Annotated in this window: 99 protein-coding genes, 1 tRNA gene, 2 pseudogenes, 1 riboswitch and 1 other annotated feature (1 of these 104 running past the window's edge); of the genes and pseudogenes, 57 read left to right on the top strand and 45 right to left on the bottom strand. The window is 39.0% G+C overall.

Annotated features, from left to right (window positions below; genetic code table 11):
* Positions 1–649, top strand: the final stretch of a protein-coding gene (locus PR800_RS05535) for a S9 family peptidase (protein WP_272530363.1). The gene continues 1,484 nt to the left of window position 1, outside the view; the window shows 649 of its 2,133 coding nt (coding positions 1,485–2,133); its start codon lies off the left edge, out of view; its stop codon occupies positions 647–649.
* 140 nt (positions 650–789) lie between these two features.
* Positions 790–3,048 carry a TonB-dependent receptor domain-containing protein gene (locus PR800_RS05530; RefSeq protein WP_239979101.1) on the top strand — a complete coding sequence of 753 codons (2,259 nt, stop codon included), beginning with the start codon at positions 790–792 and terminating at the stop codon, positions 3,046–3,048.
* Positions 3,049–3,110: 62 nt separating this feature from the next.
* Here the strand turns inward: PR800_RS05530 and xseA are convergent, their stop codons facing one another.
* A complete protein-coding gene (xseA, locus tag PR800_RS05525; protein ID WP_272530362.1) occupies positions 3,111–4,478 on the bottom strand; it encodes an exodeoxyribonuclease VII large subunit in 1,368 nt (455 codons plus the stop codon).
* A gap of 171 nt (positions 4,479–4,649) precedes the next feature.
* Between xseA and guaB the strand changes: the two genes are divergently transcribed.
* The 6 genes and pseudogenes from guaB to PR800_RS05495 all read left to right on the top strand — a co-directional run bounded on the left by guaB (position 4,650) and on the right by PR800_RS05495 (position 12,894).
* Complete coding sequence (gene guaB, locus PR800_RS05520; protein WP_102138717.1) at positions 4,650–6,116, top strand: IMP dehydrogenase; 1,467 nt, start codon at positions 4,650–4,652, stop codon at positions 6,114–6,116.
* An 85-nt stretch (positions 6,117–6,201) separates the two neighbouring features.
* The gene (gene guaA / locus PR800_RS05515; RefSeq protein ID WP_166264823.1) at positions 6,202–7,779 is read left to right on the top strand and encodes a glutamine-hydrolyzing GMP synthase; all 1,578 of its coding nucleotides are present in this window, start codon (positions 6,202–6,204) and stop codon (positions 7,777–7,779) included.
* Positions 7,780–8,089: 310 nt separating this feature from the next.
* A pseudogene (locus tag PR800_RS05510) lies at positions 8,090–9,284 on the top strand (tyrosine-type recombinase/integrase).
* Positions 9,285–9,455: 171 nt separating this feature from the next.
* Entirely contained in the window at positions 9,456–10,370 is a 915-nt protein-coding gene (locus tag PR800_RS05505) for a hypothetical protein (RefSeq protein ID WP_210844594.1), read from the top strand.
* Entirely contained in the window at positions 10,367–10,837 is a 471-nt protein-coding gene (locus PR800_RS05500) for a hypothetical protein (RefSeq protein WP_210844595.1), read from the top strand. The genes PR800_RS05505 and PR800_RS05500 overlap by 4 nt, the downstream gene beginning before the upstream one ends.
* Positions 10,837–12,894 carry a hypothetical protein gene (locus PR800_RS05495; protein ID WP_210844596.1) on the top strand — a complete coding sequence of 686 codons (2,058 nt, stop codon included), beginning with the start codon at positions 10,837–10,839 and terminating at the stop codon, positions 12,892–12,894. The genes PR800_RS05500 and PR800_RS05495 overlap by 1 nt, the downstream gene beginning before the upstream one ends.
* A 122-nt stretch (positions 12,895–13,016) precedes the next feature.
* Here the strand turns inward: PR800_RS05495 and PR800_RS05490 are convergent, their stop codons facing one another.
* The 4 genes from PR800_RS05490 to PR800_RS05475 all read right to left on the bottom strand — a co-directional run bounded on the left by PR800_RS05490 (position 13,017) and on the right by PR800_RS05475 (position 18,130).
* Positions 13,017–13,973 carry a hypothetical protein gene (locus tag PR800_RS05490; protein ID WP_210844597.1) on the bottom strand — a complete coding sequence of 319 codons (957 nt, stop codon included), beginning with the start codon at positions 13,971–13,973 and terminating at the stop codon, positions 13,017–13,019.
* A gap of 81 nt (positions 13,974–14,054) precedes the next feature.
* On the bottom strand, positions 14,055–15,302 hold the full coding sequence (locus tag PR800_RS05485) for an HNH endonuclease (RefSeq protein ID WP_210844598.1): 1,248 nt from the start codon (positions 15,300–15,302) through the stop codon (positions 14,055–14,057).
* A gap of 605 nt (positions 15,303–15,907) precedes the next feature.
* The gene (locus PR800_RS05480) at positions 15,908–16,390 is read right to left on the bottom strand and encodes a glutathione peroxidase (RefSeq protein WP_272530360.1); all 483 of its coding nucleotides are present in this window, start codon (positions 16,388–16,390) and stop codon (positions 15,908–15,910) included.
* A 645-nt stretch (positions 16,391–17,035) separates the two neighbouring features.
* Positions 17,036–18,130, bottom strand: coding sequence for a porin (locus tag PR800_RS05475; RefSeq protein WP_272530359.1), 1,095 nt, complete (start codon positions 18,128–18,130; stop codon positions 17,036–17,038).
* A gap of 379 nt (positions 18,131–18,509) precedes the next feature.
* Here PR800_RS05475 and alr (PR800_RS05470) point away from each other — a divergent pair, with 379 nt between their 5' ends.
* Together alr (PR800_RS05470) and PR800_RS05465 are read left to right on the top strand one after the other, a co-directional pair.
* Positions 18,510–19,739 carry an alanine racemase gene (alr, locus tag PR800_RS05470; protein ID WP_195697174.1) on the top strand — a complete coding sequence of 410 codons (1,230 nt, stop codon included), beginning with the start codon at positions 18,510–18,512 and terminating at the stop codon, positions 19,737–19,739.
* Between the two features lie 218 nt (positions 19,740–19,957).
* A complete protein-coding gene (locus tag PR800_RS05465) occupies positions 19,958–20,695 on the top strand; it encodes a phosphatase (protein ID WP_102138695.1) in 738 nt (245 codons plus the stop codon).
* 112 nt (positions 20,696–20,807) lie between these two features.
* Here the strand turns inward: PR800_RS05465 and PR800_RS05460 are convergent, their stop codons facing one another.
* Positions 20,808–21,278 (bottom strand): GNAT family N-acetyltransferase, encoded by a 471-nt coding sequence (locus PR800_RS05460; RefSeq protein WP_181490157.1) that lies wholly within the window; start codon positions 21,276–21,278, stop codon positions 20,808–20,810.
* Positions 21,279–21,413: 135 nt separating this feature from the next.
* Here PR800_RS05460 and rlmA point away from each other — a divergent pair, with 135 nt between their 5' ends.
* Entirely contained in the window at positions 21,414–22,238 is an 825-nt protein-coding gene (gene rlmA / locus PR800_RS05455; protein WP_272530357.1) for a 23S rRNA (guanine(745)-N(1))-methyltransferase, read from the top strand.
* Positions 22,239–22,270: 32 nt separating this feature from the next.
* Here rlmA and mntP read toward each other — a convergent pair whose 3' ends face one another.
* The 8 genes from mntP to pabB all read right to left on the bottom strand — a co-directional run bounded on the left by mntP (position 22,271) and on the right by pabB (position 30,697).
* Positions 22,271–22,852, bottom strand: coding sequence for a manganese efflux pump MntP (gene mntP, locus PR800_RS05450; protein WP_272530356.1), 582 nt, complete (start codon positions 22,850–22,852; stop codon positions 22,271–22,273).
* Between the two features lie 46 nt (positions 22,853–22,898).
* Positions 22,899–23,043, bottom strand: a riboswitch (yybP-ykoY riboswitch).
* A 151-nt stretch (positions 23,044–23,194) separates the two neighbouring features.
* Positions 23,195–23,653 carry a DUF986 family protein gene (locus PR800_RS05445; protein ID WP_004911283.1) on the bottom strand — a complete coding sequence of 153 codons (459 nt, stop codon included), beginning with the start codon at positions 23,651–23,653 and terminating at the stop codon, positions 23,195–23,197.
* An 89-nt stretch (positions 23,654–23,742) separates the two neighbouring features.
* Positions 23,743–24,594, bottom strand: a complete 852-nt coding sequence (locus tag PR800_RS05440) for a PTS mannose transporter subunit IID (RefSeq protein WP_102138691.1) — start codon at positions 24,592–24,594, stop codon at positions 23,743–23,745.
* A gap of 12 nt (positions 24,595–24,606) precedes the next feature.
* A complete protein-coding gene (locus PR800_RS05435; RefSeq protein WP_004253851.1) occupies positions 24,607–25,410 on the bottom strand; it encodes a PTS mannose/fructose/sorbose transporter subunit IIC in 804 nt (267 codons plus the stop codon).
* Positions 25,411–25,478: 68 nt separating this feature from the next.
* Positions 25,479–26,447: a PTS mannose transporter subunit IIAB gene (gene manX, locus PR800_RS05430; RefSeq protein WP_206276852.1), complete on the bottom strand. Its 969-nt coding sequence runs from the start codon at positions 26,445–26,447 to the stop codon at positions 25,479–25,481.
* 681 nt (positions 26,448–27,128) lie between these two features.
* Positions 27,129–28,493, bottom strand: coding sequence for an L-serine ammonia-lyase (locus PR800_RS05425; RefSeq protein ID WP_166264833.1), 1,365 nt, complete (start codon positions 28,491–28,493; stop codon positions 27,129–27,131).
* 280 nt (positions 28,494–28,773) lie between these two features.
* The gene (locus PR800_RS05420) at positions 28,774–29,334 is read right to left on the bottom strand and encodes a CoA pyrophosphatase (RefSeq protein ID WP_102138689.1); all 561 of its coding nucleotides are present in this window, start codon (positions 29,332–29,334) and stop codon (positions 28,774–28,776) included.
* A complete protein-coding gene (pabB, locus tag PR800_RS05415) occupies positions 29,327–30,697 on the bottom strand; it encodes an aminodeoxychorismate synthase component 1 (protein WP_272530354.1) in 1,371 nt (456 codons plus the stop codon). Before pabB ends, PR800_RS05420 begins: the two co-directional genes overlap by 8 nt.
* 124 nt (positions 30,698–30,821) lie before the next feature.
* Here pabB and PR800_RS05410 point away from each other — a divergent pair, with 124 nt between their 5' ends.
* Positions 30,822–31,001, top strand: a complete 180-nt coding sequence (locus PR800_RS05410) for a YoaH family protein (RefSeq protein ID WP_004253877.1) — start codon at positions 30,822–30,824, stop codon at positions 30,999–31,001.
* 180 nt (positions 31,002–31,181) lie between these two features.
* On the top strand, positions 31,182–31,547 hold the full coding sequence (gene yebF, locus PR800_RS05405; protein WP_102138687.1) for a protein YebF: 366 nt from the start codon (positions 31,182–31,184) through the stop codon (positions 31,545–31,547).
* 77 nt (positions 31,548–31,624) lie between these two features.
* Here the strand turns inward: yebF and PR800_RS05400 are convergent, their stop codons facing one another.
* The gene (locus PR800_RS05400; RefSeq protein ID WP_004253885.1) at positions 31,625–31,855 is read right to left on the bottom strand and encodes a DNA polymerase III subunit theta; all 231 of its coding nucleotides are present in this window, start codon (positions 31,853–31,855) and stop codon (positions 31,625–31,627) included.
* 290 nt (positions 31,856–32,145) lie between these two features.
* On the opposite strand from PR800_RS05400, the gene ftnA reads away from it, so the two are divergent.
* The 4 genes from ftnA (at position 32,146) to PR800_RS05380 (ending at position 34,576) form a co-directional block, all read left to right on the top strand.
* Positions 32,146–32,649 (top strand): non-heme ferritin, encoded by a 504-nt coding sequence (ftnA, locus tag PR800_RS05395; protein ID WP_102138686.1) that lies wholly within the window; start codon positions 32,146–32,148, stop codon positions 32,647–32,649.
* 230 nt (positions 32,650–32,879) lie between these two features.
* Positions 32,880–33,266: a copper homeostasis periplasmic binding protein CopC gene (gene copC, locus PR800_RS05390; RefSeq protein WP_102138685.1), complete on the top strand. Its 387-nt coding sequence runs from the start codon at positions 32,880–32,882 to the stop codon at positions 33,264–33,266.
* 1 nt (position 33,267) lies between these two features.
* Positions 33,268–34,164, top strand: a complete 897-nt coding sequence (gene copD / locus PR800_RS05385; RefSeq protein ID WP_166264842.1) for a copper homeostasis membrane protein CopD — start codon at positions 33,268–33,270, stop codon at positions 34,162–34,164.
* Between the two features lie 64 nt (positions 34,165–34,228).
* Positions 34,229–34,576, top strand: a complete 348-nt coding sequence (locus tag PR800_RS05380; RefSeq protein ID WP_102138683.1) for a DUF2511 domain-containing protein — start codon at positions 34,229–34,231, stop codon at positions 34,574–34,576.
* A 440-nt stretch (positions 34,577–35,016) separates the two neighbouring features.
* Here the strand turns inward: PR800_RS05380 and PR800_RS05375 are convergent, their stop codons facing one another.
* From PR800_RS05375 to yebS, 3 genes are all read right to left on the bottom strand, one after another.
* Positions 35,017–35,250 carry a DUF1480 family protein gene (locus PR800_RS05375; RefSeq protein ID WP_102138682.1) on the bottom strand — a complete coding sequence of 78 codons (234 nt, stop codon included), beginning with the start codon at positions 35,248–35,250 and terminating at the stop codon, positions 35,017–35,019.
* A 148-nt stretch (positions 35,251–35,398) separates the two neighbouring features.
* A complete protein-coding gene (locus PR800_RS05370; RefSeq protein ID WP_272530353.1) occupies positions 35,399–37,738 on the bottom strand; it encodes a PqiB family protein in 2,340 nt (779 codons plus the stop codon).
* The gene (gene yebS, locus PR800_RS05365; RefSeq protein ID WP_231068127.1) at positions 37,713–38,939 is read right to left on the bottom strand and encodes a membrane integrity lipid transport subunit YebS; all 1,227 of its coding nucleotides are present in this window, start codon (positions 38,937–38,939) and stop codon (positions 37,713–37,715) included. The genes PR800_RS05370 and yebS overlap by 26 nt, the downstream gene beginning before the upstream one ends.
* Positions 38,940–39,071: 132 nt before the next feature.
* Between yebS and PR800_RS05360 the strand changes: the two genes are divergently transcribed.
* The 7 genes from PR800_RS05360 to PR800_RS05330 all read left to right on the top strand — a co-directional run bounded on the left by PR800_RS05360 (position 39,072) and on the right by PR800_RS05330 (position 46,712).
* Positions 39,072–39,554: a GAF domain-containing protein gene (locus PR800_RS05360; RefSeq protein ID WP_195697169.1), complete on the top strand. Its 483-nt coding sequence runs from the start codon at positions 39,072–39,074 to the stop codon at positions 39,552–39,554.
* 110 nt (positions 39,555–39,664) lie between these two features.
* Entirely contained in the window at positions 39,665–40,354 is a 690-nt protein-coding gene (proQ, locus tag PR800_RS05355) for an RNA chaperone ProQ (RefSeq protein WP_102138678.1), read from the top strand.
* A gap of 19 nt (positions 40,355–40,373) precedes the next feature.
* A complete protein-coding gene (gene prc / locus PR800_RS05350; protein WP_272530351.1) occupies positions 40,374–42,416 on the top strand; it encodes a carboxy terminal-processing peptidase in 2,043 nt (680 codons plus the stop codon).
* 284 nt (positions 42,417–42,700) lie between these two features.
* Positions 42,701–43,204: a cell envelope biogenesis protein TolA gene (locus tag PR800_RS05345; protein ID WP_206276134.1), complete on the top strand. Its 504-nt coding sequence runs from the start codon at positions 42,701–42,703 to the stop codon at positions 43,202–43,204.
* Positions 43,205–43,623: 419 nt separating this feature from the next.
* A complete protein-coding gene (gene htpX / locus PR800_RS05340; protein ID WP_166264854.1) occupies positions 43,624–44,505 on the top strand; it encodes a protease HtpX in 882 nt (293 codons plus the stop codon).
* Positions 44,506–44,851: 346 nt separating this feature from the next.
* On the top strand, positions 44,852–46,234 hold the full coding sequence (locus PR800_RS05335) for an alanine/glycine:cation symporter family protein (RefSeq protein ID WP_102138675.1): 1,383 nt from the start codon (positions 44,852–44,854) through the stop codon (positions 46,232–46,234).
* 199 nt (positions 46,235–46,433) lie between these two features.
* Positions 46,434–46,712, top strand: coding sequence for a hypothetical protein (locus PR800_RS05330; RefSeq protein ID WP_102138674.1), 279 nt, complete (start codon positions 46,434–46,436; stop codon positions 46,710–46,712).
* 176 nt (positions 46,713–46,888) lie between these two features.
* Here PR800_RS05330 and PR800_RS05325 read toward each other — a convergent pair whose 3' ends face one another.
* A complete protein-coding gene (locus PR800_RS05325) occupies positions 46,889–47,110 on the bottom strand; it encodes a DUF2594 family protein (protein WP_102138673.1) in 222 nt (73 codons plus the stop codon).
* A 369-nt stretch (positions 47,111–47,479) separates the two neighbouring features.
* On the opposite strand from PR800_RS05325, the gene PR800_RS05320 reads away from it, so the two are divergent.
* The 4 genes from PR800_RS05320 (at position 47,480) to PR800_RS05305 (ending at position 52,036) form a co-directional block, all read left to right on the top strand.
* A complete protein-coding gene (locus PR800_RS05320) occupies positions 47,480–48,679 on the top strand; it encodes a sugar transporter (protein WP_166264860.1) in 1,200 nt (399 codons plus the stop codon).
* A gap of 107 nt (positions 48,680–48,786) precedes the next feature.
* Positions 48,787–49,119: a DMT family transporter gene (locus PR800_RS05315; RefSeq protein WP_102138671.1), complete on the top strand. Its 333-nt coding sequence runs from the start codon at positions 48,787–48,789 to the stop codon at positions 49,117–49,119.
* A gap of 45 nt (positions 49,120–49,164) precedes the next feature.
* Entirely contained in the window at positions 49,165–49,464 is a 300-nt protein-coding gene (locus PR800_RS05310; RefSeq protein WP_102138733.1) for a DUF333 domain-containing protein, read from the top strand.
* Between the two features lie 289 nt (positions 49,465–49,753).
* Positions 49,754–52,036, top strand: coding sequence for an FdhF/YdeP family oxidoreductase (locus PR800_RS05305; RefSeq protein ID WP_102138670.1), 2,283 nt, complete (start codon positions 49,754–49,756; stop codon positions 52,034–52,036).
* 57 nt (positions 52,037–52,093) lie between these two features.
* Here the strand turns inward: PR800_RS05305 and dsbB are convergent, their stop codons facing one another.
* Together dsbB and nhaB are read right to left on the bottom strand one after the other, a co-directional pair.
* Positions 52,094–52,609, bottom strand: coding sequence for a disulfide bond formation protein DsbB (gene dsbB / locus PR800_RS05300; protein ID WP_102138669.1), 516 nt, complete (start codon positions 52,607–52,609; stop codon positions 52,094–52,096).
* 151 nt (positions 52,610–52,760) lie between these two features.
* Entirely contained in the window at positions 52,761–54,311 is a 1,551-nt protein-coding gene (nhaB, locus tag PR800_RS05295; RefSeq protein WP_166264869.1) for a sodium/proton antiporter NhaB, read from the bottom strand.
* A 221-nt stretch (positions 54,312–54,532) separates the two neighbouring features.
* Between nhaB and fadR the strand changes: the two genes are divergently transcribed.
* The 4 genes from fadR to PR800_RS05275 all read left to right on the top strand — a co-directional run bounded on the left by fadR (position 54,533) and on the right by PR800_RS05275 (position 59,042).
* Positions 54,533–55,249, top strand: coding sequence for a fatty acid metabolism transcriptional regulator FadR (fadR, locus tag PR800_RS05290; RefSeq protein WP_102138732.1), 717 nt, complete (start codon positions 54,533–54,535; stop codon positions 55,247–55,249).
* Between the two features lie 460 nt (positions 55,250–55,709).
* Complete coding sequence (locus PR800_RS05285; RefSeq protein WP_102138667.1) at positions 55,710–57,011, top strand: D-amino acid dehydrogenase; 1,302 nt, start codon at positions 55,710–55,712, stop codon at positions 57,009–57,011.
* A gap of 61 nt (positions 57,012–57,072) precedes the next feature.
* A complete protein-coding gene (gene alr / locus PR800_RS05280; RefSeq protein WP_272530350.1) occupies positions 57,073–58,152 on the top strand; it encodes an alanine racemase in 1,080 nt (359 codons plus the stop codon).
* A 137-nt stretch (positions 58,153–58,289) separates the two neighbouring features.
* Entirely contained in the window at positions 58,290–59,042 is a 753-nt protein-coding gene (locus PR800_RS05275) for a MipA/OmpV family protein (protein ID WP_102138665.1), read from the top strand.
* Between the two features lie 115 nt (positions 59,043–59,157).
* Here the strand turns inward: PR800_RS05275 and PR800_RS05270 are convergent, their stop codons facing one another.
* Together PR800_RS05270 and gapA are read right to left on the bottom strand one after the other, a co-directional pair.
* A complete protein-coding gene (locus tag PR800_RS05270; RefSeq protein ID WP_102138664.1) occupies positions 59,158–60,039 on the bottom strand; it encodes a D-hexose-6-phosphate mutarotase in 882 nt (293 codons plus the stop codon).
* 284 nt (positions 60,040–60,323) lie between these two features.
* A complete protein-coding gene (gene gapA / locus PR800_RS05265) occupies positions 60,324–61,319 on the bottom strand; it encodes a glyceraldehyde-3-phosphate dehydrogenase (protein WP_004911198.1) in 996 nt (331 codons plus the stop codon).
* Between the two features lie 355 nt (positions 61,320–61,674).
* Here gapA and msrB point away from each other — a divergent pair, with 355 nt between their 5' ends.
* Both msrB and PR800_RS05255 read left to right on the top strand, forming a co-directional pair.
* Complete coding sequence (gene msrB, locus PR800_RS05260) at positions 61,675–62,088, top strand: peptide-methionine (R)-S-oxide reductase MsrB (RefSeq protein ID WP_272530349.1); 414 nt, start codon at positions 61,675–61,677, stop codon at positions 62,086–62,088.
* Positions 62,089–62,202: 114 nt separating this feature from the next.
* Positions 62,203–62,508 carry a YeaC family protein gene (locus PR800_RS05255; protein WP_272530348.1) on the top strand — a complete coding sequence of 102 codons (306 nt, stop codon included), beginning with the start codon at positions 62,203–62,205 and terminating at the stop codon, positions 62,506–62,508.
* Between the two features lie 109 nt (positions 62,509–62,617).
* Here PR800_RS05255 and pncA read toward each other — a convergent pair whose 3' ends face one another.
* The 3 genes from pncA to sppA all read right to left on the bottom strand — a co-directional run bounded on the left by pncA (position 62,618) and on the right by sppA (position 66,310).
* Positions 62,618–63,244, bottom strand: coding sequence for a bifunctional nicotinamidase/pyrazinamidase (gene pncA, locus PR800_RS05250; protein WP_102138661.1), 627 nt, complete (start codon positions 63,242–63,244; stop codon positions 62,618–62,620).
* A 22-nt stretch (positions 63,245–63,266) separates the two neighbouring features.
* Positions 63,267–64,286 (bottom strand): asparaginase, encoded by a 1,020-nt coding sequence (ansA, locus tag PR800_RS05245; RefSeq protein WP_102138660.1) that lies wholly within the window; start codon positions 64,284–64,286, stop codon positions 63,267–63,269.
* A gap of 167 nt (positions 64,287–64,453) precedes the next feature.
* Entirely contained in the window at positions 64,454–66,310 is a 1,857-nt protein-coding gene (sppA, locus tag PR800_RS05240; RefSeq protein WP_102138659.1) for a signal peptide peptidase SppA, read from the bottom strand.
* Positions 66,311–66,761: 451 nt separating this feature from the next.
* Here sppA and PR800_RS05235 point away from each other — a divergent pair, with 451 nt between their 5' ends.
* Genes PR800_RS05235 through PR800_RS05225 form a run of 3 tightly spaced genes read left to right on the top strand, consistent with a single transcriptional unit; the run spans position 66,762 to position 70,297 of the window.
* A complete protein-coding gene (locus tag PR800_RS05235) occupies positions 66,762–67,313 on the top strand; it encodes an NAD(P)H nitroreductase (RefSeq protein WP_166264875.1) in 552 nt (183 codons plus the stop codon).
* An 11-nt stretch (positions 67,314–67,324) separates the two neighbouring features.
* The gene (gene selD / locus PR800_RS05230) at positions 67,325–68,368 is read left to right on the top strand and encodes a selenide, water dikinase SelD (protein ID WP_102138657.1); all 1,044 of its coding nucleotides are present in this window, start codon (positions 67,325–67,327) and stop codon (positions 68,366–68,368) included.
* A gap of 3 nt (positions 68,369–68,371) precedes the next feature.
* Entirely contained in the window at positions 68,372–70,297 is a 1,926-nt protein-coding gene (locus tag PR800_RS05225; protein ID WP_239979304.1) for a DNA topoisomerase III, read from the top strand.
* A gap of 65 nt (positions 70,298–70,362) precedes the next feature.
* Here the strand turns inward: PR800_RS05225 and xthA are convergent, their stop codons facing one another.
* Positions 70,363–71,175, bottom strand: a complete 813-nt coding sequence (xthA, locus tag PR800_RS05220) for an exodeoxyribonuclease III (RefSeq protein WP_272530346.1) — start codon at positions 71,173–71,175, stop codon at positions 70,363–70,365.
* 565 nt (positions 71,176–71,740) lie between these two features.
* Here xthA and PR800_RS05215 point away from each other — a divergent pair.
* Positions 71,741–72,616 (top strand): LysR family transcriptional regulator, encoded by an 876-nt coding sequence (locus PR800_RS05215; protein WP_166264881.1) that lies wholly within the window; start codon positions 71,741–71,743, stop codon positions 72,614–72,616.
* Position 72,617: 1 nt separating this feature from the next.
* On the opposite strand, the gene PR800_RS05210 is transcribed toward PR800_RS05215, so the two are convergent.
* From PR800_RS05210 to PR800_RS05200, 3 genes are all read right to left on the bottom strand, one after another.
* Positions 72,618–72,702 (bottom strand) — tRNA-Tyr (locus PR800_RS05210).
* 159 nt (positions 72,703–72,861) lie between these two features.
* Positions 72,862–73,710 carry a formyltetrahydrofolate deformylase gene (gene purU / locus PR800_RS05205; RefSeq protein ID WP_102138653.1) on the bottom strand — a complete coding sequence of 283 codons (849 nt, stop codon included), beginning with the start codon at positions 73,708–73,710 and terminating at the stop codon, positions 72,862–72,864.
* A 99-nt stretch (positions 73,711–73,809) separates the two neighbouring features.
* Positions 73,810–74,289, bottom strand: coding sequence for a YchJ family protein (locus PR800_RS05200; RefSeq protein ID WP_102138652.1), 480 nt, complete (start codon positions 74,287–74,289; stop codon positions 73,810–73,812).
* Between the two features lie 125 nt (positions 74,290–74,414).
* Between PR800_RS05200 and rssB the strand changes: the two genes are divergently transcribed.
* Positions 74,415–75,425 carry a two-component system response regulator RssB gene (gene rssB / locus PR800_RS05195; RefSeq protein ID WP_102138651.1) on the top strand — a complete coding sequence of 337 codons (1,011 nt, stop codon included), beginning with the start codon at positions 74,415–74,417 and terminating at the stop codon, positions 75,423–75,425.
* Between the two features lie 159 nt (positions 75,426–75,584).
* Positions 75,585–76,505, top strand: coding sequence for a UTP--glucose-1-phosphate uridylyltransferase GalU (gene galU, locus PR800_RS05190; protein WP_102138650.1), 921 nt, complete (start codon positions 75,585–75,587; stop codon positions 76,503–76,505).
* 467 nt (positions 76,506–76,972) lie between these two features.
* Here galU and hns read toward each other — a convergent pair whose 3' ends face one another.
* Positions 76,973–77,383, bottom strand: a complete 411-nt coding sequence (hns, locus tag PR800_RS05185) for a histone-like nucleoid-structuring protein H-NS (protein WP_004254106.1) — start codon at positions 77,381–77,383, stop codon at positions 76,973–76,975.
* Between the two features lie 530 nt (positions 77,384–77,913).
* On the opposite strand from hns, the gene PR800_RS05180 reads away from it, so the two are divergent.
* Positions 77,914–78,543 carry a thymidine kinase gene (locus PR800_RS05180; RefSeq protein ID WP_102138649.1) on the top strand — a complete coding sequence of 210 codons (630 nt, stop codon included), beginning with the start codon at positions 77,914–77,916 and terminating at the stop codon, positions 78,541–78,543.
* Positions 78,544–78,741: 198 nt separating this feature from the next.
* Here PR800_RS05180 and adhE read toward each other — a convergent pair whose 3' ends face one another.
* Positions 78,742–81,447: a bifunctional acetaldehyde-CoA/alcohol dehydrogenase gene (adhE, locus tag PR800_RS05175; RefSeq protein WP_102138648.1), complete on the bottom strand. Its 2,706-nt coding sequence runs from the start codon at positions 81,445–81,447 to the stop codon at positions 78,742–78,744.
* Positions 81,448–81,931: 484 nt separating this feature from the next.
* Here adhE and PR800_RS05170 point away from each other — a divergent pair, with 484 nt between their 5' ends.
* The 7 genes from PR800_RS05170 to oppF all read left to right on the top strand — a co-directional run bounded on the left by PR800_RS05170 (position 81,932) and on the right by oppF (position 90,356).
* Complete coding sequence (locus PR800_RS05170) at positions 81,932–82,576, top strand: YchE family NAAT transporter (RefSeq protein WP_004254112.1); 645 nt, start codon at positions 81,932–81,934, stop codon at positions 82,574–82,576.
* Positions 82,577–83,107: 531 nt separating this feature from the next.
* Positions 83,108–84,709: an ABC transporter substrate-binding protein gene (locus PR800_RS05165; RefSeq protein WP_232368170.1), complete on the top strand. Its 1,602-nt coding sequence runs from the start codon at positions 83,108–83,110 to the stop codon at positions 84,707–84,709.
* Positions 84,710–84,802: 93 nt separating this feature from the next.
* Positions 84,803–86,443 (top strand): oligopeptide ABC transporter substrate-binding protein OppA, encoded by a 1,641-nt coding sequence (gene oppA, locus PR800_RS05160; protein ID WP_272530345.1) that lies wholly within the window; start codon positions 84,803–84,805, stop codon positions 86,441–86,443.
* Positions 86,444–86,514: 71 nt separating this feature from the next.
* A complete protein-coding gene (oppB, locus tag PR800_RS05155; RefSeq protein WP_102138645.1) occupies positions 86,515–87,435 on the top strand; it encodes an oligopeptide ABC transporter permease OppB in 921 nt (306 codons plus the stop codon).
* Positions 87,436–87,449: 14 nt separating this feature from the next.
* Positions 87,450–88,358 (top strand): oligopeptide ABC transporter permease OppC, encoded by a 909-nt coding sequence (gene oppC, locus PR800_RS05150; protein WP_004911132.1) that lies wholly within the window; start codon positions 87,450–87,452, stop codon positions 88,356–88,358.
* A 10-nt stretch (positions 88,359–88,368) separates the two neighbouring features.
* Positions 88,369–89,358: an ABC transporter ATP-binding protein gene (locus PR800_RS05145; protein ID WP_166264886.1), complete on the top strand. Its 990-nt coding sequence runs from the start codon at positions 88,369–88,371 to the stop codon at positions 89,356–89,358.
* The gene (oppF, locus tag PR800_RS05140; protein ID WP_102138643.1) at positions 89,355–90,356 is read left to right on the top strand and encodes a murein tripeptide/oligopeptide ABC transporter ATP binding protein OppF; all 1,002 of its coding nucleotides are present in this window, start codon (positions 89,355–89,357) and stop codon (positions 90,354–90,356) included. Before PR800_RS05145 ends, oppF begins: the two co-directional genes overlap by 4 nt.
* Before the next feature lie 76 nt (positions 90,357–90,432).
* On the opposite strand, the gene PR800_RS05135 is transcribed toward oppF, so the two are convergent.
* Complete coding sequence (locus PR800_RS05135; protein WP_166264889.1) at positions 90,433–90,765, bottom strand: HI1450 family dsDNA-mimic protein; 333 nt, start codon at positions 90,763–90,765, stop codon at positions 90,433–90,435.
* A gap of 22 nt (positions 90,766–90,787) precedes the next feature.
* A complete protein-coding gene (cls, locus tag PR800_RS05130; protein ID WP_166264892.1) occupies positions 90,788–92,248 on the bottom strand; it encodes a cardiolipin synthase in 1,461 nt (486 codons plus the stop codon).
* 286 nt (positions 92,249–92,534) lie between these two features.
* Between cls and PR800_RS05125 the strand changes: the two genes are divergently transcribed.
* Both PR800_RS05125 and PR800_RS05120 read left to right on the top strand, forming a co-directional pair.
* Positions 92,535–92,708 carry a YciY family protein gene (locus PR800_RS05125; protein WP_004254127.1) on the top strand — a complete coding sequence of 58 codons (174 nt, stop codon included), beginning with the start codon at positions 92,535–92,537 and terminating at the stop codon, positions 92,706–92,708.
* 126 nt (positions 92,709–92,834) lie between these two features.
* Positions 92,835–93,554 (top strand): TonB family protein, encoded by a 720-nt coding sequence (locus PR800_RS05120; protein WP_166264895.1) that lies wholly within the window; start codon positions 92,835–92,837, stop codon positions 93,552–93,554.
* A gap of 82 nt (positions 93,555–93,636) precedes the next feature.
* On the opposite strand, the gene yciA is transcribed toward PR800_RS05120, so the two are convergent.
* The gene (gene yciA / locus PR800_RS05115) at positions 93,637–94,071 is read right to left on the bottom strand and encodes an acyl-CoA thioester hydrolase YciA (RefSeq protein WP_102138639.1); all 435 of its coding nucleotides are present in this window, start codon (positions 94,069–94,071) and stop codon (positions 93,637–93,639) included.
* A gap of 289 nt (positions 94,072–94,360) precedes the next feature.
* Here yciA and PR800_RS05110 point away from each other — a divergent pair, with 289 nt between their 5' ends.
* Positions 94,361–94,558: a YqaE/Pmp3 family membrane protein gene (locus tag PR800_RS05110; protein WP_004911118.1), complete on the top strand. Its 198-nt coding sequence runs from the start codon at positions 94,361–94,363 to the stop codon at positions 94,556–94,558.
* Between the two features lie 58 nt (positions 94,559–94,616).
* Here the strand turns inward: PR800_RS05110 and PR800_RS05105 are convergent, their stop codons facing one another.
* Positions 94,617–95,174, bottom strand: coding sequence for a septation protein A (locus PR800_RS05105; RefSeq protein WP_166264898.1), 558 nt, complete (start codon positions 95,172–95,174; stop codon positions 94,617–94,619).
* A 225-nt stretch (positions 95,175–95,399) separates the two neighbouring features.
* On the opposite strand from PR800_RS05105, the gene PR800_RS05100 reads away from it, so the two are divergent.
* Positions 95,400–97,202 carry a SulP family inorganic anion transporter gene (locus PR800_RS05100; RefSeq protein WP_195697162.1) on the top strand — a complete coding sequence of 601 codons (1,803 nt, stop codon included), beginning with the start codon at positions 95,400–95,402 and terminating at the stop codon, positions 97,200–97,202.
* A gap of 55 nt (positions 97,203–97,257) precedes the next feature.
* Here the strand turns inward: PR800_RS05100 and PR800_RS05095 are convergent, their stop codons facing one another.
* A complete protein-coding gene (locus PR800_RS05095; RefSeq protein WP_272530343.1) occupies positions 97,258–98,010 on the bottom strand; it encodes a YciC family protein in 753 nt (250 codons plus the stop codon).
* 404 nt (positions 98,011–98,414) lie between these two features.
* On the opposite strand from PR800_RS05095, the gene ompW reads away from it, so the two are divergent.
* On the top strand, positions 98,415–99,050 hold the full coding sequence (gene ompW, locus PR800_RS05090) for an outer membrane protein OmpW (RefSeq protein WP_102138635.1): 636 nt from the start codon (positions 98,415–98,417) through the stop codon (positions 99,048–99,050).
* A 344-nt stretch (positions 99,051–99,394) separates the two neighbouring features.
* Here ompW and PR800_RS05085 read toward each other — a convergent pair whose 3' ends face one another.
* The 7 genes and pseudogenes from PR800_RS05085 to PR800_RS05055 all read right to left on the bottom strand — a co-directional run bounded on the left by PR800_RS05085 (position 99,395) and on the right by PR800_RS05055 (position 110,912).
* Complete coding sequence (locus PR800_RS05085) at positions 99,395–101,077, bottom strand: ShlB/FhaC/HecB family hemolysin secretion/activation protein (protein ID WP_272530341.1); 1,683 nt, start codon at positions 101,075–101,077, stop codon at positions 99,395–99,397.
* A gap of 535 nt (positions 101,078–101,612) precedes the next feature.
* The gene (locus PR800_RS05080) at positions 101,613–103,766 is read right to left on the bottom strand and encodes a two-partner secretion domain-containing protein (RefSeq protein WP_272530340.1); all 2,154 of its coding nucleotides are present in this window, start codon (positions 103,764–103,766) and stop codon (positions 101,613–101,615) included.
* Between the two features lie 500 nt (positions 103,767–104,266).
* Positions 104,267–105,073 carry a tryptophan synthase subunit alpha gene (trpA, locus tag PR800_RS05075; RefSeq protein WP_272530339.1) on the bottom strand — a complete coding sequence of 269 codons (807 nt, stop codon included), beginning with the start codon at positions 105,071–105,073 and terminating at the stop codon, positions 104,267–104,269.
* Complete coding sequence (trpB, locus tag PR800_RS05070) at positions 105,073–106,263, bottom strand: tryptophan synthase subunit beta (RefSeq protein WP_272530337.1); 1,191 nt, start codon at positions 106,261–106,263, stop codon at positions 105,073–105,075. The genes trpA and trpB overlap by 1 nt, the downstream gene beginning before the upstream one ends.
* Before the next feature lie 62 nt (positions 106,264–106,325).
* Complete coding sequence (gene trpCF / locus PR800_RS05065) at positions 106,326–107,702, bottom strand: bifunctional indole-3-glycerol-phosphate synthase TrpC/phosphoribosylanthranilate isomerase TrpF (protein WP_272530336.1); 1,377 nt, start codon at positions 107,700–107,702, stop codon at positions 106,326–106,328.
* Between the two features lies 1 nt (position 107,703).
* Positions 107,704–109,338 (bottom strand): annotated as a pseudogene (gene trpD, locus PR800_RS05060) (bifunctional anthranilate synthase glutamate amidotransferase component TrpG/anthranilate phosphoribosyltransferase TrpD).
* On the bottom strand, positions 109,338–110,912 hold the full coding sequence (locus PR800_RS05055) for an anthranilate synthase component 1 (RefSeq protein ID WP_166264918.1): 1,575 nt from the start codon (positions 110,910–110,912) through the stop codon (positions 109,338–109,340). Before PR800_RS05055 ends, trpD begins: the two are co-directional and overlap by 1 nt.
* 26 nt (positions 110,913–110,938) lie before the next feature.
* Positions 110,939–111,040 (bottom strand) — a sequence feature (Trp leader region).
* Positions 111,041–111,203: 163 nt separating this feature from the next.
* On the opposite strand from PR800_RS05055, the gene rnm reads away from it, so the two are divergent.
* From rnm to aphA, 4 genes are all read left to right on the top strand, one after another.
* Positions 111,204–112,076 (top strand): RNase RNM, encoded by an 873-nt coding sequence (gene rnm / locus PR800_RS05050; protein WP_166265040.1) that lies wholly within the window; start codon positions 111,204–111,206, stop codon positions 112,074–112,076.
* Positions 112,077–112,225: 149 nt separating this feature from the next.
* Positions 112,226–112,846: an L-threonylcarbamoyladenylate synthase gene (locus PR800_RS05045; protein ID WP_036957701.1), complete on the top strand. Its 621-nt coding sequence runs from the start codon at positions 112,226–112,228 to the stop codon at positions 112,844–112,846.
* 200 nt (positions 112,847–113,046) lie between these two features.
* Positions 113,047–113,964 carry a 23S rRNA pseudouridine(2605) synthase RluB gene (rluB, locus tag PR800_RS05040; RefSeq protein WP_168222841.1) on the top strand — a complete coding sequence of 306 codons (918 nt, stop codon included), beginning with the start codon at positions 113,047–113,049 and terminating at the stop codon, positions 113,962–113,964.
* 399 nt (positions 113,965–114,363) lie between these two features.
* A complete protein-coding gene (gene aphA / locus PR800_RS05035) occupies positions 114,364–115,077 on the top strand; it encodes an acid phosphatase AphA (protein ID WP_102138627.1) in 714 nt (237 codons plus the stop codon).
* A gap of 60 nt (positions 115,078–115,137) precedes the next feature.
* Here the strand turns inward: aphA and PR800_RS05030 are convergent.
* The coding region (locus tag PR800_RS05030; RefSeq protein ID WP_272530334.1) for a hypothetical protein at positions 115,138–115,343 on the bottom strand (206 nt) is incomplete at its 5' end.

Raw genomic sequence — 115,343 nt, 5'->3', positions numbered from 1 at the left:
GGATCGTGGCTTTGTTTACGCGATTGCTCATATTCGTGGTGGTGGTGACTTAGGTAAAAATTGGTACATACAAGGCAAAACAATCCACAAGATGAATACTTTTACTGACTTTATTGATGCAACCAAAGGGTTATTATCAGAAGGTTATGGTAAAGCAGGCCATGTGTATGCCATGGGCGGAAGTGCTGGTGGGCTATTAATGGGCGCTGTAGTGAACATGGCACCTGATTTATACGAGGGTGTTGTTTCCGCTGTTCCATTTGTTGATGTGGTGACCACAATGTTAGACCCGTCAATCCCATTGACCACTGGGGAGTATGATGAGTGGGGTAACCCTGAGAATGAAGAGGACTACTGGCGAATTAAAGCGTATAGCCCTTATGACAATATCAAAGCACAGCATTATCCACATATATTAGTGACGACAGGGCTACATGACTCACAAGTTCAATATTGGGAACCTGCAAAATGGGTGGCTAAATTGCGAGATATTAAACAAGGCAATTCATTATTATTATTAGAAACGAATATGAATGCAGGGCATGGTGGTAAATCGGGCCGCTTTAATGCGTTAGATGATATTGCTCAAGAATATAGTTTTATTCTTATGCTTGAAAATAAAGATAAATATTTTCCTTATTTAAAATAATAATTAGCCTATAAAATTGAGGTTATTTCAGGCCAGCAACAATATTAATGACATTGTTGCTGAGCCTTTTCACAGGCTTTATTTACCCTGTGTTAGCAGTGTGAGCGTATGACACACAGTACGTTTACAGGAATGGTTTAATGAATAATAAAACAATAATTATGGTAGCTGGCTTTATTGCCACTGGCTATCAAGGGATTGCTTTGGCTGAAAATACACAGCAGCAAAATAAGCAGAAAGAGGGTGTGGTTAATTTTAGCCAATTAAAAGTTTCAGGTGCACAAAAACAAACACCATTAGTCAAAGCATTGGAAAAACCGGGTGCTTACAGTGCGGTGGGTACAGAAAATAAATTGCAGTCGATGGATAAAATAATCCGCACCATGCCAGGGACTTATACGCAAATGGATGCTAGCCAAGGAACGGTTAACGTGAATATTCGCGGGTTAAGTGGTTTTGGTCGCGTGAATATGATGGTTGATGGTATCACTCAAAGTTATTATGGTAATTCCCCAAGTAAGTACACACACGGGATGCAGCCAAGTAATGATTTTGGCTCATTAATAGATCCTAACTTTATAGTGTCGGTAGAAGTAGAAAAAGGACAGCTAAATGGCAGTAATAGTGTCAACGCCTTAGCGGGGAGTGCAAATTTCCGCACTATCGGTATTGATGATGTCATTTTCAATAACAACTTATATGGCCTACGTAGTAAGGCCAATTGGGGAGATAATGGTCTCGGTTATAATGGCATGGTTGCAGTTGCAGGAAAGACATTATTACAAGATGATGGCTATTTTGGCGGTTTAATTGCGGTTAGCGGCCATAATATTCCTGGTAGTTATAAGAATGGTGATGGGTTTGATAGTGATGAATTTGCCACAGACCCATCATTTAAACAAAAACCACAATCCCAATTAGCCAAACTGAAATATAAACCTAATGACAGTCATGAATTAGAATTTAGTGGCCGTTTCTTACAAAATAAATTAACTAGCAGAAAGATTAATAGTGATGACTATTACCTTAAATATAAATACACCCCATTAAATGAATTAATTGATGTGGAAATATTGGCAAGTCATGGAAATAATCAGCAGAAACTCCAAGGTGATCCCGTTGGTGGTGCGTACAGAGATGCCATATCTAAAAATAAATCAGATAGTATAAATTTATCCAATACTAGCCATTTTTCTTATGGCGACGTGGATTATAAATGGCAAGTTGGTTCGAAATTAATGAAAACCAAGTACAGTAAGGAAGCTCAATCTGTTGAAGACCCAAACACCCAGAAAAATAATCCATTTGCACCAAGCGGAACACAAGATATTGCCAGTGTATATACTCAGTTTGAAGCGAAATACGATATCTACACAGCGATATTTGACCTTAATTACCTCAATTATAGTGTGAAAGGCTATAAACCTGAGTGTGATGCAACAGAGAAATGTTTTCCTCAAGAAGCCAGTAATCTGAATATTAAAGATAGCGGAATTAACCCTGGAATATTATTATCCGCACAACTCATTCCTGAATTCCAACCCTTTGTTAGCTATGCTCATTCAATGCGAGCACCAAATTCACAAGAAGCTTTTTTCTCCTCAAATGGTGGCCAGACTATGAATCCATTTCTTAAGGGGGAAAAATCGAAAACTTGGCAGGTTGGCTTTAATAGCTTAAAACCTGATTTAGTGGTGGAGGGTGACCAATTTAACCTGAAAGCATTGTGGTTTCATACTCAGGTTAAAGACTACATCACGAGTAAAGCTTTCATTCTTTGTCGTTCCAATCCACGGGATGAATTTGATTGGTGTTTAGTCAATGATGATGTATGGGATAAAGAGAATCCACCCATGTCTCAGCGAGCAGAAATGTATGTGAATGACCACCGAGATGTGAATCTACGTGGGTATGAACTGCAAGCCAACTATGATGCAGGTGTATTTTACTCAATGATTTCCTATACCAAAGAGTCAGGGAAACAACCGGTTTCTATTAATAGTACCTCTGCATTTAGTGCTGGGGACTTTACGCAATTACCTGACTATTACCTAACATTAGATTCAGGTGTGCGTTTGCTGGATGAAAAGCTGACACTGGGGTCAACGATAACGTGGACAGGGCCGTCTAAGCGAATTAGCCCAGTTCTTGATGCCGACCAAAATGGTGACGCTATGACGGAAAAATACGAAAAACAGCCAACCATTATTGATGTATATGCAGATTATGAAATTAATAAAAACGTTAAGTTGATGATGACCATTAACAATGTGACAAATAAAAACTATACCGATGCATTAAATCGCGCAAATTCGGGTGCAATTATGGAAGAACGAGGGCGAAATAACGAAACGGGTAGAGGGCGTACCTATATGATAGGTGGGCAGGTGCGTTTCTAATCAACATATAAATTTAACACCACTTATCTCGTTATTTTTATCGAGATAAGTGGATAAAATAATTATTTCGATACTCTTTTGACGTTAACCTTCTCAATGTGGGTGACTTGGCTTTCAACCCAGCCATCATTAAGGCGTGTTTTCAACGGTTGGCCGACTTTCACTTGGCTGGTTTTTTTCAACACAGTGCCTTTAGCGGTTTCACTGATACTAAACCCGCGAGCTAGGGTGGCTAATGGGCTAACCGCTTCCATTTTCGAACAAGCCACTGCGAATCGCTGGCGATAGCTATTGACCAAATGGGTAACCATATTTTGCAAATGATATTGCGTCTGTTGCAGCTGGCGTTGTTGTTTTTGCAGATGTGGGCGCAAATCATTTTGCAGTAAACGACGATTAACTTTCTCGAATTTAGCCGTTGAACTTTGTAGTTGCCGCGTCATCGACTGCGCCAGCTTTTGCTGCAATAAATTGAGCTGGTTATGTTGCCTTGCCAACCGCAATTGCGGGTGCTGCTGCTGTAGGCGGTGATGCAAGCGTGCGAATCTTTGTTGTTGACCTGCCACGTAATAATCCATCGCCATTTCAAGGTGTTGCTGTGCTGATTTTAGCTGGCGGAGCATTTCCAATTGATTACGGCTAACAAGCTCAGCAGCCGCCGATGGGGTTGGTGTTCTTACGTCCGCCACATAGTCGGCAATTGTCACATCGGTTTCATGGCCAACAGCGCTGATTATAGGTAGTTGGCTCGTAAAAATAGCTCTAGCAACGATTTCTTCATTAAATGCCCATAAATCTTCAAGTGAACCGCCTCCGCGACCGACGATCAACACATCGCATTCTTGACGTAAGTTTGCTAGCTCAATCATTCGAGCAATTTGTGCTGGCGCCATCTCACCTTGAACGGCCGTTGGGTAGATGATGATAGGCAGGGAAGGGTCACGACGACGTAAAATATTTAAAATATCATGTAGGGCTGCACCCGTTGCCGAGGTAATGATACCGACAGACTTAGCAGGGCTAGGGAGCGGTTTTTTATGAATAATATCAAATAAGCCTTGTGCGCTTAGCGTTTGCTTTAATAGCTCAAAACGCTGTTGCAGTAACCCTTCACCGGCGGGCTGCATGCTTTCAAGGATTAATTGATAGTCGCCTCGTGGCTCATACAAGGTGACTGTCGCTCTGACTAACACCTGTTGACCATTCTGGGGGCGGAAAGTGACACGCGCATTTTGCCCACGGAACATTGCCGCACGAACCTGAGCCCGATCATCTTTTAAGGTTAGATACCAATGACCGGAGCTGGGCTGCGAAAAATTAGAAATTTCTGCGGTTAACCAAATACGACCCATTTGGTTATCAAGAAGTTCTCGAACCGTCTGGTTAAGCTTGCTAACAGAGTAAATTGCGCTATTTTGTGATGTCGACATGTGAGCCAGATCAAATTTTAAAACAATGACTTAATCGTTAGATACTAACCTAGCCATAAGAGTTATCAAGTTTTTTTTCAAAAAAACGCTGGAAGCAACCGTTTTCGGTGTGTATAATGCCGCGGCAATATTTTATACCTTTCCATAACGCTGCCTGGTGGGATATTGCCTATGTTACGCATTAAAAAAGAAGCACTAACTTTCGACGACGTTTTACTCGTTCCTGCACACTCAACGGTATTACCAAATACTGCAGATTTATCAACTCAACTGACTGCAAACATCCGCCTGAACATTCCTATGCTTTCTGCAGCCATGGATACTGTCACTGAATCTGACCTTGCTATCGCATTAGCACAAGAAGGTGGCATTGGCTTCATCCATAAAAACATGACTATTGAGCGCCAAGCGGAAGAAGTTCGCCGCGTGAAAAAGCATGAAAGTGGTGTGGTTACTGATCCTGTCACCGTAACGCCAGATACGACCATTCGTGAAGTGCAAGAAATGGCTGAGCGTAATGGGTTCGCGGGTTATCCTGTTGTTGCTAAAGACAATTCACTAGTCGGTATCATTACAGGCCGTGACGTCCGTTTCGTGACAGATTTAGACCAACCTGTTACCGCAGTGATGACGCCAAAAGAGCGTTTAGTGACCGTAAAAGAAGGCGAAGCACGCGAAGTCGTTTTGCAAAAAATGCATGAAAAACGTGTAGAAAAAGCCTTAGTGATCGATGATAACTTTCATTTGTTAGGGATGATCACCGTTAAAGATTTCCAAAAAGCAGAACGTAAACCAAACGCGTGTAAAGACGAGCAAGGCCGTTTACGTGTTGGCGCTGCAGTTGGTGCTGGCGCAGGAAATGAAGAGCGTGTTGATGCGCTGGTGGCCGCTGGCGTTGATGTTTTATTAATTGACTCATCACATGGTCATTCCGAAGGTGTACTACAACGTATCCGTGAAACTCGCCAAAAATACCCTGATTTGCAAATTATTGGTGGTAACGTTGCAACAGCTGAAGGGGCTAAAGCCTTAGCAGATGCCGGTGTTAGCGCAGTTAAAGTGGGTATTGGTCCGGGTTCTATTTGTACCACACGTATCGTGACAGGCGTTGGTGTACCACAAATCACAGCGATTGCAGAAGCGGCAGAAGCGCTTGAAGGTACTGGTATTCCTGTTATTGCGGATGGTGGTATTCGTTTCTCAGGCGACATTTCTAAAGCTATCGCGGCAGGCGCAGCCTGTGTGATGGTCGGCTCAATGTTCGCAGGAACTGAAGAGTCTCCGGGAGAAACCATTTTATTCCAAGGCCGTACTTACAAAGCATACCGTGGTATGGGCTCACTTGGTGCGATGTCTAAAGGTTCGTCAGACCGCTACTTCCAATCGGATAATGCAGCAGACAAATTAGTGCCAGAAGGGATTGAAGGCCGTGTCGCGTATAAAGGCCGTTTAAAAGAAATTATTCATCAACAAATGGGTGGTTTACGCTCCTGTATGGGGCTGACCGGCTGTGGTACTATTGATGCATTAAGAACAAAAGCAGAATTTGTTCGCATTAGTGGTGCGGGTATCCAAGAAAGCCACGTCCATGATGTTACTATCACGAAAGAGTCTCCAAACTACCGTTTGGGGCAATAATCGATAAAGTTTCTCAGGGTGGCGCATGCGTTTGTTTGCGTCACCGATTCTTATTTTTGACTTGAATTTTTGGAATTCTCCTCAAATGACAACAAATATCCATAAACATCGCATTCTTATTCTTGATTTCGGCTCGCAATATACACAGCTGATCGCTCGTCGCATCCGTGAAATTGGCGTTTACTGTGAACTCTGGGCGTGGGACGTTACAGAAGAACAAATTCGAGGATTTAATCCAAACGGTATTATTCTTTCTGGTGGACCAGAAAGTACGACTGAATCAGATAGCCCACGTGCCCCTGATTACGTATTTAATGCAGGCGTTCCTGTATTAGGTATTTGTTATGGCATGCAAACCATGTCAATGCAGTTGGGTGGTGCAGTTGAAGTCTCTGGTGAACGTGAATTCGGCTATGCTAATGTTGAAATCACTGAGCAATGTGAATTATTCCGTGATATTCATGACTCTCTGAACGAAGCGGGCAAACCAGTACTTGATGTCTGGATGAGCCATGGTGATAAAGTGACTGCAATTCCAGCAGACTTTAAAACCATTGCCAGCACACCAAGCTGCCCATATGCCATCATGGCAAATGAAGAGAAAAAATTCTACGGTGTTCAATTCCACCCAGAAGTGACTCACACTCACCAAGGCCTAAATATTTTAACGCGTTTTGTGAAAGATATTTGCCAATGTGAAGCCCTGTGGACACCAGCTGCAATTATCGAAGACACAGTAGCGCGTTTAAAAGAGCAAATTGGTGATGACCACGTACTGCTTGCATTATCGGGTGGTGTTGATTCATCGGTTACGGCATTGCTATTAAACCGCGCAATTGGTAAACGTTTAACCTGTGTGTTCGTTGATAACGGTTTATTGCGTTTAAACGAAGCAGACCAAGTAATGGAAATGTTCGCAGGTAAATTTGACCTAAACATCATCCATGCAAAAGCCGAAGATCGCTTCTTAAATGCATTAGCGGGGATCAGCGATCCAGAAGCTAAACGTAAGAAAATTGGCCATGTGTTTATCGAAGTATTTGATGAAGAGTCATCTAAGCTACCTAATATCAAATGGTTGGCTCAAGGGACGATTTACCCAGATGTTATCGAATCAGCAGCATCAGCAACTGGCAAAGCGCACGTTATCAAGTCTCACCATAACGTAGGTGGCCTACCGGATGACATGAAGCTTGGTTTAGTTGAGCCATTAAAAGAGCTGTTTAAAGATGAAGTGCGTAAGATTGGTTTAGAGTTAGGTCTGCCGTACGACATGTTATATCGCCACCCATTCCCAGGCCCAGGCTTAGGGGTTCGCGTGCTAGGTGAAGTGAAGAAAGAGTACTGTGACTTACTACGCCGCGCAGACGCTATCTTTATCGAAGAACTGCACAAAGCGGATTTATATCATAAAGTTAGCCAAGCATTTACTGTATTTTTACCTGTCCGCTCTGTCGGTGTTATGGGTGATGGCCGTAAATACGACTGGGTTGTTTCATTACGTGCAGTTGAAACCATCGACTTTATGACCGCGCATTGGGCACATTTACCTTATGACTTCCTAGGCCGCGTTTCAAACCGCATCATTAATGAGGTCGAAGGCATTTCAAGGGTTGTATATGATATCAGCGGCAAACCGCCTGCGACAATTGAGTGGGAATAATCCCCCAATAAGAACCAGCTGGCACTGACTGGCAAAATAACGACTTAAGCCCATGTAAAATTGGGCTTTTTTGTTTTTATAGTTTGCCGTGTCTGGCACTGATTAGCAGCGTCAAGCACAAGTTGAATGGGGTATTAAAGTTGGTATTATCGCAAGCAGATGCCATGAACACCGACTGATACCATGCGATAGTTTTTGATCTCCTTATGGTATTAAAAACAAGTAATCAACTGTTTTTAAAGGAATTAAATCATAGTTTCCTACGGTTGTTTTTGCATGGTATCAAAACGTTAAAAAAGGATAAAAATGAATGCTGACTGATACCAAACTGAGAAATTTAAAACCGAAAGAAAAGCTCTATAAAGTGAATGACAGAGATGGGCTATATGTCGCTGTAACGACTGCAGGCTCTGTCTCTTTTCGCTATAACTATGCCATTAATGGCAGACAGGAAACGGTGACTTTTGGTCGTTATGGTATTGGCGGGATCACTTTAGCTGAAGCCAGAGAGCGGCTAGGGGAAGCCAAAAGAATGGTGGCAGATGGTAAGTCCCCGGCTAAAGAAAAAGCCAGAGATAAAGCGAGAATTAAAGGTGCTGAAACATTTGGTGCATGGGCTGAAAAGTGGCTTCGTGGCTATCAAATGGCAGATTCTACACGGGATATGCGGCGATCAGTTTATACCAGGGAACTCAAGGACAAATTTGGCAACCAAAAGTTAAATGAAATCACACACGAAGACTTACGGGCGATCACTGACACTATTGTTGAACGTGGTGCACCAGCGACTGCGGTTCATGCACGAGAAATCGTACTTCAGGTTTATCGCTGGGCGATTGAACGGGGCCAGAAGGTAGAAAATCCAGCAGATTTAGTGAGGCCTGCAAGTATTGCTAAATTTGAACCCAGAGATCGCTCGTTAACGCCAGGTGAAATTGGTTTGATGTATCGCTATCTTGAGAAGGTTGGGACAACGCCCTCAATTAGGGTAGCTGTAAAACTGCTATTGTTAACAATGGTACGTAAAAGTGAGTTAACGAATGCCACCTGGAGTGAAATTAATTTCAGTGAAGCAATTTGGACAATCCCAAAAGAGCGAATGAAACGTCGCAATCCGCATTTGGTTTTCTTATCGCGTCAGGTAATGGATATTTTAGTTGCCTTAAAAACCTTTGCAGGCGGTTCTGATTTTATTCTACCATCGCGCTATGATTCAAGATGCACCAATGAGTAGTGCAACAATGAATCGGGTACTGGATCTCACCTATAAAGCAGCACAAAAAGACGGGCACGACCTTGCTAAATTTGGACCTCACGATTTACGCAGAACAGCGAGTACATTATTGCATGAAGCTGGCTATAACACAGATTGGATAGAGAAGTGTCTGGCGCATGAACAGAAAGGGGTTAGGGCAGTGTACAATAAAGCTGAGTACCGCGAGCAGCGCACCGCTATGTTGCAGGATTGGGCTGATATGATAGATGAGTGGATAGTTAGCTTATAAATTATGTTAATTAGTGGTGAAGCCTCAAATTTCATATTTAAATTTTTGTTTTTAAGGTGCTTAGCGATAGAATTATATCCATAAATTAAATTTATAAAAATAGAGCATTTGCTTAGCTTATAACCTTTTTTATCTAATTTAGCCCTTTTTGTATACTAAGAGAGCGGATTCATGAATATAAGCCCTTCAAAAATTTGGACTCCTAAAGAATGGGAATCTTATGCTAATAGTTTGTTACGTATACGATATCGTTCTTCAACAGACGACTATATTCCTATTCCAGACCAAGATAGAGGTGATGGTGGAATAGAAGGTTTTTCACTTGATGGGTATGCTTATCAGATGTACTGTCCCCAAGATGCAACAACCATCTCATCTTTGTATGAAAAACAAAGAACTAAAATGACAGACGATATTAACAAATTTATCTTGAATAAAGGCAAGATGAAAGGTTTTTTTGGTGATTTAAAAATAAAAAGATGGGTATTAGTTGTTCCTGAGCATAAGACAAAGGAGCTAGTTACTCATGCAACAAAGAAAAGCAAAGAAGTAAAAACTGCAAATCTCGATTATGTAGATAGCAGTTCCTTTAGGGTTCTTGTGTGGGATCTGAACGAATTCAAAGCTGAAGAAGCTGAATTGCTTGCAGCTGGAATGGCTGTCCTAAAGTTAGAGCCTATCAGTGTTCAATCAAGTCAGATTGAAGACTATCAATCAAAGGCCCCTGAGTTTTCCAACAATATGACCCGTAAGCTTAATAAATTAAATAATAATATAGAAATTGTTAGAAAAGGTCAGGAAACACTCACAAAGACAGCAATTATTAGTCAAAATATGATGAGTGAGTTAAAGCAAGAATATGGAGAATATTACGAGCAGATCAACAGTGCAGTAGTCAAAAGAGCAGAGCAACTCGATATAGAAGCTCTGGATGGTGAAGCTGAGACTAAAAGTATTAATTATCAAATCGGCACTTTGAAAGAGCAGCTTCAACAACGCTGTAAATTACATACTGACAATTTAGATACCATTTCCAAAGGTACTATTGCTGATTGGTTAATGAATTGTACTTTGGATTTTGAATGATGGATATTTTAGACATAACTCCCCAGAAAGGTATAGCTTTTAATTATCGAGGTGCTCCTCTTGATCCGGAGCTTAGACCTCTTTGGCGAATTTCATTGCTGGTTCTTATAATTATGAAACTCTGTTCTGGTAATAAGGCTAACGTAAAAAAATTGCAAGCTCTGTATTCACTTGTTGCATCCAAAAAAAAGAGAGAGATATTTTTGTCACCTATGGATAACCATTATTTATTAAATATTCGGTTTGACCCAATTGTTGATAGGGCTATTGATATGGGGCTTGGATATTCGTTATTTGAATTGGATGATGCTAAAAGTGTAATATTAAGTGATAAAGGGTTGGCTTTTGGTAAGCGTATTGAAGAAGATAATTGCATATTTATATTAGAAAAAGAATTCATGAACAAATTTAAAAAAAGTTATTTTACTGATAAAAGAATAAATGACTTAATTACAGGAGAAAGATAATGAAAAGGCTTAGGATTGAGCAATTATCAGTAAGAACTAATACTAATGATGGAGTATATGGTGTAGATATTCCTTTTGAAGCAGGATTGAATATCATTCATGCTGAAAATACGCAAGGTAAATCAACATGTATTCAGGCGATAGTTTTTGCACTTGGTCTTGAAGGGACTTTGGGACCATCTAGGAAAGTACCATTAAAAACAGCATTAACAAGCCAACTTAGAAAAGCTGATGGCTCACCAGCGTTGATATTTGAATCTAATATCTACCTCCAGATAAATAATGGTGAAAAAACCATCACAATAAAACGTAGTAGCAACCCGGATAAAAAAGATCTTGTTTCTGTTTATGAGGATATTGTAGCCAATCAAGCTGTAATAGGGAATGTAATATCTCGTGATTATTTTCTTCGATTAGAAGGCTCAGCAACTAGAGAAAGAGGATTTCACGCTTATTTAGCTGACTTTCTAGGACTGCATTTGCCAACAGTATTCAAATATGACGGAAGTGAATGTTTGCTTTATTTGGAAGCAATATTTTCAATGAACTATGTGGAGCAAACTAGAGGTTGGGGAGGTATTCTTAATATTCTTCCTACCTACCTATCAATAAGGGATTTATCAGCAAGGATTGTTGAATACACACTAGATTTAGATGTTCAAAATATTATTAAAAAACGACAAAAATTCAATATGAAGAAAAAGGATGCTGAGATTATTTGGAGTACGGAGGTTGATCATCTGATTTCTGTAGCTAAAAATTCGGCAGGTTATGTTTCGACAGATTTACAGAATAATATCCATAAAGATACTGTTATTTCTGAGCAATCTTATTTATATCAACAAATGTCAGATGAAATAATTTCATACAAAGAGAGAATTGAATTACTATCTTCAGAACTTAGCGCTTTAAAATCTAGAAATTCAAATGAAAATATTGATGAAAATAAAATAATGCGGCTGGAGTTAGAGCTTAAAGAACAATCTCGTGTGCTAAATGAGCAAGAAAATGCAATTTCGTTGTTAATAATGGATATAGATATATCTCAACAATATACTAAATCCATAGAAGTTCGCATACATGATGTGAATGATAGCCTGAGAAAATATAAGGACTTAATTCGACTTGAATCAATAGGCTCAGAAGAAGAATTTAATCTATCCACAACAGAGTGTCCGACTTGTAAAACAGAGATAGAAGATTCACTTCTCCCTAATTTCCAGCATGGCAATATTAAAGTTCTAGGTTTAGATGATAATATAAAGTATCTTGAAAAACAAAAGGATAGTTTTGAGTCCCTGCTGAAATTAGAAAGAAAAAACACCCAAAATAAAGAAATTAATTTAGGGCAGGCAAATCATCAAATAACTCAGTCGAGAGCTATTATTAGAGAAATTAAATCTAGTCTTATTGATGAAAAGTCACTTCCTTCTAGAAGTGATATAAAAAAAGAACTTATTATAGAGAATGAAATTGAGCTATTAGATGGTGCTTTAAGAAATGAATTAGATATAAAAGGTAGGCTGCAAAGCGCATTGAATGATTGGAAACTGGCAGAATCTACATTACAAGCTTTGCCAAAAACGGGTTTTAGCCAAAAAGACAGGCGTAAGCTTCAAGCATTGAGGAATAGCTTTATTAAGTATTTAGGTGATTTTGGATATAGTAGTAACGAACTAGAAGACTTTAAGATTTCAGAACAAAGTTATAAGCCAACTCTAAATGATATTGATATAAATTCTGAAGCTTCAGCTAGTGATAACATTAGAGTTATTTGGTCATATTTGTATTCTATGTTGACTTTGGATGAAATACCAAGCGTTGAAAGTACAAATCATTTGGGCTTATTAATTCTTGATGAACCTAGACAACAAGAAGCAAAGAACGAAAGTTTTAAAGAATTTATAAATAAGGTCGCTGAAATAAAAAAATCAGGTAAGCAAGTGATTATTGGGACAAGTGAAGAATACAGTGATTTACAGATGACGATAAAAAATCTTGAAGTAAACCTATGTCATTTTGATTCAGATATTATTAAAAAACTTGATGTTAAATAATATGGTCAGGGCTGAATTTTAATTTATTAGCTGTTAACCTAAATATTAAGTGTTGGTGCGAATTAATAAGAGTGAGCACCAACACATAAATATAGTGAAATTTTTTAAAGTAAGCCTTAAAATTAATCTCTGATATCATAAAGTAAAAACTCTTCACGTACAGACAGTATTGCTTTAGAAACAGCTTGGTGTGATAATTTTTTACCAGTCAGGGAGCTGATTATTTCTGCTATCTCTCGTTGATTAAAACCTTTCTTGCGTAAAACTAACATGCGCTTTTTATTATCTGATAAACGTGAATTGACCATTTCCCTGGCAATATTGCGTATCTTATCTATGTCATCAGGCCCTAAAGTTAGTAAAAAAATAAATAATTTATGTGGTGCTGCATGCTGCATAGCTGCTAACATAATAGCAATTAAATTCTCATTAGTACATTTGCTAAATAAATGGTCTCTTATGTAAAAAATTATTTTATAAGGTATCAAGTCTGCATTATATTTATCAGCTTCCAGCTGTGTTTTTTCACATAATACTTTCTCCATTAGATGAGCACATCCCTCTTGAAATTCATATATGCCAAATTTTACTATAATTTTATTTTCACCTTGCATACACGTGATGCTGGCTGGCTGTAAAATATTTTCTGGCGGAGGGGCGCTATTTAAAAAAAATCCGAATGTCGCAGAGAGGTCATTAAATAAATGAATGAAAAATTCTTTTTTTCTATTGAGAATTGATTTATTATTATCATTATATTCAAATGATTTTATAAATGCGGATTTACTACGTTCATAACTTCCAATGTCATTTTCTTTATCAATATAATTTCTAGTGTTTTGCCACATCGAAACCAATAAATCTAGATGCTGGATACCAGTAATAGTTGATGTATTTTGCAAATGATGTATGTATTCATGGAATAATGTTGTACAATCAAAATTACTGAGCAAGCTAAATTTTTGATGGTTAATAGGTTTGCTATCTGCTGTTTTTGTTATTTTTATACGCATTGCAGCAGCATTATATGTACCAAAACTGTCACTAAGCATCTCATCACTAAAGAAATAATTATCCATTGTATGTTACCTTCACAGTATATCTAATTGGTTATTTAGAGTAATGTAAATAATAAATAAACTCGGTTAAGTTATGTGATTTTACAATTTACATATTTTTCTTCTCTCTTCTTGAATGGAAACAATGCGCAAAAGTTTGTGAGATGGAGTGATTTTAATGTAAAGCTCCTCGTCAATTTCAACATTTGTATACATGCCTCCACACTTTAATATTCCTGAGGTTGAAGTTTCAACTAATTCAGCAATTTTTTTGTGCACAGTTTTACCTGAATGTAATCCATCTTTATTAAATAAAGGTATTTCATCAATTTCCATGTAAAATCCAAAATCCAGATCATTTTCTAGGTCATGAAATTTATTTATTGATTCTTGGTCTTTAAATAGATATTGAAACCTCATTTCAGGTTTACTATGAGTTTTTTCTATTACTTCCAATGCATTTAATTTAACGAATGATTTCCCTATAATATCATTAATACCAACTATGAAATTTTCGCCAAGATAGCTTTTTTCTGAAAGAGTAACTCCAACAGTAAATAAATTATACAATTTTATAAAGCATAACAGTTTATTATTGGATTCAATGAGGATTAAATAATGTTTTTCACTATCAAAATCCAGAAGGTCTTTAAATGGCTGCATTATTAAATGTTGAAATCCATTTCCAATGTTTACAAAGTCAGTTGACCTTTCATTATTTGCACTATGTAATACATTAGAAATATCTATTGCCATTGGGTCATTATAATATTCAGGGATTGAATCTACAGCAAATTCATATGCTATCTTAAGTAATCCAATTTTGAAGTCATGGAGATCTATTGAAAGCTGTATGTGTACCTCTGGGCAAGGAGCTGATTGAAATGATTTTTCTTTAATAGAAATTCGCTCATGAGGCATACCAATTCTTTTTGCTGTTTTCTTTATGATTTCATCAAGTTTATTTTCGTCAATAGCATCTACAACAACATTTACATATTCGACTAATTCGTCATCTTTACTATGATTTATACTAGGAATAATGTATGGAGTTATTTTTCTAGCATCATCTACTCGTATTTGGACCTTTTTATTGGGTTCATTAGTAAATGTATGAGTTCCTGAGAATGGGTTTGGTATCTTCCCTGATTTACCCTTTATGCCTAGTAAATAACGCTGGAAGTCAGAAAATTTATGATTTACTAAGTTGCTATCTACTTTTAAACCTAAGTTAGAGTTGCAATTCTTACATACACAATATATATGATAGTAGCCACCTAATGAATCTGGAATAACATGCTCATCCGAAAAATCATTAGTTTTTTTTCTACAAATAATGCAATGTTCCACATTAACTCCCATATTCAATGATCATAGTCATATGTAAATAATACTTATCGAAAAATGTTCATCTAAAATACCTAGCTCAAAGCTTCTTCAAGCCCCCTTAACAAACCTAAAGTTTGCATTATTAACCTAACACATCACAGTTAACAGTACATACTCAGCTATTAGTCATAATAGGTTTTCAGTGAAAAAGGTAGCATGTGTCATACTGTTCCCTAATATTGATTGTTCAGCAAGAGTGACAACTATGCTGACCCTGAGAAAGGGATATATCTAGCTATACATATTTTTGAGGGAAACAAGAGCTTCATTGTTATGTGGTTTAATCTTTCATTTAGGCTAAAGTTGAACTAAAACGTCGACAAGTAGCAAAAAATCAAAAAATTCTGTATATGGTATAAATGATGGTATCGATAACGACTACCATTCTAACTAGCTGTTATATAAATTTATTTTCTTATCATTGATATTAGAGTGGGAATAATCCCCCAATAAGAACCAGCTGGCACTGACTGGCAAAATAACGACTTAAGCCCATGTAAAATTGGGCTTTTTTGTTTTTTTAGTCTTTAATAGCATTCGATTTAATTAAGCAAATTAGTGAACACTTAAATTTGAAGTGCCGAAAGGATTATTGCTTCCATTTTTTCAGGGGTAGTGAATGGTGCGAAGCGTTTGAGCGGTTTACCATCACGCCCGATCAAGAATTTAGTAAAGTTCCACTTGATTCGCTCACCCATTAGACCTGGTAGCTCGTTTTTCAGGTAACGGAATATTGGGTGAGCTGAGCTTCCATTAACGTCGACTTTTTCGAACATTGGAAAGCTCACTTCGTAGTTAATAAAGCAGGTCTGCGCGATTTCCTCAGCCCCACCGGGTTCTTGTTTGCCAAACTGATTACAGGGGAAACCCAGCACCACAAAGCCCTGAGGAGCATATTTCTTGTAGAGTGATTCTAAGCCGTTGTATTGTGGTGTAAAACCACAATGACTGGCGGTATTAACGACGAGAACAACCTTACCAGCGTAGTCTTTCATAGAGATAAGTTGCCCGCCGAGACTCGTCGCTGCTAATTGATGAAAGGGGGCCATAGTAGGATCCTTAGAGTAGAGCCAATCGACATAAGCCAATATAGCCGCTGATTGTGTGGTAGGCCTGAAATCTTGAGCTGGTTATATTGGCAAATTCTAAAGGTAAAAACAACATACTGGCTGTCCTCCCATTGATTGAAATATTAGCTCTTTATTTTAATCCCGCTATAAACATTCGCTGGCTAAATAATGATATCAGCCCGTGTCAAAGTGGAGGGAGCTTATGGCATCAACAGCCTCTCATGTTCCTTTGCAACCAACTCAGTCCCATCTTTTGGGCAGTGAAATGCGGCAAAATAGCCATGCCAATACCCGCTTGGACTGCGCTAAATTGTGCTGACATCGTACTATTAGTGAGCCGGCAAGCCCTTCAGTTTCTTACTGGTGCCTTTTTTATTAGTACCAAAGACGTTAGAAAAAATAGGTATACCATTATAGGAATTTATTTAGGAAAAGGGGGCCTCTATGTATGGGATTAGATACTTTTGTATCTTGCAACTGTTTTATCGAGGGTAAAGCAACAAAACTTCCCGTTCTGAGGGAATAAGCCATGAAGATGATGAGAGATATTTTTATTGTCAAAGCTCACCCGTAAAAAAGCGCCTGTAATTTACAGACGCTTTTGCTTTTCACTCAATTCTAAAATTAGAACTGATACACTAACCCTAAGCCAAGGACATTATCGGTATTGACTTTGTAATGGTCGGTAAAATCATTATCATTTAATAAATTGATTTTATAGTCGATGACAGCACTTAGATTTTTATTGAAATCATATGCAGATCCGACAGCGATATAATTTACTAGTTCTTTATCACCAAAGCTGCCCAAGTTTTTACCTTTGGAATAGTTATAGCCAATTGATGGGGTTAAACCGAAGTCAAAAGAATACAAAGCAACCACTTCAAGGTTCTGAGTTTTATTTGCTACTGACTCCATATTATCATTACCAAAACGGCTCATATTAAGCGTTTGGCCATACATGACTGCGAGATACAGGTCTTCGTATTCAAATTTTCCCCCGACGTTCCAAGCTTCAGCGCGTTTACCAGTCGCACTGCTAGTTGTAGTATCTTTTTGTTTTGGTGTACGGGATGATGAGGAATAACCACCGCCAAGGGAAATACCATAACCTAATTCATAAGCTGTAGATAAACCAAAACCATCTCCGTTATCGGTTAATTCATCGCCGGATGATAGGTTTTGTTCGCCATTTTTACCCTGATATTGTAGTGCAAAGCTTAAACCATCAATGTAACCAAAGGCATTATTATTGCGATAAGTGAGTAAATTGCGGTTACGGCTTAGCATGTAGTTATCTTCTTGATCCATCGTATCCGCTCCCCAGAGAGGTAATACGTCTGTCCAAGCATTGGTATCATAGATAACTCCATAATTGCGGCCATAATCAAGGGAGCCGTAATCTGCAAATTTTAAGCCTGCATAAGCTAAACGATTGCTATTTTCTTCAGTTGATTCTGATTTGTTAGTTTTAGTTTCCCATTCAAAACGCCCAAAGCCAATGAGTTGGTCGGTGATTTGTGTGTCACCTTTTAACCCCAATCTGACACGTGAGTCATCACCATCTTCGCCACTACGGCTTTTAGCAATATGATGGCGAACATCGATTTGCCCATACACATCAAGCTTATTACCATCTTTATTGTACATTTCAGCGGAGTTAGCAACATTAGTAGTAAGTAGTGTTGGAATAATGAGTGCGAGTAATTTGTACTTCATAATATAGCCTTATGGATTGAGTGATATTTAGCAACCGGTCCTAATTGATAGTTATTATCATTTAAGCATTTTAATTCGCCAAATAAAAAATGTAACAAAATTAAATATTAGTGAAATATTATGGCTAACTTATTAAATAATAAAAATAATTTAATTTATGGTGATTTCAACCAAATGTTTTATTTTTAGAAAATTAAAATCAATATGATGTAAGAGCTATGTTTATACTTAAGTGGTTTTTTATGCATAAAATATGAATTATTACTTGTTTGAAGTGCTAAGGTTGGTATTATTTGAATACCGATATATATTTTTTTTTATATAACTCAGAAACATCAAAATGATTTTGGTAAAAATCATTAGAAATAAGGAATGACACGTGGCTTTTCGTTTGAAGTATCTGGCATTACTCCCTTTATTCGTTGCTGCGACAGCTTGCCAGCAACCAAATAATATAAAAACACCAGTAGAAACCTATGCATCACAAAGCCAACCTGCGGTGGTTAATAACGCATGGATTGAAATATCTCGCGGTGCATTGGATTTTAATATCAAAAAAGTACAAAACCTATTAGGGGATAACTCTTCTCTGTGCGCAGTTTTGAAAGGGGATGCATATGGGCATGACCTTTCTTTAGTTACACCAATAATGATTGAAAATAACGTGCAATGTATTGGGGTAACAAATAATCAAGAGCTTAAAACTGTGAGAGACTTAGGCTTTAAAGGTCGCTTAATGCGAGTGAGAAGTGCGACAGAGCAAGAAATGGCTCAAGCAACACAATATGAGACGGAAGAGTTAATCGGTAATTTAGAAATGGCGCAGCGCTTGAATGCGATTGCGAAAAAGCAAAATAAAGTGATCCCTATCCATCTAGCACTGAACTCGGCAGGTATGTCCCGTAATGGGCTAGACGTCAGTAATGTCTCTGGCTTAGATGAAGCAAAACAGATTGCGGCGTTATCACAATTAAAAATTGTGGGCATTATGTCTCATTATCCAGAAGAGGATGAAGCTCAGATCCGTAAAGACCTTGCGAAATTCAAAAAAGAGTCTCAACAAGTATTGGATGTTACAGGGTTAAAACGTGAAGACATTACATTACATGTGGCGAATACTTATGCAACCATTACTGTACCAGAATCATGGTTGGATATGGTACGTGTAGGCGGCATTTTCTATGGTGATACCGTTGCGACTAATGATTATAAACGTGTAATGACGCTGAAATCGAGTATTGCTTCTGTCAATCATTACCCGAAAGGTAATACGGTAGGTTATGACAGAACCTATACCTTAAAGCGTGACTCAGTATTGGCAAATATTCCTGTCGGTTATGCAGATGGCTACCGCCGTGTATTTAGCAATGCAGGACATGCATTGATTAATGGTCAGACAGTTCCTGTTCTAGGAAAAACATCAATGAATACGGTTATGGTTGACGTTACTGATTTAAAAAACGTTAGCCCAGGAGATGAGGTTGTATTTTTTGGTAAACAAGGCAATGCTGAAATTACTGCCGAAGAGGTTGAAGATATCAGTGGTGCATTATTTACTGAAATGTCGATCTTATGGGGAGCGACCAATAAACGTATCTTAGTTGACTAAACTGATTTTTAACTCAGTATGTTTTAACCCGCAATGAACGCGGGTTTTTTTATCCTAAAAGCCTCTTCGGATTTTATCCAATATATCGCAATATGTTGATAAAATGCTGTTTAGCTCAATGACTATCGAAACTTTTAGGCTGATATGTTAGGTTGATAGAGTCTTTTTTGAGCGGATTGACTCAGAAGGGAAATAAAAGAATTAGAAGGATATCATTTATGTATCAAGTTGATTTACATGCTCATACCATTGCCAGCACCCATGCATATAGCACTGTTAATGAATATTTTGCTGAAGCAGCTAGTCGTGGTGTCAAACTCTTTGCAATTACCGATCACGGGCCTGAAATGCAAGATGCTCCACATGAGTGGCATTTTGGTAATATGCCTATCTTACCCAGAATTGTGGATGGTGTCGGTTTATTGTACGGTATTGAGGCGAATATAAAGAACAAGTTGGGTGAGACAGACTGCAATGAAAAGATCTCTCGCCATTTAGATATTATTTTAGCGGGTTTCCATGAACCAGTTCTTGAGCCTCAAAGTTTAGCTGATAATACAGAGGCCATGATTGCCACGATCCGCAGCGGCAAAGTACAAATAATTACTCACCCAGGTAACCCTAAATACCCTATTGATATCAAAGCAGTAGCACAAGCCGCTAAAGAGTGTAATGTTGCTTTGGAAATGAATAATTCCTCATTTTTGCATTCAAGAGCGGGTAGCCAAAAGAATTGCTTAGAAATTGCTAAGGCAGTTAAAGAGACAGGCGGGTGGGTAGCATTAGGTTCAGACTCCCATTTTGCGGGGTATCTCGGCCGTTTTGATCGCGTGGTTGAAATGTTGGAATCAATTGATTTTCCGCAATCGCAAATTTTAAATGTTTCCCCTCGCCGTGTATTGGACTTTTTAGAGTCCCATGGACGTAAGCCTATCCCTGAATTTGCTGATTTTTAACTGTTATATAAAATTGTAATCACAGGTACCGCTGATCACAAATATAGACAGTCTTGAATAGAATAAAGCCACTAAATAGGTTAGTGGCTTTTAACTCGAGCTATATTGAAAGTTATAATTCAATTTCCATTCGAACACAATTTAACTCGGCTTGTGCAAGAGAAGAGTAGTAGCTACCATTTTTAATCGAAATAAATCCATGTTTCTGATAAAAGCGTTCCGCATTCGGTGATGAATCTAATACTAATTTTTTAATGTTTCTCTTTTTGGCTTCAGCTTTAATGGCATCTAATATTAAGCCAGCAGCTCCGCAGCCAGTGTATTGTGGTAGAGTAAATATTGCTTCAACACTGTCAGCCTCTAAATTAAGATAGCCAGTTGCAATGGGGTCATCATTCTTATTTACCGCGACAAAGAATGGGTTATTCTTCACAATACATATATAACTTACTGGCATTTCATCAGGTGTCCAGGCACTGATCGTTTTTGCATCAAAACTCGTTGTGCATCCATGTCGAATGGCTTGGTTACGTATAGACCAAAGATGTTCTGCTTCATCGGCTGTTGCTAACCTAATTTTCATCATGAGACACATCGCTAATGTTTTTTTGATTACTTTTATAGAACAAAAAATACAGTTAAAAAGCAAGATATATAACAGAAAGAAAACTAATTTGAATATGGTATACTCACCCTTATTTTTAAATCAGTGACTTTTATGAATTATCAATGCCCCCTTTGCTTTACACCGCTAAACTTGATGCATAACAGCTATCGCTGCGCAGAAAACCACCAATTCGATTGTGCGAAAGAAGGTTACGTTAATTTGTTGCCGGTGCAACATAAACGATCTAAAGACCCCGGTGATAATGCTGAAATGATGCAAGCGCGTAGGCAATTTCTCGATGCAGGGCATTACCACCCGATGCGTGAAAAGGTGGCAGAAAAAATTATTCAGTTTATTCCATCATCTAATACTAGTTTGTTAGACATAGGGTGTGGGGAAGGGTATTACACAGACTATTTCTCTCGAGAACTAGAAAAATATTTTGAAAAATATACAGTTTTAGGCCTAGATGTTTCGAAAGCAGCGATTCGTTATGCGGCGAAGCGGTATAAATCCGTTCGTTTTTGCGTCGGTACAAGTCATCGCTTGCCATTCTCAAATAACAGCTTAGGTGGAGTTGTCCGAATTTACGCGCCCTGCAAAGCACAAGAATTAAGTCGTGTATTAGTTTCTAAAGGTATGTTAATTACCGTTACGCCTGCGGCAGAGCATCTGCAAGAATTAAAAGCGTTAATTTACGATGAGGTTAAGTTTCATCCAACCAAAGACGAAGATTTACCCAATCTTTCGCTAATAGATAGCTGCCAATTAAATTATAAAATGGCACTGACAGGGCAAGAAGCTTATGAATTATTGATGATGACACCATTTGCTTGGCGTGCATCAGAACAGGTCAAAGAGAATTTGCAACAAGCTGAAGTGAAAGAGTATACGGCTGATTTTTTAATTCGTGTTTATCAATCTGATGCAGAGTAAGGTTATTGCCCCCATATAAGGGGGCACAAAAACTAATGGGCGTACATAAATAACTCAAGATGCTCAAATAAAATATTAAAACCAATACCTATTAGTACCAACCCACCAATAATTTCTGCTTTTTTTCCGAGTAATGGGCCAATATAGCGGCCAATCATCATACCGATAGTTGCCATAATCATCGTCATTAAGCCGATAGTCATTGCAGTATGAACAATGTCCACTTGTAAGAAAGCTAAACCGAGACCAATAGCCATTGCATCAAGGCTGGTGGCTATCGCAGAAAAAATAAGGTTTGTTGAGCTATGACTAGTGGGTTTAGAACAGCATTCTTCATCTTTTGTTTTAATGCTCTGCCAGATCATTCTAGCACCTAAAACAAACAATAAACCAAATGCAATCCAGTGATCCCAGCGGATAACATATTGACTAGCTAAGATCCCGATCCCCCAACCAATAATGGGGGTTATGGCTTCAATAAAACCAAAAATAAAACCGGTACGGAGGATTTCTCTAAAGCGGGGTTTATGAAGTACTGCACCTTTACAAATAGCGACAGCGAAGGCATCCATTGACAGGGCAAGGGCTAAGATAAGGGTAGCATAGAAACTCATAATAGAACCTCGGTTGGGTGATTCCATATACACATAAATTACCCCCAACCAAAAGGCTTATTTATGTGTCTATGGTCTTGCCAACCGAACTTTGGTGTCCGCACCACGCTTGAAACCAAACGAGTATGTTGATACGGACTTTCTGGTATTATATATAAAACCAGAACAGGCTACTCCCCAATGACGTGGAAAGAAAGATACCATATTTTATATTAAAGGCAACACTTAATTAATTGTGGATATTAAATGTTAGTGAGAATTATTATCAACAAGGTTATTGGTAAAAATAGGGTTAATTAAATTGATAATTAACCCTATTTTTAATGCCAATATAAAAAGCGCTTACTTATGATTAATGAGGAATTCATAAATTCGTTGTAAATCATCAAGATGTGATACTTGAATGTTAATTTTCTTTTTTTCCAAACCTATTATTAATACACCGTCTTCGGATAAATTCATTGTTTTTATTCTGTCATACAAAATAAATGCATTAGCAAAATAAAAACCAGTTTGTTTGAAGAATAGCTTAGGTGTTCTTATAAATGCCAAATAGATTGACATAAAAATAGTAATCAATAATAAGTAAGTGGTTAATAAATTACCATGACGTACAATATTTGTATAAATAACGATACAAATTAGAACAATAAAAATAATAGCATCAGCCCGATGTTTTCTTTTTAGATTAATTTTTAATAAGGTTTTACCCTTTAGCAAATGCTGAATGAATTCATCATAAATTGCATAAACAAGCATGATCAAAATGATTATAGCAAGAATGGCATCATTGAAGGTCATTTGTGAGCCCTTGGATAAGTAGACATAATGCAGAGCTTAAAATTAAAAAAGGGAGGCTGCAACCTCCCAATTCAAATAATGATGGAAAATTATGGCGCTAAGAAGTTCAGCCAAGCACCTAGGATACCCAAGCCAAAGAAGCCGATAATAATCCACAACGCGTTAACTTTACGACGTAACAACCACATACAGGCGAAAGTCAGCAATAGAGGCACTAAGCCTGGCATGAGTTGATCAAGGATCATTTGAACGGTGGTAATATCTTCAGTACCCGTTGTAGGGTTTTTGATCCGTGACACTTCAAGTGGAATATTGACATGTGTCCATTTGTTTACCAAAGCCCCCATAACAAATAAACCAAGGATTGATGCTCCTTCGGTTAGTTTTTGTAGGAAACCACCACCAATGTCTTGAACAATATCAATCCCTTTTTTGTAGCCGTATGACACACCATAGTAAAGGGTTAATAAACGTACAAGGTTAAACAAAACAAAGAACAGGAGAGGGCCAAGTAAGCTACCTGTCATTGCGATACCTGCACCGAGAGCCGCAAATACAGGGCGAACAGTTCCCCAGAAAATTGGGTCACCCACACCGGCTAATGGCCCCATTAGACCAACTTTGATACCATTTATTGCACCGTCATCAATGTCAGCACCATTGGCACGCTGCTCTTCCATTGCCATTGTGACACCCAGAACAGGCGCTGCAACATACGGGTGAGTATTGAAGAATTCAAGATGGCGCTTAATGGCTTGTTTTCTATCATCATTATTTTCTGGGTAAAGACGACGAATAACTGGAACCATTGAGTAGCAGAAGCCTAGGGCTTGCATACGTTCAAAGTTCCAAGAACCTTGCAACAGGTTAGACCGTAAGAATACGCCGCGAATATCGCTTTGTGTAAGCTTTTTAGCTGTCGGTTTTGTGATATCTACCATTATACGTTCCTCCTAGTCTAACTCATTATCAAGGTTGTTATTACTACTATTCCCTTGGGTAACAACAGTTTGTGATTTATTGTATTTTGGACTGAGTTGGATATACAAAATAGCCATAACAGTACCGATCACCCCAAGTGCAACTAGGTTGAAGTCAGTAAATGCTGCGGTAACAAAGCCTAAGTAGAAGAATGGCATTAAGTAGCCTGCACGCATCATATTGATGACCATCGCATAACCGACAACGACAATCATACCACCCGCAATATTAAGGCCGTCGGTAACAACTTGTGGGATAGAATCCAACATTTGTTGTACTTCTGATGTACCAACAGAAATGGCGACAATTAACGCAGGTATTGCGATACGCATCGCTTGCAGTAATAAAGCTGAAATATGGATAAAGCCAATAGCAGTTAGATTACCATTGAGGGCGGCTTTATCAGCAGCATGTTGGAATGCAACCGTTACAGTACGAACAATAATGGTTAATACCTGTCCTGCTGCTGCGAGTGGGATGGCGATGGCAATACCTGCACCAATGCTTTGCCCACCAGCAATAACGAGGATCGTTGAAATGATGGATGCTAAAGCGGCATCTGGTGCAACGGCAGCACCGATATTCATCCACCCAAGTGCGATCATTTCTAATGTACCACCGATGATGATACCTGTTTTCATATCTCCCAGAACGATACCTATAAGCGTACAGGCAATGAGAGGACGGTGAAATTGGAATTCATCAAGGATTGATCCCATCCCCGCGATACACGCGACGATGAAGACCATTACTATTTGAACAACGGTAAGTTCCATTGTTTAATCTCCTGTAACCAAAAGTTTTAAAATCTGTTTTGAGTAATGGATTAAAATTAATATAAAAATTATTTTTTGAGCTTATTGATCAAGTCCATCATATAAACTTTGCTATCTGATGAGACTTTCCTAACTTCAAGTTCAATATTTTTGTCGTTCAAATAATTAAATGCATCAATGTCTTCTTGGTTGATAGATACGGCATTTGTGACCATGGTTTTGCCATCATGGTATGCCATACCACCAATATTAACGGACTTAATATCAACACCTTCTTCGACGATACGTTTAACATCAGTTGGATTAGTGAAAAGCAACATAACGCGCTCACCAGCGTATTTCGGGTTATTGTAGACGCGAATACATTTAGCCACATCGACAACATGCGCGGTGACACCGGGTGGTGCGACTTGCTTCAGCAATGTTGAACGAACTTGGTCTTTAGCTACGTCATCACTGACTACGATAATGCGCTTAACTTGGGTTTCTTTCGTCCAGCGTGTTGCGACTTGTCCGTGAATTAAGCGGTCATCAACACGAGCAAGTGCGATCACCATATGTCCACCGGGGCCGGCTTTCACTGGTGCTGGGGCGGGGGTGCTTGATGCGACAGGAGTCGGTTCTACTTCTGTTTCAGCTTCTTTGAATTTAAATGAACGAACACCACCGCGACCCGTTTCGAGTGCAACAGAGATAAGTTCATTCAATGATGGGTCATCATCACGGCACATGAAGGTTTCAACTAACATTGGAACATTCACACCAGTGATAATGTCATAATTATCATGCTCATTAACAATGCGACTAGCCGCGTTAAATGGACTGCCTCCCCATGTATCAACAAGGAATAAGACACCCTTTGATGTATCTAAATCAGTTAGCTTTTGGGTGTACTTATCAAATAGGGTGTCTGCGTTTTCCCCAGGGATAAAGTCAATAAACGACACATTATCTTGTTCGCCTATTAACATTTCGGTTGTTCGAAGAAGCTGCTCTGCAGCGACTCCGTGTGTACCAATCATAATAGCTATACTCACTATTTTTCCCTCATAGATAGATAAAACAAAACATTATCTGTCGATAAAATGGACACTTAAGTTAGGCGCCTTTTTATCAGTTTCCCCTGTATAATAATTTTAGCTGAATAATTACAAACATCTCATAATATTCATTAACTAGCTCATGGTGTTGTTAGTATCAATTACATTATTAGCATATCATCTTGCATTATCCTAAAAACTTGTTTCGCGTCAGAAAAATAAGAATATACCTAAAAATTGATATTGAATTGCATTTTGCTGCTGTTTATTTCAATTCAATGAAATTAATAATCTGAGTATTTTGTTTTTGTTAGTTTCTTGCTGTGTTATCGGTAACAAAAAAAGCAAATAAAATAGTGCGATATTGATTTTTAGAGTAAAAAACAACCAAATTTCAGTGGTGATTAGCTATCTCTTGTTCAGCTCAAAACAATCTTTAGCACAAAATAGTATTAATTTCGTTTTGATGTAACTTGTTGAATATAAGAAAACTGAGTTAATTCAATGGAAAAATTATGGGTAATTGATTAGGTGAATTGGATCATTTAGGAAGATAAAGGTGACTAAAGAATAACAAAAACTTTTTAATGCATATTAAAAAAGCACCCTCAAAATACTGTTTAAAGCGATAACAGAATAGAAAAGGGTGCTTAAGGCTTAAATTAATTGAGAATAAAATTAGTCACATTGTACTTTGATGGCTAACCCGCCTCGGGATGTCTCACGATATTTCGCATTCATGTCTTTCCCTGTTTCGTACATAGTTTCAATGACTTTATCGAGTGAAACCCGCGGCTCACTTGTTCTGCGTAGGGCCATACGTGTGGCATTCACCGCTTTAACGGATGCGATGGCATTACGCTCAATACACGGAACTTGCACTTGGCCTGCGACAGGGTCACAAGTTAAACCTAAATTGTGCTCCATACCGATTTCTGCAGCAATACACACTTGCTCAGGGCTGCCACCAAATAATTCGGCCAGACCAGCTGCGGCCATAGAACATGCCACACCGACTTCACCTTGGCAGCCTACTTCAGCACCTGAAATGGACGCATTCATTTTGTATAAAATACCAATAGCGCCTGAAGCTAAGAAATAGCGCATATATAACTCTGGCGTTACAGGTTCAATGCAATGATTATAATAAGCTAATACCGCTGGTACGATGCCGCAGGCACCGTTAGTTGGGGCAGTTACGACACGGCCGCCAGCTGCATTTTCCTCATTCACGGCTAAGGCATACATATTGATCAGATCAACCACATTCATCGGGTCATTAGATAGCTTACTTGATGAAGTGACCATTCGGTTAAGTGCTGGTGCACGACGGGGCACACGCAAAGGGCCCGGTAAAACACCTTCGGTGTTTAAACCACGCTCAATACAGGCTTGCATCGTCTGCCATACATCAGCGAAATAGGCTTCAATCTCTTCTTTGGTATGAAGGTCTAACTCATTTTTCATCATTAAGCTAGAAATTGAAAGACCTGATTTTTTACAATTTAGTAGCAGCTCTTCCGCAGAGTTAAATGGATAAGAGACTGGTTTACTATCAAGCGCTGACTCGCCAAAATGCTCTGCATCTACAATGAAACCACCACCAATGGAATAATAGGTTTTGGTGTAAATTTCATCATTACCTGCAAAAGCATGGATTGTCATGCCATTTTCATGCAATGGCAGGTTGTCTTGACGAAAATTCATGCCACCTTCATTAGGGAAGTCTACGACCTGAAGACCATTCGCTAATGATAACTTTTCTGTTTCTTCTACATTTTTGATAAAAGTTGGGATGGATTCAATGTCGACAGTGGCAGGTAAATTACCTGCTAGCCCCATAATAATGGCAATATCAGTATGGTGCCCTTTTCCAGTAAGCGATAATGACCCATAAACATCCACTGAAATACGAGTGACATTAGGTAATAGATTTTTGCTTACTAAATCATCGACAAATTCTTTCCCAGCCTTCATTGGACCAACGGTATGAGAGCTTGAAGGGCCTATGCCCACTTTAAACATGTCGAAAACGCTTATCACGCAGGACTCCTTAAAAAAAAGATGAAAATGTAGTGCATTATTTTAAAAGGCGCTACTTTACTGTTATTTAGTAGTGTTAACCAGTAAGTTTAAAGTATTTTTTGAAATAAGGTAGTTGCTGAAGGGTAATTGATTGTAAATAGCACAAAATGTCTGTGATGTGCTCAAAAAAGCAACAGGTGGTAGAGGTATATTTTGTCATATATGACGTCATATCTTGTTATCTTAAATAGATTTTACTGCAATACTGGCATCGTATGGTGAAAAGTTGTGTTAAGCGTTAATCCAATTGCAAAGCAAGTTGGTGAATAATAGAGGCGGTTAGTCCCCACACTAAATGGCCATTATACCAATAAAAAAAGATGCGATTATGTCGCCCTGAACGCTTAATATCGACATACTTATGACGTTGTAATGAAAGCGCATCAAATAAGGGAACTTCAAAGATAGCGGCGACTTCACTCGGGTTGGCTTGGTATTGAATGTTATTTGGCACTAAGCCAACGATTGGCGTGACTTCATAGCCACCGTAACTTTGTAAGGGGCTTAACTGACCCAGTACTGTGACTTTTTCAGGGGGGATGGCCACTTCTTCATAAGCTTCACGCAAGGCGGTATTGACGAGCGTGCCATCTTCTGGGTCACTAGCGCCTCCCGGAAAGGCGACTTGGCCTGCATGGGAGCGTAAAAAAGGAGAGCGTTGCGTGAGAAGTAGCGTCGGATTTGGTTTATTGATAATAGGTAAAAGAACAGCCGCCGATTTACCCGCCTTGCGTTCAGACTGGCGGGTAGCCGGTAAAGTAAACTGAAAACGACTGATAAAGTTATTCAGTTCAGTCATCGGTATTGAGCGCTCCTAATAACGGTAAGATCAGGCTTAATTTATCAAAAGTTTCTTGATACTCTTTGTCTGCTTGGCTATCTGCAACGATACCGCCGCCAGCCCAGCAATAAACCTGCTTTTTATACGTCAGTAAAGTACGGATAGTGATATTGCTATCCATATTACCACTGAAACTAATATAGCCGATTGCGCCACAATAGCCATGTCGACGATGGGGTTCTAACTCTTCGATAATTTCCATTGCGCGCACTTTAGGTGCTCCGGTTATTGAACCGCCAGGAAAGCATGCACGTAACAAATCAGTTGCACGGTATGGGCTCTCGAGTTTTGCCGTGACGGTACTGACTAAGTGATGCACTGCAGGAAAAGCTTCAACAGCGAATAATTCAGGAACACTGACCGTGCCTGGTTTTGCAACGCGGCCAATATCATTACGTAGTAGGTCGACAATCATCAAGTTTTCTGCGCGGTCTTTTACTGAGTTCGCCAGTTTTTCTGCTTGTGCAAGGTCATCTTGTTCATTATCTAGGCGAGGTAGCGTACCTTTTATTGGGCGGGTTTGAATATACCCATCTTGTAAACTGATAAAACGCTCAGGCGAAATACTGATAATTGCATTTTCTGGGAGGCGTATAAATGAAGAAAAAGGAGCTCCATTACGCTCAAGTAGCGCTAAAAATGCATTCCATTCATCGCCCTTATATTTGGCCTTGAATCTTTGCGCTAAGTTGATTTGATAGCAATCACCATTATGTAAATAGTCATGGATACGGGCAATATTATGATGATATGCCTCTTCTGACATATTTGATTGCCATGAGGTCGTTAATTGGAATTTGTTTTTACGGGGCTTCTTTTGGGCTTGTAGCCAAGCAAGCCGAGCTTCAACATCATCATAACTAATGAGTGTGGTGGTTTTATTATGATGGTCAACAATGAGTGCCCACAAGTAGATGCCAACTGCCATATCTGGAAATTGCAATTCTGTTGTTGCAATTTCAGGTAATTTTTCAATGCGTCGACCTAAATCGTAACTCCAAAGACCGAGGGCTCCGCCGTTGAAGGGACATTCAGTCTCTTCCTGATGTTTCGGTTGGTATTTATTAAGCAATCCTTGAAGAAGTTCAAAAGGATCTGATTCAGAAACGATAGGGGGCTGATTTGGCTCTGAGATGGTTGTTTCAAGCCGATAAGTCGTCAGTGTTGTAATGGGGTCAGCAACAATAATGTCATACCGATTATGGGCGTGTTTTGCATTACCTGAATGCAGTAACATCGCCCATGGTTGGTGTGCCAGAGGGGTAAAATAATCAATGGCTGTGTTTGGGCTATAAGGTAATTGGATTTTTTTGATAACCATAATGATGAGTCTAAATTTCCGCAAGTGAATCAATACAGATTAACATATATTCTTATCTTAATAGTCGAAGAGATGTTAAAATCTTAATCATTGATTTTAGTCTTTTATACATGAGGTTTAAACCATGTTTTCTGGTATGCCAGCACTTAATCACCAAGAACAGCAAGAAGCAGTTGAAAAAATTCATCAATTGATGGCGGAAGGGATGAGTAGTGGTGAGGCAATTGCATTAGTCGCTCAAGAAATTAGAGAAAAGCACCAAGGTAAAGAGCAGATCCATGTTCGTTTTGATGATGAAAATTAATAATCCGTAAACATACTATTAACATCCATACATAAACCTGATAGATTAATATTAGTTAAGTCATTCTATTTATCAATGAAGACTAGGTAATAACCAGAAGATAACTGGTATCTAATAGGCTGAAATAAGCCGCTAAACTAATCAAAAGTCTTTACCTATTAATAGGTATCGGAGGATGGTATGGAAGCGAATCAAAAAATTGCTGTAGTTTTAGGTGCTTGTGCGCTGGTTTTTAGCTCTTTTGCGTTAAGCGCAAATAGTGAAGAAGGTAAAGCTGCACCTTTCGTCAGTTGTGGTACGTTAACTGAGCCACAAATTGCAGCACAAGTGAAAAGCGATTTTATGCATAATCGTTTACCTCGCTGGACGGATGAAAAAGCGGCTTTAGGCAAGAAAGCGGTTGCATGGGTCAATGATAGTGAAGTCACTAAAACCGAAACAGGTTACAGGGTACCGCTAGTTGTTCGTGGTGCAAAATCTGACTTACATTATTCAGTTGCGGTAGACTGCCAGAATAACACCGTGACATATAATACGACGAAATAAATTTTTTAATCTTGAGAATCAAGGGGTAACCATTCAGGTTATCCCTTTTTTGCATCATTTTTTGTGTGTTCTTGGGGCTAGCGATTTCGCGGCTCATAAGGCATACGTGCAAAATTCTGTGATAGCTGGCGGTAGTATACTAGTCGCTCCCTGAAGTATTCTCTTAAATGTTCAGGTTGTTCTCGCTCAACAGCTTCAGCGATGATGGCAATATTATAGCGCTCTTTAAATGCAACACCGGAAGCCAAAAGGTCGACATTGACCTTATCCATTTCATCTTTAGGCAATAAAGCAAGATTGTGACTCATATTTGATCTCTACGGTTAAATTTATCCCTTATTATTGTAACTGGATAATGAGAAAAAATCTCAATACATTAATTGGAATAATGAAAAATAAGGGTTAAATTTATCCATTTATATATTTAGTTATTAAGAAAAAACAGGAAAAGATAATGAGATTGATTATTATTGTTTTTAATAAAAGTTATTAATTATCAGTAAATTGGATTTTTTTGTTTTAAGATTGTTTTAGGGTTTTAATTATTGTAATACTGTGCATAATATACTCATCAATGATTAACCGATAAGGCATAAATATGTTAACTACAGATATGGTCAAAAAATTAAACGAGCAATTAAACCTTGAATTTTACTCTGCAAACCTTTATTTGCAAATGAGTGCTTGGTGTAGTGACAAAGGCTATGAAGGCGCTGCTGCGTTCTTAAAAGCACACTCTCAAGAAGAAATGGAACATATGCAGCGTTTATTTGATTATCTTAGTGACACAGGTGCATTGCCACTGTTAGGGCAAATTGCAGCGCCACCAGTTGATTTCAAATCAATTAGCGATGTATTCAACCAAACGTACGAACATGAGCAATTAATCACCCGTGAAATTAATAAATTGGCTCATTTAGCAATGACAACACAAGATTATTCTACATTTAACTTCTTACAATGGTATGTTGCAGAGCAACATGAAGAAGAGAAATTATTTAAATCAGTTCTGGATAAACTGGATATGGTGGGGGAGTCTGGTAAAGCACTCTTCTTGCTAGATAAAGACTTAAAAAACCTGTCAGCAGCAACACATGTTTAATCGAAACACCAGTAAATAGAAACATCGTTTTTATTTCAACTTGATATAAAGCTCCCTAGACTTATGGACATGAATACGGTAATTCAATGTTCATAAGTCTTTTTCTTTTCATTTTGTGTGAAAACTCACAGGATAGGGCGATAAAACCCATTTTTAAGCGGTAAAATGGTTTGTTTTCCGTATAATGATTGGCAATTATTCTAAATTCACCTGCAAATTAAGAGGTTACTATGCCAATTAACCCTATTAAATCTTCATGGCGCAAACTCAGCGCAGTTGCCGTTCTTTTTTTAGGAATGTCTTTCCAGCAAGCATTTGCACATGCGCATTTAAAAGACCAGCTTCCTGCTGAAGGTACAGCAGTAGAACAAGCGCCAGAGTCTATCTCATTAAGCTTTTCTGAAGGTATCGAAGTTAATTTCACTAAAGTCAGTATTATTGGGCCTGAAAATAAAATTGTGAAAACGGGTAAAGCAATATTAGACCCAAGTAACGATACAAAAGTGATCGTTCCTGTTGAAGACAAGCTCATTGCTGGGAAATATGATGTTAATTGGAGCGTTGTTTCTGTCGATGGACACAAAACAAAAGGAACGTATAGCTTTACAGTGAAATAATATGTCACTAGAAGCTTTTTACACACTTATTCGCTTTGTTCATTTTATCGCTGCAATATTGATGTGCGGAATGTCAATATTTGCAGTGGTGCTTAGTCGCGGGTCATTTAATTATTTACTAAGCCGCTATCTGAATAAAGGCATTTTCTTCTGCGCCATCGTTACAGTGTTAACGGCCTTTAGCTGGATGCTTGCGCAAGCAGGTTTGATGGGTGATGGTTGGGAAGATAGTATCGACTGGGAGATATGGCAAGGGGTATTAGGGACGTCATTTGGTCAAATATGGCGTTGGGAACTTTTGTCATCCGTTTCATTACTTTTGGTTTTATTTGTAAAACCTATCAAATTACGATTAAAGTTAATATTGCTCTTTTCGCTAATCCTACTCGGTCTGCATGCTTTTATTGGGCACGCGGCGATGCATGATGGCGCAATCGGAATGCTTCATCGTATTAATCAGTTTGTTCATCTTATTAGTTCTGCCTATTGGTTTGGTGGTTTGTGGCCTTTTTTAATTTGCATTCAATTTTTACGCAATAAAAAAGAGATGGCTGAAGGGATGGATAAACAAATTGTGAATACCATGATGCGTTTTTCGCGTTTTGGCCATATCGCCGTTGCACTGGTTATCATAACGGGGATCATCAGTGCGGTAACTCTCTTGCCAGGTTGGCCATTAAACTACTCTGGGTCAGAATACCAATCACTACTTTGGTTTAAGATCATTTTAGTGGGGGGAATGCTTTTGTTAGCTATTATCAATCGCTACTACATTGTTCCGATCATTAGGCAAAAAGGGCGGGTAAATTACCTAATCATTAACAGTTGGGTTGAGTTACTGTTAGGCACTATGGCGATCCTTTCTGTGGCGATTTTTGCAAGCTACCAACCAATCTAGCTAAACTTTTATATTTAATTGATAATATGCAACGATATCTTCAATGTTTAATAAGGTCACTACCATGAAACTTAAACTCATTATTTGCTCTCTATTATTGGGTGGAACTGTGAGTACAGCTTTTTCTGCACCGTTAACATCCGTGAGTAAAAAACAATTTGGTGCTGATTGGCCATTTACTCGTGAGGAGGTCATGTTAGAGTGCCGCCATAATGGGGCTTTGGTCGTCATTAACCCGGCCACATTAATGCAATATCCACTCAATGAAATAGCGACTGAACTGATGAATAAGAAAGAGATAAAAGCGCAGCCTATTGATGTACTACTTAAGCCTATTGATAGCGCCAAGTCAGTAGAGGAAAGAATCTTGCCTATAAAAGAAGCCGCTGAAAAATTGTGTGTGGTCAATTAAGTGTATTGCCAATTAAAATTATCAGCCTATAGGAAAGTGGGGAATTAGAAAATTATCAATATTATTCAATATGTTGATTGATTGAAAGGTTTGAGTTATTGCATGCATAGGTTCAACCTATTAAACAAATAGTTCAACTTTAGAAAATTAAGAAATAAATTGTGTTAATAATATGTGAAATTATTGATAATAAACATGGTAAGAACGTGCATTGAAAGCTAGTATTAGAGTGTACTTTGTTACGTCTCAATGGCAATTTTAGCGCACGGCTCTGCCAGAGCCATTTCCCAAGGCCCGGTAATCGGAATCTACCAGGCCTCTTTTTTTGCCTATTATTTTGTTCGTTCTCATTTCATATCAGCTTATTAGTTCCTGCTCATTTATATGCTTAGCCACTCGCCTAAGTTTTAGTCACTCACCTAAGCATAGTAACAAAACGATTAAGCCAGTTTCATCACCCAATGATGATTTTCTTTGTCATAGCGATCACGGTAGAGTAAGACTGGTTTCTCATCTAAAGTTGCCGGAATACTTGTATGTTCGTCCCACCCATCAAGTTGCATGCAGAAGTCAGTATCAGAATCACATGGAATACTGACGGTATCGCTTTTGTGGGAAGCCATAATCGCATCATTAATTTCATAGGAAGATATTTTCAATTTCACAATACACATAACTGCACCTCACTTTATCCATTTTAACCATATATAATCAGCCCAACGAAGTTAAGCATAGTATAAATGGAATTAATTTCCAAAATAATTTTTATGGTGTGTGTTAGGAAAGGGTGCAATATGTGGTTAATATGCACCCTAATAGTGGTTATTTTTTAGGGATAGACGTTCCCCACGCCATGTAATCTTTAGGGGGTTCTAATTTTAGGATGAAATGCTGTTCAGGTTTAGCTTGTGGGGCTAAAGGCACTGATGGCGGTGTTGCAAGGGAGATACCACCACGCACAAACTGTTTGAACGTTCCGCTTTTGGCAACGCCACCCGTTAAGCCAAAGGAAAAATTAAAACCGGAGGATTGCCAAAACTCGGTATTGCTGCGAATAAGATATTGGTATTCCTTCCCAATACGTGTTGCAACATATACGCGATCGGAAAGCTCTCCCAAATATAGACCTGTAACGACACCGACTTCTAATCCTCTAAACAAAATAGGCGTGCCAACCTGAATGGCCCCGACATCACTAGCATCAAGGTAAATAGTTAAACCGTCGAGATAGCGCGAGTCTGTAATATTGGCGGTTTGTAATTCAAACTGATAACGGGTTTTATTATTCCGTCCCGGTTCTGCGCTAATATATGGTTGCAATATACTATCTAAATTATTTAAACCAGCGGGAGATAGTTCAGGGGTTACAACAGCGAAGCGACTTCCTAGTTTAGTAAAAGTACTGACATATTCAGGGTATAGGATCGCCTTTGCTTGCACTTCACGTTTATCAGATGACAATTTTAATGATTCAATTTGGCCAATATTTATACCTAAGTAACGGATTGGCATACCTTCGGAGAGTTTTGATGCATCAAATGTTGTCAGAGTAATGATGCTTCCTATTGCTTTCGCAGAGGTCTCATTTGGATAAAGTGTATGCTGTCGAGCAGTATTGGCGACGCTACCATCAAGGTTATCAAAGCTAATTGCACCGCTAATGGCTCGGCTCAGAGGGGCCGCTTGAACGGTTAAACCGTTACTATTAAGTTGAACTTTTGCGCCACCTTCAGCCCAAAACACACTGTTCTCAGTGAGTAAATGAAGATATTCATTTGAGATATTTACATTGATCGCAAACCCGACTTTGGTCGGTTTAATTGCAATGATTTTGCCGACGGCAAATTGGCGATAAAGAACAACAGAGCCAGCTTGAATGTCTGGTAATGTAGTCGTGTTGAGGGTGATAGTGGTGGGAGGTAAAGCCCCTAAAATACCCGCTTTTGCATTATCATCACTACGATATAAAGGAAACGTTTCGGGGAGTTTCTCTTTACTTTGTCCTGCAATTAGATGGATGCCGCCATCTAGCCATTCTTGAGGAGTAGCACCTTGGAATTGCACCCCATTAAGACCTAATTGGATATCCACCCGGCTATTAGCAACAAATTTACTATCTTCACGCACAAGGTGTTTGAACTCATCATATATCAAGATACTAAAATTGACTTTCTCAGTAGCCAAGTGACGCTGTAACACCTCGCCAATTTGAATACCTTTATAAACAATAGGTTGACCTTTATCGACACCGTAAGTGTCATGCGCCCAAAGTGCTACCGTAAGGGGGGATTTACCGTCTTCCTCTTCGGTTTTGATTATCTTTTTGCTACTTTGTAGGACAAATTGTTGTCCTTCTTCTGCTTGTGGGCTGTTTTGCGGTGAGTCAAAGGCAATCGCGCCATTGATAACTGCAGAAAGGCTTTCCATTTTTAGACTGGCACCAGACTTAAGGTCAAAATTGCCTTGAAGCCCTGATACATTCCAAAATTGGCTCTCTTTGCGGACTAAGTTAACATAAGGCTTTTTTACTACCGCAGAAATGGAAACACCCTTGTTATCAGGCAAAATAGTGTAGTCCGAAATATAACCAACAGGCACTTTCCGGTAATAAATAGGGGAGTTTTCATTCAATGAGCCTAGATCTGGAGCTGTAAGGTGAATAAGTAACTCACCTTTATCAATATTGAGTTGTGGGGGCGTATCTTGTGCAACAAAAGAGAACTGCTCTGTTCCTGTGCTGGGTAACATGCCAATGTAATTTCCACCAACCAGAGCATCAAGGCCAGAAACGCCAGCCAATGATGCTTTGGGGGTGACTAACCAAAATTTAGTGCCTGAATTCAAAGCCGGTCGCATGTCTTTATTCACACTAGCGGTCACAATAATGGTTTTCATATTTTTACTGATAGCAACAGATTGCACTAAACCAACTTCAACACCTTGGTATCGGATAGGCGTTCGATTGGCGACAACACCAGGTGCAGATGTAAATTCAATCGTGATATCCGTTCCTCGTTCAACCCAATGCTGAAACAAAAGCCAGCCCGCAATGAAAATAGCGACTAAAGGCAGCAGCCAGAAAGGCGAAATTTGCTTGCGTTTACGTAATATGGCTTCTGATATTTCCTCAGAGGGTTCATTTTGCGGGTTTTGATTTTCCATAAGAATCCCAAATTAAACGGCTATCTAACCACTCAACAGCCAAAATAGTTAAAATAACGGCTGAACCAAAATACAGAGCAGCAGGCCCCATAGTAAAAGACATCAGCTGATCTCGATTAACGAGTGTCATCATTAAAGCAATGACAAATAAATCTAGCATGGACCAACGACCAATCCATGAAACAAACTTAAGTAATTTCATACGTAGAATAGGGTCAGTATTGCTTTTGAAATGGACAGAAAACAGTAGCAATATCATGATAATAATCTTAATAAATGGAACGAGTATACTGGCGATGAATACAATAATTGCGATTGGCCAGTTGCCTGTATCAATTAAAGAAACGACTCCAGAATAAATGGTGTCCTCTAAGCGCTGTCCATTGAGATAAAAAATAGAAATTGGCATTAAATTAGCAGGAAATAATAATACCATGGCTGCAATTAGTGCGGCCCAGGTTTTTTGTAAGCTATGAGGCTCCCGAAAATGTAGAGGACGATGGCATCGTCTGCATTTCCCATTCCAATTCGCAGGCCCAGTGTAATGACAGGCAGTGCAGGCTAGTGTGCTATCTTGCGCTTCTTTATTATTAGTGGGATAAAATTTGTGCCATAACTCATCTAGGTTCATATGGATGAGAATTAATAAGCTGAGAATAGACATGGTAATAAAAGCGACTAAGCCATGGCCAATAAATACACTCGCGTAATCTTGCATTTTAATGGCGGCAATACCCAATGCTATCAGGTAAACATCTAACATAACCCACTCTTTGATATGTCCAAGCACTAAAAGGATCGGCCGGAGATTCAAATTGATGCGCTGACCAATAGGTAACAATAAAATTAAAATTGGTAATAATAAGGGGGCGGCAATAGCACAAAAAGCCACTATACTGGCGGTAAATGGGTCCCCTTGTTGATTAATTAAGCGAATACCTTCAATGACATTTGCGTTGATTTGGCTTCCTAATAAATGAATAGAAATGAGAGGTTGCCAAAATGCAATGGGGGCAAGCATCAATAATGTGATAGCCAGTATTGATAAACGATTAAGTGACCAAGATCGCCCATCATTAAGTTGGCTAAAACAGCGAGGGCAAACAACGACTTGCCGTATGCTGAATTGAGGCGTTAGTAGCTTCTGATTGCAATGATTACAGCGTTGAAAAAGCAAATCAGTGTGATTAATGTGGCTCATATTGACTCATTTTAGGTGGTTACCTAGATGTAATCTAGTGTAAAAGAATTTACCTCAAAGTGACAAATTGGTAATCTTAGGGCTACGCTTACAAATATTTGATTAATTGCTTGATTATTACAAGAAATAATTATGGATAAAAAGAAGTATTATCTTGAACTTTCAGACAATCTCTCTGCTCTACTTGCAGGTGAGTATGATTTAATTGCAACCTTAGCAAATACCAGCGCATTATTATATGAATGTTTAGAAGGTGTTAACTGGGCTGGTTTTTATCTCAGTAATGGGCAAGAATTAGTGTTGGGTCCTTTCCAAGGTAAAGTTGCATGTGTTCGGATCCCTTTTGGTAAAGGCGTTTGTGGAACAGCCTTTACCAATAACCAAGTTCAGCGTATAGAAGATGTACATGCATTCCCAGGTCATATTGCCTGTGATGCAGCAAGTAACGCAGAAATTGTCTTTCCTTTGGTAGTTAATGGGCAAACTATCGGGGTTTTAGATATCGATAGCCCAAATATTAGCCAGTTCGACCAGGAAGACGAAAAAGGGTTACAACACCTTGTAAGTCAGTTGTGTCAACACTTGGCAATGTGTTCTATGCCTAAATATCATTAAATAATGGTCAGTTAAATTAATAGTAACGTGGCAATTGTCAGCAACACGATTATAATGTCGGCTTGTTCATGCCCGTGAGGTTGGCAAAATCGTTGTTATCAGGAAATTTCATGGAAAATCAACCTAAGTTGAATAGTAGTAAAGAAGTTATCGCATTTCTAGCAGAGCGTTTTCCTCGCTGTTTTATCGCTGAAGGCGAAGCACGTCCGTTAAAAGTCGGAATTTTTCAAGACATCGTAGGGTGCTTAAAAGAAGAAGATGGTATTAGCAAAACGCAACTGCGTTCTGCATTACGCATGTATACTTCTAGCTGGCGTTATCTTTACGGTGTTAAAGAGGGCGCTAAACGCGTTGACCTAAACGGTGAAGATTGTGGCGAATTAGACGCAGAACATATTGCTCATGCGCGCCAACAATTATCTGAGGCTAAAGCTCGCGTTCAAGCACAACGTGCTGAACAGAAAGCACAGAAACGCCCAGTTGCACAAAAAACGGGTGAAAAAACACCGCGTACTCAAGATGCAACTAAAGAAAGAGCACCTCGCCGCCGTCCAACAGAGAATAAAGAACGTCCGCAAAATACATCATCTAAGAACTCTCGTCGTAATACACCAGCTCCAGAGCAAAAACTGAAATCAGTGACTGATATCAACGCACTACAGATTGGCCAAACTTTGAAAGTGAAAGTGGGCACTAGTGTGATGGACGCCTCTGTGCTGGAAATTGCAAAAGACGGTGTTAGGGTTCAATTGCCAACAGGGCTGGCAATGATTGTACGCGCGGAACATTTAAAGTTCTGATACGGAGGTCAATCAGGTCATGAACAAACTTCTTAAAATTGCACTGGTGGTTAGTCTAGCGACTTTCGGCAGTGCAGTCGCTAATACTCAAGCAGTGGCTCCGGTCACTGCGGCTCAGTTACCTGTCTTAAAACAGAATGTACAACACGGTACAGTGAGTGAAAGAGTCACATCTCGGTTTACTCGCTCACATTATCGTCAATTTGATTTAGACAATGCGTTTTCTGGGAAGATATTTGACCGTTATCTTAATATGTTAGATTTCGGTCATAATGTTTTACTTCAATCCGATATTGACCAATACGCCAAAGATAAAGGCAAAGTCGGTCAGTGGCTTGAGGATGGCAAATTAGATCCGTTTTATGACCTGTATAACCTGTCTCAGGAAAGACGTTTCGAGCGTTTTAAATATGCACTAGCTCGTTTAGAGCAACCCATCGATTTAAATGCGACTGATTCAATTGAAGTTGACCGCTCTAAATCACCATGGCCCAAAGACAAGCAAGAGCTTGATCATCTTTGGGACCAAAAAGTGCGTTATGACTGGTTGAATTTAAAACTATCAGGGAAAGATGACAAAGAAATCAAAGAGAAACTGACAAAGCGTTATAACTTTGCGTTGAGGCGTTTAACGCAAGCGCAAAGTGAAGATGTGTTTCAATTGATCGTTAACTCTTTCGCTCGTGAAATCGATCCGCACACAAGTTATTTATCGCCTCGTAATACAGAACAATTCAATTCAGAAATGAGTTTATCATTAGAAGGAATTGGTGCGGTATTACAGCAAGATGACGAAAATACAGTTATCAACTCGTTAGTTGCTGGAGGCCCTGCGGCTAAAAGTAAAGAGCTAAAAGTTGGTGATAAAATTATCGGTGTAGGCCAAACGGGTAAACCGATTGTTGATGTGGTTGGCTGGCGTCTTGATGATGTGGTTGCTTTAATCAAAGGCCCGAAAGGAAGCAAAGTTCGGTTAGAAGTCGTTTCTGATACTAAAGGGGCGAAGCCACATATTGTCACCATAGTTCGGGAGCAGATCCGGCTAGAAGACCGAGCAGTCAAGCTGACAATCAAACAGCAAGGTAAAGATAAAGTTGCTGTTTTAGATATTCCTGGTTTTTATGTCGGCTTAACAAATGATGTTAAAACCCAATTACAAAACTTGGCAAAAGATAATGTTTCCGCATTGGTTATCGATTTACGCGGTAATGGTGGTGGCGCATTAACCGAAGCGGTTTCTTTATCTGGCTTGTTCATTCCGAAAGGGCCAATTGTGCAAGTTCGTGATAATAACGGCCAAGTTCGCCAAGATATCGATGATGATGACGTTGTTTACTATAAAGGTCCTCTTGTTGTTTTAGTCGACCGTTTTAGTGCATCCGCATCAGAGATCTTTGCTGCGGCAATGCAAGATTACGGTAGGGCGATGATTGTCGGTGAACCGACTTTTGGTAAGGGAACCGTTCAGCAACACCGTGGTTTAAGTCGTGTTTACGATCAAATGCTAAAACCAGAATGGCCTTCATTAGGTTCCGTTCAGTATACTATTCAGAAATTTTACCGAGTTAATGGTGGAAGTACACAGCGTGAAGGGGTGACTCCTGATGTGGTCATGCCTACAGGCCAGGATCCAGCTGAAACAGGTGAAAGTTTTGAGGACAACGCATTGCCATGGGATAGCATTCCACCGGCAAAATATACGCCTGTTGGTGATGTTTCTTCTGATTTATCGCCAATAAAAACGCAGCATTTGGCGCGTATTAGCAAAGATCCTGAGTTCAACTATATTGATGAAGATATTGCGCGCTATAAAGTTAACAAAGAGAGTAAGAATCGTATTTCACTCAACTATGCTGAGCGACAAAAAGAAGATTCAGAAATTGAAGCGACAAAATTGAAACGTATAAATGAACGTAATACTCGAGAAGGTAAACCATTATTGAAATCAATTGATGATTTACCTAAAGATTACGAAGGGCCAGATCCATACCTCGATGAAACGGTTAAAATGGCGGTCGATTTAGCGAATCAACATACTAAGTTATTATCAAATAATAAATAATTTCCTCTTATTATTTGTCAAATTAAGCCAGCGCCTAAGCTGGCTTAATTTTTTAAGTTTTCCTGTACCATCTTAATAGCTATCGCAAAATATAAGCTAAACATTAATGTATTGTTAATATGATATTTTTAGTAAATAGTCCCCAAATTAATGCAGTTTTATGCTTTGTTTACTTTATTTTTTAAAATGACTAACTGAAATTAATAATTAACTATAGGTTTCTTTACCTTTACTTAATTTATCCTAAACTTTTGGTATAGTTTCCTTATCAATGAGGCATTACCATGCGTAAATTATTTATAGGATTAATGGCTGTTAGTGTGATGATGGTTGCATCTATTAATACAGCGAATGCAAGAAATTACCCTTGTTCTGGAAGTAAAGGAGGAATTGACCGTTGTGACGGGGAGAAGTTTATCTGTAATGACGGGTCAACAAGCCGTTCAGAGCAAGTGTGTACGATAGAATTAAAAAACGATATTAACAGTAAAGCGAAAGCGGCTGGAGCGGTGATTGGCACAGGCGTTGTCAAGCAATCAAGTAAATCATCGGTTTCTGACTCAATAAAAAACAGTAGTGACAAAGCCAGTAAAACCGTTTCTGATAAAGCAGACAAGGCAAGTGATAAAGCATCTGGCACAGCTAAGACAGTAAAAGAGAAGGCCAGCAAAGCTGCGGATAAAGAAGTTAAAGACGTAAAAGATAAAGTTAGTAAAGGGACAGACAAAGAATCGGCAAAAGCCGTAAAAGAGAAAGCAACAAAATCGACTAAAGAGAAAACTAATTAGTTCGAAAATAAAACTGCAAATTACAATAAAACATAATAGTGCCACTTAATGTGGCATTATTTTTTAATAAAATAAAAGTAAAATTGAATATTCATTCATTTGACAAGCAAAGTGGATGATAAGATAGATAAATACACTAAATTGTTTTTGGTGATTGACAAACTAGCTTTATCGTTTCAATGAAAAATAACTTTAAATTTAGATGGTTATAAAATGAACCTAAAAAAACAAATGGTTAAAAATTTCACCATCAAAAGTTATCATTTAATTAGCAGATACCAATGAGTTTTGCATGTAGCTATGTAAAGTTATGTTATTTTTTAGGGTTTTCGCGTTAATGCACTTGAAAAAGTGTGAAAAAACCTTATTTATAAAGTAAATTCTACGTATATTTGTTTTTACCAAGGAATACATAAAAAATGATGAGAATTGCTTTATTCTTACTCACAAACTTAGCAGTTATGTTTGTGTTTGGGATAATCCTAAGTTTAACTGGGATCAGAGGGAGTAGTGTCCAAGGTCTTATGATCATGGCTGGTCTGTTTGGTTTTGGTGGTGCTTTCATATCACTATTAATGTCCAAATGGATGGCTCTGAAATCAGTGGGCGGTGAGGTTATCGAAACGCCACGTAACCAAATGGAACAGTGGTTAGTATCAACCGTTGAGCGCCAAGCACAACAAGTTGGTATTAAGATGCCACAAGTGGCTATTTATCATGCACCAGATATCAATGCGTTTGCTACGGGCGCGCGACGTGATGCTTCGCTTGTCGCGGTGAGTACCGGGTTATTAGAAAATATGAGCCGTGATGAAGCTGAAGCTGTAATTGCTCATGAAATTAGCCATATCGCAAATGGCGACATGGTAACGATGACCTTATTGCAAGGTGTGGTGAACACGTTCGTTATCTTTATTTCACGTATTATTGCACAGGTTGCGGCAGGTTTTATGTCCAACAGTGATAACGAAAGTGAAAGTAGCAATGGTAACCCAATGGTCTATTTTGCGGTTTCCATGGTGCTTGAAATCGTCTTTGGTATTTTGGCGAGCATCATTACTATGTGGTTCTCTCGTTACCGTGAGTTCCACGCGGATGCTGGCTCGGCAAAATTAGTGGGGCGTGAAAAGATGATAGCGGCATTGCAACGGTTAAAAACGAGCTATGAACCACAAGAAGAAGGTCGTTTGATGGCATTTTGTATCAATGGTCGTGGTAAAGCATTCAGTGAATTATTTTTATCGCACCCACCATTAGACAAACGTATCGAAGCATTACGTTCAGGTGAATATTTAAAGTAGCCTAAATAATCGTCTAAAGTTAGCTTTAAGTAGACAATGATTTTAGTATCTGCCCAGTAATTGTTTAATTACTGGGCTTTTTTATTGAAACAGTATGTGACACATATCCCCTCAAAAATATCAACCCATATTCAATTAACTCAATTTTAATGACGACTCGCAATTAATTGTATTTATAACTGCAATTGATAAATCACAAGTGAGCTTACTCACAATCTTTTATTTTAAATGATGAATTTTAGAAATTTTGTTCGCTTTTATTCTACTTTTAATCTTTATTAGATTGATAAGGAAATGTTATGAATTTTATTGATATGTTAATTGATATGAATTAATTGGGGGTAGGATGGATTTGATAACGACGTGGTTAAGTGAACTAAATGGTGTGGTGTGGGGAGTACCAATGCTTGTTGGGATCTTAGGCGTTGGCATTTATATGCAAATTCGGCTTGCATTCCTACCGATAAGAAAAATTGGAACAGGCTTTAAGCTATTGTTTCAAAAGAATGAGTCACGAGGTGAGGGGCAAATATCACCTTTTAACGCATTAATGACAGCGTTATCGGCCACTATTGGCACGGGGAATATAGCTGGGGTCGCAACTGCGGTCGTCATGGGAGGGCCTGGCGCGTTATTTTGGATGTGGATGACGGCTTTGGTCGGAATGGCAACTAAGTACTCCGAAGCCGTGTTAGCAGTTCGTTTTCGTGAAGTGGATAAATATGGCCAGTATATTGGTGGCCCAATGTACTACATTAAAAATGGGTTAGGCCCTAAATGGATTTGGTTAGGAACGCTGTTTGCCTTTTTCGGTGCATGTGCTAGCTTTGGTATCGGAAATACGGTACAAGCTAACTCTGTTGCAGATGTACTAGAAAGTAACTTTGGTGTGCATAAATGGTTGACGGCGGGGGTATTAGTTTTATTAGTCGGTGCGGTATTGATTGGTGGATTACGACGTATCTCTGATGTTGCAGGAAAACTTGTCCCATTTATGACTGTGGCTTATTTTGGCGCAGGTGTCATTGTGCTTGGTATCTATTTTAAGGAGATCCCAGGTGCGCTCTCTTTGGTCGTGACCTCAGCTTTTAACCCTGTCGCTGCTCAAGGTGGGTTTGCAGGTGCGGCGGTATGGGCTGCAATACGTTTTGGGGTTGCACGAGGCGTGTTTTCCAATGAAGCGGGTTTGGGAAGTGCACCTATCGCCCACGCTGCTGCAAAAACACAAAATCCTATTCGCCAAGGGCTTATTGCGATGTTAGGGACATTCATTGACACTATCATTGTGTGTTCTGTTACAGGATTAACCATCATTATTACTGGTGGCTGGCTGACCAGTGAAACCGGAGCGACACTAACCGCATCATCATTCCAAACAGCCATTCCAGGTGGAAATTACATTGTTGCTATTGCATTAGCCATATTTGCATTCACCACCATTTTGGGTTGGAGTTTCTATGGCGAAAAATGTGTGCAATATTTATTCGGGTTGCGAGCAATAAAACCGTACCGAGTTTTATGGTTAATAGCTTTACCAATTGGTGCAACGCAATCACTTGATTTTGTTTGGTTATTAGCGGATACACTAAATGCTATGATGGCGATCCCTAATTTAATTGCTCTGTTACTTTTAAGCCCTGTTGTTTATCGGTTAACACGAGACCATATAAAAGATGTGAACGCAGATAGCATTGATATGGCAAAACAGTTGTACGACAATAAATCATAATCGATTGATAATAAGCTTCATTTTAATGATGAAGCTTATTATTTCTTCAATATCCCCCTCTTATTCATAAAGCTTATCGATGGGTAATATATAAATCATCTATTTTTATCGGTAAAATTACGGAATGGCGTTAAATGCGCTATGCTTAGAAAAGAAGTTGTAAACCATGCGTATTTTATAAATTAAACAAGGGGATAGAATGGATATTCTGGAGAAAACGTTATTGTTTGGTAATGAATTTTTGACAACGACAAACCCCGCTAGGTTAGTTCCATTTAAATTTGAGATCTATCATTCTGAGCAAGGTTTTTACCATCGAGTCTATAAGCAAGTTGGCATGTCAGGGGCTAACTTAGGGCAAACATTTCAAGTGTGGGCTTTTGAAGAGCAGAAAAGCTGGGATAAACAAACCGCTGATACGACAGTTGATGAATATATTCAGCATTGCCAAGATATTTATAAGCGGAATAATGCATAAGTTGTAGAAAAAAAAGCCCCCTTCATAGGGTTCTGAAGGGGGAGCTAAATGAATAAAGAATGGTTTAATTCATGAATAAAGATAGATGATTTTCATGATTAAAACTTAGTTATTTGTGCAGTTTAAACCACTCAATAGTATATATATCCTTAAAATAGCATTTATCGCTAAATAATCTATTGGCGATACCCTGTTTTTATTTGTTCTAACGTGTTTTTATAGGTTTCTGCCTGTTTTTCGTCTTCCATTTGTGCAATTTCACGTTGCATCTTGATTAAAATTTTACCTGCATCAGCTTGGCCGATAGCTTTCAACATATGCGTCAATAAATTTTTTAGACAAGTAACTTCATCCGCTAAAGTATTAACGTTAGGTTCAGTAGGAAAATGGTTTTTCATTAAAAAGGTCCTTTAAGCATAAAAAATAATAGCAAGATTGTAGCATAGAAAGTAATACTATGTGTTTTCAGATAACTGAATGTTATAAATATTCAGATTAATGCGTTAAATTTGAACGAACGATTAAATAGGATGTAGGAGGCGCTAATAATTACTAGGCCCGCGGTTTTTCTTGCCAGTAGGTAGGAAGGAGTCTTTATGAACAATAAAAAATTGTGATACAATTCACAAAAAGAGTTATTGGCAACAGAGGTTGCTCAGTAACGACTCAATCCTGTACTAAATACCAATGTCTTTTTGCAGCAATTTTTACATCCAATTAAGCTGTTGGTATCTGTTATTTGTGGGAAAGTGAAGGCTAAAAGAAATATGACGCAAGTTTCTAGAAAAACAGCTTGGATCCGTGTAATAGCATTAGCGGTTGCTGCATTTGTTTTTAATACAACAGAGTTTGTACCTGTTGCATTACTCAGTGATATTGCAAAAAGCTTTGATATGACGGTCGCACATACTGGTTTGATGATAACAATCTATGCGTGGGTTGTGGCTTTGATGTCGCTACCTTTAATGTTATTAACCAGTAAAATAGAGCGCCGTAAATTATTAGGCTTCTTATTTGTTATCTTTATTCTTAGCCATATTATTTCTGGTTTTGCATGGAGTTTTGATATTTTAATTGCAGGACGTATTGGTGTGGCTTTATCTCATGCTGTATTTTGGTCAATTACGGCATCGTTGGCTATTCGGGTTGCCCCCGCAGGTAAAAAAGCTCAAGCACTTGGATTATTAGCGACGGGGACTGCATTAGCGACAGTATTAGGTCTTCCCCTTGGCAGAGTGGTTGGGCAATTCTTAGGTTGGCGAGCGACATTCTTAGGTATCGGTGTTATTGCATTGTTTACTATGGTTGTCTTGATCCGTTTTTTACCTCGGTTACCAAGTGAACATTCCGGTTCGTTAAAAAGTGTGCCTATGCTATTTCAACGGCCGGCACTCGTTGGAATGTTTGCATTAACGGTGTTAGCAGTAACCGCACATTTTACGGCTTACAGTTATATTGAGCCTTTTGTTCGAGAAGTTGCATTACAAAGCCAAAATTTTGCAACTTTACTCCTGCTGATTTTTGGTGGAGCTGGTATTGTTGGCAGCGTCATATTCAGTCGCTACAGCAGCAAGTTTTCATTATCATTCTTACCCGCAGCAATCGCATTTATGACGATTTGTTTATTATTGCTGATGCCATTAGGCAGAGATGTTTGGTCTTTGGTGATGTTATCGGTGTTCTGGGGAATGGCAATGATGTGCATTGGTTTAGGGATGCAAGTTAAGGTGATTGATTTATCTCCAGATGCCACCGATTTGGCAATGTCAATTTTCTCTGGAATTTTCAACATCGGTATTGGTGCAGGGGCGCTGCTAGGTAATCAAGTTATTGTCCATATGGGGATGACTCAGATTGGTTACATTGGTGGTGTGATTGGTCTTATAGCTTTCGCATTATGTGTCTATTTATTCAGGCGCTATAGTGACACCCTTAGCGATAGAATAGGCGCTGCTGCAAATCACTAACTCGCATTTCATTATGACGTAAAGATGAAAGCTCTGTGTTATTTTAATGATAAACAGAGCTTTTTTGTTGTTACCTGAGTAACTCATTCTAATAATAAGGAAAGACAATGAAGGGTCTAGGTTTTTTATTGATGTCTATTATTGCTGAAGTCATTGCAACGACAACATTAAAAGCATCTGATGGTTTTAGTCGTTTTTGGCCGTCTTTGATTGTTATTATCGGTTATGCAGTCTCTTTTTGGGGGCTTTCACAGGTGGTGAAAACCATGCCATTAGGTATTGCTTATGCAATTTGGTCAGGTTTGGGAATTGTGTTGGTTTCCATCGCTGCAATTTATATTTACAACCAAAAACTCGATTTACCTGCAATTATTGGTATGCTATTAATTATTATTGGTGTCTTAGTCATTAATTTATTTTCAAAAAGTGGTGGGCACTAAACCGTTGGTGCAGGATATTCAGGCAGCATGATTGGGGAAACAAAAATGAGGCATCGGGTTAGTCAATTTTTAAAACCAGTAATAGCAATGTCACTTGCTGGGGTGATATCTGTCATGCTATCTGCGTGTGGTAGCTCAAACGTAGATAAGTCTGTGGAACATTCCGCGAGTCAGTATGCCCAGCAAGTGGTCAATTTAGGGCCTGGTGCGCAAGAAGCTTGTGTGTCAGCGGGGGGCTTACCTGCATTGACATTAGAATTAAATGGTTCACAAACTGCCGTATGTCAATTTGCGAATGGTAAACGTTGTGCTGTTGACATTATACAATCGGGCTCTTGCATATAACTCTTCTTTTTATGAAGTTAATTAACCTCCTATTAATTATTAATAAGAGGTTAATTAACGCTATATTCCCATTCTAATCTATTCTATTTAATATTCCTATATTTCATTTTATTAATTATGTTTTTTATTAATCATATATAGGTCATCTAATTATGAGCATCTATTTAGGTGTTTATTTTAATTATTGATATTTAACGACGAAATTACTAATATTAAATAATAAAGAATATTTTAGATAATTATAAAAGCACATATAAAGACGTTTACATTTATTAAAGAGTAATGCCTAATGAAAAAGAAAATTGAAGAGTATGATGGCCCCGCTGCAGGTTGGGGGGCTGTAAAAGCAGTTGCAGAAGCGCTACGCGGCCAAATGAAAGTCGGGCACGATATCATTGCGATGTTTGAAATGAATAAGGTGGACGGTTTTGACTGCCCTGGCTGCGCGTGGCCTGATCCTGTACACACAGCGTCATTTGATATTTGTGAGAATGGGGCAAAAGCAATTGCTTGGGAAGCGACATCTAAAAAAACAACTCCGGAATTTTTTTCTAAATACACCGTTACAGAATTACTTGAGTGGGATGACTTCCATTTAGAGGATGAAGGTCGTTTAACTCACCCGATGAAATATAATTCACAAACCGATAAATATGAACCTATCGAATGGGAAGAGGCCTTTCAGCAAATAGGTACGCGTTTACAAAGTTATTCAGACCCAAATACTGTTGAATTTTATACCTCCGGTCGGACTTCAAATGAAGCCGCATTCTTATATCAATTGCTGGCTCGTGAATATGGAACAAATAATTTCCCTGATTGTTCAAATATGTGCCATGAGCCAACGAGTGTTGGTCTTGCTGATTCCATTGGTGTCGGTAAAGCGACAGTATTGTTAGACGATTTTGATAAAGCGGACTTAGTTATTTGTATAGGCCATAACCCAGGGACTAACCATCCAAGGATGTTGAGTTCATTGCGCGAAGTTTCTAAACGCGGCGCAAAAATCATTGCAATAAATCCTTTGAGAGAACGCGGTCTTGAGCGTTTTGCCTACCCGCAAGACGTGGTAGAAATGCTAACGCTAGAGTCTACACCTTTAGCAGGGCACTATTATAAGGTTCGTATCGGTGGAGACACAGCTTTACTTAAAGGTGTCATGAAGTTGTTGATTGAAAAGCACCAAGCCGCTGTGGACGCAGGAAAAGAACCTATTCTCGATACTGAGTTCATATCAACTCATACACAGGGTTATGAAGCTTTAAAAAATGACTTAGAGACAACAAGCTGGAAAGATATCTTGAGGGTTTCTGGTTTACCTCGTGAGTCTATTGAAGAGATTGCCGACCTTTATATTGAGGCAAAAAGCACCATTATTTGTTATGGCATGGGGATCACTCAGCACGAACATGGTACGCAAAATGTGCAGCAACTCGTTAATTTACTGCTACTAAAAGGTAATATTGGCCGCGAAGGTGCGGGTATTTGCCCATTGCGCGGCCATTCGAATGTTCAGGGTGACAGAACGGTTGGCATTACAGAGAAACCGTCAAAAAGCTTTTTAGACAAAATTGAACAACGATTTGGTTTTAAACCACCAAGTGAATTTGGCCATGCAGCAGTGGCTAGTATGCAAGCAATTTCTGAAGGAAAAGCCAATGCGTTAATTTGTATGGGTGGAAACTTAGCAGTTGCAATGCCAGATAGAGACGCTTGTTTTTCAGGTATGAAAAAGCTTGATTTAGCCGTCCATACAGCAACGAAACTAAATCGTTCTCATTTATTAACCGCTAAGCAGACATTCATATTACCTGTATTAGGGCGTAGTGAGATAGACAGACAAAGCAGTGGTGTGCAATGCGTTACGGTAGAAGACTCCATGTCGATGGTTCACGCATCAAAAGGTTTACTTAAACCTTGTAGCCCTTATCTTAAATCCGAGTGTGCGATTGTTGCAGGGATAGCGAAAGCGGCAATACCGCAGAGTAAAGTTGAATGGGATGATTTTATCGGTAATTACGACTTGATCCGCGATGCGATGGAAGCGGTACTGCCTGGTTTTGATGATTATAACGCACGTATTAAAATACCTGGAGGGTTCCATCTGACTAACGCTGCTTCTGAGCGTCGTTGGTTAACGCAATCAGGTAAAGCTAACTTTGTACCGACAGAGGGCGTTATTGAAGACCCGAATTCAGCGGTAAATAGCGAATTGATTTTGGCGACATTGCGTAGCCATGATCAGTACAATACAACAATTTATGGGTTAAATGACCGATACCGTGGTGTGTTTGGGCAGCGAGATGTTGTTTTCATCAGTGGTGCAGAAGCCCAAAAACAGAAGTTAGAGGCGGGGGATAAAGTTAATCTCATTGCATTAGATCGTGAGCAGAAACCGACAAAACGCCGTTTAGATAACCTCACTGTCGTGATTTATGATATGGCAGACCGCAGCGTTGCTACTTATTTTCCTGAAGCTAATAATCTAATTTCGTTAGATAATTTCGACCCGCAATGTGGTATTCCTGCGTATAAAAATATTCCCGTGAAATTAGAACGAGTTATTCAATAAACAGATTTAAGTTTTAGAAACCCCAAATGTTGAACGTAACATTTGGGGTCTTAAAGATTATTTTTTGGCTGGGAAGAACTGGCTGATGATAACAATGATGGCAACTAAGAGATAAGCCGCGAAGATGCCAATTAACCATTGTGGCATATCCAGCCCTAAGAATGCCCACTGCCTAACAGCACAGTCACCTGTCGCTTCAAACACTGCAGGTACCCATTCTTGTAATGGTAACCAATCAGGGAAATTAACGAAAAAATCACAAGAGGCAAATGGGGAAGGATAAAGCTGTAGCATGGTATGTTCCCATGCAAGATCTAAACCGCGCCAAGCAGAGTAAACCCAAATAAGCATGGCAACCCAGCGTATCACCATGTTTCGCGGTGCCACTGCGCCAATTATGCCAGCAACCATAATCCCAAGTAATGCAACGCGTTCATAGATACACATAACGCATGGTTGTAGCTTCATAACATGCTGAAAATATAAAGCAGCACACTCAAGTATAAAGGCAATAAAGGCCATAAGTAGCCAAGCGCCTCTTCCTTGTGAGCAGTAGTTAAAAAATCTGAACATACTTAGTATCCTAATTGAGTGATGCGCCCATTTTGCCTCTATCAGACCGATAAAAAAAGTAATTAAAGTGAAATAATGCAATTTTAGATAGGGCTTTACCTAATATTACAATTAGCCGTATTGGTGTACGGCTAATTGTTTTAAAGTATAGTTACTGAGCGAATGTTATCAACCCAATACTTTCCATCCAATGCGTGATTGGTACTAGCCAGAACTCTACCCCTAATAGCCCAACAATTGTCATTACGATGGTATATGGCAGCGCCATCCAAACCATACGGCCATAAGATAAGCGGATCAGCGGTGATAACGCGGATGTTAATAAAAACAAGAAGGCAGCTTGGCCATTAGGTGTTGCAACTGAAGGCAAGTTAGTCCCTGTATTAATTGCCACGGCTAAAAACTGGTATTGTTCCGTTGACACCAAACCGTCATTTGCCGCTTTTAAAGCCTCAGTAATATAAACTGTCCCTACGAAAACGTTATCTGATACAGCAGAAAGCAGGCCATTAAAGAGATAAAATAAGGAGAGTTGCGATGATTCAGAGGATTGCAATACAAACTGAATAAATGGGGTGAATAATTGCTGGTCAATAATAACAGCAACAATACTAAAGAAGACAGTTAATAAAGCGGTAAAAGGTAACGCTTCCTCGAAGGCTTTACCCAATGCATGCTCTTCTGTGATGCCACAAAATGCGGTAGCAAGTACGATAACGGATAGACCAATCAGACCAACTTCAGCTAAATGGAAAGCAAGGGCGACTATCAACCAAATACCAATTAATCCTTGAACAACTAACTGTGCAAGATCTCTTTTGGTACGTTTAGCCGTCTGTTTTTTATCGTGCTCAGTTAAAATTTGGCGTACAGAGTCTGGAAGCTCAGCACCGTAGCCAAATAGTTTAAATTTTTCAACGACAAAACAGACGACTAAGCCACAAACAAAAACGGGTATGGTTACAGGAGCCATACGGATATAGAAGGTAATGAAGTCCCAATTGACATGTTTTGCAATGATAAGGTTCTGTGGTTCACCCACCATGGTCATGACACCACCAAGTGCCGTACCAATACCTGCATGCATCATCAAGCTTCGTAAAAAAGCCCTAAACTGCTCGAGGGTTTGTTTTTGCTCTGCATTGTTAATGAAACCATCGTTTTGTAGGTCAGTGTTGCTGGACTGGTTAGAGGCATACTGGTGATAGATAGAATAAAAACCAATTGAAACGCTAATGACCACAGCAATAACGGTTAATGCATCTAAAAATGCAGATAAAAATGCACTCGCTATACAAAAAGCAAGGGAAAGAATTCGTTTAGAACGCACATTTATCAACAGCTTGGTAAAAACAAACAAAAGCAATTGCTTCATGAAATAGATACCCGCTACCATAAAAATCAGTAACAAGATAACTTCAAGGTTATTGCTAATTTCATGTGAAATTTGAGCCGGGGTCGTCATGCCAATGAGAACGGCCTCTATGGCTAAAAGACCGCCGGGCTGCAATGGGTAACATTTAAGTGCCATTGCTAATGTGAATATAAATTCAGCAACTAATAACCAGCCTGCAACGAAGGGGCTGATAAAGAAAAAGACAATAGGGTTAATTATTAGGAATATAATAATTGCTAATTTGTACCAATCAGGCGAATTTCCCAGAAAATTTTTCAAAAAAGCTGTTTTTAAACTAAAATCCATTATGGTTCGTTATCCTCTTTTATGCGGATGTCGTGTACTGTGTTATACATACTACTCTTATCTCTTACAGATTTTAAGCATATTTGCTAATTGAGAGCGTATGAATTATATGGAAATTATATGATTTGCTTCACCCTTTATTTTTAGTCTAACTATATCAGGTGATGACAATCTGGTATGATTTGCTCAATATCCGTCTAAATGTTTGGAATAATAAAAATATGGTTATTAAAGCTCAAAGTCCGGCCGGTTTCGCGGAAGAGTATATTATTGAGAGCATATGGAACAACCGCTTTCCACCAGGTTCAATTTTACCCGCTGAGCGTGAGCTTTCGGAATTAATTGGTGTGACCAGAACAACCTTACGAGAAGTGTTACAGCGTTTGGCTCGTGACGGTTGGTTAACCATTCAGCATGGTAAACCAACGAAAGTGAATAACTATTGGGAAACGTCAGGTCTAAATATTTTGGAGACACTGGCTAGGCTTGATCACGATAGAGTGCCGCAACTCATTGATAATTTATTGGCAGTACGTACCAATATTGCGGCAATCTTTATTCGCACAGCCTTTCGAAATAACCCAGAGAAATCAATAGAAGTGTTAGCTGGGCGGGAAAAAGTGGAAGATAATTCAGATGCATTCAGTGATTTGGATTATAACATTTTCCGTGGGCTTGCATTTGCATCTGGTAACCCAATTTATGGTCTGATTATTAACGGGTTAAGAGGGCTGTATACCCGTGTTGGCCGCTATTATTTTTCGAACCCTGAAGCGAGGCGCTTAGCGTTGAACTTCTACCAACAATTAAGCCATCTTTGTCGTGAGCAAGCCTATGACCGTATTATGGATTGTGTGCGTACTTATGGAAAAGAAAGCGGAATGATTTGGCATAGTATGCAAAGTAATATGCCTTCAGATTTAGCACAAAGCCGCTAGTTAACTGACATTAATCCCATAAGGCCAGCATGTTGTGTTGTATCAGTATGCTGGTTTTTTTATCATTAATCATTGACAGATTTTAGCCAAATAGCCATTGTTCACTTGAATGAAGTGAAAAACCAATCTTTGTTTGTTTATTGGTATTTAATACCATCAAACGTCCTCTTCTTAGTTTAATAAAATAAATTGATTTTATTGGGCGCCTCACGTGAATCGATAGAAAATTCTAAATTAAAAAATAACTAAGAATTCATTTTTTTTATCCTATTGAATTTAAGTTAATTTATTTTTTGTTTGAATTTTAAGCTGGAATTTAATATCGACATGTAAAGAAAATGTGACCAAATTTAAATTTTTTAACTGTATTGTTAAAAGTGTTAATTCACCACATTGGCAAATATTTCCTAGAATATTATCCTAAAAGAAATGGTGCAGACTTTTATTTTGTGGGGAAGCGATGAAAATTCTAGTGTTAGGCGCAGGCGTTATCGGTGTGACAACCGCGTGGTATTTAGCACAAGAAGGGCACGAAGTGCTGGTGGTGGATAGGCAACATGATGTGGCAGAAGAAACAAGTGCCGCCAATGCAGGGCAAGTATCCCCTGGATATGCGACCCCATGGGGTGCACCTGGGATCCCTCTTAAAGCGGTGAAATGGATGTTTGAAAAACACGCCCCCTTGGCGATACGTCCAGATGGCACGTTATTTCAGCTGCGCTGGATGTGGCAGATGTTAAAGAATTGCGACATTCAACATTATGCAATGAATAAAAGCCGTATGGTGCGCATTGCAGAATACAGCCGTGATTGTATTCGTCAATTAAGAGCGGATACAGGTATTGAATATGAAGCCCGCCAAGGTGGTACTTTACAGATTTTCCGTACTGCTGAGCAGTTTGATAATGCAGCCAATGACATTGCGGTCTTACAGCAAGAAGGTGTTCCATACGAATTACTGACATCAAATGAACTAGTTAAAGCCGAACCTGCGTTAGAATTTGTTAAGCATAAGCTTACCGGCGGGTTGCGGTTACCGAATGATGAAACGGGGGATTGCCAGCAATTTACTAAAAAATTAGCCAAAATGGCACAAAACTCAGGCGTTAAATTCAAATTTGGTGGCCATGTTGAGCAAATCTTAACTGAAGGTAATAAGGTGAGTGGCGTCAAAATTGATGGTGAAATTTTGCAAGCGGACCGCTATGTTGTTGCAATGGGCTCTTACTCTACTTCAATACTACAAAGTTTGGTTCAAATCCCAGTCTATCCACTCAAAGGCTATTCATTAACCATGCCGATTATTGATGAGCAGCGTTCGCCAACCTCCACCATTTTGGATGAGACATACAAAATTGCAGTAACGCGGTTTGATGAGCGTATTCGCGTCGGTGGAATGGCTGAAGTTGTTGGGTTTAATTTGAATATACTGAAAAAACGCTGCGAAACATTGAAAATGGTGGTACAAGATTTGTATCAAGGCGGTGGTGACATCGAACAAGCACAATTTTGGACAGGGTTGCGTCCAATGACACCGGATGGTACTCCGATAGTTGGGCCGACTGCATACAGTAATTTATATTTAAATACAGGGCATGGGACATTGGGTTGGACAATGGCTTGTGGTGCAGGGAAACTACTGGCAGATATAATTTCAGGGAATACACCAGAGATAGCGTCTGATGATTTATCGGTATTTAGATATCTTGATGGTTTTAATACCAAGTTGGTTACGCATGGTGATTTAACGCCGGCACGCTAAGTATTTGATGTTTTGGCATCATTGTAATTTTAGAATTAATTAAATGTATTAAGGAATTTAAATGCCGCGCCCAATAAGTGCTGTTATTCATCTACAAAATTTACAACACAATTTGTCTATCGTACGGCAACATGTTGGAAAATCGAAAATTTGGTCAGTTATGAAAGCAGACGGCTATGGTCACGGTATCAAACAGATTTGGTCAGCGCTGAAAGAAACTGATGGTTTTGGGGTGTTGGATTTTGACGAAGCAATTTTGTTACGAAAAGAAGGGTGGAAGGGGCCAATTCTATTGCTAGAAGGCTTTTTTCAGCCTCAAGACTTGCAATTGATTGATCAATATAATTTAACGACAAGCGTGCATAGTGAGTGGCAATTATTTGCCATTGAGAATGCTCAATTATCATCACCGATTTCAGTCTATATCAAACTAAATAGCGGAATGAATCGCTTAGGTTTTTCACCGAGCGAATACGAAAGTGTAGTACAACGGTTATTTAAAATGCCGAATATACGCCATTTAACGTTAATGAGTCATTTTGCGAATTCAGATACCAAAACAGGTGTTGTAGAACCGTTCCAACAAATTCAACAATTCGAACACTTATCGTTAGAAACCTGTATTGCAAATTCAGGAGCGACATTGTGGCATAAACAAACCCAATATGATTGGGTTCGTACTGGCATTTTGTTGTATGGCGCTTCCCCAAGTGGAAAATCTGCAGATATATTTGGGTTGGGTTTGAAAGCAGCGATGACATTGCAATCAGAAGTGATTGCTATCCATGAAATCCCAGCAGGGCAATCAATTGGTTATGGTAGCCGGTTTACATCAACTAAACCTATGCGTATTGCAACAGTCGCTTGTGGTTATGCAGATGGATACCCTCGGCATGCTGCAAATGGAACGCCGGTATGGTGCAAAGGAAAGCGCTGTGCACTACTGGGGGCTGTTTCGATGGATATGCTGACTATTGATCTTAGTGATTGTGACGATGTTAAACTTGGTGAGCGAGTGGAGTTATGGGGGCAAAATTTACCGGTTGATGAGGTTGCACAAGCAGCGGGGACAATTGGTTATGAGCTACTTTGTGCGCTTGCGAAAAGAGTTCCTATTTCTTATGAAAATAAAGTAGAATAAATATTAACCAATCATACTGAAAATAGTAAAAATTTAGCTTTACGTGTGATTTTGGTTAAGAATGTTTGGATTGCAACTATATTGATATAACATATAGAATGTGATCTATTTCTCATTATTTTTAGGTTAAATATAATATGTCAAAAGCAATTAAATTAACGACACTTGCGATGGCTCTGAGTGTGTTATCTGGGGCCGCATTTGCAGGAACTTGGTCTGTTGGTGGTTCGGTATTAGCGCAGTCAACACCTTATAAAGGAATTAAGAGCCGTGATTATGTCACGCCAGTGCCTATTGTTAATTATGACAGTGAGAATTTCTATTTTCATACATTAGCTGCGGGTTATTATTTATGGAATGATACACAAGACCAGTTATCATTGGATGCTTATTATTACCCACAATTTTTTAAACCTAAAGACAATGATGATAAAGCGATGCGCGAGTTAGACCGCCGCCGTGATACGGTGATGACGGGGCTGACTTATCGTCATAAAGCTGATTGGGGTACACTGAGAACGAATATTTCTGGTGATATTTTAGGTATCAGTAATGGTATTCGTGGTGAGTTTGCCTACCTGTATGGCTTTGAAGGTGACAAATGGTCAATCACTCCAGGTCTGGGTATTAAATGGGATAGTAAGAACCAAAACCGTTATGAATATGGCGTGTCTTCAAAAGAATCACGTAATAGCGGTTTAAAACGCTATAACCCAGGTTCAAGTTGGACACCATACGTTGAGGTGACAGGGAATTACCGCTTTGATGAAAATTGGACGGTATTCGCAATGGGCCGTGTTGACCGCCTGCCAAGTGAAGTGAAAGATAGCCCAATGGTAAATAAAGATGTTTCTGCCATTATGTGGACGGGCGTCACTTACACATTCTAAGTTCGTTATAGAATATTAAATTATTTAGCCCCTGATATCATGATGATTATCAGGGGCTAATTTTATCTATCTAGAAATTTGATGTGCCTAGATCTTATATGCTTAGAATGGATAATTAATCTTGCGGCTTATTATCACGGCTGACCATCACTAATGAAAGGCGAGCAGGGTGCTGCGCATCACTTTTCATTGGGACGTTGATCCTTGCTGTTTCTACACAAACCATCTGTTTGTACCCATTATTTGGCATATCGCCCATACTGCATGATAATTCTGCCCAAGGGTTCCAACAGACAACATCACTATTATGGTAATGGTGAATTTCTATTGTACGAGCCCATCCGTCATCACGTAAGAGGCTGTATTCCTCTGGTTCTGAATAAATACGGTCGGTATGTTTATTAAATTTCAGTGGTTCATTTACATAAGCTTCTTTATCTGCGACTTTATCGAAATAGTGGCCACCTAATCCATAAACAGTGGCTTTTTGAATATCGCTGATATTGAAATAACTGTGTAATGCAGCAGTCGTTTCGAAGTCCCCATAACTTTCTAGTTCAAGCTCACATGTTTCACCTAGTTTCATTCGTAGGATCAGGGTGAACTCATGGGGCCATAATTTACGGGTATATTCTGTATCTGTTAATGTGAAGGTTAAAATAACACCATCTTCATGTTCATTATGTGCAGTGAATTGCCAAGGTAGAATTCGTGCAAAACCATGACTAGGACTAGCTACAGGACCAAACCAAGGCCAACAAATAGGAATACCACCGCGGATAGCAACGCCTTCTTTAAAAGCACTCTCTGAACTTAGCCACAAGCAAGGTTTTTGCCCCGCAGGTTGCCAATCAATAAGTTGGGCGCCTTGTAAACTGACGGCCCCACGCACCTTAGGATGCGAGATAACAATGAGTGGAAGCTCACCAAGTTGGCGTTGAGTGATGTAAGCGGAGACTTGTTTGATGACCGGTAATGCAAAAAGTTTATCGTGCATGGTATTAGGCCTGTGTTAATGAAACAGAGTGAATACTCGTCATACATTAAACTGCAGCATTGTTGACGGTGTTCATTCACTTGAATTATTTAGAGTATCTGTCCGGCATACTTAAAGCCGCAGTGAATAGTATTCATTCTAAAATAAGTTGTGTTTATAGCGTATCCAATGAGAGATCAACCATAAGCGATATAGCAGAAAATATGAAGTGTTAATTTGTTATTGGATACGGTACAAAAGAGCCGCCAATTGGCGGCTCAGTTAGACAGATTACGCGACAGCTCTTATTTAGAGATGTGAGCGATCAGGTCTAATACTTTGTTAGAGTAACCTGTTTCGTTGTCATACCAAGAAACTAATTTAACAAAGTTGTCGTTCAGTGCGATACCTGCTTTAGCATCAAATACTGAAGTCAGTTTTTCACCGTTGAAGTCAGTTGATACAACGTCATCTTCAGTGTAACCCAGAACGCCTTTCAGCTCGCCTGCTGCTGCTTCTTTGATAGCATCACAGATTTGAGTATAAGTTGCTGGTTTTTCTAAACGAACAGTTAAGTCAACAACAGAAACGTTAGGCGTAGGTACACGGAAAGACATACCAGTCAGTTTGCCATTCAGTTCAGGGATAACTTTACCTACAGCTTTAGCAGCACCGGTTGATGAAGGGATGATGTTTTGAGCAGCACCACGACCACCACGCCAGTCTTTATGAGAAGGACCATCAACTGTTTTTTGAGTTGCAGTTGTTGCGTGAACAGTTGTCATTAAGCCTTCAACGATACCGAATTTGTCGTTGATAACTTTAGCCAGTGGAGCTAAGCAGTTAGTTGTACAAGATGCGTTAGAAACGATTTCTTGACCTGCGTAAGCTTTGTGGTTAACGCCCATAACGAACATAGGAGTATCATCTTTAGAAGGGCCAGTTAGAACAACTTTCTTAGCGCCTGCTTGGATGTGTTTACGTGCAGTTTCATCAGTTAAGAAGATACCTGTTGCTTCAGCAACGACGTCAACACCGACTTCGTTCCATTTCAGGTTTGCAGGATCTTTTTCTGCTGTTACACGGATTTTTTTGCCGTTTACAACTAGGTGACCATCTTTAACTTCAACAGTACCGTTGAAACGACCATGAGTTGAGTCGTATTTCAGCATGTACGCCATATATTCTGCATCGAGCAGGTCGTTGATAGCAACGATTTCGATGTCAGAACGCTCTTGTGCAGCACGGAAAACGATACGGCCAATACGACCAAAACCATTAATACCTACTTTGATAGTCATAGTATTTCCACCAGCTATTTATTCGTGAATTAAGTTGTAGTTAAAGTTACCAAAACCTTGCCAGCCGTCAAGCGGAATCGTGTCAATTATTGAAAAAAATCAATTCTGATACCACCAATTGCTTATTTGTCAGCCACTTCAGCGGCAAATACAGCCGCATGTATTATCGGGATTGTACGGCATAATGAAACCATCTATCAGTGATATATGTGATACGGTTCACAAATCAAAACGGAAAGTAAGATGCATCTTAGTTTAGAATAGTTTTACAGAAAATGTTGTTAATTTTTTGTTGATTGAAATTGATGTATGATAACCATTAAACCGTTTAGTCATTTAAATATTTAGGGATGACATGTCAAATAAAGATAACCAACCTATTGATATCTCAAAGTTAAATGAGATGCAGCGTTATGTTACACAACAAGCCGGTACAGAGCCACCCTTTAGTGGTCAATTATTGCATAACCGTAAAGACGGTGTGTACGAATGCTTATGTTGTGGTACACCTTTATTTATGTCTGAGACCAAATTTGATGCAGGTTGTGGTTGGCCAAGCTTTTATCAACCGGTTAATGAAGAGGCCATCAAATACATTGAGGATTTCTCTCATGGAATGCATCGTATTGAGGTTCGTTGTCAACACTGTAATGCGCACTTAGGGCATGTATTTCCAGACGGTCCTCAGCCTTCCGGTCAGCGTTACTGCATTAATTCAGCATCATTAAGCTTTATTGATGATGATAGCGGTGAAAAGACACGTGGATAAAGAGCTGAAGGTTGCTGAAGCTATTCTATGATAATAACAAAAACGATTCAGCTTTTAGCTGAAATCGAGAAAAATAAAATAATGTGCTAATTGTGTATTTGAAGGAGCCTTACCGTGAGCGTTGAAGTTAATCCAGAGCAGCTTGAACAATTGTTGACAGTGATGACCCCCGAAATTTATGAGCGCCTAGTGACAGCAGTTGAGCTCGGTAAATGGCCTGATGGGGTGATGTTAACACCGGAACAGAAAGAACATAGCTTACAAATGGTGCTATTGTGGCAGTCACGGAATAACCATGACCCGGAACATATGACGGTAGGGACTAACGGTGAAATTACGATGAAGAGTAAACAAGAGCTGAAAATGTTGTTTCAAGGTGAAATGTTAGCGACCTTAAAACCACAAAACAATGATGAATAACAGCTGCTTTACAAAAAGTTTGGTTATTCAATATGATGCTAAAGGGTGACAGGGTCACTAAAACAAGTTTTCTCAACTGATATGAGAAAACTTGTCAGCAAAGTATGAGCTAATGAAGGTCAGCTAAAGTGATTAACCTTGCGCCTTGCTTTTGCATTTCAGCTAAGGCTTCTTGGCTATCATTGGCCGCTAGGTTAACACCTCTACACCCATCGGCGAGAACATCCACGGAATAGCCTAGTTTTAACGCATCTAATACAGTAAATTTGACACAATAATCTGTCGCAATTCCCATAATAATTAAATGTGAGATATGCTGTTCTTGTAACCATGCGTGCAAACGAGTTTGGCTAATTTTATCGTTATCGAAAAAGGCACTATAACTATCAACTTGAGGGTTTTCCCCTTTGGTGAAAGTTTCACGAATAAGCGATTGGTTTAAATTCGAGTGTAACTGAGCGCCGTGTTCACCTTGTACGCAATGAATTGGCCACCAAACTTGTGTAATGCCGTTTAATTCACCGACTTCACCAATTTGAGTGTTTGAGTTAGCTGCGAAGCTAAGGTGTGTCGCGGGATGCCAATCTTGACTTGCAATGATATCTATCCGTTTTTGTTGGCAAATAGCCATTGCTTTATTCGCAACATCAATAACATGTTCGCTTTCATTTACTGCCAATGTCCCGCCAGTGCAAAAATCGTTTTGTAAATCGACTAACAGTAAAGCTGTTTTCATTATGTCCTCAGTATTTTATCTGTTATTCATCAGCATAGCTCAACTCACCGCGTAAATTATTCTGCATTAATTCACGGATCAACGCAGGGGTATAATTTTGGCTAAGTAAGTAGTGCAACTTACTTAAGGCGGCTTCAAAAGTCATGTCATATCCACTGATCACACCAGCTTCAGCAAGGGCGTGTCCCGTGGCATAGCCTTCCATATTAACACGACCAGAAATGCATTGTGTCAGGTTCACCACAATAATTCCTCGGCTCGTTGCTTCGCGAAGTATACGGAGTAATTCAGGTTGCTGAGGGGCATTACCGACACCGTAAGAGCGTAAGATTAGTGCCTTAACAGGTTGCTGAAGAATATTGCGAACAATCTCAATTGAGAGTCCAGGGTAAAGTGTAACCACACCGATAGGTTGAGGTGTAATTTGGTGGCTTTTAAATTCACCGATACCAATAGGAGCAGGACATGTATTAAATGTGCGAATATTGATGCCAGCTTCCATTAGTGGTGAGCAGTTAGGCGAGCTAAAAGCATCAAAGCCATCAGCATGGGCTTTAACGGTGCGGTTACCGCGATATAATTTATTATTGAAAAATAGACCGACTTCATTAACGGGGTAGTTTGCCGCTAAATATAATGCATTTAATAGATTCGTCTGCCCATCAGAACGCAATGCTTCTAAAGGTATTTGTGACCCTGTCACTATTACCGGTTTTTTCAAGTTTTCAAACATGAAAGATAACGCAGAAGCAGTAAAAGCCATGGTATCAGTGCCATGTAAGATGACAAACCCATCATAAAGTGGGTAGTTTTCACAAATGTCATCAGCGATAAGCTGCCAATCTTCAGGGGTAATATCAGATGAATCAATCAACGGCTGATGCTCTCGGATCGTAAACTCAGGCATTTCAGGACGGTGAAACTCAGGCATTTGAGCTAATTGAGCTTGTAAGTGACCGGAAACAGGCACATACCCCTGTGGTGAATGGCGCATGCCGATTGTTCCGCCCGTGTAGACAACATAAATTGATTTCTTCTGCATCTGATTACCTAATTTATCCAACTTATCGAAGGAGAGTGATTATCAGGATTTTGACGTATTTGTTAGCGTATTACTATCGTTAACTTACGAATAATTAGATTGATATGAGGTTATTGATGGGGTTGTGAGAGAAATCCCCTTCACCGGTTCTGAAGGGGATTTAGCAATCAGTTAATTTCTGCGCAATTTAAGCAAAATGCATAACGGTTTTGCGGGTCATTCATTTTTAAGAAAAATTGAGCTTGCTGGCGGATGTCCGTCGCGACAGCTGGGGGTAAAAATACGTGTAGTACATCTGGCATTACGGCTTGGACGCTAGTTGTTAATTCAAGTAGCAATTGATCCATAAAGGTCAACTCAGGCTTCATCCAATCTAACTTAACATCAGTGAGTTTAGCGAGCTCAGCGGCTTTATCTACCGCATTATCAAAATCACCTAGCTGGTCGACAAGGCCATTTTTAAGTGCATCTTGCCCGATCCACACACGACCTTGCGCAATTTTATCTATCTCTGCTGGCGTTTTATGGCGAGCTTTAGCGACTAAGCCAATAAATGTTTCATAGCCATTTTCAATAGTGATTTGCATCATGTCAGCAAATTGTGGGCTGATCCCTTTTGTCAAAGAAATATCAGCTAATGGTGATGTTGATACACCATCAGTATATACCCCAATAGAATCTAAGGATTTTTCAAAGGTATTGATCACACCAAATATACCAATTGAGCCAGTCAGTGTGTTTGGACTCGCAATAATATAGTCCGCGGGAGTTGATACCCAATAACCCCCCGATGCTGCCATGCCTCCCATAGAAACCACAACAGGTTTGCCCGCTGCATGGGCAGAAGCCAGTTCACTGCGGATCAAATCAGAAGCACTGACACTTCCCCCCGGGCTGTTAACCCGTAAGACAATCGCTTTAATATTATCATCAAGGCGAGCATCGCGGATTTGTGCTGCAATAGTATCGCCCCCGGCAATTCCTGCTGTTTGCGGGCCATCCATGATGGCACCTTGAACAACAATCACAGCGATATTGCCGCCTTGATCCGTGTTGATATCTGCTATTTTGGCAGAATAATCATAGATACTAATATTATTAAACTGTTTATCTTCTTTATTCCAACCAAAGTGTTTACTGAGTAAATCTTCAACTTGTTCGTTTGTATAAAGTTTATCAACCAACTTTTGTTTTAAAGCATACTGTGCGCTATCGCCTTTGACTGATCGTAATTGTTCTAAAATAGTATCAGCCCCAGGGAAAATTTGTGTACTGGTCGTATTACGGTTTTTGGCGATTTCTGCGAGGTAATTGTTCCAAAGGGCATCTAACCACTGTTTATTGGCTAAACGTGCCTCTGGGGACATATCATCACGCATTAACGGCTCAACTGCAGATTTATAAGTACCGACACGGAAAATATGGCTACTGACTTTGAGTTTTTCTAATAGTGTCTTGTAATACAGACCATTAGTTGCAAAACCATACACCCCAACAGCCCCTTGAGGAGTGAGGTAGATATCATCAGCGTAACTAGCAAGATAGTATTGTGACTGGTTATAACTGTTACCGATGGCGTAAACCTGTTTCCCTGAGCTTTTAAATTCGTTGATTGCTTTACCGATATAAGCTAAAGAGGGTTGATCAGCGCCAACTAAATCATCTAGGCGTAATACCATTCCTGTAATGCGGTCATCATTTGCGGCGGTGCGAATGGTGTCAACGATGTCGAATAGTGAATTCTCTTGCATACGGCTATTTGAAGTACCGAGTAGTTCACGGCTCATACGACCAAATGGGTCTGGAGCAGAAACTTGGTCTACAATAACGCCCTGCAAATCAACATATAAAGCACCAAAATAATTTTTTTCAGGTTGAGTATCTGTTTGGTAAAGGGCAATCGACCCAATAACGACAAAAAATAATACTAAGAAAATGGCGTTGAAAACGAATTCCCTAATAAAGTTGAGTGCTCGCCAGCTAATTCTAAAGATGGTAGCGATGATGTCCCATAGTTGACGCATGTTTTCTCCTATCCTGTATATTTTGCACCACACGGGTGTTGGCTTCTGGTACAAACTATTTTTGGATATCACATAAATATTTCTTTCTACAGCTGGGCTATTTCCGTCTGTAGCACGAATTAACAATAATATGCTCAAAAGCAAATCTGTTACCCGATCATCACTTCGAATGTTTGATATTAAAGTTATATCAATACAATTAGTTGCAATTGCGGGCTATTTTTATGCATAACAAAATTAAGATACGCAAGGTACAATGTTTCAATGATATTTTTCACGTATGACAAATGATACAATTCAATGAATTTATAACGTAATTTTACCTAGCGAATCATTGTTATTGTTGTATTAGTGTAAGCGATTTTCCTTTAAGCTTAAACAATAGATAACGTGGGTATAATTATCTAATTGAATGATTATTACATCAGTTTACTCTTAAACGGAGACAATTATGGATGCTCTAACCCTTTTGTTGAACCGCCGTTCAGCTTCTAGACTCACAACACCAGCACCGCAAGGCGAAGAACTTAATAACATACTTGCAGCAGGGATGAGAGCACCTGATCACGGTGCGTTAAAACCGTGGCATTTTGTTGTTATGCAAAATGAGGGGATTAAACGCTTCAGTCAGTTATTAGAAAAAGCGGCAATTGAAGGACAGTTAGGTGCTGAGGTAGAAGAAAAAGCACGCAATGCACCTTTTCGTGCCCCATTAATTATTACTGTGATTGCGAAATTAAAAGACCACCCGAAAGTACCACAATGGGAACAATTAGTTGCTGCGAGTTGTACTGTGCAGGCGATGCAAATGGCCGCTGTAGCTCAGGGTTTTGGCGGTATATGGCGCTCAGGGGCATGGACAGAAGATGCCGTGGTTCGTGCAGGACTAGGTTGTGGAGATAACGACCGTATTGTTGGATTTCTTTATTTAGGAACACCAGAGCTTAAAGCACCAACAAAAGTACAAGCGCCCGACATGACAGGTTTTGTATCTCACTTCTAAAGAGAATAATAATGACTGAAAAAATCAGATTAACGCAATATAGTCATGGCGCAGGCTGTGGCTGTAAAATTGCACCGAAAGTATTAGAGCAAATCTTACACACAGAACAAGCAAAATTCCATGATCCACATTTGTTAGTTGGTAATGAGACGAAAGATGATGCCGCTGTTTATGATTTAGGTAATGGAATTGGCATCATCAGCACAACCGACTTTTTCATGCCGATTGTTGACTCCCCGTTTGAATTCGGCCGTATTGCCGCGACGAATGCGATTAGCGATATTTTTGCGATGGGCGGAAAGCCCATCATGGCAATCGCAATTTTAGGCTGGCCAATCGCTAAGCTACCACCTGAAGTGGCTCGAGAAGTGATTGAAGGTGGCCGTGCAGCTTGTGCTGATGCAGGTATTTCATTGGCAGGAGGGCATTCCATTGATGCACCTGAGCCTATTTTTGGGCTGGCGGTTACTGGTGTTGTCAATACGGCATATGTGAAGAAAAATAGTGCTGCAACAGCGGGTTGCGAACTGTTCTTAACTAAACCGCTCGGTATTGGCGTTTTGACAACGGCAGAGAAAAAAGGGGTACTTGCACCTGAACATCAACATTTAGCGGCAGAAACCATGTGCCAAATGAATAAACTAGGGGCGGTTATTGCGCCTTTAGATGGTGTGACGGCGATGACTGACGTGACCGGTTTCGGTTTATTAGGTCATTTAAGTGAGATTTGTGAAGGCTCTAACGTTCGCGCTGAAATTTCCTTTAGTAAAGTTCCTAAATTAGCGGATGTCGAAAAGTATATTGAAGCAGGCTGTGTTCCCGGTGGAACAACTCGTAACTTCGACAGTTATGGTCATCTTATTGGCCCTATGAATGATATGCAGCGCCAGCTACTGTGTGACCCGCAAACCTCTGGTGGCCTACTCATTGCAGTAAAACCTTCCGAAGTCTCTAAAATTAAAGAGATTGCACAGCAGCAAGGTGTTTTGTTACAGTCTATCGGCAAATTATTACCCCATCAGGATAATGTTCCTTTAGTTGAAGTGATAGATTAATTTATGCGTTTGTTTATTGCGGAAAAACCGAGCCTTGCAAGGGCCATTGCAGATGTATTACCCAAACCTCATAAACGAGGTGATGGTTTTATTCAATGTGGTGATGGCCAAACCGTAACATGGTGTATTGGCCACCTTTTAGAGCAGGCTGAGCCGGATGCTTATGAGCCTCGGTACGCACGCTGGAATCTTCAGGATCTGCCAATTATCCCTGATAAGTGGCAGTTGAAGCCCCGTCCCGCAGTAACTAAACAATTAAAAACTATTGAAACATTGCTGAAGCAAGCCTCAATTGTCGTTCATGCAGGAGACCCTGATAGAGAAGGTCAATTGCTGGTGGACGAAGTGCTTGATTTTTTAAAGCTCGACCCTGAAAAACGCAAAGAAGTAAAGCGTTGTTTAATTAATGACCTTAACCCTCAAGCGGTTGAGCGGGCAATTGACCGTTTAAGAGAAAATCGCGAATTTATTCCTCTTTGTGTCTCTGCTTTAGCAAGAGCACGAGCAGATTGGTTGTATGGCATCAATATGACTCGTGCTTATACGTTATTAGGACAACGGGGTGGGTATCAAGGTGTTCTTTCTGTTGGGCGGGTACAAACGCCAGTTTTGGGGCTAGTCGTTAGGCGCGACGAAGAAATAGAGAACTTTGTCCCTAAAGACTATTTCGAGGTTAAAGCCCATATTGTTACGCCAAAGGATGAGCGTTTTGTGGCGATATGGCAGCCAAGTGACTCCTGTATTGATTACCAAGACGAAGAAGGGCGTTTGTTTCACCGACCGCTTGCAGAACATGTGGTATCGCGTATCGAGGGCAAACCTGCCATAGTGACGCAATATCAAGACAAACGCGAATCTGAAATTGCACCGTTGCCTTTTTCTTTATCGTCTTTGCAAATTGAAGCTGCTAAAAAGTATGCGTTGAGTGCGCAAGAAGTATTGGACATTTGCCAACGTTTATATGAAACGCACAAGTTAATTACGTACCCGCGTTCAGATAGCCGCTATTTGCCTGATGAACATTTTGCAGGGCGGCACAGTGTATTGAATGCAATTGCGGTACATCAACCAGATCTTACTGAATTTGAATTGACAGAGTTGGATAAAAAAAACCGGTGTTGGGACGACAAAAAAGTGGATGCCCACCATGCAATAATTCCAACAGCAAAAACGGCAGCAGCAAAGCTAACTGAGAATGAAAGTAAAATTTACCAACTGATTGCACGTCAATATATTATCCAGTTTATGCCTGATGCAGTTTACCGTAAGTGTACGATTGACCTCGAAATTGAAAAGGGTAAATTTATTGCAAAAGCTCGATTTCTTGCTGAAGCAGGTTGGCGAGTTGTTTTGGGTAATAAAGAGCGCGATGCTGAGAATGATGGTATGCCGCTACCCGTTGTGAGTAAAAATGATGAGTTGCTATGTGAAAAAGGGGAAGTGGTTGAACGGCAAACACAGCCCCCGCGTCCTTTTACGGATGCGACGTTGCTATCCGCAATGACAGGGATCGCGCGTTTTGTGCAGGATAAAGCATTAAAAAAAGTATTGCGAGAAACGGATGGGCTTGGCACCGAAGCGACAAGGGCAGGCATCATTGATTTACTATTTAAGCGCCAATTCCTCTATAAGAAAGGGCGTTATATTCATTCCTCGCCTGCGGGAAGGGCTCTAATTCATGTTCTACCTGACATGGCGACTTTACCGGACATGACTGCCCATTGGGAATCAGTGTTAACTCAAATTAGTGAGAAACAATCACGTTATGATGATTTTATGCATCCACTAAGTCAAACTTTGATGCAATTAATTCACCATGCGCGCCAGTTTACAAATTTGAGGGCATTTCGAGAGCTGCCGGCCCCATCAGTAAAAACGGGGAAAAAACCAACAAAAACGGGTAAAAAAACGAAAAAGAAAGAAGACTAGTTGAGTCTGGTAAAACAATAAAAGGCGCTTAGAGCGCCTTTTTGCATTAGAACCCGAGATAAAAATTATTTTGTTAGGTCAAATTCAGACCATACAGGTGCGTGGTCTGACGGTTTTTCCATTCCTCTAATATCATAATCAATACCCGTTGCTATACAGCGCTCTGCTAACTTATTTGATGCAAGCAGTAAGTCGATACGTAAGCCTCTATTATCATCAAAACCTTTAGAACGGTAGTCAAACCATGAGTAGCAATCAGCAGCATCAGGGTTTTTCGCACGGTATGTATCAACTAAGCCCCAGCCTAATAATTTGGCTAACCATTCACGCTCTTCAGGTAAAAAAGAACATTTTCCGGTTTTTAACCAACGTTTGCGATTTACCTCGCCAATACCGATATCGAGATCCGTTGGGCTGATATTCATGTCACCCATAATGAGCAATTGGGACTCAGCAGTTTGTGTTGATGTAATATAATTTTGTAAATCTTGATAAAATTTTTCTTTTGCTGGGAATTTTGTTGGGTGGTCACGGCTTTCCCCTTGAGGAAAATAACCATTCACAACAGTTAATGGGCCACGCTCCGTTTGGATGTCAGCCATGATAATACGACGCTGTGCGTCATCATCGTCAGTTGGAAAGCCTTTACGGACAGCAAGAGGCTCATTTTTAGTTAAAAGAGCGACACCATAATGCGCTTTTTGGCCATGATAAAAAACATGATAGCCGAGCTGACTAACTTCTTCATAAGGAAACATATCATCATGGACTTTTGTTTCTTGTAAGCCAATAACCTCAGGTTGATGTTTTTCGATGATTGCAGCGAGTTGGTGAGGGCGAGCTCGAAGGCCATTGATATTGAACGATATGAATTTCATGGTTTTTTATCACCTAGTTTTATGATTATTATGCTTATTCTACCAGATGGTAGCTGTACTGTAACCCCGCGTAGCATGTTTCAATGATTAGGTTGTTTTATAGTTAGTAATGGCTATGATAAAAACGGTCATGGCATAACTCACTCTTAGAACAATATCAAAATTCAGCGCTCAATATAAATATAATAATAATTTTAGTTAATCAAAAAATATTATTGTTAATTAAATTTATTATGAATGCTAGGGTATAATTTAATATTGAAATTAAATTAATAATTTCAATATTAACTAGTTTTAATTTCATTTAAAGTCAATTGGTTATTTATATTTTAATGTGATTTAATAGTGGAGACATAAAAAATAATCAATCTAAACAGTATAATATATTGCTTTGTAATGATGGAAATTATAAAAATACTTTTATGAAATATTGTTAATCATTCAATAAAAAATCAAGTTTGATTTTTCATTTTATGAGTTAATTTCTGGGGTGATCAATATAATTATTAATGAGAAAACTAAGTATGTTGATTAACATTTTAATAAACGGAATGGGGTCATAGATATGTTCTTTTCAAGAAAATTAGAGGCGTTTATGGCGGTTGTTGAGAATGGCTCGTTAAGTAAGGCTGCAAGAGTGATGAACCGTACGACACCTCCCATCGCAAAGTCAATCAAAGACTTTGAGACAAGCCTAGGTAAACGGCTTTTTAAACGAGAAAAATTTGGAATGACATTAACTAAGGATGGCCAAGAACTTTATAACGATCTAAGAGATCTTTATTTACAGGAGAAGGAAATAACAAAAAAACATTTTTCAGGTTATATAATCAATGAGGCTAATATTTATTATGACTGGGGGAAGGAAAATCATTTAATTAATTTATATCAATCAGCACATCAAAATAATGTACAAGTAAATATATTAAGGTTTAATTATGACGAAGTAGATGAAATTGTCGATTATGATGGGAATACTCTTATACTTAGTTCAGAACAGGTAGTTAGTGAGCGATTTTCATTACAAAAAATAATAGAAAACTCACCATTAGGTATTTATTGCAGAAAAGAACTGTATGAAAAATTTCATTATGACCTGGTTACATTATTACAAAAAAGTACATGGCTATGTGATCCTGCATTTTATAAAAGTTCATTGATGAGTGATTTATTGGCAAAAATTGAAACGGTTGATAATAAAACAAGTGTAAGACAAATGGATAATATCGGCTGTTGCCAAAGTTTCATTCAAGAGGGTGATTTTATTGGCATTATAGACCATTATCCAGAAGAAGAGTTGATTGATAAGTCATTGATTTATATATCACTGAACAAAATTTTGGGGAAAAGTGTGTGTTATATCTATAAATCAAAATCACACTCAAGTGTGTTAAATCGTTTTATGGGGGTTGTTGACAAACTAGGAGGTGAAATCAATTAGATGGTGGTGGGAGAAGGATTCGAACCTTCGAAGTCTGTGACGGCAGATTTACAGTCTGCTCCCTTTGGCCGCTTGGGTATCCCACCAGATTTTGAATTGCTGTAATCGTTGACAGCGGGCGGCATCATATCAAATGACGCGCCGCTGTAAAGCATTAATTTTCAATAAAATGGTTGTTTGCTGTTTTTTTATTCTTAATGCGTGTTAAATCAACAAAGTGTTGTTAAATAAGCCACTAAGTTGGCTTATAAAATAATGGTGCGATTACCATAGACAAATACACGTTGAGCTAAAACCCAATAGAGTGCATGGCTGAGGACATTTTTTTCGACATCACGCCCTGCACGCATCATATCATCCGCTGTGAATGTATGGTCTATATTAATTACATTCTGCGTAATGATTGGTCCTTCATCGAGGTTGTCATTGACAAAGTGCGCGGTCGCTCCAATAATTTTTACGCCACGCTCATAAGCTTGGTGGTAAGGGCGGGCACCAATAAACGCGGGTAAAAATGAGTGATGAATATTGATAATTTGGTTTGGATAATGCTGCACAAATGCAGGCGTTAATACGCGCATATATTTAGCTAACACAACATAGTCAGGCTGATATTGGTCAATCTGCGCTGTCATTTTTTCGTCATGTTGTTCGCGAGTTAGGCCTTCATGGCTAATATGGTGGAATGGGATATCAAATTGTTCGACTAAGTTTTTTAGGGTGTCGTGGTTTCCAATAACCGCTGCAATTTCAACATCCAAACCATCATAAGCACTTTTCATGAGTAGATCGCCCAGACAATGAGCTTCTTTTGTCACCATAACGACAATACGACGTCGACCTGCTGTATTTAATTCGCGTTGAGATCCAACCGGTAATGCATCATCAAGGTCAGCTAATAATGTCTCATCGTTGAAAATACCCTCTAGCTCAGTTCTCATGAAGAAACGGCCGGTGTGGTGATCAACAAACTCATTATTTTGTACGATATTGAGTTGGTGCTTATAGCAAATATTGGTGATTTTCGCGATTAATCCTTTCGCGTCAGGGCAAATTGTCCTGAGAATTTTCTTCTGTACAATTTTGTGTTGCATGAAACAGCCTAATCCTTAACTAACAAAGCGATATAAAAAAGAAAATGACGGATTGAGTATTGCATGTGTCTTATTAGACAGATATCAAATAAAGGGTGATTAGTTTGGATGCCCACACTTTTTATATTTTTGACCAGAGCCACAAGGGCACAAATCATTACGACCAACTTTGGGAGTAATGCCGTCTATATAAAACCAACACGAATCCATCTTAATAAAACGCGAACGTTCATGAATAAGCTGCTTATGATCAGCTTTTTCATCAATAAAGCAAGCCGAAAATTCGACATAAGCTTCATTAGGATTTTTGGCATAAGAAGAACTAATAACACGAAGGCCAAGCCACTGTGTCTTCGAGAAACTATTTACAATTTCTTGATACCACTCTTGGGCATGGCAATCAGGGTGCCAGGTTTTAATCAGATAATCGGCATTTTGCTGTACATAAGCGCTATATCTTGAGCGCATAAGCTGCTCTGGCGTCTGTGGGATCGATTTTTCTTGCAAAAAAGGGGCACAACATTGTTCAAATTGTGCTTCGTTACCACAGTAACACTTATCTTCTGCTTGAGATTTCATAACACTCCCTATAAAAATAAGTATAAGATTGAAAAATCACTATACTTAAATGATGGTGAATAAATGATTTTATCGTATGAATAATTGTATTGTTAATTAAACCAGGCTTTTGCAGTAGGTATCTTATGAAAAATAGAAAAGTACTCATAATAGAAGACGAAATCACCTTCTGTACAATTTTAAAAAACTACCTAGAAACACTGGGTATTGAGATCTATACCGCAGATAATGGTCAATTAGCAATAGAGATGTTAACAATAGACCGTATCAACCCTGATATCATTCTATGTGACTTAAGCATGCCGGTCATGAATGGTGAAGCATTCATGAGAGAGCTCGTTTCTCGCAATATCGATATTCCAGTCATTGTGATCACAGCAACAACAGATTTTACTCAGTTAGATAGAATGTTTCGTTTAGGGGCTAAGGATGCTTTATTAAAGCCAATAAAAAATTTAGATGAAGTTAAAGTGACACTCCTTTCAGCACTGTACCCTGAGCAAAGTAACCTAACAGAGTTGATTGACGAGGAAATTCATCAAATTTCTACATTAATGCAAGATCATACCCAAGATATGTTAGCGGTATTGAAACAGTTACAACCGCCAGTACACCAAATTATAAATAATTATCGAATTAACTATCGTCAACTTAATGAGGCTAGCCGATTTGGGTTATTATTAGACCTAGCGCCTATTTCAGATAGCCAAATAGGGTTCTACTGCATTGACACTGAACGTTCTCCCCAAGAAGGTATTATGGCGGCTTTTTTGATTCGAGTTGTGTTTAATGACCTTTTAAAAAGTGCGGTAAGCTACCCAGAAAAAAAACTACCGAATATTGACAGGATCATTAATCAAATAAATTATTTACTGGAGGATTCGGGGTTTAGTGGGCAATTTCCTCTATTATTAGGGTATTTTAATACACAGAATAAATCGATTATTATGGCGAGTGCGGGCTTAGAAGCGGAAATAACGACAGAAAATACACATGTTAAGTTACCTAGAAGCCTTCCTTTAGGCACGCTAAAATTTTATCAATCTAATCACTTAGAGGTAAAAGGAAATGCTTGGCAGTGTTTAATTCGTAATAATAGTCAGAAAATAAAACTTATGTTTAATCCCGAAACATAATTAATGCCTAAAATGCATACTCCTGTAATCTAAATACCCCTATTCGGACTCGTCGCTATTTATTCATGAATATTTCCTGATATACTTCTGCGCACTTAAAATGCCTCTTGGTACTTTAGTGAAACTAGAGAGGCTAAGATGATATCTGGAGTGATAAAAATGACACAGCGCAAGGTGCGTAAAGCGGTAATCCCTGTTGCAGGTTTAGGAACTCGTATGCTTCCTGCAACAAAAGCTATTCCAAAAGAAATGTTGCCAATAGTCGATAAGCCTCTGATTCAATATGTTGTTAACGAATGTATTGCGGCTGGGATCAATGAAATTGTTTTAGTGACCCATTCATCGAAAAATTCCATTGAAAACCACTTTGACACAAGCTTTGAATTAGAAGCTATTTTGGAAGCGCGTGTTAAACGCCAGCTATTGGATGAGGTTCAATCTATTTGTCCAAGCCACGTAACGATTATGCAAACACGCCAAGGAATAGCGAAAGGGTTAGGGCATGCTATTTTGTGTGCTAAGCCGTTAGTCGGTGAAGAACCTTTTGCGGTTATTTTACCCGATGTCATTTTAGACCGTTACAGTACAGACTTAACCAAATTTAATTTGCGTGAAATGCTAGAGCAATATGAGTCTACAGGAGCAAGTCAGATTTTAGTTGAGCCAGTACCAGAAGAAGATGTCTCTAGCTATGGTATTGTGGATTGTAATGGTGAAATGTTAGCGCCAGGGGATAGTAAAAGAATTATCCGTATGGTTGAAAAACCAAAACGTGAAGAGGCTCCATCTAATTTATCTATTGTTGGTCGTTATGTTTTATCTGAAAAGATTTGGGATGCATTAGCCAAAACAGCACCAGGTGCCGGAGATGAAATACAATTAACTGATGCCATTGCATTAATGATGGAAAATAATGAACCAGTAGAAGCCTACCACTTATGTGGTAAAAGTCATGACTGCGGAAATAAGCTAGGTTATATGAAAGCGTTTGTTGAATATGGAATGCAACATGATGCGCTGGGAGATGATTTTACCCAGTGGTTGAAAGAATTATCAGTATCATTGAATTCAGCAAAATAAAATTCCACAATGAATTTTTATTAAAGGCTAACTTAATTTGTTAGCCTTTTTTATGCGTGAAAAAATAATTACTAACAATAGATATCAAATATTAAGGGGTATCGCTCTGATTTCGGCTGTTTTAGCCTGTACATCCTATAAGTGTATAGGGTGTAAAAATTAACAAACAACCTCATTACATAAATAAAATCACTGAACAATATTTAAATTTATCTAATTAAGCTTACATATCTTTACTGCATATTTTTATTTATCATGATTATTTGTCGATAGCGTAATACGCCGCAAAAGCTTAAACAGGGCAGTTAATTGAAGCAGAGGGCAGTAGTTATGAGGCTTTCGTGCTGAAGGGGGGAGTTATAATAGCTAAGCACCTTTTCTTATTACAGGTTAATATAAAATAATATATAAAGCTTTAAAATAAAAACACCCTTATAAAAGGGTGTTTAGAATACATGTTGAGGCGATTAGATTAAGAAATCATCTAAAGATTTGCCTTGTTCTTCAATGGCAACTTTGATTACAGCTGGAGTACGGCCTTGGCCTGTCCAAGTTTTAGTTTCGCCATTTTCATCAACATATTTGTATTTAGCTGGACGTGCAGCACGTTTAGCACGGGTGCTAGTGCTTTTACCTGAGTCCATTGTTTGCAGAAGGTCATTTAAATCGACGCCTTGCTCAAGGATCATTTCACGAACTTTTTCCAATTTACGGTTACGTTCTTCTAATTCCGCGCGAGCTTGGCTCTCTTCATCACGACGTTCTTCAACAACGACGGTTAATTTTTCCAGCATTTCTTCTAAAGATTCTAAAGTTACTTCGCGAGCTTGAGCACGAAGAGTACGGATGTTATTTAACGCTTTTAATGATTCGCTCATTTTCCTGGTCTCAAATTATTAGTTGGCATGTGTACAGTAATAATAGAATGCTATTTTAAATTCTGCAATAGCTAAATTACTTCCTTAGTTTAAAAGTAATCTTTAGCGATTGCAATTTTTTTACAAAAGAAAAATAAACTTTTCGTAGATATATATATAGCTATTATCAATAACTGAACTAAACGAAAAATAGGAATAAGCTAAAATCGTAGTGATTAAATTATTCGAAAAAGAAGAGGAGAGTCTCATTTTACTTTTACGCAGAATGAATTGAAGGGATGGATTCCTTAAATTTTCTTTTTTTGATGATGATTTTTAGCGGAATGTGCTTTAATTGAAACTGTTTATAGTTAATATCAAATTGGTTTTTATTGCATACAAGCTAAGCAATATTTGCAATAAGGAACGAGTATAGTCGAAAAAAAAGTTAAATTTTCAATAAGTAAAGGACATACAGACCATTATTGTTAATCATAAAGTCTGTTTTATGGTAAAATTATTACGTATATTAATTTTGAGGGAACAGCCAAATGGCTCAGCTTTACTTTTATTATTCAGCTATGAATGCGGGAAAATCAACGTCATTATTGCAATCATCGTATAACTATAATGAAAGAGGGATGCGTACGGTTATTTTTACTGCAGAGATAGATAACCGTTTTGAACAAGGAAAAGTCTCATCGCGCATCGGTTTATCAGCAGAGGCGTTACTCTACTCAGCGACAACAAATATGGCCGAGCTGATTAAAAAAGAAAATAGCACACAAAAAGTGCATTGTGTTCTTATTGATGAGTGTCAGTTCCTAACAAAAAAACAAGTCGAAGAATTATGTGACATAGTCGATAACGAGGATATTCCAGTTTTATGTTATGGGTTGCGTACTGATTTTGCGGGGCAATTATTTGAAGGTAGCCAATATTTGCTTGCTTGGGCTGATAAATTAGTCGAGCTAAAAACAGTCTGCTATTGTGGCCGTAAGGCAAGTAAGGTTTTACGTATAGGAAGTGATGGGATACCTGTATATAAAGGCTTACAAGTCGATATAGGCGGCAATGAAAAGTATATTTCTGTTTGTCGTAAACACTATTCAGAAGCAATAAAACAAGCTCAGTTGATGAATGAGGGTGTTATACCTAAACAGGCACTCCACTTTAGATGAATGGAAATCGTTTGGTGTAGGAAATAAAATAGCTCTCTGATATCAACCTATTATGACCAACTGTGAGATAAACTCAGCGAGTTGAATCGTTTTATATAATATCGATTTTATGTATTCTTACAGTAACTCATTTTTAATAGCTAAACAAAAGGCACTGCAATTATTGCAGTGCCTTTATTTTAAATAATGTTTAATACATTATTTCTTAGTGCTTTTCTTTTCAGCTTCTTTTTTTACGGCTGTTTTTTTCTGAGGCGCTTTTTTTTCCTCTTTTTCAATCACGGGTGCGTCTTGATGCTCAACGAACTCGCGACCATAATAAGAATCCAGTAATAATTGTTTAATTTCAGAGATTAAAGGATAACGAGGGTTAGCACCTGTACATTGGTCATCAAATGCATCTTCAGAAAGTTTATCCACGCGAGCTAAGAAGTCAGCTTCAGTAACACCAGTCTCACGGATAGATTTAGGAATACCTAAATCGGCTTTTATTTCCTCCAACCATGCGAGTAATTTTTCAATTTTCTCAGCAGTACGATCACCGACTTTAGTGAGCCCTAAGTGATCCGCAATTTCTGCGTATTGGCGGCGTGCATGAGGGCGGTCGTATTGGCTAAATGCAGTTTGTTTTGTTGGGTTATCATTCGCATTAAAACGGATAACGTTACAAATCAGCAAAGCATTAGCAAGCCCATGAGGGATGTGGAACTCTGAGCCAAGCTTATGTGCCATAGAGTGACATACACCAAGGAATGCGTTTGCAAAAGCAATACCTGCAAGTGTCGCCCCGTTATGGACACGTTCTCTTGCTACAGGGTTTTTAGCCCCTTCATGGTAACTGGCTGGTAAATAATCTTTTAATAGACTCAGGGCCTTAAGTGCTTGGCCATCAGTAAACTCGTTAGCTAAAACAGAAACATAAGCTTCTAACGCATGGGTGACCGCATCTAAACCACCAAAAGCCGTTAAAGATTTAGGCATATTCATGACTAAGTTCGCATCAACAATTGCCATATTTGGCGTTAATGCATAGTCTGCTAATGGATATTTTTGGCCTGTTTTATCATCAGTCACTACCGCAAATGGCGTGACTTCAGAACCTGTTCCCGAAGTCGTTGTGATAGCAACTAATTTAGCCTTAACGCCCATTTTAGGGAAACGGTGGATACGTTTACGTATATCCATAAAACGTAATGCTAATTCTTCAAAATGAGTTTCCGGGTGTTCGTACATAACCCACATGATTTTAGCCGCATCCATTGGTGAACCACCACCTAATGCAATGATCACATCAGGTTGGAATGCTTGCATTTGGGCTGCACCTTTACGAACCACCGTTAATGTTGGGTCTGCCTCAACTTCAAAGAAAACGTCTGTTTCAATGTGATGTTTTTTGAGAACGCTAACCACTTCATCAACATAACCATTATTGAATAGATAACCATCAGTTACGATGAAAGCGCGTTTAGCACCGTCAGTTGCAATCTCTTCAAGGGCGATAGGGAGGCAACCACGGCGGAAGTAGATTGAGTTCGGAAGTTTATGCCACAACATATTTTCAGCTCTCTTCGCCACAGTTTTGGTATTGATTAGGTGTTTTGGACCTACGTTTTCAGAGATGGAGTTACCACCCCAAGAACCACAACCTAGAGTCAGAGAAGGGGCTAATTTAAAGTTGTACAGGTCACCGATACCACCTTGTGACGCTGGCGTATTGATTAAAATACGCGCTGTTTTCATTTTTTGGCCAAAATAGTTAACACGATCATGTTGGTTATCTTGGTCAGTATATAAGCAAGAGGTATGGCCAATCCCCCCCATTTCAACTAATTGTTCTGCTTTTGCAACTGCATCTTCAAAATTCTTACCACGATACATCGCTAATAATGGTGAAAGTTTTTCATGTGCGAACGGTTCTGACTCATCGATGGTTTTGACTTCACCGATTAAGATTTTAGTTGTTTTTGGAACGGTAATGCCGGCCATTTCTGCAATTTTATAGGCAGGCTGACCAACAATAGCAGCGTTTAGGTTGCCATTTTTTAAGATGATATCCTGAACCGCTTTAAGCTCTTTTCCTTGTAGCAGGTAGCCTCCATGGCTTGAAAAACGTTCGCGAACTTGATTGTAGATTTCATCCACAACCACAACGGATTGTTCAGAAGCACAAATAACTCCGTTGTCGAATGTTTTTGACATCAAAATGGACGCAACGGCACGTTTAATGTCCGCTGTTTCATCAATAACGACAGGGGTATTACCAGCACCAACACCAATTGCAGGTTTACCTGAGCTATAAGCTGCTTTGACCATGCCTGGCCCACCTGTCGCTAGGATCAGGTTAATATCAGGGTGGTGCATTAAAGCGTTGGATAGCTCAACAGAAGGGGAATCAATCCAGCCAATAATGTCTTTCGGTGCCCCCGCTGCAATGGCAGCATCAAGCACGATTTGTGCTGCGCGGTTAGTTGCATTTTTAGCGCGAGGGTGCGGAGAAAAGATAATAGCGTTGCGCGTTTTTAAGCTAATCAGTGATTTAAAAATCGCGGTTGAAGTTGGGTTTGTTGTTGGAACAATACCACAGATAATACCAATCGGCTCAGCGATAGTAATTGTTCCAAATGTTGGGTCTTCAGATAGCGTGCCGCAGGTTTTTTCGTCTTTATACGCATTATAGATATACTCTGAAGCAAAGTGGTTTTTGATCACTTTATCTTCAATAATACCCATTCCAGATTCTTCGACAGCGAGTTTTGCTAGGGGGATACGTGCGTCAGCAGCAGCGAGGGCGGCGGCTCTAAAGATTTCATCAACTTGCTCTTGGGAGAAAGTTGCGAATTCGCGTTGAGCTTTTTTGACACGAGCAACGAGTTCATTGAGTTCGGTAACGTTAGTTACGGACATATAGATTACTCCTGATAAATGTTAAACTTTTTAAGCCAATGAGCAAAATGCATCTATAGAACTAGGAAATGCTTAAAGATGAAAGTATAGATGTTATCTATAATAACGCTGCTCATGATCGCTTATTGGCTTAAAAACCTTATTCAGTTTTGAGTTAATATCCTCATTAGCTCTGCCTATCAGTTAAGAGTAGATTAACAAAACGGTAATTAAATAAAGTGATCTATATCACGAAAACGCCAAGCTGACTCCTTTCAGCACGTGTATATATGCACAAGTTGAATAAATGTTGTTCATCTATTGCTTAATTTAATATTATCAAAACAATTTGTGCAGATAATTTATGTATACCTAACTAAATGCTAAGCAAATTTAGCAAGTTAAAGAAAATATTGTTTTGCTCAAGGAAATTAATAACATCGGTGGTAAAATCATAAAAGATATCAATGAATCTCTAAAGAGAACTGCTTAAGGAAATGAATGGGTGAGTAGCGCATTACTTGATTTATCGGGTTATATAAAATTCTTTATTGGCTTGTTTGCACTTGTGAACCCAGTTGGCATATTGCCTGTGTTTATTAGTATGACAAACTATCAAAGTAATGCCGGGAGAAATAAAACCAATACTATTGCAAATACATCAGTTGCTATCATTTTATGTACATCATTATTAATTGGTGACTCAATTCTGCAATTATTTGGTATTTCAATTGATTCTTTCCGTATTGCTGGTGGGATCTTGATCGTCACAATAGCGATGTCAATGATTAGCGGTAAAATTGGTGAAGACAAACAGAATAAGCAAGAAAAAACAGAAACTGCGGTTAGGGATAGCATTGGTGTTGTACCTTTGGCTTTACCCTTAATGGCAGGGCCTGGGGCAATCAGTTCTTGTATCGTTTGGTCATCTCGTTGGCATGGTTGGCAAAACTTTTTAGGTTTAGCCTTGACGAGTATCGCATTTGCTTTTTGTTGTTGGTTATTATTTCGTTCAGCGTCTTTATTGGTTCGTTACTTAGGTCAAACAGGGATCAACGTGGTGACGCGTATCATGGGCCTATTACTGATGTCGCTGGGGATAGAGTTTATTGTGACCGGGGTTAAAGCCATATTCCCAGGCTTATTATAATCTAATTTCTTCTCTTTTTATGGCTGCAAACTAAACCTATTTGCAGCCATATCTATCGTTAGTTCCTATCGTATTACATACATCAATTTTGCTCTTCAGGTAGTTTTAATTGGCTTATTAAAATTTTAGTCATCAATAATCACGTATGAAAAAAATGTTCCCTGTAATTATATGTGGCATTTTTTGCTAAAACAGGGATAAAAAGTAAGGAATTGTGAGCTACGTAAATTTATTCACTATTCTAATTGGCGTTTGTTAATGATATGTTTGGATTCGAATTTGAGGTCTATCTTGTATTGTATGATTATACTTTTGTAATGCATTGTAATTTAAAGATAAACATAATGTTTAGCTGTTATTTTCAAAAGTTATCAAAAGTTTTTAACTAGCGAATGTTAATTAATTGTTTTGAATATTGGAGTCATAAAGTGGATTGCCCATAAGGAAATAACAGTCTTAGGGCTTAAATATCAGCGTAAAGTAAGGTTGCTAATGAGGTTATAGCGCCATCAATGAATCGTGAGGGATAGGATGTTCAAATCAACACTTGGTTATGGTGTGCTCTCGTTATTATTTGTTGCGTTACAAGCAAATGGCACGGAAAAAGTAAAACAGGTAATCACAATTAATAATGGCTCAGAAGTAACATCTCTTGATCCCCATAAAGTGGAAGGGGTGCCAGAAAGCAATGTGATATTAAACTTATTAGAAGGCCTCGTGTATACCGATATAGACGGTAAGGCAGTTCCTGGCGTTGCTAAAAATTGGACCAATGAAAATTACACCTCTTGGGTTTTTACTTTGCGGGAAGATGCAAAGTGGAGTGATGGCTCACCTGTAACCGCTGAAGATTTTGTGTATAGTTGGCAACGTTTATCTGACCCTAATACAGGCTCTCCTTACTCAAGTTATCTACAAAATGCGTATATTTTAAATGCAGATGCGATTTTAGCAGGGAAAATGCCTGCAACAGCGCTGGGGGTGAAGGCACTTGATCCGCAACATCTACAGGTTACGCTAAGCCATCCGGTACCTTATTTTGTCGATATGCTTTCTCATACGTCTATGAAGCCTGTGAATAAGTCTGCAATTCAACGACATGGTGATAAATGGACTCAACCCCAAAATTTTATTGGAAATGGGGCATACATATTGGATAAGTGGGTGGTAAATGAACGTATTGTTATCAAACGAAACCCATTTTACTGGGATAATCCCAATAGCCGTATTGAGCAAGCGACCTTTCTAGCGATTAGCTCCGAAGTGAGTGATATTAACCGTTACCGTAGTGGTGAAATTGATATTTCAAATTCTGCAATCCCACCTGTTTTATATAAAAAAATGCAGCAAGAAAGGCCCAATGAATTATATGTTCGGCCATATTTGTGTACGTTCTATTATGAAATAAATAATCAAAAAGCGCCGTTTAATGACCCAAGAGTACGTGAAGCAATAAAATTGGGTTTAGATAGAGAAATAATTACCAATAAAATTATCGCTCAAGGGCAAAAAGTCGCTTATGGTTTTACGCCAAGCTTTATCAATAATGGTGACTTTGCATTACCTGAATGGGCTAATTTATCGGCAGAACAACGTTATCAGCGCGCTAAAGATTTACTTTCACAAGCGGGTTATAACAAAGAAAACCCATTGAAATTTGACTTATTGTATAACACTTCAGATCAAAACAAACAGCAAGCTATTGTTGCAGCATCGATGTGGCAGAAAAATATTGGTGCGCAAGTGACGTTGCAAAACCAAGAATGGAAAACATCATTACAAAGTCGTCATGAAGGTCATTACGATGTTGCTAGGGCAACGTGGTGTGCAGATTACAATGAACCAACTGCATTTTTGAATATGATGTTGTCTCAAAATAGTAATAATACCGCTTTTTATAATAATTCGGACTTTGATGCCTTGCTTGAGCAAGCGCTGACAGCTCCAGATCCTTCATCTCGCCATGCAATTTATCAACAAGCGGAAACCTTGCTAGACAAGGATTCGGCTATTGTTCCTGTTTATTATCGCGTTAGTGCTCGAATGATAAAACCGAGTGTTCGCGGATTTAAAGGCAATGACCCCCTTGATTATACGGATATTAAACGGTTATATATAAGTGAACCTAATTAATAATATCTAAATAATTATAAAAAGTGTTCATCTACTGGGTGAACATATATCAACACACAATCATAATAATTATGTATGGGAGTAACCGATAAGATGAGTAAATTAATCAATAAATCGATTATTGCGCTTAGCGTAACGGCTGGGTTAGCAATGGGCTCTATAGCAACAAGTTTTGCAGCAACGGTTCCCGCAGGTGTTGAACTGGCTGAAAAACAGTTAATGGTTCGTAATAATGGCTCAGAACCTCAGTCATTAGATCCACATAAAATTGAAGGGGTGCCGGAATCTGCTTTAGCGAGAGACCTTTTTGAAGGGATCACAATTGTGGGGCCTGATGGTGAAATTTTACCTGGTTCAGCAACAAGCTGGGAAAATAAAGATTTTACAGAATGGACATTTAAAATTCGCGAAGGTGCTAAATGGTCTAATGGTGACCCTGTCACAGCCGAAGATTTTGTGTATAGCTGGCGACGATTGGCTGATCCTGATACTGCATCACCTTATGCGAGTTATTTACAATATGCCCACATCAGTAATATTGACGATGTTATCTCTGGAAAGAAAAAAACTGAAGAACTTGGTATTAAAGCTCTCGATGACAAAACCCTAGTTATTACACTGAGTGAAGCTGTTCCTTATATCCCTAAATTATTAGCTCACTCATCTATGTCCCCAGTAAATAAAAAAACTATTGAACAACATGGTGCTAAGTGGACGCAGCCACAGAATTTTGTGGGTAATGGGGCATATAAATTGAAGGATTGGACAGTTAATGAGCGCATTGTATTAGAGCGAAGCCCAAGCTATTGGGATAATGCGAATACCATTATTGACCAAGTGACTTTTTTACCGATTTCCTCAGAAGTTACAGATGTTAACCGCTACCGTAGTGGTGAAATTGATATGACATACAGTAACTTACCTATCGAACAGTTCAAAAGTTTGCAGAAAAATATGCCGAACGAGTTACGGGTAAGTCCATATTTGTGTACTTATTATTATGAGATTAATAATGAAAAACCCCCATTTAACGACCCTCGCGTACGTGAAGCGTTAAAGCTATCTATGGATAGAGACACAATTACGTATAAAGTTAAAGCTCAAGGGGATATTCCTGCGTATGGTTTCACTCCACCATTTACCAGCGGAATGAAAACAGAAAAACCAGATTGGTACGCGAATATGACCCAAGAGCAGCGTAATGAAAAAGCGAAACAGTTGCTAGAAGAAGCGGGATATAACAAAGGGAATCCTCTAAAATTCAATTTATTATATAACACCTCAGACTTACATAAGCGTATCGCGATTGCAGCGTCTTCTATGTGGAAGAAAAACATTGGTGCGGAAGTGAAATTAGAAAACCAAGAGTGGAAAACATTCTTAGATAGCCGACATCAAGGCAACTATGATGTTGCACGCGCGGGGTGGTGTGCGGACTATAACGAGCCTTCATCCTTCCTCAATATGTTACTTTCCTACAGCAGTAATAATACCGTTCACTATAAAAATACAGATTTTGATGCGGTGATGAAGAAAACATTGCAAGTCAAAACAGATGAAGAACGAGCAGAACTCTATCAACAAGCTGAAAAATTACTCGATAAAGACTCAGGGGTTGTTCCGCTTTACTACTATGTTAATACGCGTTTAGTGAAACCTTATGTGGGTGGCTATAGTGGCAAAGACCCATTAGATAATCTGCATACTAAAGATTTATATATTATTAAACACTAATATAGTTGCTCTGGCTCCATTTATTGGAGCCAGATATTCGCCTATTTAGGCAATAGAAGTAGGAAAGAGCGATGTTGAAATTTATTTTTCGTCGGTTGTTAGAAGCCATTCCGACTCTTTTGGTTCTGATTACCATTTCATTTTTTATGATGCGATTAGCTCCAGGGAGCCCATTCACTGGCGAGCGGAAATTGCCACCGGAAGTAATGGCAAATATTGAAGCGAAATATCATTTAAATGACCCTATGTATAAGCAGTATTTTAATTATTTAATTCAGCTTTCCAAGGGTGACTTTGGCCCATCATTTAAATACAAGGACTACAGTGTTAATGATTTAGTGGCTAAAGCATTCCCTGTCTCTGCAAAATTAGGGGCTACTGCATTTATTGTTGCTGTGTTATTTGGGGTATCCGCAGGGGTGATAGCCGCACTCAACCAAAATACCAAATGGGACTTTACAGTCATGGGGTTTGCCATGACGGGGGTTGTTATCCCAAGCTTTGTTGTAGCGCCGTTATTGGTGCTAATTTTTGCCATTCACTTGAAATGGTTCCCTGGTGGTGGCTGGGATGGCGGGAACCTAAAACATATGGTTCTGCCCATGGTTGCGCTTTCATTAGCGTATATCGCGAGTATTTCCCGTATTACACGTGGCTCGATGATTGAAATTATGCATTCAAACTTCATTCGTACTGCCCGTGCAAAAGGATTACCACTAAGAACCATCATTTTACGCCATGCCCTTAAACCTGCGTTGCTTCCGGTGCTTTCCTATATGGGGCCTGCTTTTGTAGGGATTATTACTGGGTCAATGGTCATTGAAACCATTTTTGGGTTACCGGGGATCGGTCAACTCTTTGTTAACGGTGCACTTAATCGTGATTATTCGCTGGTATTGAGCTTAACAATTTTAGTTGGGGTACTGACAATTGCATTTAATGCGATTGTCGATGTTTTGTATGCCGTTATTGACCCTAAAATTCGTTACTAAGTCGGAGAAACACGATGCTATCGAACCAAAAAAATAGTGAAGCTCTGGCGAACTTTTCAGAGCAGCTCGATATTGAAGGGCGCAGTTTATGGCAAGATGCTAGGCGCCGTTTTATGCACAACCGTGCAGCAATTTTTAGCTTATGTGTGTTGTTCTTAATTACTTTATTTGTCATTTTTGCGCCCATGTTGTCGCCTTTTTTGTACGACGACACCGATTGGGAAATGATGTCAATGCCACCTGATATGGCAACTGGACACTATTTTGGTACAGATGCTTCAGGCCGAGATCTATTAGTGCGTGTTGCGATCGGTGGGCGAATTTCCTTAATGGTGGGGGTTGCCGCTGCGTTAGTCGCAGTTGTGGTAGGCACACTGTACGGCTCATTAGCTGGTTACGTAGGTGGAAAAGTGGATTCCATCATGATGCGTATATTAGAAATTTTAAACTCCTTTCCATTTATGTTTTTTGTGATCCTGTTAGTCACCTTATTTGGTACCAATATCTTATTGATTTTTGTGGCGATAGGAATGGTGTCATGGTTGGATATGGCGCGTATTGTTCGCGGGCAAACACTTGGATTAAAACGTAAAGAATTTATTGAAGCAGCGCTTGTTTGTGGTGTGAGTACACGGCAGATTATTCTACGACATATTGTTCCTAACGTTTTAGGTGTAGTAGTCGTTTACGCCTCATTATTAGTTCCAAGTATGATTTTGTTTGAATCATTCTTAAGCTTTTTAGGTTTAGGGACACAAGAACCGTTAAGTAGTTGGGGGGCGTTATTAAGTGATGGGGCGAACTCAATGGAAGTGACGCCTTGGTTACTACTGATCCCAGCTGGTTTTTTAGTCATCACGCTATTTTGTTTTAACTTTATCGGTGACGGGCTGCGTGATGCGCTCGACCCGAAAGATCGCTAGAGGGAATAATATGTTAAATAACCCAATGAAAAGCCCTCTGTTATCCGTGAAAGATCTCAGTGTGACATTCGCGACCCAAGATGGTGATGTTACCGCTGTAAATAAATTGAACTTTGAATTAAGTGCGGGGGAAACGCTTGGAATAGTAGGCGAATCAGGTTCAGGAAAATCACAAACCGCTTTCGCACTAATGGGCTTGCTTGCCAAAAATGGCAAAATTAATGGCTCTGCCATGTTTAATGAGCGTGAGATTTTGAATTTAAGAGAAAAAGAATTAAACCGTATGCGAGCGGAAGAGATTTCCATGATTTTCCAAGACCCAATGACATCATTGAATCCTTATTTGAAAATTGGTACTCAATTGTCGGAAGTTCTCATGCTACATAAAGGTATGAGTAAAAGGGAGGCTTTCGAAGAATCAGTTCGGATGTTAGATGCCGTTAAAATGCCGGAAGCACGTAAGCGGATGAATATGTATCCACATGAATTTTCAGGAGGAATGAGACAACGAGTTATGATTGCAATGGCACTGTTATGCCAACCAAAGCTGTTAATTGCTGACGAACCCACAACCGCACTTGATGTGACAGTACAAGCGCAAATTATGACGTTGCTCAATGAGTTAAAACAAGAGTTTGATACTGCAATTATTTTGATCACCCACGACCTAGGGGTCGTCGCAGGGGTATGTGATAAAGTCCTAGTGATGTATGCAGGACGTACGATGGAGTACGGTACTGCGAAGGATATCTTTTATCATCCATCTCACCCATATTCACTTGGCTTATTAGCTGCGGTTCCACGCCTTGATGGTGATGACGAGAGTTTAGCAACCATTCCCGGCAATCCGCCTAATTTATTACGTTTACCCAAAGGCTGCCCATTTTCACCTCGTTGCCAATATGCAGTTCAGCAATGTGTTGACCAAGAACCTGCATTAACCACATTTGGTCAAACGCGGTTACGTGCCTGCTTTAAGCCACTGGAGGAATTGGTATGAGTACCCATGAAAATAGGCCAGTTTTACTCGAAGTGAATGACCTTAAAGTCCACTTTGAGATCCGAGATAAAAAACAGTGGTTTTGGCAACCAAACAAAAGTCTTAAAGCGGTAGATGGCGTAACACTGCGTTTATATGAAGGCGAAACATTAGGGGTAGTCGGGGAATCCGGGTGTGGTAAATCCACTTTTGCTCGTGCACTCATTGGGTTAGTCAAAGCGACAGATGGCACAGTAAGTTGGCTTGGGCAGAACTTGTTAGGTAAAACTGACAAAGAATGGCGTAGCATTCGCAGTGATATCCAAATGATTTTCCAAGATCCTTTGGCTTCACTTAACCCGCGAATGACCATCGGCGATATTATTGCCGAGCCATTGAAAACCTATCATCCTAAAATGTCACCATCACAAATCACAGAAAAAGTGAAAAAAATGATGATGCGGGTTGGGTTATTACCAAACTTGATTAACCGCTATCCCCACGAATTTTCGGGAGGGCAATGCCAGCGCATTGGTATCGCAAGAGCATTGATTTTAGAACCAAAACTTGTGATTTGCGATGAGCCAGTTTCTGCATTAGACGTGTCAATTCAAGCGCAAGTTGTTAATTTACTCCAAGAATTACAACGTGAAATGAAGCTATCACTGATATTTATCGCACATGATTTGGCGGTGGTTAAGCATATTTCTGACCGTGTCTTAGTGATGTATTTGGGGCATGCGGTGGAGCTTGGTACCTATGATGAGGTATACAATAATCCCTTACATCCTTATACGCGTGCATTGATGTCTGCGGTTCCAGTTCCTGATCCCGATAAAGAAAAAAATAAGGTGATAGAGCTTTTAGAAGGTGAATTGCCATCGCCAATTAACCCGCCTTCAGGTTGCGTATTTAGAACCCGTTGCCCATTAGCAGATGAAGAGTGTGCAAAAACAAGGCCATTATTAGAAGGGAGTTTCAAACATGCGGTGTCTTGTTTGAAAATTGATCCACTGTAATGGTTTTCTCATGATGGTCAAAAGAGGGCTTTTACTTTAATTAATCTAAAAGGGACAAAATGTCCCTTTTAATCGATTATTTCTTCCACAAAATATGGTGAAACGGTTTGGAAGGGTGGCGGCTAATCAATACGCGAGCAAAAATATCGTCTAATTCGGCATCCGGGCTTTGAGCTAAGCCGATAACGACTTCACTTAGTTGCTCTAATTCAATGTTATCATTAATAATATCTTGCCAGTTATGACTAAAAGGCACAATTTCTGCGGCGCCTAGCTCTTCAAACTGCAAAGCAAAAATTAATTGGTCAGCGGGCTCTAGATTCTCCATTGCCCCGTCAAGAAAAAGGTCATAAGCCATTTCAATGATGTCGTCTTCATCGATTAAAGATGTATTTTGTATTTTGGTCATGACCTTTCCTAATAAACTTAATTTATAACAATGGACTAAAGAAATAACAAATGCGCTCAACGACACGGTTCCAGAACGGGCGTTGTTCCCACTCTTCGATTTCTAAACGCGTTGAACGTGCAATATAATCATACTGAACTAGCGTGAGATCGCTACCAAAACTTTTATCATCAATGACCACGGTGATTTCAAAATTGAGCCATAAACTTCGCATGTCAAGATTGACTGAACCGACAAGGCTGAGCTCGCCATCCACTAATACGCTCTTGGTGTGCAATAAGCCATCTTCAAATTGGTAAATCTTAACGCCAGCAGCTAATAATTCACTGTAAAATGAACGACTTGCCCAGCGGACAAGGAATGAGTCATTCTGCCTTGGCATAATAATGCTGACATCTACACCCCGCATTGCTGCTGTACAAATTGCATGCAAAAGGTCATCGCTAGGCACAAAATAAGGGGTAGTCATGATCAGTTGTTTGCGTGCAGAGAACATCGCGGTCATCAGCGACTGTTGAATCAACTCATCAGGGAAACCTGGGCCTGAGGCGATAATTTGTGTTGTATGCCCATTAGCCTGTTCAAAAGGCATAATATTACTATCAGGCGGTGGTGGAAGTACGCGTTGGCCAGTTTCCATTTCCCAGTCAAAAGCATACACAATGCCTAATGTGGTACTCACAGGGCCTTCCATACGCACTAAAATATCAACCCATTCGCCAACCCCTGAATCTTGCTTAAAATAACGGGGGTCAACCATATTCATACTACCAGTATATGAAATATAGTTATCGATAACGACTATTTTACGGTGTTGACGTAAATCCATACGACGCAAGAAGAAACGCATCAAATTAACTTTTAATGACTCTACAAACTCAATACCAGCAGCACGCATTTTTTCAGGGTAATCGCTACGGAAAAAATGCCAACTTCCCGCAGAGTCCACCATAATTCGGCACTTAACACCGCGTTTAGCGGCATTTAGTAAGGCTTCGGTAACTCCATCGACTAAACCACCAGGCTGCCAAATATAGAATACCATTTCAATTGAGTGCTGAGCATTATTGATATCATTGACAATTGCTTTCAATGAATCTTCACAAGTGGTCAGAAGTTGAATCCTGTTACCTTTAACCCCCGCGATACCTTGGCGTTTTTCAATTAACTGAAATAATGGTTCAGCAACAGGGCTGTTATCAGTGGCAAAGATATGTTTTGAATTTCGCAGATTTTCTAACCATGTGGCTACAGATGGCCACATGTCATGAGCTTTATCGACTCGACGTTTACCAAGGTGAAGCTCGCCGAAGGCGACATATGCAATAATTCCGACTAATGGCAGGATATAAATAATCAGGAGCCATGTCATGGCTGAGGTGACTGGCCTTCTTTTGACTAAAATGCGAACTGTAATTGCTGCAATAATTAGCCAATATAGGAAGAACAGAAGCCAACTCATAAGTGTATAGACGGTTGCCATAACGGGTCAGATGCCTCACTGATAAGAAAAAGGTTCAAAAAAAGATAGTTTAGCTAAAAAACTGTTAGCAAAATATCAACTTAATAGAATTTAGCAAAATTCTGCAGTAAAAGCTTCGTGAAATAGCGTAATTCGTTAGGAAAAATAGTTTTAATAGTTGATTTTATCATTATGAAATTAAAAGTGGTGCACTGAAATGACATAAAAAGTTCCTCTTGGTTCTTTTTTTCAAAGGAATATAATATTTTTTTCTAATAATTTTTAGACGATAAAAGGACACAATTAAATGAGACGTAGTAGGCATGAAGTAGGGCGTTGGCGTATGTTAAGACAATCCCTACGTCGCCGTAGACGCTGGTTAGAAGGGCACTCAAGGCGGAACATGCGCATCTATGCAATGCGTAAAATTGACATTTACCATCGTCGACATTCCCTGCTTTTTACCCAATGGATTGAGTAAGGTTATTACAGCGTACACTCACATTTTTCACTTTGTATGACAAACCTTATTGAATATGATTGCTATTTGCATTTAAACTATCAGTCATATTCTTTTTGGTTGACAGGTGTAGGGTAGAAATTGCATATGCGTTGGATGCGTTGGACTTTAATTATCGTCGTTTCATTATCTATTCATGCGGGTCTTGCAATGGCATGGATTTTTAATCAACCTAACTTGGTCAGAGACCCTGAACCATTGACGATTGCTATGGTTGCTTTTGCCGCCCCTGAGCCTGCTTCTGAGCCCGTTGAGCAGGTTGAAACACCGGTAGAGCCCGAACCAGAGCCCGTTATAGAGCCCGAACCCGAACCGGTAGTTGAACCCGTCATTGCATTACCTAAGAAAAAGCCTGAGGTGAAGAAAAAGCCTAAGCCAAAACAGGAAGAAAAGAAAAAAATTAAAGAAGATGTTAAGCCAGTTGAGAAGCAATTGGCGATGAATAATCTTAAATCAGACGTCATTGCACCTAAAACGAATAATAGCCCAATAAAGACTGCAAACAATACAGGGGCAAGTAATAGTCAATCGACTAAGAAAGGTGGCCCTAGGGCTCTGCATAAACAAGCTCCTGCTTATTCAGAACGTGCGCGTCGTTTAGGTAAAGAAGGGTATGTGAAAGTTCGCTATGATATTAATGATGATGGCCGAGTGACAAATATTGAATTTGTTGAAGCTACACCTAAAGGGCTATTTGAGCGAGACGTAAAACGCGCAATGAACCGTTGGACTTTTGAAAAGCAACCCGCAAAAGGCTACGTGACTGAAATTTATTTCAAATTGGATGGCACTGTTAGTCAAGTCTAATGGATATTATTGGGCTGTACAAAAAAGCACCACAGCGATGATGGTGCTTTTTGTTTTTTGCATAATGAGTGGAGCAAAAAACTTATGCTTCGTTAGTTTTTTGATCTGAACTTGCTAACTGAAAATGTTGTTTTTCTTTGGGTAATGAACGTGGGGTGCTATCGTCATTAACGGCAACATAGGTGAATACTGCATCAGTTGCACGATAACGTTGGCCAACAGGCTCCGTTGCGACTTTTTTTACCCAAACCTCAATATTAATGGTAATTGAGCTTTTCCCTGTTTTTAGACAGCGTGCATAACAACAAACAACATCGCCTACGGCAACGGGTTTTTGAAATTTAATGCCGTTTACCGCCACAGTGACCACACGCCCTAGCGCAATTTCTTTTGCTAAGATAGCGCCACCTATATCCATTTGTGACATCAACCAGCCGCCAAAAATATCACCATTTGCATTAGTATCTGCAGGCATGGCTAATGTACGTAAAACTAACTCACCGTTCGGCAATTGCATATCTGACTCGTATTAAAAGGGTTATTACTTTTGATTTTGCATTTATAACAAATTACATATGCAATAGTAAACTGGAACCACTCAGTTATTGATTGATAATAGCTATTTAATTGAATTGCTGCAAAAATAAGATAAATATGATACTCATTATTAATAAACGACGTCTAAATTTGGAAAGAAAATCAATTTTTGCAAAGAAACAGCAAGAAGTGTTTTTTATATTTAGTCAATTGATTGAATTGGCTATACTCAATAGTATGAAATTTATTTATTTACTTAGAGGTATGAAATGAGATTGTTATTGGCAATATTATTACCTTGGTTGCAATTTTTTACGATAGGGCGTCCTTTTGCTGGGATCATTTGCTTAATCTTACAAATTACGCTTATTGGTTGGTTACCTGCCGCTATTTGGTCGGTATATGCGCTATCACAGTACAATACAGATAAAAAGATTGAAAAAGCATTTGGTGACAAACGCTATTAACATATAAAAAAACCTGCTAATGGATATGCAATTAGCAGGTTTTTGACGCTATTTTAAATTATTCTTCATGATTTTCTGCAGGCTCTTTAACCATATTTTTAAAAATATAGACCACACTCAATACTGTAAATATTAGTGTTCCTGCTGTCAGACCAAAGACTTTGAAATTGACCCAGATATCTTGAGCCATCCAAAAAGCAACGTAAATATTCAGCAATGCGCAGAAAATAAAGAAAATAGCCCATGCACTATTGAGTTTGGTCCAATAACTATCGGCTAATTTTATTTCTTGGTTACTGCCTAACATTCGCTGAATTAAAGGCTTCTCAGTAAACCATTGGCTGAAAAGTAGTGCGCCAGCGAATGCAGCATAGATAATAGTGACTTTCCACTTAATAAATGCATCACTATGGAAAATAAGCGTTAAGGCAGCAAAGCCCATCACGATTGCACAGGTAATTTTTGCAACTTTTTCAACTTTCTTATAGATAAGATAAGTTGCTAATAATGCTAAAGGGGTGGTCACCATTAATGCACCACTCGCATAGAAAATATCGTATCTTTTATAGACAATAAAGAAGATTACCAAAGGAATAAAATCAATAAGTTGTTTCATAACAGTGAATGCAGCGCCTCAACGTAAAGGTAATAGCCTAGTTTAACCGATTTTGGCATCAATTGTTAAAAGTTTGCACCTTTTTACCAATAAACATGCTTTGTTACCAATCATATTTGCACTATTTTACGATAATTTGACTTACTTCTAGATAAACTTTATTAGTTCGGATATATATAGTATAGAAAATAATTTAACTTACTAATTTATAGGTACTTTTCCCCCATGATAAAGGCAAGGCTATTTGTCTGGATGCCAGGTTTAAAAACACTGTTTAACTATCAACGTGCTGACTTAGGCCCTGATGTTAAAGCAGGGTTGTCTGTCGCTGCGGTTGCTTTACCTGTTGCTATTGCCTATGCCGAATTAATGGGGGTGAATGCAATTGTTGGATTGTATTCATGTATTTTACCCATGTTGTTCTATGCGTTATTTGGCACGTCGAAACAATTAATTATTGGGCCTGATGCTGCAACATGCGCGGTGATTGCAGCCGCTGTCGCTCCACTCGCAATGGGGGATGAAACTGTTCGTTGGCAGCTGATTATCGTCATGAGCTTTATGACCGGGGTTTGGTGTTTGATTGCAGCAAGATTTCGTTTGGGGACTTTCGCAGATTTTTTATCTAGACCAATATTGCAAGGCTTACTGAATGGGGTCGCCCTCACGATCATCGTTAGTCAAATTAGTAAAGTATTTGGTATTACGACCTTGCCTTCAGGGTTTATTGAGCGATTAATAGCTTTTCCATTAGCGTTAGTGGAAACACATATTCCGACATTATTAGTTGCTATTGTAACATTGGTAATTACCTTAGTGATTAAGCGAGTGCGCAGTAAGTGGCCATCTTTGTTAATTGCAATGGTTTTGGCAACAGCAGCGAGTATTTTATTTAATCTTGAGCAATATGGTATTAGCACCGTTGGGGATTTAGGTGAAGGGCTCCCGCATATACCACTGCCTGATTTTCCACCAAGTTTACTCCGAGACCTTGTTATTCCATCATTAAACTTAGCCGTGATTAGTTTTGTCAGTTTTATGATGACGGCTCGCAGTTTTGCGAGCAAAAATGGTTATACCGTCGATGCAGATCAAGAATTAAGAGCGTTAGGGATGGCAAATATTGCTTCTGCTTTTGGCCAGGGGTTTGCGGTTAGTGCTGCGAGTAGCCGCACTGCGGTTAATGATATGATGGGGGGGAAAACGCAATTAGTTTCCCTCGTTGCTGCGGTAACTATCTTAGCTGTTTTACTTTTCTCCATAAATTTATTGGAATATATCCCTATGCCTGCTTTAGGGATGGTTTTAATTATATCTACTTATTCCTTGCTCAGTTTCCGTAGTATTTTTTCGATGCGTAAACGCAATAGAGAAGCTTTTTTCTTATGTGTTTTCACATTATGTGCAGTGCTGGTGGTTGGCTTGATCAGTGGTGTAGGCTTAGCGGTTCTATTGGGTTTATTGCAGTTTGTCCGGGTCATATTTAGGCCGACAGACCAACTATTAGGCGTAGATGAACACGGTATGTTGCATTCGATGACATCAGAAAATGATATTCAAGAAGTTGATGGAGTCCTTATTTATCGTTTCAATTCTCCACTCACCTATTTCAATGTGAATTACTTTAAAGAGCGGTTAAATAAACATTTAGATAATCAACGGAAGAGGCCGGCTTGGGTGATTGTGGATGCTGCCGTCAGCTTTACGCATAATGATGTGAGCGTATTTTCCACATTGAATGACATTGTGACATCTTTGAAGGCGAAAGGGGTAACTTTGGTATTAGCGGGTCGGAGAACCTCGCTTAATCGTTGGTTAGAACAAAATAAAATTAATCGTTCAGATGATGACCTATTAGTGGTACCTGATATTTATTTTGCAATTCGTTTAATTCAAAGTAAGCAACAGATCCAAATGAAATGTGTTGAAGAAAGAAAAGCACAAGAGAGCCAAAGGGATTCAGGTATATTAGAGCATGATTGTGAGAATCGAATTACACCAACGGATACTTACTCAGATAACTCTTAAAAATAATGTAAATAGAAAGGTATCTTTTGATACCTTTCTATTTTATTTAATTATATTATTTTTTAGTGATCAGCATATATAAACGATAAAAGTAAATTAAAGCGAATGCAGCTACAACATTATTGAGTAAAAAAGAGATACCATTAATAAGGATATGATTCATATTAAGGTTACCCAATAGCACACTGATAAGCATTTGAGCTGCCATCCAAATTAAAATCATCGGTAAGACAACACGCCAGTTTGCATAGGCCAATTTCCAGCTTTTTCCCATCGCACTGAAGGAGTTGGTACTTTCTGTTATTAAAATTGCTGGCGCTAAGGAAAACCCAATGGCGAGTACAATGCCGGGTAGAACCATAATTGTGATGCCTAATTGGATCAGCAGTGAGCACACGACCAACAGAAGAAACATAGAAGGTGCTTTGTTCAGTGATGATGTTATCGCTTGAAGACCTGTCATATCTTCGCCACGTGACATCCCTGAGATATAGGATAATGTGCCACAAATAAGGAGCAAGCTGCCAAGAGTAACGGAAAGAATCAAACCAAAAGAAACACGCAAAATACTGCTTTTATCTTCTTCAGATAGACTTAGGATCCAGTCTTGTAAGCCCGTATTACCAGACTCAATCATCTTACTCTGTGCTTGTGCAAGAACACCTATCATCTGTTCATTGGGGATCATCATCGCATAAATGACAAGGCTTACCACGGTGGCTAAGAGCACAATGGTGAGGAGGCCACTCAATTGATTTTTAAAGAAATTGATACTATCACTAATGAGTGAGTTGGCCGAAATGGACATGACACTGCTCCTATCTACTAACGTGATCAAAATTTTAATCTAATTGTAACTGAGTATCTCGCCTAGAGGTAGAGAAAGATAATAAAAATCGGGAGGTTAAGAAAAATATATTGTTCATGATGCTCGAATTTAATTAACTAAAAAAATGAGCTTATATAAATTGTATTTTTAATACATGTTTAAATATTGAAATAAATATTTATATTTAGAAATCAAATTTTTATTTTGTTAGTTACTTTATAAAAATTGATTTAAATCAAAAATAAAAAAACAATAAATGGAATAATAAATCCATATTTATTGGTTTACCTATAAATTAGTAAAAGATGTGATCTTGATTTGAACATCAATTTAAATAATACGGTATATTTTCCTAAAATAAAAACATAGGAATGGGATTGATAATGAAAAAACTCACTGCGCTTGTATTAGCTGCTGCAACTTTAGCTCCAGCAGTTTCTATTGCTCATGAAGCTGGCGACTTTATTTTCCGTACAGGTACTGCAACGGTACGTCCAAATGCGGGTTCTGAAAATGTATTAGGTTTAGGTTCATTTGATGTTAATAACAATACTCAATTAGGTTTAACATTTGGGTATATGATTACTGATAATATCGGTGTGGAATTATTAGCAGCAACTCCGTTTGAACACAAAGTTGGCGTAGGACCGTTAGGTACAATTGCAACTGTTAAACATTTACCACCAACTTTAATGGCGCAGTATTATTTTGGTAGTAAAGAAGATAAATTACGCCCTTATTTAGGTGCCGGTGTTAACTATACCTTCTTCTTTGATGAGAAATTTAACTCAACAGGGAAAGCTAACGGTTTATCAGATCTTGATTTATCAAGCTCTTGGGGCTTTGCAGCACAAGCAGGTATGGACTACATGCTGACTGATAACTGGATGCTGAATGCTTCAGTGTGGTGGATGAATATTGAAACAGATGTGAAATTTAAAGCGGGTAATGACACACACAAAATTGATACTCGTTTAGACCCATTTGTATTTATGTTTGGTGCGGGTTACCGTTTCTAAGAATTTGATTGGACGCAATACAGGTACTACCTGAATTCTGAAGGATTAGAGAGAAGTAGGAAATCCGAGAATATTCGTATTCTCGGATTTTTCAATTACTATTAAAATCGAACATATATTTAACAAGTGATAATCATAATAATAACAAATCATGATGATGATATTTATAATATATTAATTAGTGTTATAGAGTGATAATAAAGTAAAGGTACTTATTGGTTTTCACTATTTAGGGCGATTAATAAAGATTAAATAAAATATTGAGACTAACTACCTTGAAATAAAAAAGCTGAATACAGGAGCATATTCAGCTTTAAGATATTATTCAAATTTGCAATATTAAATTACCAAAACCACTGCACGTTTAATCCAGCATTGACACTGCTAGTTTCATATTCATCCGGCTTATAAAGTGGTACACCTAGAAATAAGTCATAACTGAATATATTAACATTACCTCTCATGCCTATAGCCGTACCTAATAATTGGTCATCAGAATAGAGGCCTAGAGGATAAACACCTCCAAATATTCTGCCATAGTCAAGTGCGTAGTAGGGATAAAAGGAGAAGCCAGGGATATAAAAGTTAAATTCATTTCGTAAATAAAACCCCTTATCTCCGATTAGTGAAAACTCTTCATCAAAACCACGTACAGTCCAACGGTTACCTAACGAGAATTGATCTTGGATGGTTAAACGGTCTCGTGAATATTGTACAAATAATTGTGGGTTATAACTCATCACAAAATCATTGAACGCAAAAGGGAGCATTCCTGAAACATCGAGAGTGAATAGTCGCCCCATGGTGCTGACATCACCGTATTTCATATCCCAGCTTTCGTCGGCTCCAAACCAAGGTACGTTACGTTGATAGTAAATTGAAGCGTCAACAGTTGAGTTATCAATATTCTGTCGGTGGCTAACGCCAAGCTTCAGACTGGTTAAGTCGCGTTGTTGTGAAAGTAAGGTGACATCTTCTAATTTATATTTTGATTTACGCTTAATTAGTTGAATAGATGCGGTATCTTTATAAGTTTGTCCACGTAAAAATACATTACTTGCTGTCGTATTATAATATTTACTATCACCATAGTACTTATAACTAGCAATAGTATCATTAATGGTTTGTTTATATTCACTTTTGCTAGCATAGAGAGAGAAAAGCCAATAGTTATAAGGAACTGAATAATAAATCGCAGCATTACTACTACTATTGCGTGCTTGGTTCTTTAAATTTTTACCCGCTGATACATATATAGTATCATTTAAGCTTGTAAGGTTGTTTCCATAAAGGGTAACGCCAACTTGGTCTTTACCCGTTTGCCGGCTGCCTGAGTTATTATAGTAACCACCAGCGTTAAAGTGAGGTGACTTTTCCCTTTGGATTGAAATATCTGAAGTTGAGAATTCTTTACCTGGTGCTAGCTCGATATTGACTTTGGCTCCAGGTATACGCTCAAGGTTTTCTAAACCTTGTTCAATATCGCGAATGTTTAGGATATCGCCTTCTCTAGCAGGTATGATTGCTCCTAAAGTAATATAGGTATCACTGCCTTCCGTTAATTTCACGTTAGCGACCTTGCCAGGGATTATTTGCAAAGTTAACGTACCATCGCTAATGTTTTGTTCAGGAATATTAACCCGAGTTGTTACATAGCCTGACTTAATTATTTTATCCTGTAGGCCTTTAGCGAGTGTTTCTACACCGTTAATACCAATACAAACACCAACGACTTGATTTGCATATGTCTCTAAAGGTCGCATTGATGGGAGCTTTGGCTCGGAAAGCAAAATAACTCGTTTCATTTCAAAGCAGTCTTTCTCATCATCAAAAACTAAAATATTGTTTGCTTGTTCTCTGTTTTTACCTAAAACGTCTTTAGTTTCTAATTGTGTTTGTTGCTGACGAGATCTATCTTGTGTTGCTTGATTATTGATCTGTTGATCAATGATTTGTGCAGTATTACCTGATATGTATAATGGAAAAGATAATAAAGTTGCAGATAAAAAAATAAATCGAAAATTCATGGTTACCACATATATTCTTATGATTAAAATATAATTAGAAGAGGCTTGTAGAAAATAATTTCTATCTTATATGAGAATTATCTTATCTATGTTTAGCATTGTTAGCATTTTAAGACGGTTTTCATATATACCCTTATAATAAAATTGTCGTTATGAAAATATTTATTTTTAGCTGATTTGAAATTGCTAAGATTATGCTTTAAATTTAAATTAATTAAAAATTAATTATATTAACTAACTAATGAGAAACTAAATGGGAGGTTAATGCTAATATTGATTTAGTTATGGTTTTATATTTTTAGATTCGATTAATTTTTAATGAAATCAAAAGGTAATATTTACTCTGTTATAGGATGAATAAGGTTTTATACTTAGGTGTATAAACATGAAAATGAAAGGGAAAATAAGATAAACATTAGTATGTTTTAACCATTGAATATTTAAATAAGAAATAATAACTACCGAATTTTTTAGCTAAGTGAATATAAGGTTGATATCATGAACCAGGAGACCAAAGGCCTCCTGAATCAGCTAATTAGTAATAATTAGATGTATTTAAAACGACAGTAGAGCCTAAGATGCGGCCATAAGGACTATTGTAAATTACAGGGCTTGTAATCTCAGTTTTTCCATATGAACTTAATACCCCATTGTTGTTTTCTACGCGGCTAAATGCGTTAATGGAGAGATCTTTACCAGCACGGATAAAGCCAGAATAGGTATTATTTAACCTATTCATATCCAAGTTAATGGTTTTAGACGCTAAAATTTTTCCGTAGCTATTTTCAAGGTTGTTTTTTAAGTTAATTCTAACATCACCATCAGTTCCTACATTTTGGAAAGTATTGGCTGAGATAATTCCATATTTATTATTTAAATTAGTTCCTTTGATGGTTACAGAACCATCTTTGGCATAGATACCACCAGTATAGCCGGCAGCACCGAAGATATTTCCACTATTATTGAATTGTGCTGAATTAGTGTTATCTATCTGACTAGAATTTATGACAACATTAGAGTCTGCAGTAATTAAACCTTTATCATTTCCAACATAAGTTGCTTTGATATCAAGGTTGTTCCCTTTGATATAACCATTTTGATTACTTAAAGTAGTTACATTGTATTTAGATTTACCTGCATTTGAAATGAGTGAACCGTCATTGTAAAGAATATTTGCCTTAATATTTAATGCCTTACCGCTATCAATAACACCATGACGGTTATTTAATAAATTACTTGATAGCGTAATATTAGTTTGGCCGTTAGTTGATTTTATCAAAGCATTCTGGTTTTGTAGTGTTTCAGCATCAATATCGATTCTTCTTTTTGCGATAATTTGGCCATTACTATCATTAGTAATAATATAACGCCCTGTTAACGCAACGTCCTGTCCTGAAAGAACTGAATAATTGTTATGGAGTTTGGTCGTATCGATAGTTAATTTTCCACCGGCTCTGATACCACGCTCAGGCTCATTGATAGCGCCATGATAGATAGAATATGAATTATCTATAGAGTTTGTAGAAGTAATATCAATATTGCCTTGTTTAGTTTTAATTGAGCCGTTGTTGTTAGTTAAATTATTTGTATTAATTTCTATATCTTGCTGTGCATGAATAACCCCCCTCTGGTTGTTATTGATAGTACCAGCTGCGATTTTGATATTACCACCGTTAGATTTAATTAATCCCGCATTGTTGCTGACAACTGTATTGTGATTGTTGATACCTATATCACCTTGAGCAACGATGGATGAGTTGTTATATAAACCGTTAGATTTAATATCGATGTTTCCATTCGAATTCATTAGTGCATTTTGGTTATAAACTAGTCCAGTCGAATCTATTTTAATACCACCTGAACCTGCTGATAACATACCTAGGTTAGAGACACCAGTTCCACTCTCAGTAGAAACTAAAGTAATTTTATCTGCGTACATGCCACCCATAGCGGCAACATCAATACCGACACGAGGTGTTGAATTTGAGCCTGGTAGTTTAGTGATGTTAGTTGCATCTGCATCAACAAAGTTATTACCAGTAATAACATTAATTTCTTTAGCTGTAATATTTCCACGAATAACTGCCGAACGAGCGATGATATCTGTTGGTGAGTCTGACTGTAGACGGTTGTTAATCGTGATTTGGCCATTTGAAACGTTGTAGCCAAGAATATCACCAGCTGCAACAATAGGAATGCCCGTTGTTAAGGTTGCTCTATCTGTATTAATAAAACCACAGTTATTACATGTAATACCCGATGGGTTAGCAACAATAACTTGAGCTTTATTTCCACCAACTTCAATCATACCGCTTAGTGTACTAGCTTTATTTGAGTTGACTTCATTTAGAATAACGGTAGCAGGGCCATTACCATTATTTAAGTTAAGGTTACCATTTATTTGCCCACCTAATACCGTATTACTGCTGGTCGCACTGTTATTTAAAATAACGCCTTTTTGGTTAACGTCAAATTGGTTATAGATGTTATGAGAAACACCTTTATTACTCGCACCATTAATATTAACAATAGTAGGGCCATTGTTTTGATGAATGACGCCAGCACCATTAATGTTATTAATTGAAGCGTGGGCAACAGAGGCTGAACCTAAAATAACAGAGACACTTAAAAAAATAGGTTTAATTCTCAACATTGGATGACTGCTGGAGTTCTTAGCGAAATGTTTCATATATATCCCTAAAATAGACTATAGATAAAATAAAAATAGTTAACTTAAATTCCATTAAAGCTTGGTGATTATGCAATATACTGATTATTATTAAAATTTAATTGTGTTAAAGTTGAGAAGGGTAAATAAAATAAGAGTAAAGCACCTATATTGCTATATATATAGCTATTTATACGTTTGATTATAAAATAACAAATGATATCAATGGGTAATATTTACTCTGCTATGGTTTTGGTAAGGGTAATTATCAAAGTAGTAATGCGTAGCCACTACTTTGAATAAAGCTTGATTTGGTAAGTTTTTTTTATGATTGAGTGAGCTAGTAATTATAATGAAAAATAAATTACGGTTATTTAGAGTATATAAATATATGTAAGGGAATTTAAGTTAAGAAGTGATTGTGTGAAAAATGAACTTGTCATTTTATCTCTTTATAAAAATGTTTTGAAGCAATCAAGCCATTAATTTTAAATATGGCTTGATTACTATTTATTCTTTATCTATTTTTGTGTTGCTGCTTTCATTTTTACAACAAACTCAGTTAATAAATTAAGCATGATGTCAGGGCGACTAAGATTATTTTCAATAATTTTAACTACCGCAGAACCTGATATTGCACCAGTTGCACCATTTTTAATCGCCTCTTTGACTTGTTCAGGCTCTGATATTCCAAAGCCTTGTAGGGCGGGAGCCGCGCTATATTGGTTTAATTCACTCAATAAATGGGCTAATGGTGCTTCAGCGCGTTTTTCTGTGCCGGTCACACCTGCACGTGATACTAAATATGTATAACCTTGGCTATATTTTCCAATTTGTTGAAGTAGCTCATCACTAGCATTTGGTGGACAAATAAAAATAGGCGCAATGTTGTGAGCTCGTGCAGCTTCACGAAATGGCTGTGATTCAGACATAGGAACATCTGCAACTAATACCGAGTCAACGCCTGCTTTTTCGCAGCGAATATAAAAATTTTCGATGCCATTGGTAAATACTAGATTTGCATATACTAATAACCCGATAGGAATAGTAGGGTGTTTTTCTCTAATGCGGCTGAGTAATTCGAAACAAATTGTCGGGGTGATTTCACTTTTAAATGCGCGTAAATTCGCATTTTGGATAGTTGGGCCATCTGCCAGTGGATCGGAAAAAGGAATACCAATCTCTAATGCATCAGCACCACCAGCAATCAAGGCATCGACAATTTTTAATGATAATTCAGCATCCGGGTCACCTAAAGTGACAAATGGAACAAATGCGCCTTGGTGGTTCTGAGCTAAACGTTCAAAAAGTTGGGTGTAGCGTTCCATTAGATTTCTCCTTTGCTGACTAAAATATCATGTACTGTAAAAATATCTTTATCACCACGGCCAGACAAATTGACGATTAATAACTGTTCTTTATTCGGTTCTTTCTCCGCCATTTTTAATGCATAAGCGAGAGCATGAGATGATTCTAGCGCAGGAATAATCCCTTCCTTACGTGATAATAATTTAAACGCATTTAAGGCTTCATCATCGGTTATGGAAACATATTCTGCGCGACCAATACTGTTTAAATGGGCATGCTGAGGCCCAACGGAAGGAAAATCTAATCCTGCAGAGATGGAATACGACTCTTCAATTTGACCTTCACTGGTTTGCATCATCGGTGATTTCATACCAAAATAAATTCCGACACGACCATGTTTTAATGGAGCGCCATGCTGCCCAGATTCAATCCCTAATCCTGCAGGTTCAACACCAATTAATTTCACACTTTCTTCTGGAATAAAAGAGGCAAATAAGCCTATTGCGTTTGAACCGCCACCGATGCATGCAACTACCGCATCGGGTAGACGGCCTTCTTTTTCGAGAATCTGTTGTTTTGCTTCGTCACCAATCATGCGTTGGAATTCACGTACAATTGTTGGATATGGGTGAGGCCCCGCCGCTGTCCCTAATAAATAGTGTGCTTTATCATAGCTGCCAGACCAGTCCCTTAATGCTTCATTACAGGCATCTTTCAAGGTTGCTGAGCCACTGTGAACAGGAATGACTTCAGCGCCCATCAATTTCATACGAAATACGTTGGGAGATTGGCGTTCAACATCTTTTGCGCCCATATAGATACGGCATTTCATGTTCAATAATGCACAAGCAAGCGCTGTTGCAACCCCATGTTGCCCAGCGCCAGTTTCTGCAATAATTTCGCTTTTCCCCATTCGCTTAGCCAGTAGTGCTTGGCCTAATACTTGGTTTGTCTTATGGGCGCCGCCATGTAATAAATCTTCACGTTTTAAATAGAGTTTTGTTTTTGTACCTGCCGTTAAATTTTGGCACAACGTGAGTGCAGTCGGGCGACCTGCATAGTTTTTTAGCAAGTCGTGAAACTCACGAATAAATTCAGCATCATTTTGTGCGTCGATAAACGCATCTTCTAATTGGTTTAATGCGGGAATAAGAATTTCTGGGACATATTGTCCACCAAACTCGCCAAAATACGGATCTAATTTGCTCATTATCGATTGTCCATTTTATCAGTTACATTAATTGGTGTTGGAGTTTTATCTTTCGTTGTGTATTAGTGAGCCGTTGATTCGGCTAACAACGCTGACAACACCAAATTTATTTTTTGTTCGCTTTTTATACCGGGTTCAATTTCAACCCCTGAATTAAAGTCTAATCCGTTGCACAGTAACTTTGCCGCATCTAGGCAGTTATCAGGGGTAAGCCCGCCCGCTATCATTAATCTCTGTGTTGTGGACGAGGGGGTTGCTGACCAATCGAAGGTTTTGCCAGTTCCACCGGAGCCATTATCCAGCAGTAACACATCAATACCTTGTGTGTCGTAGTCATTTAAAGTCGTTCGTGACATATCGAGTGCTTTCCAAACTTCACAGTAGCTTGGTAGAAATGTTCTTAACGTATTGATATAAGAAGCATCTTCTTCACCATGTAATTGCACAGCAGATAAAGCAAGCTGTTTGGCGATATGGGCAACAAAGTCGGCAGATTGATTGCGGAAAACACCGACATATTTTAACGGCGCGGCATGGATGATATTTTGCGCCTGTGACAACGTCACTTTTCGGGGGGAGGTTTCAGCAAAAATCAACCCGCCGTAGTGTGCTCCTGCTTCAAATGCGGCTTTTGCGTCTTGTTCGCGGGTTAAACCACAGACTTTATGTTCTCCTACTAACAAGCTTCGAATGGCTTTATCTAGGTCAGCTTGCTCCATTAATGCACTACCAATTAAAAAACCATTCGCAAATTGTCTTAGCGACTGAATATGTTGATGCTGATGAATACCTGACTCACTGATCACAATGGTACCCTCCGCTAAGCGGGGGGCGAGTTCACGAGTTCGATTTAAATCAATAGAAAGATCACGTAAATCGCGGTTATTGATGCCAACAACCTTAGCTTTTAACCGAATAGCTCTCTCTAATTCTTCCTCATTACTGACTTCCGTTAATATTCCCATACTAAGTTGATGAGCAACTTCAGCTAATGCTATATATTCATCATCATTTAAGACAGATAACATCAGTAAGATAGCATCCGCTTGGTAGTAACGTGCAAGGTAGATTTGGTATGGGTCAATGATAAAATCTTTGCATAACACGGGTTGCTTTACGATATTACTGACAATCGTTAAGTAATCCATTTTCCCTTGAAAATATTTTTCATCAGTAAGAACAGAAATCGCAGATGCGTAGGGCGCATAAGTTTTAGCTATCATTGCAGGGTCGAAGTCAGCACGAATCAACCCTTTTGAAGGAGAGGCTTTTTTGCACTCTAAAATAAAAACAGGGCGTTTTGCGCTTAGTGCGTGATAGAAACTACGCTGACTAGGCTGAATATCAGCAATAAAGCTCTCTAACGGTTGTTTGCCTTTGCGTTCGATTAAATAGTCAACTTTATCATCAACAATTTTTTGTAAGACTGTCGCTTTCATTTTATTGTTTCCTTGCCGCGAGTGCTGTAACGCGATCAAATGCTTTACCGCTACGAATAATTGCGAGTGCGTGTTCGCTGTTCTGTTTTAAGTCTTCATGGCCATTAATACGCATCAACATGGCAACATTGGCCGCTACAGCCGCTTCGTGAGCGGCTTGCCCATGGCCTTGAAGTAAATGACTAAGCAATACGCGGTTTTCATCTGGTGTACCACCTTCTAAGTCACGTAATTGATACGGTTTTAACCCAAAATCATCTGCAGTTAATTGGTAATGTTGTACTTTACCATCTTTTAGTTCAGCGACTTGAGTGACTGCATGTAATGAAACCTCATCCATTCCTCCACTGTGTACCACAGCTGCACGGGTGAAACCAAGCATCTGTAATGTTTCAGACACCGGTTTTACCAATGACGCTTGGTAAACACCGATAAGCGCAATTGGCGGACGAGCAGGGTTAATTAATGGGCCCAATACATTGAATAACGTTCGGGTTTTCAACTGAGTGCGTACAGGTGCAGCATGGCGAAACCCACTGTGATATTGCGGTGCAAATAAAAAGCAAACTCCAAGATCATCTAATGCGTCACGAGCACTTTGTGCACTGAGATCTAGAGCGATACCAAAAGCTGCAAGTAAATCTGAAGATCCTGAACGGCTCGAAACACTACGATTACCGTGTTTGGCAACTTTAATACCACATTCAGCAGCAACGAATGCGCTCGCTGTTGAAATATTGATACTATTTGCGCCATCTCCTCCCGTGCCAACAATATCACTGAATGAGTAGTCAGGACGAGGAAAGGGTTGTGCATTTTCTAAACAAGCTAGAGCGGCTCCAGCAATTTCTTGTGGTTGTTCACCACGCATTTTCATGCTGATTAATACAGCAGCTAACTGAGGCTCTGTCAATTCACCTTGAATGATGGCATTAAACAAGAACTGGCTTTCTTGTTGAGTCAGCGGTTGCGCGTTAAATAATTTATCATAAATATTTTGCATAATTGGCTCTTTAGTATTCCGTTAGTGCGAATGAGAGGATTCGATTGCATTGGGAGTAGAAAGAGCCCATGCCACGGTATTTTCTAACAACTGTTTGCCTTGCGTTGTTAAAATGGATTCAGGATGAAACTGGAATCCACAAACTCTATCGCTATCATTACGTACAGCCATGACCATGCCATTTGACTGGGCACAAATGGTCAAGCTTTCAGGAATTTGGCTACCAACAAGAGAGTGGTAACGAGCCACTGATATTGGGTTTTCAAGATGATTAAACATGGCTAAACCATCATGTGTGGCTATTGATGACTTACCATGCAAAATTTCACCTGCGGCAGAGACGGTCCCACCATAGGCTTCTACGATAGCTTGGTGGCCTAAACAAATACCGATAACAGGAATTTTGCCTTTTACTCGCCTTAAAACTTCTGGCATTGAACCTGCTTCGCTAGGTTTTCCTGGACCAGGCGATAAGACTAAAATTGGTGAAATCATTTGTTCTAATACAGATAAAATATGTTCTACATTGACGGTGTTGCGGTAAATAACCACGTTATGGCCACCTGCACGCAGTTGGTCTACTAGGTTATAAGTAAAGGAGTCAACGTTATCGAGCAGTAAAATATTCGCCATTAGAATAACTCCTTAACTTGGTGTGCTTGGGCAATTGCGCGGATCACAGCACGTGCTTTATTTCGGGTCTCATCGGCTTCGGCTTGAGGGATGGAGTCTAGAACGACGCCACCTCCCGCTTGTACAGTGGCAATGCCATTTTCTACGTACGCAGAGCGAATAACGATGCAGGTATCAAAATCACCATTTCCTTGAAAATATCCTACGGCTCCGCCGTATGACCCGCGGCGCTCTTGTTCATATTGCGCAATCAGCTGCATTGCTTTTACCTTTGGTGCCCCCGTTAAAGTCCCCATATTCATACAGGCTTGATATGCATGAAAAACATCTAAATCTTGGCGTAATGTTCCCACGACATGAGAAACTAAATGCATTACGAAAGAGTAGCGATCAACTTTAGTTAGGTTGGCAACATAGCGGCTACCCGCTTCACAGATACGTGCTAAATCGTTGCGCGCTAAGTCAACTAACATAATGTGTTCAGCAAGCTCTTTTTCATCTGAGCGCATGGAAAGCTCAATTCGGCTATCTAAATCAAGGTCTAATTCACCTTGTGCGTTACGGCCTCGAGGGCGAGTTCCAGCGATTGGGTAAATTTCGACCTTGCGATTTTCTGTCGCATATTTGAGTGCGCTTTCAGGCGAAGCGCCAAAAAGTGTGAATGCGTCATCTTGCATGTAGAACATATAAGGGCTTGGGTTTTGTGCTTTGAGCTTTTGGTATGCAATCAACGGGTGCGAGCACGGCATCGTAAATTTACGTGAAGGCACAACCTGAAAAATATCACCACGGTATATGGCTTCTTTTAATGAAGTAACAACATCCCCATATTCTTGGTCATTTTTGTTTATCGATACGGCAAAATCGGGCGCAGTTGCTAAAGGAAGCGCAGGTAAGAATGGCCGACACGAAGCAATAATTTGTGCGTGACGCTGCTTAACAGTTTCGACATCTTGCTCATTTTGGCTAAATAAGCTGCTTTTTAGCCGAGCAGCCTGATTTTGATGGTCAATCACTAAATAATGCTCAGCAACAAAAAAACAATAGTCAGGGCAGTGATTAACGGTATTAACGTTGGGTAAATCTTCAAAACTTGCGACTAAATCATAAGCAAATAACCCACCAACAAACAGATTTTCAGGCTTTGTCGAATAAGTTTGCGCGAGAGCGGGTAGCGCACGTAAAACGTCTAAACAAGATGCCGCCTTTAGACGGCTGTCTTCGTCTAAATCTTGTGCCGGTAGGCTGAACGTCACCGTTAAACTATTTTCTTGCATGCTATGATGCATGATTAAATCTGTTAATTGCGCTAATAGTTTGGGTAATAAAGCCTGGCCATTTGGCGTTAACGCTTCGATTTCAACTTTTTGACCAAAAGCACGGATACGTAGTGCGCTGTTGACAACAAGCAAGCTTTGTAAGTTAGCTTTATTATTAATTTCAGCGGATTCCAACAGCATTGTTGATGGAACTTGATGACACAGATGATTAAATAATAATGTTGGATCAGGCTGATAATTAATTGGGCTATCCAGATACGTAAAATGTGCTAATGTGGTGCTTTGTTCGTTCATTTTGTTGCCTTACATTAATTTTTGACATTAAAAAACCCGCCGAGGAAGGGCGGGTTTGGCACTGAAACATACAATAACTATGCGCGTGCGGCTTCCGCCCAATTTGGGAAGTCACGCCACCAACGATTTGATAAGTTAAATAAAGTCATTGTATGCCTCTCTGGATAAACTGATTATTTTTGGTCTTGGTTGTCTTTCGTACTAGTTAACTAGATCGCATTGTTTGTGTCAAGGGCTTTGTTAATTTATTAGGAAAAATAGTTTTTCATGGAAATTGGAGAAGATATCAATATGTCGACAGCCTCGACGCCATTAGTGACTCGCTATGATTTGCATAGCCATACGACTGCCTCGGATGGTGAACTCACTCCTGCCGCGTTAATCGAACGTGCGATAGAAAAAGGGGTTAATATTTTAGCAATTACCGATCACGACACTTGTGAGGGGGTACTTGAGGCTCGCCGCTATCTTACTGAAAACGAAAGGCCAATTGAGCTAGTCAATGGTGTTGAAATTTCGACACTTTGGGAAAATATTGAAATACATATTGTGGGGTTAAATTTTTCTCCGTCACACCCTGCTATGGTTGAATTGTTAGAAGAGCAATCTGAGCGTCGTTTCGAACGCGGTATTGAGATGGGCAGGCGATTACAAAAAGCAGGCATTGATGATGCGTGGGAGAACGCACAGCGCATTTCTGGTGGTGGGCAGGTAACGCGGGCACATTTTGCACAATATATAGTGCAAATAGGTAAAGAAAAAACGATTAATAACGTGTTTAAGCGTTATTTATCAAAAGGGAAAACAGGATATGTCCCTGCGAAGTGGTGCACAATTCAAGCCTCCATTGACGCAATCCATGCGGCAGGCGGTGTTGCGGTATTGGCTCATCCTGCTAAATATCAACTATCCAATAAATGGTTAAAACGGTTGGTTGCGCATTTTAAACAGTGTGAAGGGGATGCCATGGAAGTTTCTCATTGCCAGCAACCACCAAATGAAAAGCAATATTTAGCTGAATTAGCCAACAATGCTAATTTACATACATCTGTTGGTTCAGATTTTCATCGACCATGTTCTTGGATAGAACTTGGCCGAAACTTATGGCTACCTAATGATGATAATGCAGTTTGGACGCTTTGGAATGCAGTAAAAAGCAGCTAATCAATTGATGTATTAATAATGCGGTGTAAAATAATTATTATAAGTGATGATTTATTCTGAGTAGGTCATCTCATGGAATTAAGAGATAGTAGCATTTATAGGTATTTTTGCCGGGTGATGCTGTCGATACCCAAAAATTAGAGGTATGTATGAGCCAGTTTTTTTATATCCATCCGGACAACCCTCAGGCAAGACTTATTAGCCAGAGTGTTGAAATTTTAAATAAAGGTGGTGTGATTGTTTACCCTACCGACTCAGGGTACGCCATTGGATGTCGTTTAGAAGAAAAAGATGCTCTACAGCGCATCTGTCGTATCCGTCAGCTGGATGCTAACCATAATTTCACATTAATGTGTCGGGATCTCTCTGAGCTATCGAATTACGCGCATGTTGATAATACCGTTTTTCGTTTAATTAAAAATAATACGCCGGGTAATTACACCTTTATTTTACGGGCAACGAAAGAGGTTCCGCGGCGTTTAATGAATGAAAAACGTAAAACTATAGGCTTGCGTGTGCCGTCGAACCCGATTGCGCGAGATTTACTCGAAGCGGTTGGTGAACCGTTGATGTCAACGAGTTTGATTATGCCCGGTGATGATTTCACGCAATCAGATCCTGAAGAAATTCGCGATTTACTTGATAAACAAGTCGATTTAGTGATCCACGGTGGCTATATTGGGCAAAAACCCACAACGGTGATTGACTTTACTGATGATACACCAGTTGTAGCACGAGTCGGAACTGGCGATCCAACGCCTTTTGAGTAAATATCACTATTGTAAAGTCTAAGGTTCAGTACTGAATTAAATAAAATAGTATTGAAAGTGCGATATACAGATAAGTAATAGGGGTTCAGGACAAACCTGTGTATAATGCGCGGGTTTTCAAATTCATTGCTTTTTGGTGCGGCAAAAATAACGTGCCAAAAAGGTATTTGACGCCTGTGAAGGCGACAGCAGAGGGTTACATGAGCGTAAAACCGCAAAAAACTGAAAAATTACAGAAAATCCTTGCTCGTTCTGGGCATGGTTCTCGTCGAGAAATCGAAACATTCCTGCAAGCGGGTCGTATAAGTGTTGATGGCAAAATTGCTACACTAGGAGACCGTGTTGAAGTCACACCCGCAACAAAAATTCGTTTAGATGGCCGTTTATTAGCGATCAAAGAAGCTGAAAAGGAAATCTGCCGTGTAATGGCTTACTACAAGCCAGAGGGCGAATTATGCACACGTCATGATCCTGAAGGGCGCCCAACCGTTTTTAACCGTTTACCACGGTTAACAGGAGCTCGCTGGATTGCTGTTGGCCGTTTAGATGTTAACACAAGCGGCTTATTGCTATTCACGACAGATGGTGAGTTAGCTAATCGTTTAATGCACCCTAGTCGTGAAGTTGAACGTGAATATGCAGTACGCGTATTTGGCGAAATTAATGATGCAAAAATTCGCCAGTTAATCAATGGTGTACAACTGGAAGATGGTCCAGCTTCTTTTAAAACGGTTTCTTACCGTGGCGGAGAAGGAATGAACCAGTGGTTTAACGTCACCTTGACTGAAGGGCGTAACCGCGAAGTCCGTCGCCTTTGGGAATCTGTTGGTGTCCAAGTCAGCCGTTTAATCCGTGTGCGTTATGGTGATATTGATTTACCAAAAGGCTTGCCTCGTGGAGGATGGACGGAGCTTGGTTTAGAGCAAACTAACTATCTTCGTGAGCTGGTGGAATTGCCAGTAGAAACGGAAAGTAAGGTTGCTGTTGAGCGTGACCAACGTCGTATTAAAGCGAACCAAATTCGCCGTGCGGTAAAACGCCATACACAAGTCGCATCACGTCCTGCATCAAAACGTCAATCATCAAGACCAACAGCGAAACGTCGTACTCGCATCTAGACTGATTGCATATCGAATATTAAACACGCTGAGGCCATCCCCTCAGCGTGTTTTTGTCTAATTTATTGTCTATTAAAATATATTAGCTTTTATATGAGAGAAATTACCTATCTTTGGGTAATGGTTGAATTGAACATAACCTTATTAATAATAAGAAAATTAATGGTCTAGTTCACATTATTATGAAACCTATCAATAATAGATAATATTTATGAGACATTTGTCTCATTTTAATGTAACTAAAAGTCTTAGTATGACCTCTCTTGTGAGATATGACTCACAAACATTGGTTTATTAACTGATAATAAAGGCAAAATTACAGATAAACCTATTACTTACCCAGTTTATCCAGATAAATAAAGAATGGTTTAAGTGGATAAACCTGAATAAGGACGAAACATGAAAAAAATAACACTGACTTTGAGTGCGATTGCATTGGCATTAAGTTTTACCGCGACGTCTCAAGCAAAAATTCCAATGCCAGAAACCGTAAGCCCTGGCGTTACCGTTGTTGAACTTGCTCAACAACAGCCTGTCCATTGGGTCTCCATCGAGCAAATTAAACAAAGCCTAGAAGGAAAAGCCCCGATGGCTGTTGGGTTTGATATCGATGATACAGTGTTATTTTCGAGCCCAGGTTTTTACCGTGGTAAATTAGAGTTCTCACCTAACGATTTTAGCTATCTCAAAAATCAGCAATTTTGGGAAAAAATGAATAATGAGTGGGACAAATTCAGTATGCCAAAACAAGTGGGTATTGATTTAGTCAAAATGCACTTAGAGCGCGGTGACACTGTTTATTTCATTACTGGCCGTACGAAAACCAAAACAGAAACAGTAACTAAATACGTTCAGGAAGGTTTAGCAATACCGGCAGATAAAATGCAACCTGTCATTTTTGCGGGTGATGAGCCAGGCCAAAATAATAAAGTAAGCTGGATGCGTGATCACAAACTTACCATATATTATGGTGATGCTGATGCCGATATCGCAGCAGCGCATGAGTTAGGTATTCGCGGTGTGCGTATTTTACGCGCAGCAAACTCATCTTACCAACCATTGCCAAAAGCAGGGCGCTTTGGTGAAGAGGTTGTGATTAATTCAGAATATTAGTTCTGTTATGAGTAGAATGAAGAGGAGGTCAAATGACCTCCCTTTTAAGCGTGAACTATTTTAGTTAGTTAATACAGAATCAATAATCACTCGATTACCTGAAATATTTCCTGTTGTTCCATTCGTGACGATAGGGCTGGTAACTTTAGTGGTATTAGTAGAACGTAAAGTTCCATATTGGTTATTAATGCGGTTTTTTGAATCAATAGTTAGGTTTTTACCGGCTATCACTTCTCCAGAGTAGTTTTCTAATGAACCTATATTAA

Source organism: Providencia sp. PROV205 (assembly GCF_028479505.1).
GTDB lineage: Bacteria > Pseudomonadota > Gammaproteobacteria > Enterobacterales > Enterobacteriaceae > Providencia > Providencia huaxiensis.
The sequence above is the reverse complement of the archived record's forward strand: the minus strand, read 5'-3'. Positions and strand labels throughout refer to the sequence as shown.

Bases quoted from the DNA above. Each gene is read 5' to 3' on its own strand.
- PR800_RS05380 (WP_102138683.1), top strand. From the start codon at position 34,229: ATGAAACTTAAACTCATTATTTGCTCTCTATTATTGGGTGGAACTGTG.
- purU (WP_102138653.1), bottom strand. From the start codon at position 73,710: ATGCAACACAAAATTGTACAGAAGAAAATTCTCAGGACAATTTGCCCT.
- ompW (WP_102138635.1), top strand. From the start codon at position 98,415: ATGAAAAAACTCACTGCGCTTGTATTAGCTGCTGCAACTTTAGCTCCA.
- PR800_RS05055 (WP_166264918.1), bottom strand. From the start codon at position 110,912: ATGAACGAACAAAGCACCACATTAGCACATTTTACGTATCTGGATAGC.
- cls (WP_166264892.1), bottom strand. From the start codon at position 92,248: ATGGCAACCGTCTATACACTTATGAGTTGGCTTCTGTTCTTCCTATAT.
- oppF (WP_102138643.1), top strand. From the start codon at position 89,355: ATGAGTACCCATGAAAATAGGCCAGTTTTACTCGAAGTGAATGACCTT.
- PR800_RS05120 (WP_166264895.1), top strand. From the start codon at position 92,835: ATGCGTTGGATGCGTTGGACTTTAATTATCGTCGTTTCATTATCTATT.
- PR800_RS05305 (WP_102138670.1), top strand. From the start codon at position 49,754: ATGAAAAAGAAAATTGAAGAGTATGATGGCCCCGCTGCAGGTTGGGGG.
- selD (WP_102138657.1), top strand. From the start codon at position 67,325: ATGACTGAAAAAATCAGATTAACGCAATATAGTCATGGCGCAGGCTGT.
- oppA (WP_272530345.1), top strand. From the start codon at position 84,803: ATGAGTAAATTAATCAATAAATCGATTATTGCGCTTAGCGTAACGGCT.
- PR800_RS05375 (WP_102138682.1), bottom strand. From the start codon at position 35,250: ATGTGTATTGTGAAATTGAAAATATCTTCCTATGAAATTAATGATGCG.
- PR800_RS05400 (WP_004253885.1), bottom strand. From the start codon at position 31,855: ATGAGTCACAATCTTGCTTTATTGCCTAAAGATGAAATGGATAAGGTC.
- PR800_RS05165 (WP_232368170.1), top strand. From the start codon at position 83,108: ATGTTCAAATCAACACTTGGTTATGGTGTGCTCTCGTTATTATTTGTT.
- xthA (WP_272530346.1), bottom strand. From the start codon at position 71,175: ATGAAATTCATATCGTTCAATATCAATGGCCTTCGAGCTCGCCCTCAC.
- aphA (WP_102138627.1), top strand. From the start codon at position 114,364: ATGAAAAAAATAACACTGACTTTGAGTGCGATTGCATTGGCATTAAGT.
- yebS (WP_231068127.1), bottom strand. From the start codon at position 38,939: ATGAGCCACATTAATCACACTGATTTGCTTTTTCAACGCTGTAATCAT.
- pabB (WP_272530354.1), bottom strand. From the start codon at position 30,697: ATGGTTATCAAAAAAATCCAATTACCTTATAGCCCAAACACAGCCATT.
- PR800_RS05480 (WP_272530360.1), bottom strand. From the start codon at position 16,390: ATGGCCCCCTTTCATCAATTAGCAGCGACGAGTCTCGGCGGGCAACTT.
- PR800_RS05180 (WP_102138649.1), top strand. From the start codon at position 77,914: ATGGCTCAGCTTTACTTTTATTATTCAGCTATGAATGCGGGAAAATCA.
- PR800_RS05465 (WP_102138695.1), top strand. From the start codon at position 19,958: ATGTATCAAGTTGATTTACATGCTCATACCATTGCCAGCACCCATGCA.
- PR800_RS05200 (WP_102138652.1), bottom strand. From the start codon at position 74,289: ATGAAATCTCAAGCAGAAGATAAGTGTTACTGTGGTAACGAAGCACAA.
- PR800_RS05475 (WP_272530359.1), bottom strand. From the start codon at position 18,130: ATGAAGTACAAATTACTCGCACTCATTATTCCAACACTACTTACTACT.
- PR800_RS05095 (WP_272530343.1), bottom strand. From the start codon at position 98,010: ATGTCCATTTCGGCCAACTCACTCATTAGTGATAGTATCAATTTCTTT.
- yciA (WP_102138639.1), bottom strand. From the start codon at position 94,071: ATGCAATTGCCGAACGGTGAGTTAGTTTTACGTACATTAGCCATGCCT.
- PR800_RS05100 (WP_195697162.1), top strand. From the start codon at position 95,400: ATGATAAAGGCAAGGCTATTTGTCTGGATGCCAGGTTTAAAAACACTG.
- PR800_RS05285 (WP_102138667.1), top strand. From the start codon at position 55,710: ATGAAAATTCTAGTGTTAGGCGCAGGCGTTATCGGTGTGACAACCGCG.
- galU (WP_102138650.1), top strand. From the start codon at position 75,585: ATGACACAGCGCAAGGTGCGTAAAGCGGTAATCCCTGTTGCAGGTTTA.
- PR800_RS05320 (WP_166264860.1), top strand. From the start codon at position 47,480: ATGACGCAAGTTTCTAGAAAAACAGCTTGGATCCGTGTAATAGCATTA.
- PR800_RS05310 (WP_102138733.1), top strand. From the start codon at position 49,165: ATGAGGCATCGGGTTAGTCAATTTTTAAAACCAGTAATAGCAATGTCA.
- rluB (WP_168222841.1), top strand. From the start codon at position 113,047: ATGAGCGTAAAACCGCAAAAAACTGAAAAATTACAGAAAATCCTTGCT.
- PR800_RS05435 (WP_004253851.1), bottom strand. From the start codon at position 25,410: ATGGAACTTACCGTTGTTCAAATAGTAATGGTCTTCATCGTCGCGTGT.
- rnm (WP_166265040.1), top strand. From the start codon at position 111,204: ATGTCGACAGCCTCGACGCCATTAGTGACTCGCTATGATTTGCATAGC.
- PR800_RS05110 (WP_004911118.1), top strand. From the start codon at position 94,361: ATGAGATTGTTATTGGCAATATTATTACCTTGGTTGCAATTTTTTACG.
- mntP (WP_272530356.1), bottom strand. From the start codon at position 22,852: ATGAGTTTCTATGCTACCCTTATCTTAGCCCTTGCCCTGTCAATGGAT.
- PR800_RS05330 (WP_102138674.1), top strand. From the start codon at position 46,434: ATGGATATTCTGGAGAAAACGTTATTGTTTGGTAATGAATTTTTGACA.
- trpCF (WP_272530336.1), bottom strand. From the start codon at position 107,702: ATGAAAGCGACAGTCTTACAAAAAATTGTTGATGATAAAGTTGACTAT.
- nhaB (WP_166264869.1), bottom strand. From the start codon at position 54,311: ATGGATTTTAGTTTAAAAACAGCTTTTTTGAAAAATTTTCTGGGAAAT.
- yebF (WP_102138687.1), top strand. From the start codon at position 31,182: ATGGAAGCGAATCAAAAAATTGCTGTAGTTTTAGGTGCTTGTGCGCTG.
- PR800_RS05370 (WP_272530353.1), bottom strand. From the start codon at position 37,738: ATGGAAAATCAAAACCCGCAAAATGAACCCTCTGAGGAAATATCAGAA.
- ansA (WP_102138660.1), bottom strand. From the start codon at position 64,286: ATGCAGAAGAAATCAATTTATGTTGTCTACACGGGCGGAACAATCGGC.
- PR800_RS05225 (WP_239979304.1), top strand. From the start codon at position 68,372: ATGCGTTTGTTTATTGCGGAAAAACCGAGCCTTGCAAGGGCCATTGCA.
- gapA (WP_004911198.1), bottom strand. From the start codon at position 61,319: ATGACTATCAAAGTAGGTATTAATGGTTTTGGTCGTATTGGCCGTATC.
- PR800_RS05080 (WP_272530340.1), bottom strand. From the start codon at position 103,766: ATGAAACATTTCGCTAAGAACTCCAGCAGTCATCCAATGTTGAGAATT.
- PR800_RS05275 (WP_102138665.1), top strand. From the start codon at position 58,290: ATGTCAAAAGCAATTAAATTAACGACACTTGCGATGGCTCTGAGTGTG.
- PR800_RS05345 (WP_206276134.1), top strand. From the start codon at position 42,701: ATGCGTAAATTATTTATAGGATTAATGGCTGTTAGTGTGATGATGGTT.
- PR800_RS05045 (WP_036957701.1), top strand. From the start codon at position 112,226: ATGAGCCAGTTTTTTTATATCCATCCGGACAACCCTCAGGCAAGACTT.
- guaA (WP_166264823.1), top strand. From the start codon at position 6,202: ATGACAACAAATATCCATAAACATCGCATTCTTATTCTTGATTTCGGC.
- oppB (WP_102138645.1), top strand. From the start codon at position 86,515: ATGTTGAAATTTATTTTTCGTCGGTTGTTAGAAGCCATTCCGACTCTT.
- PR800_RS05410 (WP_004253877.1), top strand. From the start codon at position 30,822: ATGTTTTCTGGTATGCCAGCACTTAATCACCAAGAACAGCAAGAAGCA.
- PR800_RS05105 (WP_166264898.1), bottom strand. From the start codon at position 95,174: ATGAAACAACTTATTGATTTTATTCCTTTGGTAATCTTCTTTATTGTC.
- PR800_RS05360 (WP_195697169.1), top strand. From the start codon at position 39,072: ATGGATAAAAAGAAGTATTATCTTGAACTTTCAGACAATCTCTCTGCT.
- adhE (WP_102138648.1), bottom strand. From the start codon at position 81,447: ATGTCCGTAACTAACGTTACCGAACTCAATGAACTCGTTGCTCGTGTC.
- PR800_RS05270 (WP_102138664.1), bottom strand. From the start codon at position 60,039: ATGCACGATAAACTTTTTGCATTACCGGTCATCAAACAAGTCTCCGCT.
- pncA (WP_102138661.1), bottom strand. From the start codon at position 63,244: ATGAAAACAGCTTTACTGTTAGTCGATTTACAAAACGATTTTTGCACT.
- fadR (WP_102138732.1), top strand. From the start codon at position 54,533: ATGGTTATTAAAGCTCAAAGTCCGGCCGGTTTCGCGGAAGAGTATATT.
- PR800_RS05325 (WP_102138673.1), bottom strand. From the start codon at position 47,110: ATGAAAAACCATTTTCCTACTGAACCTAACGTTAATACTTTAGCGGAT.
- alr (WP_272530350.1), top strand. From the start codon at position 57,073: ATGCCGCGCCCAATAAGTGCTGTTATTCATCTACAAAATTTACAACAC.
- PR800_RS05445 (WP_004911283.1), bottom strand. From the start codon at position 23,653: ATGACCTTCAATGATGCCATTCTTGCTATAATCATTTTGATCATGCTT.
- PR800_RS05315 (WP_102138671.1), top strand. From the start codon at position 48,787: ATGAAGGGTCTAGGTTTTTTATTGATGTCTATTATTGCTGAAGTCATT.
- hns (WP_004254106.1), bottom strand. From the start codon at position 77,383: ATGAGCGAATCATTAAAAGCGTTAAATAACATCCGTACTCTTCGTGCT.
- PR800_RS05530 (WP_239979101.1), top strand. From the start codon at position 790: ATGAATAATAAAACAATAATTATGGTAGCTGGCTTTATTGCCACTGGC.
- copC (WP_102138685.1), top strand. From the start codon at position 32,880: ATGCCAATTAACCCTATTAAATCTTCATGGCGCAAACTCAGCGCAGTT.
- PR800_RS05440 (WP_102138691.1), bottom strand. From the start codon at position 24,594: ATGGTAGATATCACAAAACCGACAGCTAAAAAGCTTACACAAAGCGAT.
- htpX (WP_166264854.1), top strand. From the start codon at position 43,624: ATGATGAGAATTGCTTTATTCTTACTCACAAACTTAGCAGTTATGTTT.
- msrB (WP_272530349.1), top strand. From the start codon at position 61,675: ATGTCAAATAAAGATAACCAACCTATTGATATCTCAAAGTTAAATGAG.
- PR800_RS05335 (WP_102138675.1), top strand. From the start codon at position 44,852: ATGGATTTGATAACGACGTGGTTAAGTGAACTAAATGGTGTGGTGTGG.
- PR800_RS05145 (WP_166264886.1), top strand. From the start codon at position 88,369: ATGTTAAATAACCCAATGAAAAGCCCTCTGTTATCCGTGAAAGATCTC.
- xseA (WP_272530362.1), bottom strand. From the start codon at position 4,478: ATGTCGACATCACAAAATAGCGCAATTTACTCTGTTAGCAAGCTTAAC.
- PR800_RS05500 (WP_210844595.1), top strand. From the start codon at position 10,367: ATGATGGATATTTTAGACATAACTCCCCAGAAAGGTATAGCTTTTAAT.
- guaB (WP_102138717.1), top strand. From the start codon at position 4,650: ATGTTACGCATTAAAAAAGAAGCACTAACTTTCGACGACGTTTTACTC.
- PR800_RS05085 (WP_272530341.1), bottom strand. From the start codon at position 101,077: ATGAATTTTCGATTTATTTTTTTATCTGCAACTTTATTATCTTTTCCA.
- ftnA (WP_102138686.1), top strand. From the start codon at position 32,146: ATGTTAACTACAGATATGGTCAAAAAATTAAACGAGCAATTAAACCTT.
- PR800_RS05235 (WP_166264875.1), top strand. From the start codon at position 66,762: ATGGATGCTCTAACCCTTTTGTTGAACCGCCGTTCAGCTTCTAGACTC.
- PR800_RS05420 (WP_102138689.1), bottom strand. From the start codon at position 29,334: ATGACTGAACTGAATAACTTTATCAGTCGTTTTCAGTTTACTTTACCG.
- PR800_RS05135 (WP_166264889.1), bottom strand. From the start codon at position 90,765: ATGACCAAAATACAAAATACATCTTTAATCGATGAAGACGACATCATT.
- trpB (WP_272530337.1), bottom strand. From the start codon at position 106,263: ATGAGCAAATTAGATCCGTATTTTGGCGAGTTTGGTGGACAATATGTC.
- PR800_RS05495 (WP_210844596.1), top strand. From the start codon at position 10,837: ATGAAAAGGCTTAGGATTGAGCAATTATCAGTAAGAACTAATACTAAT.
- copD (WP_166264842.1), top strand. From the start codon at position 33,268: ATGTCACTAGAAGCTTTTTACACACTTATTCGCTTTGTTCATTTTATC.
- sppA (WP_102138659.1), bottom strand. From the start codon at position 66,310: ATGCGTCAACTATGGGACATCATCGCTACCATCTTTAGAATTAGCTGG.
- trpA (WP_272530339.1), bottom strand. From the start codon at position 105,073: ATGGAACGCTACACCCAACTTTTTGAACGTTTAGCTCAGAACCACCAA.
- dsbB (WP_102138669.1), bottom strand. From the start codon at position 52,609: ATGTTCAGATTTTTTAACTACTGCTCACAAGGAAGAGGCGCTTGGCTA.
- PR800_RS05490 (WP_210844597.1), bottom strand. From the start codon at position 13,973: ATGGATAATTATTTCTTTAGTGATGAGATGCTTAGTGACAGTTTTGGT.
- prc (WP_272530351.1), top strand. From the start codon at position 40,374: ATGAACAAACTTCTTAAAATTGCACTGGTGGTTAGTCTAGCGACTTTC.
- PR800_RS05125 (WP_004254127.1), top strand. From the start codon at position 92,535: ATGAGACGTAGTAGGCATGAAGTAGGGCGTTGGCGTATGTTAAGACAA.
- PR800_RS05460 (WP_181490157.1), bottom strand. From the start codon at position 21,278: ATGAAAATTAGGTTAGCAACAGCCGATGAAGCAGAACATCTTTGGTCT.
- rssB (WP_102138651.1), top strand. From the start codon at position 74,415: ATGAAAAATAGAAAAGTACTCATAATAGAAGACGAAATCACCTTCTGT.
- rlmA (WP_272530357.1), top strand. From the start codon at position 21,414: ATGAATTATCAATGCCCCCTTTGCTTTACACCGCTAAACTTGATGCAT.
- PR800_RS05505 (WP_210844594.1), top strand. From the start codon at position 9,456: ATGAATATAAGCCCTTCAAAAATTTGGACTCCTAAAGAATGGGAATCT.
- proQ (WP_102138678.1), top strand. From the start codon at position 39,665: ATGGAAAATCAACCTAAGTTGAATAGTAGTAAAGAAGTTATCGCATTT.
- PR800_RS05215 (WP_166264881.1), top strand. From the start codon at position 71,741: ATGTTCTTTTCAAGAAAATTAGAGGCGTTTATGGCGGTTGTTGAGAAT.
- oppC (WP_004911132.1), top strand. From the start codon at position 87,450: ATGCTATCGAACCAAAAAAATAGTGAAGCTCTGGCGAACTTTTCAGAG.